The sequence below is a fragment of the Salibaculum griseiflavum genome, assembly GCF_003129565.1.
Taxonomy (GTDB): domain Bacteria; phylum Pseudomonadota; class Alphaproteobacteria; order Rhodobacterales; family Rhodobacteraceae; genus Salibaculum; species Salibaculum griseiflavum.
This window is the reverse complement of the sequence record NZ_QETF01000004.1, coordinates 1-111,507: the sequence shown is the minus strand read 5'-3', so window position 1 is coordinate 111,507 and position 111,507 is coordinate 1. Positions and strand designations below refer to the sequence as shown.

At 63.9% G+C, this 111,507-nt stretch carries 110 protein-coding genes and 2 tRNA genes (1 of these 112 only partly in view); 57 read left to right on the top strand and 55 right to left on the bottom strand.

The window, feature by feature from the left end:
- The 7 genes from DFK10_RS05310 to DFK10_RS05280 all read right to left on the bottom strand — a co-directional run.
- On the bottom strand, positions 1-570 hold the 5' portion of the coding sequence (locus tag DFK10_RS05310) for a branched-chain amino acid aminotransferase (RefSeq protein WP_109387355.1). Its footprint begins 291 nt before the window's first position; the window shows 570 of its 861 coding nt (coding positions 1-570); it begins with the start codon at positions 568-570; its stop codon lies off the left edge, out of view.
- Positions 571-783: 213 nt separating this feature from the next.
- The gene (locus tag DFK10_RS05305) at positions 784-1,281 is read right to left on the bottom strand and encodes a VOC family protein (protein ID WP_109387353.1); all 498 of its coding nucleotides are present in this window, start codon (positions 1,279-1,281) and stop codon (positions 784-786) included.
- 82 nt (positions 1,282-1,363) lie between these two features.
- The gene (gene nusB, locus DFK10_RS05300; RefSeq protein WP_109387351.1) at positions 1,364-1,831 is read right to left on the bottom strand and encodes a transcription antitermination factor NusB; all 468 of its coding nucleotides are present in this window, start codon (positions 1,829-1,831) and stop codon (positions 1,364-1,366) included.
- A 1-nt stretch (position 1,832) separates the two neighbouring features.
- The gene (locus DFK10_RS05295; RefSeq protein WP_109387349.1) at positions 1,833-2,372 is read right to left on the bottom strand and encodes a 6,7-dimethyl-8-ribityllumazine synthase; all 540 of its coding nucleotides are present in this window, start codon (positions 2,370-2,372) and stop codon (positions 1,833-1,835) included.
- Positions 2,372-3,502 (bottom strand): 3,4-dihydroxy-2-butanone-4-phosphate synthase, encoded by a 1,131-nt coding sequence (gene ribB / locus DFK10_RS05290; RefSeq protein ID WP_109387347.1) that lies wholly within the window; start codon positions 3,500-3,502, stop codon positions 2,372-2,374. The genes DFK10_RS05295 and ribB overlap by 1 nt, the downstream gene beginning before the upstream one ends.
- A gap of 148 nt (positions 3,503-3,650) precedes the next feature.
- A complete protein-coding gene (ccrA, locus tag DFK10_RS05285) occupies positions 3,651-4,928 on the bottom strand; it encodes a crotonyl-CoA carboxylase/reductase (RefSeq protein ID WP_109387345.1) in 1,278 nt (425 codons plus the stop codon).
- A 116-nt stretch (positions 4,929-5,044) separates the two neighbouring features.
- Positions 5,045-6,418 carry a 1-acyl-sn-glycerol-3-phosphate acyltransferase gene (locus DFK10_RS05280; RefSeq protein WP_109387343.1) on the bottom strand — a complete coding sequence of 458 codons (1,374 nt, stop codon included), beginning with the start codon at positions 6,416-6,418 and terminating at the stop codon, positions 5,045-5,047.
- A gap of 140 nt (positions 6,419-6,558) precedes the next feature.
- Here DFK10_RS05280 and DFK10_RS05275 point away from each other — a divergent pair, with 140 nt between their 5' ends.
- Together DFK10_RS05275 and DFK10_RS05270 are read left to right on the top strand one after the other, a co-directional pair.
- The gene (locus DFK10_RS05275) at positions 6,559-8,538 is read left to right on the top strand and encodes a protein meaA (RefSeq protein WP_217810063.1); all 1,980 of its coding nucleotides are present in this window, start codon (positions 6,559-6,561) and stop codon (positions 8,536-8,538) included.
- Positions 8,539-8,666: 128 nt separating this feature from the next.
- A complete protein-coding gene (locus DFK10_RS05270; RefSeq protein ID WP_109387341.1) occupies positions 8,667-9,002 on the top strand; it encodes an H-NS histone family protein in 336 nt (111 codons plus the stop codon).
- A gap of 263 nt (positions 9,003-9,265) precedes the next feature.
- Here the strand turns inward: DFK10_RS05270 and DFK10_RS05265 are convergent, their stop codons facing one another.
- Positions 9,266-9,802, bottom strand: coding sequence for a DUF4329 domain-containing protein (locus DFK10_RS05265; protein ID WP_109387339.1), 537 nt, complete (start codon positions 9,800-9,802; stop codon positions 9,266-9,268).
- Positions 9,803-9,865: 63 nt separating this feature from the next.
- Here DFK10_RS05265 and deoD point away from each other — a divergent pair, with 63 nt between their 5' ends.
- Positions 9,866-10,570: a purine-nucleoside phosphorylase gene (deoD, locus tag DFK10_RS05260; RefSeq protein ID WP_109387337.1), complete on the top strand. Its 705-nt coding sequence runs from the start codon at positions 9,866-9,868 to the stop codon at positions 10,568-10,570.
- On the opposite strand, the gene DFK10_RS05255 is transcribed toward deoD, so the two are convergent.
- From DFK10_RS05255 to DFK10_RS05200, 12 genes are all read right to left on the bottom strand, one after another.
- Positions 10,567-11,406 (bottom strand): urea carboxylase-associated family protein, encoded by an 840-nt coding sequence (locus DFK10_RS05255; RefSeq protein WP_109387639.1) that lies wholly within the window; start codon positions 11,404-11,406, stop codon positions 10,567-10,569. The two genes, deoD and DFK10_RS05255, sit on opposite strands and share 4 nt — an antisense overlap.
- 78 nt (positions 11,407-11,484) lie before the next feature.
- Positions 11,485-12,201, bottom strand: coding sequence for a ZIP family metal transporter (locus tag DFK10_RS05250; protein WP_109387335.1), 717 nt, complete (start codon positions 12,199-12,201; stop codon positions 11,485-11,487).
- Between the two features lie 4 nt (positions 12,202-12,205).
- Entirely contained in the window at positions 12,206-12,985 is a 780-nt protein-coding gene (locus tag DFK10_RS05245; RefSeq protein ID WP_109387333.1) for a succinate dehydrogenase iron-sulfur subunit, read from the bottom strand.
- Between the two features lie 22 nt (positions 12,986-13,007).
- Complete coding sequence (locus tag DFK10_RS05240) at positions 13,008-13,328, bottom strand: hypothetical protein (protein ID WP_146193228.1); 321 nt, start codon at positions 13,326-13,328, stop codon at positions 13,008-13,010.
- A 17-nt stretch (positions 13,329-13,345) separates the two neighbouring features.
- Positions 13,346-13,627, bottom strand: a complete 282-nt coding sequence (locus tag DFK10_RS05235; RefSeq protein ID WP_109387329.1) for a hypothetical protein — start codon at positions 13,625-13,627, stop codon at positions 13,346-13,348.
- Positions 13,627-15,432 (bottom strand): succinate dehydrogenase flavoprotein subunit, encoded by a 1,806-nt coding sequence (sdhA, locus tag DFK10_RS05230; RefSeq protein ID WP_109387327.1) that lies wholly within the window; start codon positions 15,430-15,432, stop codon positions 13,627-13,629. The genes DFK10_RS05235 and sdhA overlap by 1 nt, the downstream gene beginning before the upstream one ends.
- Positions 15,433-15,449: 17 nt before the next feature.
- On the bottom strand, positions 15,450-15,821 hold the full coding sequence (gene sdhD, locus DFK10_RS05225) for a succinate dehydrogenase, hydrophobic membrane anchor protein (protein WP_109387325.1): 372 nt from the start codon (positions 15,819-15,821) through the stop codon (positions 15,450-15,452).
- Between the two features lie 10 nt (positions 15,822-15,831).
- Entirely contained in the window at positions 15,832-16,215 is a 384-nt protein-coding gene (sdhC, locus tag DFK10_RS05220; RefSeq protein WP_109387323.1) for a succinate dehydrogenase, cytochrome b556 subunit, read from the bottom strand.
- 258 nt (positions 16,216-16,473) lie between these two features.
- Positions 16,474-17,505: a MaoC family dehydratase gene (locus tag DFK10_RS05215; RefSeq protein WP_109387321.1), complete on the bottom strand. Its 1,032-nt coding sequence runs from the start codon at positions 17,503-17,505 to the stop codon at positions 16,474-16,476.
- On the bottom strand, positions 17,502-17,705 hold the full coding sequence (locus DFK10_RS05210; RefSeq protein ID WP_109387319.1) for a DUF1737 domain-containing protein: 204 nt from the start codon (positions 17,703-17,705) through the stop codon (positions 17,502-17,504). The genes DFK10_RS05215 and DFK10_RS05210 overlap by 4 nt, the downstream gene beginning before the upstream one ends.
- Before the next feature lie 4 nt (positions 17,706-17,709).
- On the bottom strand, positions 17,710-18,255 hold the full coding sequence (locus tag DFK10_RS05205; protein WP_109387317.1) for an NnrU family protein: 546 nt from the start codon (positions 18,253-18,255) through the stop codon (positions 17,710-17,712).
- Entirely contained in the window at positions 18,252-19,100 is an 849-nt protein-coding gene (locus tag DFK10_RS05200) for an HpcH/HpaI aldolase/citrate lyase family protein (protein ID WP_109387315.1), read from the bottom strand. The genes DFK10_RS05205 and DFK10_RS05200 overlap by 4 nt, the downstream gene beginning before the upstream one ends.
- Before the next feature lie 202 nt (positions 19,101-19,302).
- On the opposite strand from DFK10_RS05200, the gene DFK10_RS16680 reads away from it, so the two are divergent.
- A complete protein-coding gene (locus tag DFK10_RS16680) occupies positions 19,303-19,431 on the top strand; it encodes a hypothetical protein (protein ID WP_268952203.1) in 129 nt (42 codons plus the stop codon).
- A gap of 13 nt (positions 19,432-19,444) precedes the next feature.
- On the opposite strand, the gene DFK10_RS05195 is transcribed toward DFK10_RS16680, so the two are convergent.
- Positions 19,445-20,191: a sulfite exporter TauE/SafE family protein gene (locus tag DFK10_RS05195; protein WP_109387313.1), complete on the bottom strand. Its 747-nt coding sequence runs from the start codon at positions 20,189-20,191 to the stop codon at positions 19,445-19,447.
- A gap of 200 nt (positions 20,192-20,391) precedes the next feature.
- On the opposite strand from DFK10_RS05195, the gene mdh reads away from it, so the two are divergent.
- The 10 genes from mdh to DFK10_RS05140 all read left to right on the top strand — a co-directional run bounded on the left by mdh (position 20,392) and on the right by DFK10_RS05140 (position 33,057).
- Positions 20,392-21,354, top strand: a complete 963-nt coding sequence (gene mdh / locus DFK10_RS05190; RefSeq protein ID WP_109387310.1) for a malate dehydrogenase — start codon at positions 20,392-20,394, stop codon at positions 21,352-21,354.
- A gap of 310 nt (positions 21,355-21,664) precedes the next feature.
- A complete protein-coding gene (gene sucC, locus DFK10_RS05185) occupies positions 21,665-22,858 on the top strand; it encodes an ADP-forming succinate--CoA ligase subunit beta (RefSeq protein WP_109387308.1) in 1,194 nt (397 codons plus the stop codon).
- Positions 22,859-22,862: 4 nt separating this feature from the next.
- The gene (locus DFK10_RS05180) at positions 22,863-23,549 is read left to right on the top strand and encodes a class I SAM-dependent methyltransferase (protein ID WP_109387306.1); all 687 of its coding nucleotides are present in this window, start codon (positions 22,863-22,865) and stop codon (positions 23,547-23,549) included.
- Positions 23,546-24,364 (top strand): glycosyltransferase family 25 protein, encoded by an 819-nt coding sequence (locus tag DFK10_RS05175; RefSeq protein ID WP_109387304.1) that lies wholly within the window; start codon positions 23,546-23,548, stop codon positions 24,362-24,364. The genes DFK10_RS05180 and DFK10_RS05175 overlap by 4 nt, the downstream gene beginning before the upstream one ends.
- Positions 24,365-24,397: 33 nt before the next feature.
- Positions 24,398-25,282 carry a succinate--CoA ligase subunit alpha gene (gene sucD, locus DFK10_RS05170; RefSeq protein ID WP_109387302.1) on the top strand — a complete coding sequence of 295 codons (885 nt, stop codon included), beginning with the start codon at positions 24,398-24,400 and terminating at the stop codon, positions 25,280-25,282.
- Between the two features lie 178 nt (positions 25,283-25,460).
- Positions 25,461-28,424, top strand: coding sequence for a 2-oxoglutarate dehydrogenase E1 component (locus DFK10_RS05160; RefSeq protein ID WP_109387297.1), 2,964 nt, complete (start codon positions 25,461-25,463; stop codon positions 28,422-28,424).
- 4 nt (positions 28,425-28,428) lie between these two features.
- Positions 28,429-29,958 carry a 2-oxoglutarate dehydrogenase complex dihydrolipoyllysine-residue succinyltransferase gene (gene odhB / locus DFK10_RS05155; RefSeq protein ID WP_109387295.1) on the top strand — a complete coding sequence of 510 codons (1,530 nt, stop codon included), beginning with the start codon at positions 28,429-28,431 and terminating at the stop codon, positions 29,956-29,958.
- 278 nt (positions 29,959-30,236) lie between these two features.
- Positions 30,237-30,626 (top strand): MAPEG family protein, encoded by a 390-nt coding sequence (locus DFK10_RS05150; RefSeq protein ID WP_109387293.1) that lies wholly within the window; start codon positions 30,237-30,239, stop codon positions 30,624-30,626.
- A 43-nt stretch (positions 30,627-30,669) separates the two neighbouring features.
- Complete coding sequence (lpdA, locus tag DFK10_RS05145; protein ID WP_109387291.1) at positions 30,670-32,058, top strand: dihydrolipoyl dehydrogenase; 1,389 nt, start codon at positions 30,670-30,672, stop codon at positions 32,056-32,058.
- 150 nt (positions 32,059-32,208) lie between these two features.
- Complete coding sequence (locus DFK10_RS05140; protein ID WP_109387289.1) at positions 32,209-33,057, top strand: tellurite resistance TerB family protein; 849 nt, start codon at positions 32,209-32,211, stop codon at positions 33,055-33,057.
- Here the strand turns inward: DFK10_RS05140 and DFK10_RS05135 are convergent, their stop codons facing one another.
- Entirely contained in the window at positions 33,058-33,708 is a 651-nt protein-coding gene (locus DFK10_RS05135) for a GntR family transcriptional regulator (RefSeq protein WP_109387287.1), read from the bottom strand.
- A gap of 43 nt (positions 33,709-33,751) precedes the next feature.
- Positions 33,752-34,441, bottom strand: coding sequence for a M48 family metallopeptidase (locus DFK10_RS05130; RefSeq protein WP_109387285.1), 690 nt, complete (start codon positions 34,439-34,441; stop codon positions 33,752-33,754).
- A 111-nt stretch (positions 34,442-34,552) separates the two neighbouring features.
- Between DFK10_RS05130 and DFK10_RS05125 the strand changes: the two genes are divergently transcribed.
- From DFK10_RS05125 to DFK10_RS05090, 8 genes are all read left to right on the top strand, one after another.
- Positions 34,553-34,882, top strand: coding sequence for a TIGR02300 family protein (locus tag DFK10_RS05125; protein ID WP_109387283.1), 330 nt, complete (start codon positions 34,553-34,555; stop codon positions 34,880-34,882).
- A gap of 96 nt (positions 34,883-34,978) precedes the next feature.
- Positions 34,979-35,054 (top strand) — tRNA-Ala (locus DFK10_RS05120).
- 271 nt (positions 35,055-35,325) lie between these two features.
- A complete protein-coding gene (locus DFK10_RS05115) occupies positions 35,326-36,417 on the top strand; it encodes a LacI family DNA-binding transcriptional regulator (protein WP_109387281.1) in 1,092 nt (363 codons plus the stop codon).
- Positions 36,414-37,673, top strand: a complete 1,260-nt coding sequence (locus DFK10_RS05110) for an extracellular solute-binding protein (RefSeq protein WP_109387279.1) — start codon at positions 36,414-36,416, stop codon at positions 37,671-37,673. Before DFK10_RS05115 ends, DFK10_RS05110 begins: the two co-directional genes overlap by 4 nt.
- A 75-nt stretch (positions 37,674-37,748) precedes the next feature.
- Positions 37,749-38,816 carry a carbohydrate ABC transporter permease gene (locus tag DFK10_RS05105; RefSeq protein ID WP_109387277.1) on the top strand — a complete coding sequence of 356 codons (1,068 nt, stop codon included), beginning with the start codon at positions 37,749-37,751 and terminating at the stop codon, positions 38,814-38,816.
- A gap of 1 nt (position 38,817) precedes the next feature.
- A complete protein-coding gene (locus DFK10_RS05100) occupies positions 38,818-39,696 on the top strand; it encodes a carbohydrate ABC transporter permease (protein WP_109387275.1) in 879 nt (292 codons plus the stop codon).
- 6 nt (positions 39,697-39,702) lie between these two features.
- Complete coding sequence (locus DFK10_RS05095) at positions 39,703-40,698, top strand: glycoside hydrolase family protein (protein WP_109387273.1); 996 nt, start codon at positions 39,703-39,705, stop codon at positions 40,696-40,698.
- A gap of 4 nt (positions 40,699-40,702) precedes the next feature.
- Positions 40,703-41,773 carry an ABC transporter ATP-binding protein gene (locus DFK10_RS05090; RefSeq protein ID WP_109387271.1) on the top strand — a complete coding sequence of 357 codons (1,071 nt, stop codon included), beginning with the start codon at positions 40,703-40,705 and terminating at the stop codon, positions 41,771-41,773.
- Between the two features lie 11 nt (positions 41,774-41,784).
- On the opposite strand, the gene DFK10_RS05085 is transcribed toward DFK10_RS05090, so the two are convergent.
- Genes DFK10_RS05085 through acsA form a run of 4 tightly spaced genes read right to left on the bottom strand, consistent with a single transcriptional unit; the run spans position 41,785 to position 46,955 of the window.
- The gene (locus tag DFK10_RS05085) at positions 41,785-42,027 is read right to left on the bottom strand and encodes an acyl carrier protein (RefSeq protein WP_109387269.1); all 243 of its coding nucleotides are present in this window, start codon (positions 42,025-42,027) and stop codon (positions 41,785-41,787) included.
- On the bottom strand, positions 42,024-43,217 hold the full coding sequence (locus tag DFK10_RS05080; RefSeq protein ID WP_109387267.1) for a dihydrolipoamide acetyltransferase family protein: 1,194 nt from the start codon (positions 43,215-43,217) through the stop codon (positions 42,024-42,026). Before DFK10_RS05080 ends, DFK10_RS05085 begins: the two co-directional genes overlap by 4 nt.
- 1 nt (position 43,218) lies before the next feature.
- On the bottom strand, positions 43,219-45,213 hold the full coding sequence (gene pdhA, locus DFK10_RS05075) for a pyruvate dehydrogenase (acetyl-transferring) E1 component subunit alpha (RefSeq protein ID WP_109387265.1): 1,995 nt from the start codon (positions 45,211-45,213) through the stop codon (positions 43,219-43,221).
- Positions 45,210-46,955, bottom strand: a complete 1,746-nt coding sequence (gene acsA / locus DFK10_RS05070; protein WP_235866768.1) for an acetate--CoA ligase — start codon at positions 46,953-46,955, stop codon at positions 45,210-45,212. The genes pdhA and acsA overlap by 4 nt, the downstream gene beginning before the upstream one ends.
- A 153-nt stretch (positions 46,956-47,108) precedes the next feature.
- Between acsA and DFK10_RS05065 the strand changes: the two genes are divergently transcribed.
- The 4 genes from DFK10_RS05065 (at position 47,109) to DFK10_RS05050 (ending at position 50,435) form a co-directional block, all read left to right on the top strand.
- Positions 47,109-47,834, top strand: a complete 726-nt coding sequence (locus tag DFK10_RS05065) for a sulfotransferase family protein (protein WP_217810062.1) — start codon at positions 47,109-47,111, stop codon at positions 47,832-47,834.
- Between the two features lie 104 nt (positions 47,835-47,938).
- Positions 47,939-48,781, top strand: coding sequence for a glycosyltransferase family A protein (locus DFK10_RS05060; RefSeq protein ID WP_109387259.1), 843 nt, complete (start codon positions 47,939-47,941; stop codon positions 48,779-48,781).
- A 47-nt stretch (positions 48,782-48,828) separates the two neighbouring features.
- A complete protein-coding gene (locus DFK10_RS05055) occupies positions 48,829-49,671 on the top strand; it encodes a glycosyltransferase family 2 protein (RefSeq protein WP_109387257.1) in 843 nt (280 codons plus the stop codon).
- A complete protein-coding gene (locus tag DFK10_RS05050; protein WP_109387255.1) occupies positions 49,665-50,435 on the top strand; it encodes a glycosyl transferase in 771 nt (256 codons plus the stop codon). Before DFK10_RS05055 ends, DFK10_RS05050 begins: the two co-directional genes overlap by 7 nt.
- Before the next feature lie 3 nt (positions 50,436-50,438).
- Here DFK10_RS05050 and DFK10_RS05045 read toward each other — a convergent pair whose 3' ends face one another.
- The 10 genes from DFK10_RS05045 to DFK10_RS05000 all read right to left on the bottom strand — a co-directional run bounded on the left by DFK10_RS05045 (position 50,439) and on the right by DFK10_RS05000 (position 61,931).
- Positions 50,439-51,287 carry a glycosyltransferase family 25 protein gene (locus DFK10_RS05045; RefSeq protein WP_109387253.1) on the bottom strand — a complete coding sequence of 283 codons (849 nt, stop codon included), beginning with the start codon at positions 51,285-51,287 and terminating at the stop codon, positions 50,439-50,441.
- A gap of 161 nt (positions 51,288-51,448) precedes the next feature.
- Positions 51,449-53,350 carry a beta-galactosidase gene (locus tag DFK10_RS05040; protein WP_109387251.1) on the bottom strand — a complete coding sequence of 634 codons (1,902 nt, stop codon included), beginning with the start codon at positions 53,348-53,350 and terminating at the stop codon, positions 51,449-51,451.
- Positions 53,351-53,373: 23 nt separating this feature from the next.
- Positions 53,374-53,979 (bottom strand): 2-dehydro-3-deoxy-6-phosphogalactonate aldolase, encoded by a 606-nt coding sequence (locus DFK10_RS05035; RefSeq protein WP_109387249.1) that lies wholly within the window; start codon positions 53,977-53,979, stop codon positions 53,374-53,376.
- Entirely contained in the window at positions 53,976-54,884 is a 909-nt protein-coding gene (locus DFK10_RS05030) for a 2-dehydro-3-deoxygalactonokinase (RefSeq protein ID WP_109387247.1), read from the bottom strand. The genes DFK10_RS05035 and DFK10_RS05030 overlap by 4 nt, the downstream gene beginning before the upstream one ends.
- A gap of 20 nt (positions 54,885-54,904) precedes the next feature.
- Positions 54,905-55,672: an SDR family NAD(P)-dependent oxidoreductase gene (locus DFK10_RS05025; protein WP_109387245.1), complete on the bottom strand. Its 768-nt coding sequence runs from the start codon at positions 55,670-55,672 to the stop codon at positions 54,905-54,907.
- On the bottom strand, positions 55,672-57,387 hold the full coding sequence (locus DFK10_RS05020) for an IlvD/Edd family dehydratase (RefSeq protein ID WP_109387243.1): 1,716 nt from the start codon (positions 57,385-57,387) through the stop codon (positions 55,672-55,674). Before DFK10_RS05020 ends, DFK10_RS05025 begins: the two co-directional genes overlap by 1 nt.
- Before the next feature lie 22 nt (positions 57,388-57,409).
- Entirely contained in the window at positions 57,410-58,753 is a 1,344-nt protein-coding gene (gene melA, locus DFK10_RS05015) for an alpha-glucosidase/alpha-galactosidase (protein WP_109387241.1), read from the bottom strand.
- A complete protein-coding gene (locus tag DFK10_RS05010; RefSeq protein WP_109387239.1) occupies positions 58,750-59,598 on the bottom strand; it encodes a carbohydrate ABC transporter permease in 849 nt (282 codons plus the stop codon). The genes melA and DFK10_RS05010 overlap by 4 nt, the downstream gene beginning before the upstream one ends.
- Positions 59,599-59,612: 14 nt before the next feature.
- Positions 59,613-60,542, bottom strand: coding sequence for a carbohydrate ABC transporter permease (locus DFK10_RS05005; RefSeq protein ID WP_109387237.1), 930 nt, complete (start codon positions 60,540-60,542; stop codon positions 59,613-59,615).
- A 120-nt stretch (positions 60,543-60,662) separates the two neighbouring features.
- On the bottom strand, positions 60,663-61,931 hold the full coding sequence (locus tag DFK10_RS05000; protein ID WP_217810061.1) for an ABC transporter substrate-binding protein: 1,269 nt from the start codon (positions 61,929-61,931) through the stop codon (positions 60,663-60,665).
- Positions 61,932-62,068: 137 nt separating this feature from the next.
- Here DFK10_RS05000 and DFK10_RS04995 point away from each other — a divergent pair, with 137 nt between their 5' ends.
- The 3 genes from DFK10_RS04995 to DFK10_RS04985 all read left to right on the top strand — a co-directional run bounded on the left by DFK10_RS04995 (position 62,069) and on the right by DFK10_RS04985 (position 64,315).
- The gene (locus DFK10_RS04995) at positions 62,069-62,860 is read left to right on the top strand and encodes an IclR family transcriptional regulator (RefSeq protein ID WP_109387235.1); all 792 of its coding nucleotides are present in this window, start codon (positions 62,069-62,071) and stop codon (positions 62,858-62,860) included.
- A gap of 21 nt (positions 62,861-62,881) precedes the next feature.
- Positions 62,882-63,943, top strand: coding sequence for an ABC transporter ATP-binding protein (locus tag DFK10_RS04990; RefSeq protein WP_109387233.1), 1,062 nt, complete (start codon positions 62,882-62,884; stop codon positions 63,941-63,943).
- A gap of 147 nt (positions 63,944-64,090) precedes the next feature.
- Complete coding sequence (locus DFK10_RS04985) at positions 64,091-64,315, top strand: hypothetical protein (RefSeq protein WP_109387231.1); 225 nt, start codon at positions 64,091-64,093, stop codon at positions 64,313-64,315.
- A 69-nt stretch (positions 64,316-64,384) separates the two neighbouring features.
- Here DFK10_RS04985 and DFK10_RS04980 read toward each other — a convergent pair whose 3' ends face one another.
- From DFK10_RS04980 to DFK10_RS04970, 3 genes are all read right to left on the bottom strand, one after another.
- Positions 64,385-66,673 (bottom strand): glycosyl hydrolase family 28-related protein, encoded by a 2,289-nt coding sequence (locus DFK10_RS04980; protein ID WP_109387635.1) that lies wholly within the window; start codon positions 66,671-66,673, stop codon positions 64,385-64,387.
- A gap of 123 nt (positions 66,674-66,796) precedes the next feature.
- On the bottom strand, positions 66,797-67,192 hold the full coding sequence (locus DFK10_RS04975) for a DUF4864 domain-containing protein (RefSeq protein ID WP_109387229.1): 396 nt from the start codon (positions 67,190-67,192) through the stop codon (positions 66,797-66,799).
- A gap of 58 nt (positions 67,193-67,250) precedes the next feature.
- Positions 67,251-68,891 carry a lysine--tRNA ligase gene (locus tag DFK10_RS04970; RefSeq protein WP_109387227.1) on the bottom strand — a complete coding sequence of 547 codons (1,641 nt, stop codon included), beginning with the start codon at positions 68,889-68,891 and terminating at the stop codon, positions 67,251-67,253.
- 111 nt (positions 68,892-69,002) lie between these two features.
- Here DFK10_RS04970 and DFK10_RS04965 point away from each other — a divergent pair, with 111 nt between their 5' ends.
- The gene (locus DFK10_RS04965; protein WP_109387225.1) at positions 69,003-69,422 is read left to right on the top strand and encodes a tellurite resistance TerB family protein; all 420 of its coding nucleotides are present in this window, start codon (positions 69,003-69,005) and stop codon (positions 69,420-69,422) included.
- Here DFK10_RS04965 and dacB read toward each other — a convergent pair.
- Both dacB and DFK10_RS04955 read right to left on the bottom strand, forming a co-directional pair.
- Entirely contained in the window at positions 69,419-70,912 is a 1,494-nt protein-coding gene (dacB, locus tag DFK10_RS04960) for a D-alanyl-D-alanine carboxypeptidase/D-alanyl-D-alanine endopeptidase (protein WP_109387223.1), read from the bottom strand. The genes DFK10_RS04965 and dacB overlap by 4 nt on opposite strands.
- A 40-nt stretch (positions 70,913-70,952) precedes the next feature.
- Positions 70,953-71,555: a nicotinate-nucleotide adenylyltransferase gene (locus tag DFK10_RS04955; RefSeq protein ID WP_109387633.1), complete on the bottom strand. Its 603-nt coding sequence runs from the start codon at positions 71,553-71,555 to the stop codon at positions 70,953-70,955.
- Positions 71,556-71,703: 148 nt separating this feature from the next.
- Between DFK10_RS04955 and DFK10_RS04950 the strand changes: the two genes are divergently transcribed.
- The 3 genes from DFK10_RS04950 (at position 71,704) to DFK10_RS04940 (ending at position 75,910) form a co-directional block, all read left to right on the top strand.
- Positions 71,704-73,551 (top strand): putative bifunctional diguanylate cyclase/phosphodiesterase, encoded by a 1,848-nt coding sequence (locus tag DFK10_RS04950; RefSeq protein WP_217810060.1) that lies wholly within the window; start codon positions 71,704-71,706, stop codon positions 73,549-73,551.
- An 81-nt stretch (positions 73,552-73,632) separates the two neighbouring features.
- Entirely contained in the window at positions 73,633-75,288 is a 1,656-nt protein-coding gene (gene ettA, locus DFK10_RS04945; protein ID WP_109387219.1) for an energy-dependent translational throttle protein EttA, read from the top strand.
- 415 nt (positions 75,289-75,703) lie between these two features.
- On the top strand, positions 75,704-75,910 hold the full coding sequence (locus DFK10_RS04940) for a cold-shock protein (protein WP_109387217.1): 207 nt from the start codon (positions 75,704-75,706) through the stop codon (positions 75,908-75,910).
- Positions 75,911-75,964: 54 nt separating this feature from the next.
- On the opposite strand, the gene trxC is transcribed toward DFK10_RS04940, so the two are convergent.
- Positions 75,965-76,390: a thioredoxin TrxC gene (gene trxC, locus DFK10_RS04935; protein ID WP_109387631.1), complete on the bottom strand. Its 426-nt coding sequence runs from the start codon at positions 76,388-76,390 to the stop codon at positions 75,965-75,967.
- A 257-nt stretch (positions 76,391-76,647) separates the two neighbouring features.
- On the opposite strand from trxC, the gene DFK10_RS04930 reads away from it, so the two are divergent.
- The gene (locus tag DFK10_RS04930; protein WP_109387215.1) at positions 76,648-76,854 is read left to right on the top strand and encodes a cold-shock protein; all 207 of its coding nucleotides are present in this window, start codon (positions 76,648-76,650) and stop codon (positions 76,852-76,854) included.
- Between the two features lie 64 nt (positions 76,855-76,918).
- Here DFK10_RS04930 and DFK10_RS04925 read toward each other — a convergent pair whose 3' ends face one another.
- Positions 76,919-77,599, bottom strand: a complete 681-nt coding sequence (locus tag DFK10_RS04925) for an arylesterase (protein WP_109387212.1) — start codon at positions 77,597-77,599, stop codon at positions 76,919-76,921.
- Between DFK10_RS04925 and DFK10_RS04920 the strand changes: the two genes are divergently transcribed.
- From DFK10_RS04920 to DFK10_RS04910, 3 genes are read left to right on the top strand one after another with little or no spacing between them, the layout of a single operon-like run.
- Complete coding sequence (locus DFK10_RS04920; protein ID WP_109387210.1) at positions 77,598-78,287, top strand: ABC transporter ATP-binding protein; 690 nt, start codon at positions 77,598-77,600, stop codon at positions 78,285-78,287. The two genes, DFK10_RS04925 and DFK10_RS04920, sit on opposite strands and share 2 nt — an antisense overlap.
- Positions 78,284-80,806: an ABC transporter permease gene (locus tag DFK10_RS04915; RefSeq protein ID WP_109387208.1), complete on the top strand. Its 2,523-nt coding sequence runs from the start codon at positions 78,284-78,286 to the stop codon at positions 80,804-80,806. Before DFK10_RS04920 ends, DFK10_RS04915 begins: the two co-directional genes overlap by 4 nt.
- Positions 80,803-81,387 (top strand): gamma-glutamylcyclotransferase family protein, encoded by a 585-nt coding sequence (locus DFK10_RS04910; protein WP_109387206.1) that lies wholly within the window; start codon positions 80,803-80,805, stop codon positions 81,385-81,387. Before DFK10_RS04915 ends, DFK10_RS04910 begins: the two co-directional genes overlap by 4 nt.
- Here DFK10_RS04910 and gltX read toward each other — a convergent pair.
- Complete coding sequence (gene gltX, locus DFK10_RS04905; RefSeq protein WP_109387204.1) at positions 81,384-82,706, bottom strand: glutamate--tRNA ligase; 1,323 nt, start codon at positions 82,704-82,706, stop codon at positions 81,384-81,386. The genes DFK10_RS04910 and gltX overlap by 4 nt on opposite strands.
- Before the next feature lie 63 nt (positions 82,707-82,769).
- Here gltX and DFK10_RS04900 point away from each other — a divergent pair, with 63 nt between their 5' ends.
- The 3 genes from DFK10_RS04900 to DFK10_RS04890 all read left to right on the top strand — a co-directional run bounded on the left by DFK10_RS04900 (position 82,770) and on the right by DFK10_RS04890 (position 85,259).
- Complete coding sequence (locus DFK10_RS04900; RefSeq protein WP_109387202.1) at positions 82,770-83,156, top strand: metallopeptidase family protein; 387 nt, start codon at positions 82,770-82,772, stop codon at positions 83,154-83,156.
- A 141-nt stretch (positions 83,157-83,297) separates the two neighbouring features.
- Positions 83,298-84,206: an MBL fold metallo-hydrolase gene (locus DFK10_RS04895; RefSeq protein ID WP_109387200.1), complete on the top strand. Its 909-nt coding sequence runs from the start codon at positions 83,298-83,300 to the stop codon at positions 84,204-84,206.
- 105 nt (positions 84,207-84,311) lie between these two features.
- Complete coding sequence (locus DFK10_RS04890) at positions 84,312-85,259, top strand: 1-phosphofructokinase family hexose kinase (RefSeq protein ID WP_109387198.1); 948 nt, start codon at positions 84,312-84,314, stop codon at positions 85,257-85,259.
- Here DFK10_RS04890 and DFK10_RS04885 read toward each other — a convergent pair.
- From DFK10_RS04885 to DFK10_RS04870, 4 genes are all read right to left on the bottom strand, one after another.
- A complete protein-coding gene (locus DFK10_RS04885) occupies positions 85,256-85,684 on the bottom strand; it encodes a DUF1801 domain-containing protein (protein ID WP_109387196.1) in 429 nt (142 codons plus the stop codon). The genes DFK10_RS04890 and DFK10_RS04885 overlap by 4 nt on opposite strands.
- Positions 85,685-85,733: 49 nt before the next feature.
- Positions 85,734-86,327: an NAD(P)H-dependent oxidoreductase gene (locus tag DFK10_RS04880; RefSeq protein WP_109387629.1), complete on the bottom strand. Its 594-nt coding sequence runs from the start codon at positions 86,325-86,327 to the stop codon at positions 85,734-85,736.
- A 106-nt stretch (positions 86,328-86,433) separates the two neighbouring features.
- Complete coding sequence (locus DFK10_RS04875; protein ID WP_109387194.1) at positions 86,434-86,985, bottom strand: 2OG-Fe(II) oxygenase; 552 nt, start codon at positions 86,983-86,985, stop codon at positions 86,434-86,436.
- 125 nt (positions 86,986-87,110) lie between these two features.
- A complete protein-coding gene (locus DFK10_RS04870) occupies positions 87,111-88,769 on the bottom strand; it encodes an NAD+ synthase (RefSeq protein ID WP_109387192.1) in 1,659 nt (552 codons plus the stop codon).
- Positions 88,770-88,922: 153 nt separating this feature from the next.
- Here DFK10_RS04870 and DFK10_RS04865 point away from each other — a divergent pair, with 153 nt between their 5' ends.
- On the top strand, positions 88,923-90,368 hold the full coding sequence (locus tag DFK10_RS04865; RefSeq protein WP_109387190.1) for an MORN repeat-containing protein: 1,446 nt from the start codon (positions 88,923-88,925) through the stop codon (positions 90,366-90,368).
- A gap of 207 nt (positions 90,369-90,575) precedes the next feature.
- Here the strand turns inward: DFK10_RS04865 and DFK10_RS04860 are convergent, their stop codons facing one another.
- Together DFK10_RS04860 and DFK10_RS04855 are read right to left on the bottom strand one after the other, a co-directional pair.
- Positions 90,576-92,105: a cryptochrome/photolyase family protein gene (locus DFK10_RS04860; protein WP_109387188.1), complete on the bottom strand. Its 1,530-nt coding sequence runs from the start codon at positions 92,103-92,105 to the stop codon at positions 90,576-90,578.
- Entirely contained in the window at positions 92,099-92,758 is a 660-nt protein-coding gene (locus DFK10_RS04855) for an SDR family NAD(P)-dependent oxidoreductase (protein WP_109387186.1), read from the bottom strand. The genes DFK10_RS04860 and DFK10_RS04855 overlap by 7 nt, the downstream gene beginning before the upstream one ends.
- Positions 92,759-92,852: 94 nt before the next feature.
- Between DFK10_RS04855 and DFK10_RS04850 the strand changes: the two genes are divergently transcribed.
- The 9 genes from DFK10_RS04850 to DFK10_RS04810 all read left to right on the top strand — a co-directional run bounded on the left by DFK10_RS04850 (position 92,853) and on the right by DFK10_RS04810 (position 102,566).
- Positions 92,853-93,500 (top strand): histidine phosphatase family protein, encoded by a 648-nt coding sequence (locus DFK10_RS04850; RefSeq protein WP_109387184.1) that lies wholly within the window; start codon positions 92,853-92,855, stop codon positions 93,498-93,500.
- 235 nt (positions 93,501-93,735) lie between these two features.
- Positions 93,736-95,295, top strand: a complete 1,560-nt coding sequence (locus DFK10_RS04845) for a 2-isopropylmalate synthase (RefSeq protein WP_109387182.1) — start codon at positions 93,736-93,738, stop codon at positions 95,293-95,295.
- Positions 95,292-95,873, top strand: coding sequence for a hypothetical protein (locus tag DFK10_RS04840; protein WP_109387180.1), 582 nt, complete (start codon positions 95,292-95,294; stop codon positions 95,871-95,873). Before DFK10_RS04845 ends, DFK10_RS04840 begins: the two co-directional genes overlap by 4 nt.
- Positions 95,874-95,987: 114 nt before the next feature.
- A complete protein-coding gene (locus tag DFK10_RS04835; protein WP_109387178.1) occupies positions 95,988-97,025 on the top strand; it encodes a rod shape-determining protein in 1,038 nt (345 codons plus the stop codon).
- 25 nt (positions 97,026-97,050) lie between these two features.
- Entirely contained in the window at positions 97,051-98,001 is a 951-nt protein-coding gene (gene mreC, locus DFK10_RS04830) for a rod shape-determining protein MreC (protein ID WP_109387176.1), read from the top strand.
- Complete coding sequence (locus tag DFK10_RS04825) at positions 97,994-98,533, top strand: rod shape-determining protein MreD (protein ID WP_109387174.1); 540 nt, start codon at positions 97,994-97,996, stop codon at positions 98,531-98,533. The genes mreC and DFK10_RS04825 overlap by 8 nt, the downstream gene beginning before the upstream one ends.
- A complete protein-coding gene (gene mrdA, locus DFK10_RS04820; protein ID WP_109387172.1) occupies positions 98,530-100,488 on the top strand; it encodes a penicillin-binding protein 2 in 1,959 nt (652 codons plus the stop codon). The genes DFK10_RS04825 and mrdA overlap by 4 nt, the downstream gene beginning before the upstream one ends.
- 8 nt (positions 100,489-100,496) lie before the next feature.
- Positions 100,497-101,636, top strand: a complete 1,140-nt coding sequence (gene rodA, locus DFK10_RS04815; protein WP_109387170.1) for a rod shape-determining protein RodA — start codon at positions 100,497-100,499, stop codon at positions 101,634-101,636.
- Positions 101,637-101,639: 3 nt separating this feature from the next.
- On the top strand, positions 101,640-102,566 hold the full coding sequence (locus DFK10_RS04810) for a 2-hydroxyacid dehydrogenase (protein ID WP_109387168.1): 927 nt from the start codon (positions 101,640-101,642) through the stop codon (positions 102,564-102,566).
- A 126-nt stretch (positions 102,567-102,692) separates the two neighbouring features.
- Here the strand turns inward: DFK10_RS04810 and DFK10_RS04805 are convergent, their stop codons facing one another.
- Complete coding sequence (locus DFK10_RS04805; RefSeq protein ID WP_109387627.1) at positions 102,693-103,481, bottom strand: SseB family protein; 789 nt, start codon at positions 103,479-103,481, stop codon at positions 102,693-102,695.
- A 190-nt stretch (positions 103,482-103,671) separates the two neighbouring features.
- On the opposite strand from DFK10_RS04805, the gene DFK10_RS04800 reads away from it, so the two are divergent.
- From DFK10_RS04800 to DFK10_RS04780, 5 genes are all read left to right on the top strand, one after another.
- Entirely contained in the window at positions 103,672-104,331 is a 660-nt protein-coding gene (locus DFK10_RS04800; RefSeq protein ID WP_109387166.1) for an ABC transporter ATP-binding protein, read from the top strand.
- On the top strand, positions 104,309-106,003 hold the full coding sequence (locus tag DFK10_RS04795) for a capsule biosynthesis protein (RefSeq protein ID WP_109387164.1): 1,695 nt from the start codon (positions 104,309-104,311) through the stop codon (positions 106,001-106,003). Before DFK10_RS04800 ends, DFK10_RS04795 begins: the two co-directional genes overlap by 23 nt.
- The gene (kdsA, locus tag DFK10_RS04790) at positions 106,003-106,836 is read left to right on the top strand and encodes a 3-deoxy-8-phosphooctulonate synthase (protein ID WP_109387162.1); all 834 of its coding nucleotides are present in this window, start codon (positions 106,003-106,005) and stop codon (positions 106,834-106,836) included. Before DFK10_RS04795 ends, kdsA begins: the two co-directional genes overlap by 1 nt.
- An 84-nt stretch (positions 106,837-106,920) precedes the next feature.
- On the top strand, positions 106,921-108,228 hold the full coding sequence (locus tag DFK10_RS04785) for a mechanosensitive ion channel family protein (RefSeq protein ID WP_109387160.1): 1,308 nt from the start codon (positions 106,921-106,923) through the stop codon (positions 108,226-108,228).
- 63 nt (positions 108,229-108,291) lie between these two features.
- Positions 108,292-108,366: transfer RNA gene (locus DFK10_RS04780), tRNA-Gln, on the top strand.
- A 131-nt stretch (positions 108,367-108,497) separates the two neighbouring features.
- Here DFK10_RS04780 and DFK10_RS04775 read toward each other — a convergent pair.
- A complete protein-coding gene (locus DFK10_RS04775; RefSeq protein WP_109387158.1) occupies positions 108,498-108,749 on the bottom strand; it encodes an HNH endonuclease in 252 nt (83 codons plus the stop codon).
- A 90-nt stretch (positions 108,750-108,839) separates the two neighbouring features.
- Complete coding sequence (locus DFK10_RS04770) at positions 108,840-109,121, bottom strand: hypothetical protein (RefSeq protein ID WP_109387156.1); 282 nt, start codon at positions 109,119-109,121, stop codon at positions 108,840-108,842.
- Between the two features lie 126 nt (positions 109,122-109,247).
- On the opposite strand from DFK10_RS04770, the gene DFK10_RS04765 reads away from it, so the two are divergent.
- Together DFK10_RS04765 and DFK10_RS04760 are read left to right on the top strand one after the other, a co-directional pair.
- On the top strand, positions 109,248-110,294 hold the full coding sequence (locus DFK10_RS04765) for a primase-helicase family protein (RefSeq protein ID WP_109387154.1): 1,047 nt from the start codon (positions 109,248-109,250) through the stop codon (positions 110,292-110,294).
- Positions 110,294-110,674, top strand: a complete 381-nt coding sequence (locus tag DFK10_RS04760) for an HNH endonuclease (RefSeq protein ID WP_109387152.1) — start codon at positions 110,294-110,296, stop codon at positions 110,672-110,674. Before DFK10_RS04765 ends, DFK10_RS04760 begins: the two co-directional genes overlap by 1 nt.
- Before the next feature lie 251 nt (positions 110,675-110,925).
- Here DFK10_RS04760 and DFK10_RS04755 read toward each other — a convergent pair whose 3' ends face one another.
- On the bottom strand, positions 110,926-111,318 hold the full coding sequence (locus DFK10_RS04755) for a hypothetical protein (protein WP_109387150.1): 393 nt from the start codon (positions 111,316-111,318) through the stop codon (positions 110,926-110,928).
- Between the last annotated feature and the right edge of the window lie 189 nt (positions 111,319-111,507).

The following is a 111,507-nucleotide window of genomic DNA, read 5'->3' as shown; positions in this document are numbered from 1 at the left end:
GGTGGCGCTTTCGGCGAGGTTGCCCATGGCATCGGCCACCAGCGCGTTGTGAAAGCCGCGGCTGCGCGCCTCGGCCAGCATGCGGGCATTGTTGGGGTAAAGACAGGCAGCCTTGGCATTGACCACCGCATCTTCCAGCACCGGGCGGCGGAACCGGGTGGTCGTGACCTGGATCGCCTGATCGGCGGGCGGCATGGGGATTTCCTCGAGGCAGATGGCGAACCCCGGTTGCCCCTCGCCCGGAACGATGGCCGACATGCCGCAGGCCACGCCCCAATACATGGGCCGGATATAGACCGCGGCGTCCTTCGGATAGGCTTTCAGCCCCTCGTGGACGATGTCGACGATCTCCTGGGTGGACAGGTGCGGGGTCAGCATCAGGGCCTCGGCCGAGCGATTGACCCGGGCACAATGCTTGTCGAGATCAGGGGCCAGCCCGTTCACGAACCGTGCCCCGTCGAACACGTTGGACCCAAGCCAGGCGCCGTGATCGGCGGCGCGAATGACCGAGATGTCGCCATCGTGCCAGGTGCCATCGAAATAGGTGCGGATATTTGTGCCGGTCGCCATGGTCCTGTCCTTTGCGTCGTGATCGGGACGTTAGGCGCGGCGGTCCGGAAGGTCCATTGAAAATGCGCCCGGGCCAGGGGGACCCGGGCGCTCTCAGGGGTGCCGGTGGGTGCCGGCTGCGGCCAAACGAGGACGGACAGGTGTCGCGAGGCCAGCGATCACCGCGGGACAGAGGTGATCCGGCGCGCAGGATGCGGTGAGTCGGATTCAGATTTATGACGCGGCGGCATCGGCCTCGGCGATGAGCGCGGCGACATCCAGCGGGGCGTTGACCATGGCCAGGCCACCATCTTCGTCGCGGGGCCAGTCGGGTTCGGGCCGGTCGCGATAGAGCTCGACCCCGTTGCCATCCGGATCGCGCAGGTAGACCGCCTCGCTCACCCCGTGGTCAGCGGCCCCGTCCAGTGGGATGCCCGCGTCGAGAACGGCCTGCACGGCCGCGCCCAGGCTGGACCGGTCGGGATAGAGAAACGCGGTATGATAGAGCCCGGTCGATCCTGGCGGCGGCGGTGTGCCGCCTTTGCTTTCCCAGGTATTCAGGCCGAGATGGTGGTGATAGCCGCCAGCCGAAAGAAAGGCCGCACCGGACCCATAGCGCTGCACGACATCAAAGCCCAGCACGCCCGAATAGAAGGCGATAGCGCGGTCCAGGTCCGCGACTTTCAGGTGGATATGGCCGATCCGGGCCTCGGGAGGGGCAGTATATGTCATGGCATGTTCCTTTCGCCGAGGAAGATAACCATGTCGATCGACGCACATAAGTCAGATAATGCGCAGATACCTGTGCAAAATCTCAGAAGGCCTCGGGCCGGAATTCCCGTGCCATGTGATCCAGCACGGCGTTGACGAATTTCGGTTCTTCTCCTTCGGGGAAGAAGGCCCGCGCAACGTCCACATATTCGGTGATGATCACCTTTGGCGGCGTGGCGTCATCGACGAACTCGGCCCCGGCGGACCGGAACAGGGCGCGCAGGGTCGGATCGATACGCGCGATGGGCCACTTGGCCACCAGCGCCCGGTCCGTTGCCTGGTCGATCCGGGCCTGGTTGTTCACCGCCCCATCGACCAGCGACCGGAACAGGTCGGGGTCGCCCTCGGCCATTTCGTCGCCCTCGTAGACCGCGCCGAAACGGTGATCCTCGAATTCGCGGGCCACCTGCTCGACCGTCTGGCCGCTGCTTTCCATCTGGAACAGGGCCTGAACGGCGTAAAGCCGCGCGGCGGACCGCATCTTGCGTTTCTGGTTGTTGGACAGGGTCATGTCAGGCCGTGCTGTTTCCGTCGGTTGAACCGGCCAGAAGGATGTCGCTGGTGAACCCGACCTTCTTCTCGGCGCGGCCCCACTTACGGGCAAGCGCGATCAGGTGCAAGGCCGCAGCGGCCGCCCCGCCGCCCTTGTTCTGGTCTGCCGTGTCGGCGCGCACGGCGGCCTGTTCGTGGTTTTCCACGGTCAGGATGCCGTTGCCAATGCAAAGGCCCTGCAGCCCCAACAATTGCAGGGCCCGAGAACTGTCATTGCACACCGTTTCGTAATGGGTGGTTTCACCGCGAATGACACAGCCCAAGGCGACGTAGCCGTCGAAATTGCTCATCCGTTCGGCAATGCCGATTGCGGTCGGAATCTCCAGCGCGCCGGGGACTTCGATCGTCTCGTGGGTGCCACCGGCCTTTTCGATCTCCGCCCGTGCCCCCGCCAGAAGATTGTCGGCGATGTCCTTGTAGTAGGGTGAAATGACGATCAGCAGCTTTGGCGCCTCGTCAAACTCAGGCAGGGGCATGATGTAATGTGATTGTCCGGCCATTATCCAAGCTCCGAGATTTTGCGCGTGCCGACGATCTCAAGGCCATAGGCATCAAGGCCAACAACCTTCGGCTTGGGCGAATTGGTCAGCAGGACGATATCCGACAACCCGAGCGACGACAGGATCTGCGCCCCCAGCCCGTATTGGCGCAGCGTTTTCGGGCTGACCTCGTCGCCCACATCCATCTTCATCGAGGTATCCCGCAAGAGCACGACCACGCCACGCCCCTCTTGCGCGACAAGACGCATCGCATCGGCAAATTCGTCTGCGCGCCCCTTCGGCCCTGTCCCGACAACGTCGAGCATCGGATCCATGGCATGCATCCGCACCAGCACCGGATCATTGCCTGAAATGTCGCCCTTGGTCAGCACGATATGTTCATCGCCATGGGTTTCATCGGTGTAGATCTTCATCTGCCATTCGCCGCCGAATTCACTCTCGATGGTTTCCTCGGTGCGGACGCGGACAAGGTTATCGTTGCGGCGGCGATAGGCGATCAGGTCGGAAATCGTCCCGATCTTGAGGTTGTGCCGCTGGGCGAAGGCCACAAGGTCGGGCAGCCGCGCCATGGTGCCATCCTCGTTCATGATCTCGCAGATGACGCCGCTGGCGTTCAACCCGGCGAGCCGGCTGATATCGACGGCGGCCTCGGTATGGCCGGCACGGACCAGAACGCCCCCCTCGCGCGCGCGCAGCGGGAAGACATGGCCCGGCGTCGCGATATCCTGCGGCCCCTTGGACGGGTCGATCGCCACGGCCACGGTGCGCGCCCGATCGGCGGCGGAGATGCCCGTGGTCACCCCGTCGCGCGCCTCGATGGAAATGGTGAAGGCGGTTTCGTGACGGCTGCTGTTGTTGGTCGACATCAGTTCCAACCCGAGCGAATCGATCCGTTCACCCGGCAGGGACAGGCAGATCAGCCCGCGGCCATGGGTGGCCATGAAGTTGATCGCATCCGGGGTGGCCATCTGGGCCGGGATCACCAGGTCGCCCTCGTTCTCGCGGTCCTCGTGATCGACGAGGATGAACATGCGCCCGTTGCGGGCATCGTCGATGATCTCCTCGATCGAGGAAATGGCATCGCCCCAATCCTGTTCCACCGGTCCGGGTTTTTCGAAGCTTTGCGTCATGACGGCCTTCCTTTCGGGCATTACCGGGCCAGATAGCCAGTCCGGTGCCATTTGGAAAGGGCGGATCGGGGCCAGATCGCAGCGGCAGGTGCGTCAATAGAGAAGGGGCGCGGCCAACGGACCGCGCCCCGGCGATGTCTCGGCCGCTTCAGCCTTCGAGCGCGTCCTCGAAGGTGCGCAACCCGGTACGCGGGGCCTGAACCAGCACGGCCATGTTGCCCGGCTTGTGTTCGTTGCGCAGCATCTTGGTGTGGGCCTGCGGGATCTCGTCCCAGGGGAAGACCTCGGACATGCAGGGGTCCAGGCGGCGTTCAACCATAAGACGGTTGGCGCCGGCGGCCTGCTTGAGGTTGGCAAAGTGGCTGCCCTGCAAGCGCTTCTGGTGCATCCACATGTAGCGCACGTCGAAGGTGCAGTTGAACCCGGAGGTCCCGGCGCAGATCACGACCATGCCGCCCTTTTTCACGACGAGGGTCGAGACCGGGAAGGTCGCTTCGCCGGGATGTTCGAAGACCATGTCGACATTCACGCCCTTGCCGGTGATGTCCCAGATCGCCTTGCCGAACTTGCGCGCCTCTTTCAGCCATTCATTGTATTCGGGCGTGTTGACCGTGGGCAGTTGCCCCCAGCAGTTGAAGTCCTTGCGGTTGATGACGCCCTTGGCGCCCTGGTCCATGACGAACTGGCGCTTGGATTCGTCCGAGATGACGCCGATCGCGTTCGCACCAACAGTGTTGGCCAGCTGGATTGCATAGGACCCAAGGCCACCCGACGCGCCCCAGACCAGAACGTTCTGTCCCGGCTTGAGGTCATGCGGTTCATGACCGAAGAGCATACGGTAGGCGGTGGCCAGCGTCAGCGTGTAGCAGGCGCTTTCTTCCCAGGTCAGGTGCTGGGGGCGCGGCATCAGCTGCTGGGCCTGCACGCGGGTGAATTGCGAGAATGACCCATCGGGGGTCTCATAGCCCCAGATGCGCTGGCTCGGCGAATACATCGGATCGCCGCCATTGCAGAATTCGTCGTCGCCATCATCCTGGTTACAGTGGATCACGACCTCGTCGCCGACCCTCCAGTTCTTCACCTTGTCGCCCACGGCCCAGACGATGCCGGACGCATCGGAACCGGCAATGTGATAGTCGGCGCCGTGCCCGTCAAAGGGGCTGATCGGTTGACCAAGACCGGCCCAGACGCCGTTGTAGTTGACGCCTGCCGCCATCACCAGGACCAGCACCTCATGGCTGTCGATTTCCCAGGTATCGACCACTTCCTGCTGAAAGGACTGTTCGGGTTCGCCATGACGGTCACGACGGATCGCCCAAGCATACATTTTCTTGGGCACGTAGCCCATGGGCGGGATTTCACCGATTTCGTAAAGGTCCTTCTCCGGGGCATCGTAGCTGACCGGGGGCGTCTGATCGAGGGCCATGGGTGTCTCCGTCGGCAAGTAAAAATGGCTTTGCCGCGCCGCAGAATCGGCGCGCCACCGGAGGAATAGCGGCGAGTGCGAAACATTGCAACCAATACGGGGTAAATTTTGTAATTTTATGTCTGCCGCGTCGCGGCGTCATCGGAGGACTGAACATGATGGGCAATCGACCGGGCATAATAGCCAAGCAGGTCGCGGCTGCCCTCGACTAGGGCAAGGCTGCCGGCTCCTTTCCGGACGAGGCCGCGCCGCACCAGGATCGAGAGTCCGTCCTCGACCACTTTTTCAACCGAGCGGCGCGGCAGCACCGCGCCGGCATCGTTCAGGCCGCCGATCACTGTGTCGATATGTGCACGCACATCGCTCGGGTTAGTCGCACCGCTGACCAGCGCATGGGCCACAAGCGGCACTGGCAACAGCGGCACGACCTCGGCAATCCGCGCCATCAATTCGCCGCCCAGCGCCTCGATATCCTTGGGATCGTCTAGGTCGCGCAGGGACAATGGTTCACCGAAACTGACCGTAGCGGTGCCGAACTTGCGGAACCGGCGTGTTATCCTCTGGCCCAGATGGCGCAGCACGCGCAAAGCCGCCGGAAGGATCGGCGGCCGGAACCGCCGATGCTCGGACTTGCCCGCATCCAGCAGGATCTGGTCTTCAAGCACCCGGTCATAATTCAGCCCGACCGGAACGAAGACGATATCGCGTCCTTCGGGGTCGTAGGTCGAGGCGATGTAGGACAGGATGCCAAGCCGGGGCTGGCCCAGCCCCCCAGTCAGGCTCAGCCCGCCCTCTGGGAACACCGCCTGTGTCACGCCGCCCTGCGTGGCCAGCTGCACGTAGCGCGCCAGAACCCGGCGATAGAGGTCGCCGCGCGATTTGCGGCGGATGAAATAGGCCCCCATCATCCGGATCAGCGCCGAGAGCGGCCAGACCCGCGCCCACTCGCCCACCGCATAGGACAGGGCCGAGGTCTGGCTGACCAGATGCGTGACCAGCACGTAATCCATGTTGGATCGGTGATTCATCACGAAGACCACCGTCGCCTCCGGGTCGATCTGCTCGTAAAGGTCACGGTCGAACCGCCCGACCCGCACATGATACATCGACCGAGACAACCACTTGGCCAGACGCGCCCCGACCGTGAAATAGAGCGTCGCGGAAAAGGACGGCACGATCTCTCGGGCATATCGGCGGGCGCGTTCGAAGGCGACGTTCTCGGGGACCCCGTTGCGCCGCGCATGATCGTTGATCGCCTCGGCCACCTGCGGGTCATAGACCAGACGCTGGATCATGTCGTAGCGTCGGGCCAGCTTGAACGGCTCGATCGGCTTCTGCAGCCGCTCGTTCAGCCGCGCGACCACCCTCTCGGCCCGACGCCGAAAGAACCAGCGCACGGACGGAAACAGAAAATGCGACGCGAAGGTCACCGCCGCGAACAGAACGATCAGGATGAACAGCCAGAGCGGCAGAGTGACCATTTGGAACATGGACGCCACGTTGGCAGGAAACCCAAGGGGGGTAAATGCACACATGCCGCGATGCAGCGAATTGACAGCGCCATAAAATGTCCGATAAACCCGGTCGCAACGTAAGAAAATTACTCCAGCCGATTCACGAGGCCCGCCCCATGTCGCAGATGCAGCACGATCGCCCCAAGGACCGCCCCTGGCTGTTCCGGACCTATGCCGGTCATTCCACCGCGGCGGCCTCCAACGCGCTCTATCGGTCGAACCTGGCCAAAGGGCAGACCGGCCTTTCCGTGGCCTTCGACCTGCCCACCCAGACCGGCTATGACAGCGACCACGAGCTGGCCCGCGGCGAGGTCGGCAAGGTCGGTGTGCCGATCTGCCATCTGGGCGACATGCGGATGCTGTTCGACCAGATCCCGCTGGACCAGATGAACACCTCGATGACCATCAACGCGACCGCGCCCTGGCTTCTGGCGCTCTATATCGCCGTGGCCGAGGAACAGGGTGCCGATGTCAGCCAGCTTCAGGGCACCGTTCAGAACGACCTGATCAAGGAATACCTGTCGCGCGGCACCTATATCTGCCCGCCGGAGCCCAGCCTGCGGATGATCACCGATGTCGCGGCCTATACCCGCGAACACCTGCCCAAATGGAACCCGATGAACGTCTGTTCCTACCACCTGCAAGAGGCCGGCGCGACGCCGGAGCAGGAATTGTCGTTTGCACTGGCCACCGCAACCGCCGTTCTGGACGACCTCAAGGGCAAGGTCAGCAAAGAGGATTTCCCGGCCATGGTCGGGCGTATCAGCTTCTTCGTGAATGCCGGCATCCGCTTCGTGACCGAAATGTGCAAGATGCGCGCCTTCGTCGAGCTGTGGGACGAGATCTGCCGCGACCGCTATGGCGTCGAGGACCCGAAATTCCGCCGTTTCCGCTATGGCGTTCAGGTCAATTCGCTCGGCCTGACCGAGCAGCAGCCCGAAAACAACGTCTACCGCATCCTGATCGAGATGCTGGCCGTGACCCTGTCGAAAAAGGCCCGCGCCCGCGCCGTGCAGCTGCCCGCCTGGAACGAGGCGCTCGGTCTGCCCCGCCCCTGGGACCAGCAATGGTCCTTGCGGATGCAGCAGATCCTGGCCTTCGAGACCGACCTGCTGGAGTATGAAGACCTGTTCGAGGGCAATCCGGCAGTAGACGCGAAGGTCGCCGCGCTCAAGGAAGGGGCCCGTGCCGAACTGGCCCAGATCGATTCCATGGGCGGCGCCGTCGGTGCCATCGACTACATGAAATCGCGGCTGGTCGAGGCCAATGCCGAACGCATCGCAGGGATCGAGGGCGGCGAGACCGTCGTGGTCGGCGTCAACAAATACGAGGCCGGAGAGCCATCGCCGCTGACCAGTGGCGAGGACTCGATCATGACCGTCGACCCGGAAGTCGAGGCCGACCAGATCGGGCGACTGAACGATTGGCGCGCCGGCCGTGATGCGGCGGCCGTCAAGCAGGCACTGGCTGACCTGAACGAGGCAGCGATCACCGGCGCCAATGTCATGCCCGCCTCGATCGCCTGCGCCAAGGCCGGCGTGACCACAGGCGAGTGGGCCGACGTGGTGCGCGCGGCCTTCGGCCAGTATCGCGGCCCGACGGGCGTTTCGCCGAACCCGTCTAACCGCACCGAGGGGCTGGACGATCTGCGCGAGATGGTCGACGCGGTCTCGGACAAGCTGGGCCGGCGGCTGAAATTCATCATGGGCAAACCGGGGCTGGACGGCCATTCCAACGGCGCCGAACAGATCGCCGCACGGGCCCGCGATTGCGGCATGGACATCACCTATGAAGGCATCCGCCTGACCCCGGACGAGATCATCGCCGCGGTGAAACGCGACGATGCCCATGTTGTCGGCCTGTCGATTCTCAGCGGGTCGCATATTCCGCTGATTTCCGATTTCATGGAAAAAATGCGCGAAAACGGCCTCGGGCACGTGCCCGTCGTCGCGGGTGGAATCATTCCGGAAGATGATGCTGAGCGTTTGCGTGCCATGGGAATTGCACGGGTCTATACGCCCAAGGATTTCGAACTCAATACGATCATGCGCGACATCATTCAACTTGCCGATCCCGAAAGGATCGCCGCCGAATAGGGCGCTTTTCCGCCCTATTCCATCAATTTAGTGGTCTTTAGTCCAATAGGGACGTAATCTTGCTTCACGAAAGTAGGATTAGCACCTACTAGGTTTCTATTAACTGACAGCCTTTTCAAGGACCACTCATGTCAACTGACCTCAAGACCATGACCCGCAAGGAGTTGGAAAAACTCCGTCGCGACGTCGACAAACAGATCGAACGCCTGAAAAAACAGGACCTCAAGAAAGCGCGCGAAGCTGCCGAGAAGGCCGCCGCCTCGTTGGGGTTCTCGCTGGACGAGGTGATCGGTGATGGCGGCAAGAAGCCCCGTGCCAGCCGAGGCAAAGCCAAGTCTGCCGGAGCACCGAAATACGCCAATCCGGAGAACCCGTCGCAGACCTGGACCGGCAAGGGCCGCCAGCCGCAATGGTACAAGGATGCCATTGCAGCCGGGAAATCACCCGAAAGCATGGAGCTTTGAAGCCGGGCCCTGCGGGGTCCGTTTTCAATTCACCCGTTTTCGGGGTGCCTTCGCCGACGCAAGTTAATGCGCTGATAGTCCCGGTTGAATCTGTAACGGAATCCAGATTCCGTTAATGGGGCAGCACATTACGTCAAGCCTGCCCAGCCCACAATTCGAGGGCATGGGTTTTCAACGCCCGCACGCAGGTCGTCGGCCAGAACCGCAAAAGGGCATCGTGAGGCCAATCGACAAACTGGCGTTCTCTGATCCCGGCCGGGTTCTCAGCGGCCCATTTTCGCAATCAGGTCATCAAGGGCATAGCGCTTTGCGATATGGCCATTCGCGCCCTTGTAGAATTCCGGCGAGACCGGCAGGCAGGCCACGCCACAGATCAGCCGCGCCTCACCCGCCTTTCCGTCATTGAACCACAGCCTGCCGCCGGGCGTGGCGATCCAGCCGTCGATACCCAGAGAGATGTCGCCTTCGAGATCAATGTCAGACGGGATCTCGTTGAAATAGCCAAGATCAAACGCACCGTGGGTGTGATAGGATGCAATAACCTCCATCTCCGCAGAGGGGGGCCAGACCGGAAGGCAAGAGGCCATGGTGCCCGGCACCGCCTCGGTCGCGACCAACGCACCGGTGGCGTCGCGCCCGATATAGCCGCAATATTCGCGTCGCTTGGCAATGGACCTATCCTGGATCTCCAGAAAAACCGATTTGGCGAAATCGATCTCTTCCCAGCTGGGATCAGGCACATGTTGGGCCTGCACCCCGGCCGCCACCAAAAGGGCCGTGGCCAGCGCGAAAGCTCTCATTGGCAAATGCTCCGTCTGCGGCTACCAAAATCATTCTAGGCCATTGCAAACGGGGGATCAAAGATGACCATTCATATCGGAGCGGAGAAAGGCCAGATCGCGGACACGGTTCTGATGCCCGGCGACCCCTATCGCGCGAAATGGGCAGCGGAGCGTTTTCTGACCGACCCGACCTGCATCAACGAAACCCGTGGCATGCTGGGCTTCACCGGTATGTGGAACGGCAACCGGGTGACGATACAAGGCTCCGGTATGGGCATGCCGTCAATGTCGATCTACGCCAATGAACTGATCCGCGATTTCGACGTGCAGACATTGATCCGGGTTGGCTCCTGTGGTGGCATGCAGCCGCAAGTCAAGGTGCGCGACGTCATTCTCGCCATGACCGCCTCGACGGTGTCCACCCCGTCCTCGACCATCTTCCGGGAATTCAATTACGCCCCTTGCGCCGATTACGGCCTCCTGTCCGCCGCGGCGCAGGCCGCGCAGGACCGGTCGGTCGGGGTGCATGTGGGCGGCATCTATTCCTCGGATACCTTCTATAACGAGCGCCCGGACCTGAACGAGCAGATGACCCGCCACGGAATCCTCGGGGTCGAGATGGAAGCGGCCGAGCTTTACACGCTGGCCGCCCGCTATGGTCGCCGCGCGCTGGCCGTTCTGACCGTCAGCGACCACCTTCAGACCGGCGAGGCCCTGCCCGCCGAAGACCGCGAGCGCAGCTTTGCCGACATGATCGAAATTGCCCTGAACGCCGCGTTTGCCTAGGTGCCGTGGCTGCGGTCATAGCCGTTGACCGGCGGGGGCGCCCAGCCTCTCAGCGCCCCCTCCGCGGGCTGTCGGCATTCCATCCGCAGCGGGTGACAGGCCGCGGTATCGCTGGAATGCTCGGCCCCGCAATCGCCGCCTGGGCAGGCGCTCAGCACCGCCAACAGGTCGATCTCGGCCAGGAGCTCGATATAGTCGCCGGGTCGCACCGGGCTGGCCTTCATGAAATACTGGCCGGTATCGCGGGTGAACCCGGTGCACATGAAGACGTTGAGCACGTCATGAACATGCCGCTCGGCCTCGTCCAGCGATAGGTTCCGCGCCCCGGCCAGCGCCCGCGTCAGGTTGGAATGGCAACAATGGTGGTATTGGCTGCCGGATAAAAGATTGCCGGTGTAGGGGTCACAGCGCGTGCCGATCACGTCATGGACCGAGCCGCCATAGGCGTCGATCCCGTACCAGTGCAACGTGTCCTCGACCACGGTCGCCATGGGCCGCAGCGCCGGAAAGGACGACCAGAGCCTGTCGCCCGTCGTCACATGGGTGCCGTGGAGGGCGCGGGTCTTTCCGGAATAGAACCGTTCAGACAGGTCATGCGCGTTGAAGAGGTTCAGATCGCCAACCTGTGGCCCCTCGACGGACGTGATCCTCAGGAGCGACCCGGCAGGTATTTCGACGTACGCCGCATCGCGCGGCGGGACGATAACCGTCTCGACGACCCGCGCCCCCTCTGCGGCCTTTCGGTAGAGCGCCAGGTCTGGCGCCGGCAGGTCATCGGTCGGGTAGCAAATCACCGGGGCCACGGCCCGGCGTGCATCGGCATCTTTGGGTTCCATGGCCGCAGGAAACACCAGCACCCGGGAATTGGCAATCGGCGGTGACGGGGGCCTGCAAAGAATTCTGCCGTCTGGATGTCAGGCGGTGGCGAGACTGCCCGCGAGGCCCAGCGCGAAGCCCGCAACGGCGCCCAGCGGCGGGCTCCATCGCCGTTCAAGCCGCACTTGCGGCGCCACGTCCTCGAACAGCAAGTAGACGATGCCACCCGCGGCAAAGAGCATGATCGCGCCGAGCACCGCTGTATTGCTGGCCAGGACGGACACCCCCAGCCAGGCAGCAAGCGGCCCGAATGGCACCACCAGGACAAACAGCCAGAACAGCGACCGCCGCTTGCGTTGCTTGCCACCTTCCATCTCGCGGTAGGCATTGAAGCCTTCGGGAAGGTTCTGCACCATGATGAGACCGGCCATCAGCACGGCCACGCCCGTCGCATCGCTCAGCAGCGCACCCAGGGCCATCGCTTCGGGGACGTAATCAAGCAGCATCGCCATGAACTGCGCCCCGTGGCCACCGCGCCGTTCCAGCGCGCTATCGACCAGCCAGAACACCGCGCCGCCGGCGCAGAAGGCCAGCATCGCGGTCAACGGGCTGACATATCGAACGCCCTCGGGAACCAGCACAAGTGCCACCGCCGCGAGAAGTGCCCCGCCCCCGAACGCGATGATCGTGTGGCGGAACTCGTCCTCCAGCCAGCGCGGGAAAAGGTTCTCGCGGCTGCCCAGCCACGCTCCGACGGGTATCGACAACCCCGCCAGCGCGGCTAGGGCAAGCGCAATCAGAACGGCGTCTTGCACGGGTTCAGACCCGGCGTTCCACCATCATCTTCTTGATATGCGCGATGGCCTCGGCCGGGTTCAGACCCTTGGGGCAGGTCTTGGCGCAGTTCATGATCGTGTGGCACCGATAGAGCTTGAACGGATCCTCAAGCTGGTCCAGCCGTTCGCCCGTCGCCTCGTCGCGGCTGTCGATGATCCAGCGATAGGCATGCAGAAGCGCTGCCGGCCCGAGGTAGCGATCACCGTTCCACCAATAGGACGGGCAGGCCGTCGAGCAACTGGCGCACATCACGCATTCATAAAGACCGTCCAGCTTCTTGCGGTCCTCGATGGACTGTTTCCATTCCTTGGCGGGACGGTTCGTCTTGGTTTCCAGCCAGGGCATGATGCTGGCATGCTGGGCGTAGAAATGCGTGAGATCCGGGATCAGGTCCTTGACCACCGGCATGTGCGGCAGCGGGTAGATCTTGATATCGCCCTTGATCTCGTCGGCGCCGTAGATACAGGCCAGCGTGTTGATCCCGTCGATATTCATCGCGCAGGACCCACAGATGCCTTCGCGGCAGGACCGGCGGAAGGTCAGGGTCGGGTCGATCTCGTTCTTGATCTTGATCAGGATGTCGAGAACCATCGGTCCGCACTCATCCATGTCCACCCAGTAGGTATCCAGGCGCGGGTTCTGCCCGTCATCGGGGTCCCAACGATAGATCTGCACCTTGCGCAGGTTCGTCCCGCCCTCGGGTTTGGGCCAGGTCTTGCCGGTGGTCATCCGGCTGTTCTTGGGAAGGGTCAGCTGGACCATGGCGGTCTGGCTCCTTTCAGGTTCAGGCGGTCAGGGCTGCAGTGGCGCAGCTGATGGCTTCGGGGCGGGCCAGCACGGCGCTGGTGATGGCATTGCGGGTGGCATCATCCGTGGCCGCGACGATCTGGGCCAGTTCCTCGTCGGTGGCGTGCTCTGCCACACATTCGGCCAGGGGGCGGGCGATGCGTTCGGTCACGACGATGCCGCCGGACAATTCGGTGCCTACCATCGAGGCGGTGACGAGGTCGGTCGCGGTGGTCGCGGTCGGGTCGGCCATGAAGCCGGGCATGTCACACCCCGCAAGCGCGGTTGCGGCGATCAGGGACAGAATGATTCTTTTCATCTTCATACTCCTTGTTTCTAGCGCAGCACCGGAGGCCGGATCGGGGCCGCCCCGGTGCGCTCGAACACGCACTCTTCGTAGACCTCGACCGGGTCGCGCCCGGCCAGGTAGTCGGCCGACAGCCCGATCTCGGCACCGGCAAAGGGTCCGTCGCTGCTGCTGGCTCCGATCGTAACACGGCCCGTCGGCCCTTGCGCGGCCCGCGCCCTTTGCTCGCAGATTTCCGCCGCCCGTTCGGGGCTGATCGGCTGCGGGGCGCAGGCCGCAAGGGCCAGCAGAACGGGCACGACGCGCAACATCAGAAGGTCCGTTCCTTGGGCGCGATCTTCTTGAGGTTGATGCCGCCTTCTTTTTCCTTGGTCAGCGGCGCCTCGATGACCGGGCGATAGGACAGGTCGACCTTATTGCCCTCGACCCGCGAAATCGTGTGGACGCGCCAGGTCTTGTCGTCGCGTTCGGCGTAATCCTCGTGGGCATGGGCGCCGCGGCTTTCCTTGCGAGCCTCTGCGCCGAAGATCGTAGCCAGCGCATTGGGCATCAGGTTGTCCAGCTCCAGCGTTTCCATGAGGTCGCTGTTCCACACGAGGCTGCGGTCGGTGACATGCAGGTCGTCCATCTTGGCGGCAACGCCCTTCATCTTTTCGACACCGGCCTTCAGGGTTTCGTCGGTGCGGAAGACAGCGGCATCCTGCTGCATGGTCTTCTGCATCTCCAGGCGCAGCTCGGCAGTCGGCGTGCCACCATTGGCATGGCGCAGCCCGTCGAACCGGTCGAAGGCCTTGTCGATCGCCGCCTTCGCGGGTGTCGGCACCGCCTTGGCGCGATCCACCACGTCACCCGCGCGGATCGCGGCGGCGCGGCCGAAGACCACGAGGTCGATCAGCGAGTTGGAGCCGAGGCGGTTGGCCCCGTGCACGCTGGCACAGCCCGCCTCGCCCACGGCCATCAGCCCGGGCACGATGGCGTTGGGGTCCTTCTCGGTCGGGTTCAGAACCTCGCCCCAGTAATTCGTCGGCACGCCGCCCATGTTGTAATGCACGGTGGGAATGACCGGGATCGGTTCCTTGGTCACGTCCACACCGGCGAAGATCCGGGCGCTTTCGGAAATGCCCGGCAAGCGTTCGGCCAGTGCCTCGGCAGGCAGGTGGTTGAGGTTCAGGTGGATATGATCGCCATTGGCCCCCACGCCGCGGCCTTCGCGAATTTCCATGGTCATGCAGCGGCTGACATAGTCGCGCGGGGCCAGGTCCTTGTAGTTGGGGGCGTAGCGCTCCATGAACCGCTCGCCTTCGGAATTGGTCAGGTAGCCGCCCTCGCCGCGCGCGCCCTCTGTGATCAGGCAGCCGGCGCCGTAGATGCCGGTGGGGTGGAACTGCACGAATTCCATGTCCTGAAGCGGCAGACCCGCGCGGGCCACCATGCCGCCGCCATCACCGGTGCAGGTGTGGGCGCTGGTGGCGCTGAAATAGGCGCGCCCATAGCCGCCGGTGGCCAGAACGACCATCTTGGCGGCAAAGACATGCATGGTGCCATCATCGAGCTTCCAGCACAGCACGCCTTCGCACTGGCCGTCCTCGGACATCAGCAGGTCGATGGCGAAATACTCGATGTAGAATTCCGCCTTCTGCTTCAGGCTCTGACCATAGAGCGTGTGCAGGATGGCGTGGCCGGTCCGGTCGGCGGCGGCACAGGTGCGTTGCACCGGGGGGCCTTCGCCGAATTCGGTGGTATGGCCGCCAAAGGGACGCTGGTAGATCTTGCCCTCTTCGGTGCGGCTGAAGGGCACGCCGTAGTGCTCCAGCTCGTAGACCGCCTTGGGCGCCTCGCGGGCGAGGTATTCCATGGCGTCCGTGTCGCCCAGCCAGTCCGACCCTTTGACGGTGTCATACATGTGCCATTGCCAGCTGTCGGGGCCCATGTTGCCGAGCGAGGCGGCGATGCCCCCCTGCGCGGCAACCGTGTGCGAGCGCGTCGGGAACACCTTCGAGATACAGGCCGTGCGCAGGCCCTGTTCGGCCATGCCCAACGTGGCGCGCAGTCCGGCGCCACCGGCGCCAACCACGACCACATCGTATTCATGCGTTTCGTATTCGTATTCAGCCATGTCTTTTCAGTCCCGGATCAGAGGGCGATGCGCACGATGGCGAAAACGCCCACCGCGGCAGCCGCATAGGAAAGGCAGGTCATGCCGATGATAAGCGCCTTGCGGGCGAAACCGTGGACATAGTCCTCGATCAACACCTGCACGCCGCCCTTGAAGTGGTAGAAGCCCACCAGCAGGGTCAGGATCCCCACGATCGCCGGGAAAGGGCGCGCATAATAGGCGAGCGCGTCCTCGTATCCCATGCCCAGCGCCCGCCCGAAGGTAAAGACGAAGAGCGGCACCAGGCCGACCAGCGCGACCGAGGAGATCATCATGTGCCAGTGGTGTTCGGTGCCCGATTTGGCCGAACCAAGGCCCGCGGCGCGTTTGCGGTCTGTCAGATAACGCATCAGGACCTCCTTACAGCACGATAACGGTGAAGATTGTCAGCAGGACCGACACGATGACCATGCCCTGGCCGAACATCTCGGATCGGTTCACGTCGAGCATGTGGCCGCTGTCCCAGATCAGGTGACGCACGCCGCCCAGCAGGTGATACCAGATACCACCAACGCTGAGGAACATTACCAGGTCACCGAACCAGCTTGTCAGCACGCCATTCGCGACCGCGTAGGCCTCGGGGCCGCGCGCCAGAGCGGCAAACCACCAGATCGCGAGCAGCGCGGAAATCAGCAGGGCATTGCCCGTGATGCGCACGAAGATCGAGGTGACGGATGTCCATTGCGGACGGTAGATCTGAAGGTGAGGCGAAAGGGGGCGATCCCCCCGGTTCACGTCGGCCATGTCCGGCTCCCTTTTGTGATCGGGACCATTGTCTTGGTATACAATGGCATATCATCTCCCGTTTTAGCCATCTTGTCAGAAGAGTCACGCCTTTGGACAGGGGAAGATAGGGTGAATCTTGCCGCAGGACGGCACTTTTTTAGGTTTGTGATCACATGAAAAGTCACTGTGATCACGCATCGCCAATCTGTTAGCGCAACCGATTCCGGTCGTCGCGGTAGCATCGCCGCCCCGGCCCGCGCTCGATGGCGGGGTCGGTCACAGTGGCATAAGCGCCCAATAGTCGAGATCCAGCAGGACGCCGGGAAGGTATTTGCCGTCCTCGCCATGAGCATGACCGACATGGCCGTCCTTGGTGGCCACCAGGCGCAACCGGACCGCGCCGACACCGGGGGTCGTTGTCTCGGCCTTGTCCAGCACCTCGGACCAGGCCTTGATCGTATCACCTGCGAAACAGGGGTTCGCATGGGCCCCACCATTCAGACCCACGATCATCTGGGCATTGGCCAACCCGTTGAACGACAGCGCCCGCGCCATCGAGATCACGTGCCCGCCATAGATCAGGCGGCCTTCGGGGCGGAAGGTCAGGTCGAAATGCACCTTGGCGGTGTTCTGCCAAAGGCGCGTCGCCATCATGTGCTCGGCTTCCTCGATGGTGACGCCATCGACATGGTCGATCACTTCGCCCACCTGGTAATCGCCCCAGCGATGCGGCTCGCCCGCCAGGGTGAAATCGTAGCTTGAGAAATCCAGTCCCTCGGGAAGGGTCAGGTCCTCGACCGCCAAGGCCTTCTTCAGCTCGGGCACGGTGGTTGCCGGCGCGGGCGCATCGGCATCGCGCTTGCGCACCATGACCCAGCGCACATACTCCATGACCGCCTCGCCGCGCTGGTTGGTGCCGGTGGTGCGGACCCAGACAACGCCGGTGTTGCCGTTGGAATTCTGCTTCAGCCCGATCACCTCGGACGAGGATCGCAGCGTGTCACCCGCATAGACGGGTTGCAGCCAGCGCCCCTCGGCATAGCCCAGATTGGCGACGGCATTCAGCGAGATGTCCGGCACTGTCTTGCCGAAGACCACGTGAAAGGCCGCCAGGTCGTCCAGCGGGCTCTCGGGTAAACCACAGGCCCGCGCGAATTCATCGGAGGAATACAGGGCATGCCGTGCCGGGTAGAGCGCATGGTAAAGCGCCCGTTCCCCTGCCCCGACGGTGCGCGGCACCGCATGCGCGATCACCTGGCCCAGCTGGTAATCCTCGAAAAAGCGGCCCGGATTGGTCTTGGTCGTCATTGCTGCCCCAACTTCATGTCGGGGTGGTACTCCCCCTCGACTTCCTTGGTCACGGCCTGGCCACAGCGCAGCACGCCATTTGCCTGGTCGAAGGTGTATTGCGGGTCGCCGTAAAGCACCCAACCCTTGGACAGGGCTTCGGTGACCTTGTGGCAGAAGGCCGAGGTGTCATCGGCGGTCAGAAAACGATAGAGTTTCATGGTCTCACCCCGGGAAAGGCCAGACGCCCAGCCAGGCGTGGATGGCAGCGGTGATGGCGAAGGTCACGACAGTGATGACCACCAGAAGCAGATTGCGCTTGGGGTCGCCCGGCGCGGGCCGCTCCCAGCTTTCGGCGCGGTTGATGACCGCAACCTCGGACCCGGCCCAGATCAGCATCGACCCGAACAGCACGATCGAGGCCAGGTCGCCATTGACCAGAAGGTGCGCCACCGCCCAGATCTTGACGGCCAACAGCTGCGGGTGGCGCAGCCTGCCACGCAGGCTGCCGGTGGTTGCCGACAGGCCGAAGACGAAGAAGGCGATCAACATCAGAAGGTTGTTGATATGCACCATGAAGCTCGGTGGATACCACACGTTGACAAAGGCCGCGCCGCGATAGCCGATCACCATCAACACGATACTGGCCAGCAGCGCCAGTGCCACCAACCCCTTGCCCTTGTCGCCCATGCGGGCGCGCGCCTCGGGGGCCAGGCGCTTGAACATATGGGCCCCGACCCAAAGAAGGATACCGATTATAAGAAGTGTCATGCCGATTCCAGTTCCGCGATTGCCTCTGCTTTGGCCAACGTCGCGCGCGCGGTTGCGACATGCAAGTTCTCGACGATCTTGCCATCCACGACGGCAACCGCCTGCCCCTCGGCTATCGCGGCGTCATAAGCTTCGATCTGACGCCGCGCGAGGTCGACCTCGGCTTCGGTCGGGGCAAAGACCGCGTTGGCGATCTCGAGCTGAGCGGGGTGGATCAGGGTCTTGCCGTCCATGCCGAAATCACGGCCCTGTTCGCATTCGGCGCGCAGGCCCTCTTCGTCCTTGAAGGCATTATAGACCCCATCGAGCACCACAACGCCATGGGCGCGGGCGGCCAGCACGCAGGTCTGCAACGCTGTCCAGAGCGCGGCGCGGTCCGGGGTCGTCCGGGTGCCGAGATCCTTGGCCAGGTCATTGGTTCCGATCACGAACCCTTCGAGAGCCGGATGCGCAGCAATGGCGGCGGCGTTCAGGATGCCGCGCGGCGATTCCATCATGGCCCAGACCGGCTTGTCCGGGACCATCCCGGAGATCGCATCCAGATCGCCCGGCCCGTTCACCTTGGGCAGCAGCACCGCATCGCACTCCATCTCGGCGGCGGCCTGCGCGTCATCGGCGCCCCATTCGGTATCCAGCCCGTTGATGCGCACGATCCGCATGCGCGGGCCATAACCGCCCTTGGCGAGCTCGGCGGCCAGCGTGACGCGGGCGGACGGCTTCTCGTCGGGGGCGACGGCATCCTCGAGGTCGAACAGGATCACGTCCGTGGCCAGGCCGCGTGCCTTGTCCAGGGCGCGGGGTTTCGATCCGGGGATATACAGCGCCGAGCGATAGGGGCGGGTCATGATCTGGCCTCCAGGTAACAATGTTGCGCGGAAAGGGCCATATAATTCCCGATCTTGCAACCCGAAAAATGCCGCGTCGCAGAAACGGGACGCACGCAACGCCCACGTGTCGGGTCATTAACCAGTTTTTCGCCCGCGCTCTCGCAGGATCGCCGGTGGATGCCGGACACCCGTTTCCGGCCGCACATAGAAAGGACAAGGCATGTCACGTCGCATGATGCTTTGCGCCATGGCGCTGACCGGGGCCGCGCTGGCCGCCCAGAAGGCACAGGCCGGGATGGGTGATTTCACCCCTCAACACGTGATCATCGACCAGCGGGCCTCCTGCTGAGGCCCCGGCGCGGTCAGGCCGCTGCCAACCCGTCCCAGATCAGCTTGGCCGAGATCGCCAGCAGCGCCCAATTGACGAAGCGGAAGAACAGTGCCTCGGGGATGATCCTAACCAGTTTCAGCCCCAGGAAGACCGCTACGATCGCCGGCAGGGCCAGCACCAGCGCGATCTTGAGGTTTTCCAGGCCCAACTGGCCGAGGAAGTAATAGGGCACCAGCTTGAGCGCGTTGGCGAAAGCGAAGACGATCGTGGTGGTCCCCGCAAAGGCCATCTTGGACAGGCGCAGGGGTAGAACCCAGACCTGCCAGGGTGGCGCGCCGGAATGGCTGACGAAACTGGTGAAACCCGAGATGCTGGTCCAGAACAACCCGGGCGCGGCGCGCACCGGGCGGGCCGGGGCATCACGCCCCTGACGCAGAAGCAGATTGAGCGCGAAGCTGACGCCGATCACGCCGATGATCAGCCGAACAACCCATTCGGGCACCAGTTCCGCCGTGGCCCAGCCGATGCCCGTCCCGATCACCATGCCGACCATGGCGATCTTCAGCACCTTGCCATCGAAATCCTTGCGATAGGCCCAGACGCCGAAAATGTCCGACAGGATATAGACTGGCAGAAGCAACCCCGCCGCGGTGATCGGATTGATCACCAGCGACAGGGCGGGCACCGACAGCATCGCCACGGCGGGAAGCCCCCCCTTGCCCAGTCCGACCGAGACCGAGGCGATCAACGCCAACGCCCAGAACAGGGGTCCTTCCATCGTGTCTCGGCTCCTCTCGGCCCTGGGGGAATCAGTCGTTTCGGCCCCAACCGGGCCGCATGCGGGCCGGGTGGTCGGGGGTGCTTTAGCGCAAACAATCGCATGGTTACAGGCCCCTGCCGGCTCAGGCTTGCGCGCCGCAGCGCAAAGGACTACCCAAGCGCCGTTTACAAACGGAACGGACAGAGGATCCATTCACAATGGCCAGACCCAAAATCGCCCTTATCGGCGCCGGTCAGATCGGCGGCACGCTCGCCCACCTGACGGCGATCAAGGAACTCGGTGACGTCGTGCTTTTCGACATCGCCGAAGGCATCCCCGAGGGCAAGGCGCTCGACATCGCCGAATCCGGCCCCGCCGAAGGCTTCGATGCCTCGCTCAAGGGCACGCAGGACTATGCCGATATCGCCGGCGCCGATGTCTGCATCGTCACCGCCGGTGTGCCGCGCAAGCCGGGCATGAGCCGCGACGACCTTCTTGGCATCAACCTCAAGGTCATGAAATCGGTCGGTGAAGGCATCGCCAAGCATGCCCCCGACGCGTTCGTGATCTGCATCACCAACCCGCTGGACGCCATGGTCTGGGCCCTGCGCGAATTCAGCGGCCTGCCCCACGAAAAGGTGTGCGGCATGGCCGGCGTTCTGGACAGCGCCCGCTTCCGCCACTTCCTGGCCGAGGAATTCAAGGTGTCGATGAAGGACGTGACCGCGTTCGTTCTGGGCGGCCACGGCGATACCATGGTGCCGCTGACCCGCTATTCCACCGTCGCCGGCATCCCGCTGCCCGACCTGGTCGAGATGGGCTGGACCACGCAGGACAAGCTGGACGCCATCGTGCAACGCACCCGTGACGGCGGCGCCGAGATCGTTGGCCTGCTCAAGACCGGGTCGGCCTTCTACGCCCCCGCCACCAGTGCCATCGAAATGGCCGAAGCCTATCTCAAGGACCAGAAGCGCCTGCTGCCCTGCGCGGCCTATGTGGACAACGCCTACGGGCTGGACGGGTTCTACGTGGGTGTCCCGACGGTGATTGGCGCCGGCGGCATCGAACGCGTCGTCGAGATCAAGATGAACAAGGACGAACAGGCCATGTTCAACAACTCGGTCGACGCGGTGAAGGGCCTTGTTGCGGCCTGCAAGGGCATCGACGAGACCCTCGCCTGACACGGCTGACCGTCACCCTGATCAAAACTCGAAAGGCGCCCGGTCTCGGGCGCCTTTTTTCATCGGACCTGGCCGATCCGATTGACCAAGACGCAGGGCCACTCCGTCGCAATGGGAACGCGTCACGTCGCAAAGATCAGTGATTCTACGCCCATCCACCGGAATACCATTGTATACCAAATTTTGTGATCACGCTTATTCCGGTGTGATCACAAATGTCGCTTTTTCGGCCTTCACCTCAAAATAACGCTTTTTGTCAGAGGTAGCCCTGTGCTTTCCGTAATCCAAATCCATCTGATGAGGGACACCCATGAATATCCACGAATACCAGGCTAAGGCGCTGCTGCGTTCTTACGGGGCACCGGTCAGCGACGGGCGCGTTGTCCTGAAAGCGGAAGAGGCCAAGACCAAGGCCGGCGAACTGGACGGCCCGCTCTGGGTGGTCAAGGCGCAGATCCATGCGGGCGGACGCGGCAAGGGGTCCTTCAAGGAAGACAGTGCCGGCGAAGCGGGCGGCGTGCGCCTGGCCAAATCGGTGGAAGAAGCTGCCGACGAAGCCAAGAAAATGCTGGGCCGCACCCTGGTGACCAAGCAGACCGGCCCCGCCGGCAAGCAGGTCAACCGCATCTATATCGAGGACGGTTCCGGCATCGACCGTGAGCTTTACCTCGCCCTGCTGGTCGACCGCGGCACGTCGCGGGTGTCCTTCGTCGCCTCCACCGAGGGCGGCATGGATATCGAAGAGGTCGCCGAGACCAACCCCGAGAAGATCCTGTCTTTCTCGGTTGATCCGGCCACCGGTTACCAGCCGTTCCACGGTCGCCGCATCGCCTTTGCGCTGGGGCTGGAAGGCCCGCAGGTCAAGCAATGCGTCGCGCTGATGGGCACGCTCTACAAGATGTTCGTCGAGAAGGACATGGAGCAGCTGGAAATCAACCCGCTGATCGTGACCGACAAGGGCGACCTGAAATGCCTTGACGCCAAGATGGGCTTCGACGGCAACGCGATCTACCGCCACGCCGATATCGGCGAGCTGCGCGACACCACCGAAGAAGATCCGAAAGAGCTCGAGGCGTCGAAATACGACCTCAACTACATCGCGCTCGATGGCGAGATCGGCTGCATGGTGAACGGCGCAGGCCTGGCCATGGCGACCATGGACATCATCAAGCTCTACGGCGCGGAGCCTGCCAACTTCCTCGACGTGGGTGGCGGCGCGACCAAGGAAAAGGTCACCGAGGCGTTCAAGATCATCACCTCCGACCCCAACGTCAAAGGCATCCTGGTGAACATCTTCGGCGGCATCATGCGCTGTGACGTGATCGCCGAGGGCGTGGTGGCCGCTGTAAAGGAAGTCGGCCTGCAAGTGCCGCTGGTCGTGCGCCTGGAAGGCACGAATGTCGAGAAGGGCAAGGAGATCATCAACACCTCCGGTCTGGACGTCATCGCGGCCGACGACCTCAAGGACGGCGCCCAGAAGATCGTCAAGGCGGTCAAGGGCTGAGGCAATGCGGGACGACCTGCGCAAGGAATTCAACGACAAGATCTGGCACGGGCAGCAGGACGAAAGCCGCTCGGGCGCCGGATCGACGTTGGCTTTCACCGAACGTCTTCGGGCGCAGCTTCCCGCGTTTCTCGAAAAGCACGGTGTCGGCACGTTCCTCGACGCGCCCTGCGGCGACTGGAACTGGATGGCCTCGGTCGATCTGGGCGATATCCAGTATATCGGCGGGGATATCGCCGATGCCGTGGTCGAGGAGGTGCGCGCGGCCCATGGTGGCCCCAACCGGGACTTCATTCTGCTCGATATCACCTCGGACCCGCTGCCCAAGGCCGACATGATGATGGCGCGCGATGTGCTGTTTCACCTGAAATTCTGGCTGCGCTGGAAATTCCTGGAAAACTTCGTCGCCTCGGGAACGCCCCTGCTATTGACCACGATGCATCACATCAAGGCCAACAAGAAACTGGGCAAGAACGGCGGCTTCACCAAGTTCAACCCGATGGCCGCGCCGTTCAACTTTCCCGCCCCCATCGACATGATCCATGAAACCGCAGACGACCTGCCCGCCGACATCGCCGAGCGCGACGAGGGCCGCAAGCACCGCTCCATGGGGCTGTGGACGCGCGAGCAGATCATCGCCGTGCTCGACGCCCGCGCTGCGGCGAAAGCGGCCGAGGAGGTGGGGGCATGACGAATACGCCTGCGAAAGTCGCCACCTTTGTGGTCAACTTGGATCGGGCGGTGATCCGCCGCGAAACCATGGAACGCGAACTCGCAGGTGCGGGTATAAACGGTGAATTTCTGCCAGCCGTGGACGCCGCCGAAGTCGGTGAAGCGGCATTACTTGCCCGCTTTGATGATTTCGGGCCTTGGGGCATCGTGCCAGTCACGAATATGGCTATCACCTGGAGTCACCAGAACATCTGGCAAGAATTCTTGGCGACTGCTGCGGATATCGCACTCGTGCTGGAAGACGACGTGTATATCGCACCAGAAATGGGCGAATGGCTGGAAGATCTTTCATGGTGGCCCGCCGACGCCGATATCGTGAAGTTGGAAGTCTGGCCAGATACGCGCATGGTTCACATCCTGTCGCGCCGCGCTTCCGAATTCCGAGGCCGCTCTATCGCGCGTCTTTATTCACGGCATCCTGGCGCCGCTGGATATCTCGTCACGCGCCAACATGCGCAGCGGATGCTCCGAGTTGATCGGATCAACTTGTCCACGGACTCCTTCATATTCGACCCTTATGTGTCGGGCGTGGCCCGCGAGGCATCCATCTACCAAGTCTCCCCTGGCTTGGTCGGCCAAGGCAACGATCCGGGCCATGAGCAGACGGTGCGGACGCATAAGAAGGCCGCCGACAAACGCGACCTGCGTCGGCAGGCCTGGCTGCGTGGCTGGGCGCAGTTGCGCAACCTGCCACGGCATATCTGGCAACTTATCACGGGACAGGCGCGCCTAGCGCGGCTCACCGTTTCCCTTACCCCGGTCGGCTCGACCTAGCCGCGAAACACCAAAGAAAGTGAAAGGCAATCCATGGCCATTCTTGTAGACGAAAACACCAAAGTGATCTGTCAGGGCTTCACCGGCTCGCAGGGCACCTTCCACTCGGAACAGGCCATTGCCTATGGCACCAAGATGGTTGGCGGCGTGACACCGGGCAAGGGCGGACAGACCCACCTGGACCTGCCGGTCTTCAACTCGGTCCACGAAGCCAAGGCCAAGACCGAGGCGAACGCCTCCGTCATCTACGTGCCGCCGCCCTTCGCCGCCGACTCGATCCTCGAAGCGATCGACGCCGAGATGGAACTGATCGTCTGCATCACCGAGGGCATCCCGGTTCTGGACATGATGAAGGTGCAACGCGCTCTGGAAGGGTCGAAGTCGCGCCTGATCGGGCCGAACTGCCCCGGCATCATCACCCCCGAGGCCTGCAAGATCGGCATCATGCCGGGCCATATCCACAAGCGCGGGTCGGTCGGCGTCGTCAGCCGCTCCGGCACGCTGACCTACGAGGCCGTCAAGCAGACCTCGGATATGGGGCTGGGCCAGTCCACCGCCGTCGGCATCGGCGGCGACCCGATCAAGGGGACCGAGCATATCGACGTGCTGGACATGTTCCTGGACGATGACGAGACGCAGTCCATGATCATGATCGGCGAGATCGGCGGCACCGCCGAGGAAGAAGCCGCCGAATTCCTGGCCGAACAGAAGAAGAAGGGCCGCTGGAAGCCTGTCGCCGGGTTCATCGCTGGTCGCACCGCGCCTCCGGGCCGCCGCATGGGCCATGCCGGCGCGATCGTCTCGGGCGGCAAGGGCGACGCCGAAAGCAAGATCGAGGCCATGAAATCCGCCGGCATCGTCGTCGCCGACAGCCCCGCCACCCTGGGCGAGGCCGTGATGGAAGCGATCGGCAAGTGATGCAGCGGCCGCACCGGGATATCCGCGTGCTCCGGCGGGAGGCCCTGGCCCCCCGCCTGTTCGCGGCCCTGTTCCTGGTGCTGGGTCTTGTCATCATCGCCGCACAGGTCCGGGCGCAGTCGCCCGGATCACTTGCATCTGCAGGCCACGCACCCTGCTGCATCGAAGGATCGTCAAAATGACCGACCAATCCCCCAACGACGTCTTCCACGCCTCCAGCTTCATGCAGGGGCACAATGCGGAATATATCGAGCAGCTTTATGCGCGATACGCCGAGAATCCCGGCGCGGTCGATGAAAGTTGGCGCGAGTTCTTCAAGGCGCTGGGGGACGCCCCCTCGGAGGCCCGCGCGGAAGCGGCCGGCCCATCCTGGGCCCGCAACGATTGGCCACCGCAGCCGGCCGACGACCTGACCGCCGCACTCGATGGCCAATGGCCCGCCGACCCAAAGGACGCGAAGGCTGCCGGGGACAAGATCAAGGCCAAGGCCGATGAGAAGGGCATTGCCATCACCGAGGAGCAGGTGCGCCATGCCGTTCTGGATTCGATCCGGGCCCTGATGCTGATCCGGGCCTACCGGATTCGCGGCCACCTTGTGGCGGATCTCGATCCGCTGGGCATGCGCGACCAGACCCCGCATCCCGAGCTCGACCCGAAATCCTACGGGTTCGACGAAAAGGACATGGATCGGCCGATCTTCATCGACAATGTGCTGGGGCTCGAAGTGGCCTCCATGCGCGAGATCCTGGCCATCGTCCAGCGCACCTATTGCGGCACCTTTGCCCTGCAATACATGCACATCTCCAACCCCGAGGAATCCGCCTGGCTGAAGGAGCGGATCGAGGGTCTGGGCAAGGAAATCGCCTTCACCCAGAATGGCCGAAAGGCAATCCTGAACAAGCTGGTCGAGTCCGAAGGCTTCGAGAAGTTCCTGCACGTCAAATACATGGGCACCAAGCGGTTCGGCCTGGACGGCGGCGAAGCGCTGATCCCGGCCATGGAGCAGATCATCAAGCGCGGCGGTCAGCTGGGCCTGAAGGAAATCGTCATCGGCATGCCCCACCGCGGGCGCCTGAACATCCTGGCCAACGTGATGGGCAAACCCTATCGCGCCATCTTCAACGAATTCCAGGGCGGCAGCTTCAAGCCCGAGGACGTGGATGGCTCCGGCGACGTGAAATACCACCTCGGCGCCTCCAGCGACCGGGAATTCGACGGCAACACCGTGCACCTGTCGCTGACGGCGAACCCGTCGCACCTTGAAGCCGTGAACCCGGTTGTCCTCGGCAAGGTCCGCGCCAAGCAGGACCAGCTGAATGACACCGACCGCACGGCGGTGATGGGCATCCTGCTGCATGGGGATGCGGCTTTTGCCGGGCAAGGTGTGGTGGCCGAGGGCTTTGGCCTGTCGGGCCTGCGCGGCCACCGCACCGGTGGCACGATGCATCTGGTCGTCAACAACCAGATCGGCTTTACCACCGCGCCGCATTTCTCGCGCTCTTCGCCCTATCCCACGGATATCGCGCTGATGGTCGAGGCGCCGATCTTCCACGTGAACGGCGACGATCCCGAGGCCGTGGTCCACGCCGCCAAGGTCGCCACCGAGTTCCGCCAGAAGTTCCACAAGGACGTGGTCATCGACATGATCTGTTATCGCCGCTTCGGCCATAACGAGGGCGATGAACCGATGTTCACCAACCCGATCATGTACAAGAAGATCAAGCAGCAGAAGACCACGCTGACCTTGTATACCGAACGGCTGGTCAAGGACGGGCTGATCCCCGAGGGCGAGGTCGAGGAACAGAAGGCCGGGTTCCAGAGCTACCTCAATGATGAGTTCGAGGCCGGCAAGGATTACAAGCCCAACAAGGCCGACTGGCTGGACGGCAAGTGGTCCCACATGGACCGCAAGCAAGAAGACTACCAGCGCGGCGAAACCGCCATCAAGAAAAAGACCTTTGACGAAATCGGCAAGGCGCTGACGACCGTCCCCGACGGCTTTCCCATGCACAAGACGGTGGGCCGCCTTCTGGAAACCAAGCAGAAGATGTTCCAGACCGGCCAGGGCTTCGACTGGGCCACGGCCGAGGCGCTGGCCTTCGGCAGCCTGATGACCGAAGGCTACCCGGTGCGGCTGGCCGGCCAGGACAGCACCCGCGGCACGTTCAGCCAGCGCCATTCCGGCATCGTCAACCAGGAGACCGAGGAACGCTATTTCCCGCTCAACCACATTCGTGACGGGCAGGCCCGCTACGAGGTCATCGACTCGATGCTGTCGGAATACGCGGTGCTCGGCTTCGAATACGGCTATTCGCTGGCCGAACCCAACGCGCTTGTTCTGTGGGAAGCCCAGTTCGGCGATTTCGCCAACGGCGCCCAGATCATGTTCGACCAGTTCATCAGTTCCGGTGAATCGAAATGGCTGCGCATGTCGGGTCTTGTCTGCCTCTTGCCCCACGGTTTCGAGGGCCAGGGGCCGGAGCACTCCTCGGCCCGGCTGGAACGGTTCCTGCAGATGAGCGGCGGGGACAACTGGATCGTGGCCAACTGCACCACGCCGGCCAACTATTTCCACATCCTGCGCCGTCAATTGCACCGCACCTACCGCAAGCCGCTGATCCTGATGACGCCGAAATCCCTGCTGCGCCACAAGCTGGCCGTCAGCAAGGCCGAGGAATTCCAGAAAGGCAGCAGCTTCCACCGGGTGCTGTGGGACGATGCGCAATACGGCAATTCTGACACCCAGCTGGTCGCGGATGACAAGATCAAGCGTGTCGTCATGTGTTCCGGCAAGGTCTATTACGACCTGCTGGAAGAACGCGACCGCCGAGGCATCGACGACATCTACCTGATGCGGTTCGAGCAGTTCTACCCGTTCCCGGCGCAATCCGCGGTGAAAGAGCTTCAGCGCTTCCCCAATGCCGACATGGTCTGGTGCCAGGAGGAGCCCAAGAACCAGGGCGCCTGGTTCTTCATGGAGCCGAACATCGAATGGGTGCTGACCCGCATCAAGGCCAAGCACACGCGCCCCGTCTATGCGGGCCGCGCCGCCGCCGCCTCGCCCGCCACGGGCCTGGCCTCGCGCCACAAGGCAGAACAAGAGGCGCTCGTGAACGACGCGCTGACCATCGAAGGGAACTAATCCAATGACCGAAGTCCGTGTCCCCACCCTGGGCGAAAGCGTCACCGAAGCGACGGTGGCAACCTGGTTCAAGAAGCCCGGCGACAAGGTCGCGCAGGATGAAATGCTGTGCGAGCTGGAAACCGACAAGGTGACGGTCGAGGTCCCCTCGCCCGCCGCCGGCACCCTGTCCGAGATCGTCGCCGCCGAGGGCGAGACCGTGGGCGTCGATGCCCTGCTGGCCAGCATCTCGGCCGCCGACGATGCCGGCCCGGAACAACCCAAGGAACGCAGCCAGAAGGAAAACGGCGACCGCGCCGAAGCCAAGGACGAAAAGTCCGATACCGGCGGGAGTGGTGCCGAGATGGACGTGATGGTGCCGACCCTGGGCGAAAGCGTGTCCGAGGCGACCGTGTCCACCTGGTTCAAGAAACCGGGCGAGGCCTTCGCCGCCGACGAAATGCTCTGCGAGCTGGAGACCGACAAGGTCTCGGTCGAGGTGCCCGCGCCCGCTGCCGGCGTCCTGACCAAGGTGCTGGCCGAAGAAGGCAGCACGGTCGAGGCCGGCGGCAAGCTGGCCATCATGTCGACCGACAGCGATGCCGCGCCGGCCCCCGCCGCCGACGACAAGGACGAGGCCCCGGCCGCCAGCTCCTCGGGCACCGGCAAGGATGTCGAGGACGCGCCCAGCGCCAAGAAGCTGATGGCCGAGAACGACCTGACGGATGTGCAGGGCACCGGCAAGGATGGCCGCGTCATGAAAGAGGACGTGCTCAAGGCCATGGCCGCCCCCGCGGCATCGGCCCCTGCCCCGGCTGCCGCAGCACCGCGCGCCCCCGTCGCCGCCGAGCAGGCCGCGCGCGAGGAACGGGTCAAGATGACCAAGCTGCGCCAGACCATCGCCAAGCGCCTGAAGGACAGCCAGAACACCGCGGCCATGCTGACCACCTATAACGAGGTGGACATGTCCGAGGCCATGGCCCTGCGCAAGCAGTACAAGGACGAGTTCGAGAAGAAGCACGGCGTGCGCCTTGGCTTCATGTCCTTCTTCACCAAGGCCTGCTGCCACGCGCTCAAAGAGGTTCCCGAGGTCAATGCCGAGATCGACGGCACCGAGATCGTCTACAAGAACTACGTCAACATGGGCATCGCCGCGGGCACCCCGCAGGGGCTGGTCGTGCCGGTGATCAATGACGCCGACAGCATGTCCTTTGCCGAGATCGAAAAGGCCATCGGCGAAAAGGGCCGCAAGGCGCGCGATGGCAAGCTGTCCATGGCGGAAATGCAGGGCGGGACGTTCACCATCTCGAACGGCGGCGTCTACGGCTCTCTCATGTCCTCGCCCATCCTGAACCCGCCGCAATCGGGCATCCTGGGCATGCACAAGATCCAGGATCGCCCCGTCGCCATCAACGGAGAGGTCGTCATCCGCCCGATGATGTACCTGGCCCTGTCCTATGACCACCGCATCGTCGACGGCAAAGGCGCCGTGACCTTCCTCGTGCGCGTGAAAGAGGCGCTGGAAGATCCGCGCCGGTTGTTGATGGATTTGTGACTTGAGTGTGAAGCGGCTTGGAAATGCGGTTGCGAAATGGAGCCAGTTCTATTCGAAATTTTTTGTGCAGCCTAAAGACGCGAGTATCAAAATGGTGGGAAGGTGAGTTCGTTGGCGACAAAGGCGACGGCTTCTTTTTCATCGGATTTGAACGTCACTGGACCGCAACCTGGGCGAGAAGCATTGTCGGATTCTGTAAGCGTGAATGGAAATGGATCTCTGGCTTCGCACTCACACTTGCGGGATTGTATTTGGCTTATCTGCGACTTTAGACAAACATGACCCCCGAACTCCTCGCCCTCACCCTCGCCGTCTTGCTGCAAGGCGTCCAATTCGTGCTCTACTCGGCGCTGGCCCAGAAACAGGTGGGCACGAAATACGCCGCCTCGCCCCGCGACGAGCCGCGGCAGCTGACCGGCACGGCGGGGCGGGCGCAGAGGGCGCTGAATAACCATTTTGAGAGTCTTGCCCTCTTTACGCCCGCCGTTCTGGTGATAACCCTCGCCGACAAATCCACCGCCTTCACGGCGGCCTGCGCCTGGGTCTACCTGGCGGCCCGCCTTCTCTACGTTCCCGCCTACCTGATGGGCTGGGCCCCGGGCCGAAGCCTGATCTGGGTGGCGGGATTCCTTGCAACCATGGCCATGCTTCTGGCAGCCTTGATCTGATCGCGGGCCCCTGCCCCGCCCGAAACACGAAGGACACATTCCCATGGCATCCTATGACGTCATCATCATCGGTTCCGGCCCCGGCGGCTATGTCTGTGCCATCCGCTGCGCGCAGCTGGGCCTGAAAACCGCCGTTGTCGAGGGGCGCGAGACGCTGGGCGGCACCTGCCTCAACGTGGGCTGCATCCCCTCCAAGGCGCTGCTCCATGCCAGCCACATGCTGCACGAGGCCGAGCACAACTTCGCCGCCATGGGCCTCAAGGGGAAAAGCCCGTCGGTCGATTGGGACCAGATGCTGTCCTACAAGGAGGACACGATCGGCCAGAATACCAAGGGCATCGAGTTCCTGTTCAAGAAGAACAAGGTCGATTGGCTCAAGGGCTGGGGCTCGATCCCCGAGGCCGGCAAGGTCAAGGTCGGTGACGAGGTGCACGAGGCCAAGAACATCATCATCGCCAGCGGCTCCGAAGCCTCCAGCCTGCCCGGCGTCGAGATCGACGAGGAAACCGTGGTCTCCTCGACCGGGGCGCTCAGCCTCAAGAAGCCGCCCAAGAAACTGGTGGTGATCGGGGCCGGCGTCATCGGCCTGGAACTGGGCAGCGTCTACCAGCGCCTCGGCGCCGAAGTGACCGTCATCGAATATCTCGACGCGATCACGCCGGGCATGGATGGTGAGGTTCAGAAGACCTTCCAGCGGCTGCTCAAGAAGCAGGGCATGGATTTCGTCATGGGCGCCGCCGTGCAGGGTGTCGAGACCCTCAAGACCAAGGCCAAGGTCACCTACAAGCTCAAGAAGGACGACAGCGAGCACACCGTGGATGCCGACACGGTTCTGGTCGCCACGGGCCGCAAACCCTATACCGACGGGCTGGGCCTGGAGGCGCTTGGCGTCGAGATGACCGAGCGCGGCCAGATCAAGACCGACGACCATTACGCCACCAGCGTTAAGGGCATCTATGCCATCGGCGACGCCATTGCCGGCCCGATGCTGGCCCACAAGGCCGAGGACGAGGGCATGGCCTGCGCCGAGGGGCTGGCCGGTCAGAAGCCGCATGTGAATTACGACGTGATCCCCGGCGTGATCTATACCCATCCCGAGGTTGCCAATGTCGGCCAGACCGAAGAGCAACTGAAAGAGGCGGGTCGCGCCTACAAGGTCGGCAAGTTCGCCTTCATGGGCAATGGCCGCGCCAAGGCCAACTTCGCGGGCGACGGTTTCGTCAAGATCCTGGCCGACAAGGAAACCGACCGCATCCTGGGCTGCCACATCATCGGCCCGGCGGCCGGCGACCTGATCCACGAGGTCTGCGTCGCGATGGAATTCGGCGCGGCGGCCGAGGACCTGGCCCGCACCTGCCATGCCCACCCGACCTATTCCGAGGCGGTGCGCGAGGCGGCACTGGCCTGCGGCGACGGCCCGATCCACAGCTGATCCGTCCCCAGCGATGGACGCCACGAGGGCCCCGCATTGCGCCGGGGCCCTTGTTTTTGGTCTGGGCCGCAAATCGCCCCGGTGCGGCCCAAAACCTGCCCCGTTCTTGGAAAAACCTATGGTTGAGAAATCGCAACCAGGACATTTCCGATGAGAAAGTGGCTTTTCTTGCTGCCCCTCGCCCTCGCCTTCACACTGAGCCTGTCCGGCCCGGCCCAGGCCGCGCGTGGTGCCGGCAGTTGGGGCGACGGCCTTGTCTTCGTGGCAAGAACCGATGTGCCGACCGCCACCGGCGGCACTTTTGCCCTGTGCCACCTGGTCGAGACAATGGCCGTGGCCTTCATCCCCGTCTACACCACGGTCACGTCCTACGCGATGTCCGAGGAGGATTGCACGGGCACGTCCTATCGCCCGCTGACGCCGGAGATGTTCGCGCGCGGCCAGTCCATTGGTGCGTTCCCTGCCGATCTGCCGGTCGATCCACGCCTGTCCCCCAGGGATATGGTTGTCGGCCATGCCGGGCCGCTCCTGCTGGCCGTCGCGGGGCTGTTCGCGCTGCTGGCGTGGGTTATTCATGGCCGCAAGCCTCGCCGTCGCAAGTCCAGGGTTTCGGACACCCTGGCCATCAACGCTCTCGCCGCCATGGCCCATGTGGCGATTTCCGATGGGGACGTGGATGAACGCGAGGTCAGCCACATCGCCGGGGTCCTGGCCCGCCTGACCGGGCGCGACTATCCTCGGGACCGGGTGCGCGACATGATCTACCAGGTTCAAAACCATATTGGCGATATCGACGCCCTGGGCGAAGGGCTGAGCGATGCGGAACGCCGGATCGTGATGGAATCGGCTCTGCATGTCGCGGTGGCCGATGGCCAGATCCACCCCACCGAATACCAGCTGGTCAGCCAGATCGCGAACCGGCTGCGCATCGGCGGAACTGAATTCCGCGAGGCGCTGACCCGGATTTCCGCCACGCTGCGGGAATCCACCCCCGCCTGATCAGACCTTGAGCATCCGAAGGCCCTGCGTGGCGTCGCTGCGCACGGCCAGACGCAGGCCTGGTTCGTCGCCCGCCTTGAGCGCGGCGAGGATCAACTTGTGGTTATACGGGGGTTCCGTCCGGCGCAGCTTGCCATAGAGCTTGGACATGGTCGGCCCCAGCTGAAGCCAGACGGTTTCCGCGATCGCCAGCATCGCCGGAGCCTGGGCACGCAGGTAGAGCGTGCGGTGGAATTCCAGGTTCAGCCGGATATAGCCGCTGGCGTCATGCCGCGCGATCACCTGCCGCACCCGGCCGTTGATCTCCTCCAGCCTTTCGATCAGCGCAAGGTGGGCGCGCGGCAGCGCCCGGCTGGCCAGTTCCGGTTCCAGCAGGGCCCGAAGGGCGGCCAGTTCCTCGATCCGTTCGTTGGACAATTCCGGCGTCGACACACGCCCGGACGAAGACAGCGACAACGCCCCTTCCGCCACCAATCGCCGGACCGCCTCGCGTGCCGGGGTCATCGAGACGCCGAATTCCTTGCCAATGCCGCGCAGGGTCAGCTGCTGGCCGGGATGCATCTCGCCATGCAGGATGCGCAGGCGCAACGTTCGATAGACGCGATCATGGGCCGCGCCGGTCGGTTCCGTGGTCTTGGAATGAATGAGCATGCGGTCTTGTGATCACAAATTCCGCAGCCGTCAATCCATGCCGTCAATCGAAACGGATTCGGTGCAAGGCCGTGCCCTCGGTGCGCAACCAGCGCCGGGCCGGCGCATGGTCGGGGAACAAGCGCTCGACGATCTCCCAGAACGCTGGCGAATGGTCCATCTGCTGCAGGTGGGCGACCTCGTGGGCGGCCACGTAATCCAGCACCTCGGGCGGCGCCATGATAAGTCGCCATGAATACATCAAGTCACCACGCGCCGAACAGGACCCCCACCGCGACCGCGTATCGCGCAGCGTGATCCGGCCATAGCCCCGCCCCAGCCGGGCCGCGTGACGATCGCTGGCCTCGGCCAGGGCATCGCGGGCCTGTGTCTTGAAAAAGGCAACCAGCCGCGGCGCCAGTCGCTCGGGATCGGCCGGGGCCAGCAATCGGTCCCCGTCCAGCCGCACCCGCCGCTCCGACGTGGGCTCCAGCAGCACCGGCCGGCCGCGAAAAGGAAGCGACTGCCCAAAACCGGGCCTGACCTCGGGCGCCAGGTCCGCCAATTGCCGGCGCAGCCAGTCGGCCCTGTCCTGCACGAAGGCCAGGCCCTCGCGTTCAGGCACCCGGCGCGGCAAGGTCAGCGTGGCCGTTCCATCCAGGCGGGAGACGCGCAAGCTCAGCCTCCGCGCCCGCGCGCTGCGGCGGATATTCACCTCGACCGGGGGGTTGCCTTCAAGGACAAGACGGCCCATATCCGCCCTTCATGAATTTCCCGCGTGTCTTAGCCTTTGACACGCCCCCACGCTTATGGCAGGTGGCGGCGATCACGCCAAGTGCTGTCAGTTTGCACAAAGGAAGAAACGATGCCCAAGGAAGAATGGGGAACCAAGCGGGTTTGCCCGACCACCGGCAAGCGGTTCTATGACCTGAACGCCGATCCGATCGTCAGCCCCTACACGGGCGAGATCGTCGAGGTGGAGACCGGAAAGACCCGCACCATGGTTGCCGACGCCGAGGACGCCCAGACCAAGAAGCTCAAGGAATCGTCCGACGACGAAGAAATCGTCCTTGAAGACGATGACGACGAGTCCGATGTCGACCTGGGCGATGACGTTCTCGAAGACGACGATGACAGCGATGACGTGTCGCTGGACGACCTGGCCGACGTGGCCGCACCGGACGACGACAGCTGATCGTCGAATGATTTTCGGCAGGGCGGGATTTTTCGCTTGATCTCGCCCGCGCCCGTGCTTAGAGAGCACGTCGTCGCCCCTGGGCGACACCAGGATGGGGCCTTAGCTCAGTTGGGAGAGCGCTTGCATGGCATGCAAGAGGTCAGGGGTTCGACTCCCCTAGGCTCCACCAAATCCCCCAAGAAAAATCCTATGCAAGGCCGCGTTTGGCGCGGTCAAAGCCTGTCGTTCTGTCGGATGTGATGACGTAGACGGCACAGACAGTATCGTCCGAACCATGATGCGGGTATGTGTTTTCGCGCCCTTGGTAGAGGCCCGCATCGTCACCGACTTGCGAGCACCAGAAGCCAAGAACCTGTTGCAAAGCTCCGCACCTTGTGACACCGATGTCATGACACCGATGTCACAGAGCGAATCGCTGACATCCGTGCTGGGAGGATTCGATGGCCACGATCTATGATGTCGCCCGCTCGGCGGGGGTTTCGCCCAAGACGGTCAGCCGGGTGCTGAATGGTGATGGGCCTGTCGGGCAACGCACCCGCGACAAGGTCGAAAAGGCCATGTCGAAACTCGGCTATGTCCCGTCCAACGCCGCGCGTGCCATGCGATCGAACCGATCCGGACTGGTCGGTCTAATCACGGGGGCGATTTCCAGCACACCCTCCAATGTCGAGCTGTCCGGCCTGCCGGAACTGTTCATCGTGCAGGGTATTCAGCGCGCCATCGAGCCGCTGAACATGACGCTGATGATCTCGGATACCGGTGGCCGCCTTGATCGGGTGCCGCAATTGATGCGGACCTTCGCCGAACACCGGGTCGAGGGACTGATCTACGTGGCGGACTACCACAAGAAGGTTGACCTGCCCGACACGCCCGGCATCGGCAAGGTGGTTATCGCCAACGGCTATGACGAACAGGGCACGCCCTGCGTCTTGCCACATGATGAAAAAGGGCAATACGCCCTTGTCTCGGAGGCGATCACCAAAGGGCATCGCCGTATCGGCTACCTCACGTTGGCCAATGCGCTCGACGCCACGCGGCTGCGCACGGCGGGCTATGCCCGTGCCCTGGCCGACGCCGGGATCGCCTACGACCCGGCCTTGGTGATCGAGGCCGACATGGCAGAACCCGACCCCGAAGTCGAGACACAGCTGCTTTGGGACGCGATCGACCGCATGCTCGGGCTGGAAAACCCACCGACCTTGCTGTGCATGGGCAATGACCGGATGGCGATGCGCGCCTACGGCATCCTGCGGTCACGCGGTTTGAACCTGCCTGGGGATATTTCGATTGCGGGCTATGACAATTACCGCACGCTCGCCGAAACGCTCTACCCGCCCCTGACCACGGTCGAATTGCCTTACGCGGCAATGGGGGTGCGGGCGGCCCAGCTTCTCATGTCCCTGATCCGGGAAGAGGGCCAAGCCCCCTCGGAGCCGCAGCTTGTCAGCGGTCCCGTCTGTTGGCGCGACAGTGTCGTGCCGCTCGTCAAACCGAACACGAATGTCACACCAATTGGGAGGAAGAAGACATGAAACGACTGACGAAAGCTGGCCTTCTTGCCAGCTCCACGCTGATCGCAACCGGGGCCATGGCCCAGACCGAATTGTCGATGTGGTATCACGGTGCAGGTAACGAGGTGGAAAGCAACATCCTGGGTGGCATCATCGAGGATTTCAACGCCGCGCAATCCGACTGGACCGTCAGCGTCGAAAGCTTCCCGCAGGGCAGCTACAACGATTCCGTCGTGGCCGGTGCGCTGTCGGGCAACCTGCCTTGCATCCTCGACGTGGATGGCCCTGTCATGCCCAACTGGGCCTGGTCGGGCTACATGCAGCCACTGCCGATCTCGGAAGAGGCAATTGCCGGGCATCTGGACTCGACCGTCGGTCGCTGGGATGGCGAGATCTACTCGGTCGGCCTGTGGGATGCGGCCGTGGCGCTTTACACCCGTCAGGCCACGCTGGACGCGCTGGGCCTGCGCACGCCGACCCTGGACAACCCCTGGACGGGCGAGGAATTCATGGCTGCGCTCGAAGCGGCCAAGGCCTCGGGCGAGTTCGAATACGCCTTCGATCCGGGCATGGCCTGGACCGGGGAATGGTATCCCTATGCCTTCTCGCCCTTCCTGCAAAGCTTTGGCGGCGACATCGTTGACCGCTCCACCTACCAGACCGCCGAAGGTGCGTTGAACGGTGAGGCCGCGATGGAATTCGGGGAATGGTGGCAGAGCCTCTTCACCGAGGGCTACGCGCCCGGCACCAGCCAGGACCCCGCCGACCGCGACAACGGTTTCATCGAAGGCAAGTATGCGTTCAGCTGGAACGGCAACTGGGCCGCTGTCGCAACGCTTGAAGGCGGCGTCGATGACGTGGTGTTCCTGCCGGCGCCCGACTTTGGCAACGGCCCGACCATCGGCGCCGGGTCGTGGCAATTCGGAGCCTCAGGCACTTGTGAACATCCTGATGGCGTCGCGGAGTTCGTCGAATTTGCGCTTCAGGACAAATACCTGGCTGCATTCTCGGATGGTATCGGCCTGATTCCGGCAACCGAGGAAGCCGCAGCAATGACCGAGAACTACGCCCCCGGCGGTGCGTTGGAGCCGTTCTTCGGCCTGTCCGAGGGCCAGGCGCTGGTGCGCCCGGTTTCGCCCGGCTACGTGGTTGCCGCCAAGGTCTTCGAGAAGGCGATGGCCGATATCGCCAACGGCGCGGATGTGGCCGATACCCTTGATGCCGCCGTCGACGAGATCGACGCCGATATCGAGGCCAATAGCGGTTACGGCCACTAACGCAGAGATCCGCGCCCCGGAGGATTTCCGGGGCGCGGTCCCCTTGCCCATGCGACACGACGACGGAGAACGACCATGGCGTCGAAACTGACCCGGTCCACGGGGGCCGGCTGGGCCTTTGCATTGCCGGGCTTTGGCTTGATCGCGCTTTTCATCATCGTGCCTTTCTTCTTTGCCTTTGGCCTGTCGCTGACGAACCAGCGGCTGATTTCGCCGAACCCGACGGAATACGTGGGCTTCGAGAATTACCGCGACCTGCTGAGCCTGTCCGTGATCACGCTCGAACCCGAACGCGATGACAGCGGTGCGGTCATCCGCGATGAGGATGGCGAAATCGAATATCCTCGTGTGAGGACGATCACCCGGTCCGACGACTTTCCGCAATATCGCGGCATGCGCGAATGGTTCCGTTGGCAATCCGCCGAAACCGCCCGGGTGGTCATCGCAAGCGACGTGGTCTTCATGAAAGCGCTGGTGAACACGCTCATGTTCGTTCTGGTGGTGGCCCCCGTTCAGGGTGGGCTGGCGCTGATCCTTGCGCTGCTGATCAACCAGAAGCTCAGGGGCATCAATATCTACCGGGCGATCTATTTCATGCCCGTGGTCGTTTCCATCGTCGTCGTCTCGCTGCTGTGGCGGTTCATCTATGACGGCAATGACGGGCTGCTGAACAACCTGCTGTCAGCGATCACCTTCGGCGGCTGGCAACCGGTGGACTGGCTGGGCAACCCCGACACCGCGCTGGGGTCCATCATGGCCATGTCCATCTGGCAGGCTGTGGGCTTTCATATGGTGATCTGGCTCTCCGGCCTGCAGACGATCAGCCCAACGCTCTACGAGGCGGCTGAAATCGAAGGGGCGTCGAAGTGGCAGACCTTCCGCTATGTCACCTGGCCGGGGCTGCGCAACACCGCCGTCCTGGTCCTGATCGTGATCACCATGCAGGCCTTCGCGCTCTTTGCGCAAATCGACGTGATGACCAATGGCGGACCGCTGGACAGCACGCAGACGGTCGTCTTCCAGGCGGTCGAACGGGGCTATGGAAAGCAGGACATCTCGGGCGGCTCGACTATCTCGGTGATCCTGTTCCTTCTGGTGCTGACGATCAGTCTGATCCAGCGCTGGCTGACGAGGGAGAAATAACATGGCCGTCATCACTCCCGACAATCGCGGTCTGCGGCTGGTCGTGCGCTATGCGGTTCTGACCCTGATCGCGATCATCTTCATCTTTCCGCTGCTCTTCATGGGCATGTCCAGCCTCAAGCCCGACCAGCAATTGCTGGCGGACACCAGCAGCCTGCGGGCCTTCCTGCCGGTGGGCGACCTGAGCCTGGAGAACTACCGCGAGGCGTTCGAGCGCGCGCCGGTCGGGCTGTTCGTGTTCAACTCGGTGCTCGTGACCGGAACAACGGTCCTGCTCAGCCTCGCGATCTGCTCGCTCGCGGCGTTTTCCTTTACCTATCTTGAATGGAGGGGTCGCGGGCTGATCCTGTCGATCATTCTGGCAACGCTCATCATCCCGTTCGAGACCATCGCGATCCCGCTTCTGCTTCTGGTCAGCAAGCTGCCGTGGATCGGTTTCGAAGGGTTGGAATGGGGCTGGCTCAACAGTTACCGGGTGCAGATCATCCCCTGGATCGCCGATGGCCTGACGATTTTCCTCTTCGTCCAGTATTTCAAGGACCTGCCGCGGGAGTTGATCGAGGCGGCACGGGTCGAGGGCGCCAGCTGGTTCCAGATCTACTACAAGGTGGTCATGCCGCTGGCCGGCCCGGTACTGGCCACGGCGGCGATCCTCAAGTTTCTGGTCATGTACAACCAATATCTCTGGCCGCTGATCGTGGTGCAGCAGGAAAGCTACCGGCCGGTCATGGTGGGGCTGCAATACTTCTTCCAACTCAACATCGCATGGGGCGAGGTCATGGCCTACCTGACGCTGATCACGGTGCCGGTGCTCGCCTTCTACCTGGTCCTCCAGCGGGCCTTCATCGCATCAATCGCCTCGACCGGCGTGAAAGGATAATCACCGATGGTTCTCGCACTTCCCGACCAATGGATCTGGGACAGCTGGTATGCCCATGACGGGGAACGCTGGCATGCCTGGTTTCTCAAGGCAGACAAATCCCTGATCAATCCAGAACTGCGCCATTTCAACGTCAGCCAAGGCCATGCGGTCAGTGATGATTTGGTGAACTGGACACATCTGGGCACCTCGCTTGCCCCGGCCGAAGGACCAGCCTGGGACGATTTCACCACCTGGACCGGGTCGGTGCTGCAAGGGCCAGATGGGATCTGGCACCTGTTCTACACCGGCAGCCGCCAATCCGAAGAGGGGCTTTACCAACGCCTGGGCCACGCGACTTCGACCGACCTGCACAGCTGGGAGCGGGTCGGCGATGGCCTTTGCCTTGACCTGGTGGGGCCAAACGCGAAATTCTACGAGGCGGACTTTGCCGAGGGTCACTGGCATGACCGGGCCATGCGCGACCCCTGGGTCATGCCCGACCCCGAAGGCGACGGATACCTGATGTTCTTCACCGCACGGGTGCCGGATGTGCGCGAGCCCAATGCCGGCGGAGCGATCGGTTTCGCGACCTCGCCCGACCTGATGACCTGGACCCTGCAACCGCCGGTCTTCGCGGGCGGATATGGGCAACTGGAGGTGCCGCAGGTCTTCGAGGCGGGCGGCAGCTGGTATTGCCTGTTCTGCACCGCGGCCGAGCACTTCTCCAAGGAACAGGCCGAACAGACGCCGGGCGGTCCGGTCACCGGAAACCACTACCTGATCGGGGATGGCCCGCGCGGGCCATGGCGCATCGCGCCCGGCCCGTTTCTGGACGGGGCCAACCCGTGCCGGCGCTACGCGGCACGGATCGTCGAGGATAACGGGCAATTGATGATCATGGGTTTCGCCGACCGCGGCGAGGACGGGCATTTCCTGGGGCATGTAATGGACCCCGAACCGGTGGACATCCGGTCGGACAGGCTGTTGCAGGTTCGCCCCCGGACGCAGGCGGCGGAGTAGGGACATGGCGGATGTAAGACTGAAGAACGTGCGCAAGAGCTTCGGCGCGGTCGATGTGATCAACGGCGTGGATATCGAGGTCGAGGACGGCGAATTCGTCGTCTTCGTCGGCCCATCCGGCTGCGGCAAATCAACCTTGTTGCGGATGATCGCCGGGTTGGAGGATATCACGAGCGGCACGCTCAGTATCGGCGGCACCGTCGTCAACGAGATGCCCCCGAAAGAGCGGGGCGTCGGCATGGTGTTCCAGACCTACGCCATCTTCCCCCATATGACGGTGCGCGAGAACATGGGGTTCGGCCTGACCATCGCCCGTGCCGGCAAGGAGGAAAAGGACCGCCGCGTGAACGAAGCCGCTCGCATCCTGCAGATGGAACACCTGCTGGACCGCCGCCCCAGCCAGTTGTCGGGCGGCCAGCGCCAGCGGGTCGCCATTGGACGGGCGATCGTCCGCAAACCGTCCGTCTTCCTGTTCGACGAGCCGCTGTCGAACCTCGATGCCGCGTTGCGCATGGACATGCGTATGGAGATCGGCAAGCTGCATCAGCAGCTTGAGGCGACGATGATCTATGTCACTCACGACCAGGTCGAGGCGATGACCCTGGCCGACAAAATCGTGGTGCTGCGAGATGGCGAGGTGATGCAGGTCGGCACCCCGATGGAGCTTTATCATAATCCCGCAAATCTCTTCGTCGCGGGCTTCATCGGGGCACCGTCCATGAACTTCCTGAGCGTCGATGTCTCCGAGGTCGCCGACGGCGTGGCCTTGGTGTCAAACCCGTCGCTCGACCCGGTGCGGATTGGCTCGGTCAAGCAACCGGTCGCCGTTGGACACAAGGCGACGCTTGGCATTCGCCCGCAATACCTGCACCCGACGGACCCCGACAAGGGCATGTTGCACGGCACCGTGGCGCTGACCGAGCGGCTGGGCGCGGAAACCATCGTCGATGTCGCCATGAAGGACGGCACCAAAATCATCGCCGCCCTGTCGGAAGACAGGATGCTGGACCCCGGCACCGAGATCGGCCTGACCTTCGACACCGAACAGGCGCACCTTTTCGCAGAACATCCCTGATCCCGCGCGGCCTAGCTTGCCACGTGGCTCTCCAGGTATCGCGTGGCCAGCGCCACGGTGGCGATGCGGGGATAATCGGCCTCGGGGATATCGACGCCGAACCGTTTATGCAGCGCCATGACGAGGTTCAGGACATCCATGGAGTCGAGTTCAAGATCATCCTGGATATGCTCGTCATCGCCCACGGTATCAGGGTCGATATCGGGCGCGATATTGGTCAATTCCTCCAGGTAGGCGGCGCGAAAATCGGTCATAGGGCCTCCGGTTCTGACATCAGCGTTTCGAATTCCGAGATGAAGCGGGCAACCTGGCGGCCATCGCTGACCCTGTGGTCGGCGGAGAGGGTCAGGGTCACGACGTGGCGCGGCACGACTGCGTCGCCCACCACCCAGGGTCGCCGATGCGGTGCCCCGATGCCCACCAGGGCCACCTGCGGCGGGAAGATCACGCCGGTCATCGCCTCGGCTCCGGTTTCCCCGAGGCTGGAAATCGTGATGGTGCCTTGTGTCATTTCCGAACTGCGCAGGCGCCCGGCGCGGGCGCGGGTCACCAGGTCGCGCATCCCGCTCATGGTCTGGTCCAGCGTCATGTCCTGGGCATCCATCAAGGCAGGCGCGACGAGCCCGCCGCCGCGCAAGGCAACGGCGACCCCCGGATTGACACGGTCGGCAGGTCGGAATGCGCCATCGGTGAAATGCCCGTTCATCACCTTGATCTTGGCCGCGGCCCGCGTCGCCGCGCGGACGAACAGCGCGCCCAGCAGCACCCGTTCGGGCGGGGGCCGGTCGGCATTGAGGGCGGCGAGGTAGTCCATTGCCGGCTGCACGTCGATGGTCTCGGACAGGTAGAAATGCGGGATAGACTGCTTGGACCGGGTCATCGCGGCGGCGATGGCCTTGCGCATCTCGTCGACCGCTGACCCCGTCCCGCCGGTCCGGGCTTGCGGCCGGGCTGGCCCAGGCACAGCGACTTCGACATCGGCCAGAACGATCACCCCGCCCGGCCCGCTGCCCGTGATGGCAGACAGGTCAAGGCCCAGTTCGTGCGCCCGCACCCGCGCCGCCGGCGAGGCGGCGGGGCCAGCGCCCGCATGCGGGGCAATGTCGGGCGTCGGCGGGGGCGCGGTGATGTCGTCAGCAGGGCTTTGTGCGGTCATGTCCTCCTGGACCGGCTCGGGCGCCGCCGGGGCCTCGGCGGGCGGCGCTTCACCTTCGGCAAGGATCACGGCGAGGGGCGCACCCACCGGGAGTTCCGCGCCCAGTTCAGCGATGAGCTCGTGCACCGTGCCGCTCTCGAAAATCTCGATCTCGATCGCGCCTTTCTGGGTTTCGACCACGGCAACCACATCGCCGCGATTGACCTGGTCACCGGGTTGCACCGACCATTCGACCAGCTTGCCGGCCTCCATGTCCGCCCCGAGCGAGGGCATGCTGAACACCCCCATCTCAGCGCCCCATCATCGCCCGGGCCGCCGCGACGATGCCCGGCACTTGCGGGATCGCAGCATCCTCGAGGTGTTTGGGATAGGGAATTGGCACCTCTTGCGCACAGACCCGGCCCACCGGCGCATCCAGCGACCAGAGCGCCTGTTCCATGATCCGGGCCGATATCTCTGCCGAGAGCGACCCGCTGCGCCAGCCCTCGTCCACAACCAGCGCCCGGCGCGTCTTGTTGACCGACGCCATGATCGTCGCGTCATCCAGCGGCCTTAGGCTGCGCAGGTCGATCACTTCGGCGTTGATGCCATCCCCGGCCAGGGCCTCGGCCGCCTCCAGCGTCTTGAAGAGCGAGCCACCATAGGTGATCAGCGTCAAATCCGTTCCGGCGCGCCGAACGGCGGCGCCCGCGATATCCACCGGGCCAGCCTTGGCGTCGATCCGGCCTGTCATGTTGTAGAGCATGACGTTCTCGAAGATCAGCACCGGATCGGGGTCCTGTATCGCTGTCCAGAGCATGCCGCGCGCGTCCTCCAGAGTCGCCGGGGCCAGAACCTTGAGACCGGGAATATGCGCATACCACCCCTCCAGCGAATGGGAATGCTGGGCGGCCAGTTGCTTGCCGGCGCCTGTCGCCATGCGGATCACCACCGGAACGCCGAACTGCCCGCCGGACATATGCCGGATCGTGGCGGCGGTGTTCATGATCTGGTCGAGCGCGAGCAGGGAGAAATTGACCGTCATCAGCTCGACGATGGGCCGCATTCCGGCCGCAGCCGCCCCGATGCCGGCCCCGGTGAACCCGGATTCCGACAGTGGCGTATCGCGGATCCGTTCCGGGCCGAATTCATCCATCAAACCCTTGGACACCGCGTAGCAGCCGCCATAGGCGCCCACGTCCTCGCCCATCAGGAAAACCCGGTCATCGCGGTTCATGGCGTCGCGAATGCCCTGTTTGACCGCCTCTCGGTAGGTCATTTCGACCGTCTCACCAGACGCCGCGGGCGCAGGCGGCGCAGGGGGCTGTTCGCCCAGCACATGGTTGGTCAGCGTTTCCAGCGGTTCCCATGTGCCAGCCTCGGCAAAGGACACCGCTTCGGCGATCTCGGCCTCGCTCGCTTTTTCGATCTCGTCGATATCGGATTGATGGATCAGTCCGTTTTCCAGCAGCCAGCCCTGGAACCGCACGATCGGCCCCTTCTTGCGCCAATCGGCGACCTCGTCCTTGTCGCGGTAGAGCTGCGCATCGAACATCGAATGCGCCCGGAACCGGTAGGTCTTGCATTCGAGAAAGACCGGTTGGCCAGTCTCACGGATACGCGCCACGGCCTTGCGTGCCGCGGCCTCGACCGCAACCACATCCATCCCGTCGATCTGGTGCGACTCGATCCCGTAGGATGCCGCCTTGGCGTGGATATCGGTGGCGCTTTCCGTGCGGTCCAGCGCGGAGCCCATGGCGTAGCCGTTGTTTTCGCAGACGAACAGAACGGGCAGACCCCAAAGCGCGGCCAGGTTCATTGTCTCGTGGAACTCACCCTCGGCCACGGCGCCTTCGCCGAAGAAACACACAGTGACCCTGGCCTCGCCGCGCATTCGGTCGGCCAGCGCCAAACCACCCGCCAACGGAAGCCCACCACCCACGATCGCGTTGCCACCATAGAAATTCTTCCCCGCATCGAACAGGTGCATCGAGCCGCCGCGCCCGCCCGAACAGCCCTCGGCCTTGCCATACATCTCGGCCATGATGGCGGTCATCGGCACGCCCCGCACCAGCGCATGACCATGTTCACGGTAAGTGGCCACCACCCTGTCCTCAGGCCCCAGAACCGGGATGATCCCGGCGGCAATCGCCTCTTCACCATCGTAGAGATGCAAGAATCCGCGGATTTTCTCTTGGGTGTATAGCTCGGCGCATTTGTCCTCGAATTTCCTGACCCGGATCATGTCCCGCAAAAGCGCCAGCACATGGCCCCGGTCCAGCTTCGGCTTATCGCTTCGTGTCATGACTCGTCGGTCTCCAATGTCGAGATATCGCCTTCGGGCAATCCCAGTTCGCGCGCCTTGAGAAGTCGGCGCATGATCTTGCCCGACCGGGTCTTGGGCAGGGTTTCGCGAAAGACGATCTCACGCGGGGCCACGGCAGGGCCAAGGGCCTTTCGCGCATGGCCGCGAAGGGCGCGTTCGAGTTCTGCGCTCGGCTCGTGGCCGGGATTGAGCGTGACATAGGCCTTCACGACTTCTCCGGCGGTCTCGTCCGGCACACCGATGACGCCGGCCTCTGCCACGGCCTCGTGTTCGATCAGGGCGCTTTCCACCTCGAAGGGGCCGATCAAGTGCCCCGAGGTCTTGATGAGGTCATCAGCCCGGCCGACGAACCAGAAATACCCATCGGCATCGCGCATCGCCAGGTCACCGGACAGGTACCAGCCATCGACGAAACACTTGTCATAGCGGGCCTGCTCGTGAAGGTAGGCGCGCATCATCGAGGGCCAGCCGGGCCGCAGCGCAAGCTCGCCCACCTGACCATCGCCCAGCTCGGTCAGGGTGCCGTCTTCGGCGCGGTCGATGATCCCGGCCTCGATGCCGGGCATCGGCTTGCCCATCGACCCCGGCCGCACTTCCATCCCCGGCTGGTTGGCGATCATGATGCCCCCGGTTTCGGTCTGCCACCAATTGTCGTGAAACGGTTTTCCGAACACCTTGGCAGACCAGGTCACCGCCTCCGGATTGAGCGGCTCACCGACGCTGGCCAGGAACCGCAGGGATGAAAAATCGTAGGGCCGGGCCGCCTCGGCCCCGGTGCGCATCATCATGCGGATCGCCGTGGGGGCGGAATACCAGACCTCGACCCTTTCACGCTGGATCGTGCCATACCAGCGGTCCAGGTCGAACTCGGCCTCGTCGACGATCATGGTCACCCGGTTCACCAATGGCGCGATGATCCCGTAGGACGTGCCCGTGACCCAGCCGGGATCGGCCGTGCACCAATAGATCGTGCCCGGTGTCAGGTCGAGCGCATGGCGGCCCGAAAAGGCGTGATAGAGCACCGCGTTGTGAACATGCACCGCACCCTTCGGCTTGCCGGTTGTGCCGGATGTGAAGTGGATCAGCGCCGGATCCTCGGGGGCGGTATGGACCGTGTCGAACTCGGGGGCGGCGGCGCCCAGCGCCGGGCCCAGCGCCACGCAGCCCTCGGGCGCTTCGTCCCCCAGGATCAGGACCAGTTTCAGGCTCTTCAGCTCGTCCCGCCAGGCGGCAATCTTGCGCTTGTAGATCGACGCGGTGGTGATCAAGGCGGTGGCACTCCCGATCTCCATCCGGGTGCGGATCGGTTCGGGACCAAAGGCGGAAAAGAGCGGGGTGAAGACCATGCCGGCCTTCAACGTGCCCAAGGCCCCGGCATAGAGTTCGGGAACCCGCCCCATGAGGCCGAAGACAGCATCGCCCGGCTGCAATCCGTGGGCGGTCAGAACATTGGCGAACCGGGCAGCCAATGCCCGCATATCGGCATAGGACAGGTCGCGGGTCTCGCCGGATTTGCCGAGCCACCGCAGGGCGGCCTGGTCGCCATGGCCGTTCTCCACGTGCCGATCCAGCGCCTCGTGGCATATGTTGAGGCCATCGTCGAACCCGTCGACCAGTTCAGCGGCCATGCGCCAGCGCTCGGCCTCTACGGAATCAGGATGCGACATCTCGGGCCGGGAACCCTTTGCCCGAGACAGCGCATTGGGGCTGTCTGTCTGCATGGTCATCCTCCCTGCAGACAGTGTTTCGCCGCCACTCAAAAGGCGCCTTGACCCAGATCAATGGCCCCTAGGTGACCGAAGCGGGCCAGATTGACGGAACAGCAGGCAGCGACTAGGGAAACACGACGGGCGCAGCGCAAGAAGGGGCACCGCGTGGATTATCACTTGATCAAGCTGGGCGTCCTTTTGCGCTATGGTGGCCTTGCCCGGCATCCTCTGTTGCGCGGTTTGCCAGATCATTTGCGAGACAATATCGCCAAGCGCTTCATTTTTTCGCCCAAGCACGGCTTCACCTATCAGAGGGTGCCGAAAGCGGCGAATTCCACCATCGCCCGCACCCTGGCCGCACATATCCTGGGCAACGAGGCGATCCGACGCGACGGGCACGGCGCCCGAGCCAAGGGCCGCCTGCGCCGCCTCCCCTCGCCCGAGCAATTCGCCGACAGCTTCAGTTTCACCTTCGTTCGCGACCCGGCGACGCGGGTCCTTTCGGCATGGCGCGACAAGGGCCACAACACGAAATACATGCGGCGATATGGTCTCGAAGACCCGAAGGCACCCGGTAGACCAATCGCGTTTTCGGACTTCCTGCGGCGCCTGGACGCGGGGTTGCTGGACAAGGATCTGCATTGGTGCCCGCAGACGCTGATGCTGGTCGATGGCGGGCGGGCGTTCGACTTTGTCGGCCGGGTGGAGCGGATCGAAACCGACTTGCCGCATGTGATGGAACGCATATTCGGCAGCGCCGCCGCGCCCGCCACGTCTCCGGTCGACAGGACAGGCGCCAGCGCCCGTGCGGCACAGGATATCTCGGCAGACGACATGCGCCTGATCCGGCGGCTTTATGCCGAGGATTACGCCTTTATCGCCGAACTTTGACGCAGGCCGGGTGCATCGCCTTGGCAACCGGCTGCGCACCGGGTAGGCGTCAGCCCAAGATGCCCGTGTGCCATGATTTTCGAGACGTCCCAGACTTTTGACCGATGACCGTCATTTCCCTGTCCACCATTCCCACCCGCTTCGACAAGATCGGACCGACGCTGGAAAGCCTGTTGGCCCAGCGCGGTGATATCGAGGAAATCCGCCTGCACGTGCCACACCATTATCGCCGGTTTCCCGACTACGATGGACGCGCGCCGAAACTGCCCGAAGGGATCAAGTTGATCCGGCCCGAGACCGATCTCGGCCCGGCCAGCAAGGTTTTGTTCAGCGCGCGTGACCTGCGCGGCAGCGGTCGGCGTATTCTGTTCTGCGACGACGACCAGGACTACCCGCAAGGTTGGGCGGCGGCCCTGATCGAAGCGGCACGCGATCATCCTGACAAGGCCGTCTGCCTGCGCGGCGCGCGGATCGACAGCCTCGGCTTTGCTCCGCCGCGTGAAACCTGGGGGCTGCCCGACGCGGTCACGATTCCGAAGCGGCGCAACCTGCGCTACCAGGCCCAGCGGCTGGTGCAGAAGTCCACTCGACCATTCCGTGCGACGCTGGGAGACAAGCCCAAGCGCCAGTATTATCGCAAGGCCGGTCGGGTCGACCATTTCGCCGGGGTCTGCGGTGTCTGCGTCGATCCCGATTGGTTCGATGACCTTTGCTTCGACATCCCGCCGGTGATCTGGGCGGTCGATGACTACATGTTGTCGGGCCACATGGCCCGTCGCGGGGTGCCGATCTGGGCGATTGCAGCCCCGGCGGAATTGCAACCGCGCCTGACCGAGGCCGACAGTGCGACGCCACTTCTGCATTCGGTCATCGAAGGGCACAACCGTCGGCAGGCCGACGCCGCTGCCGTGCGCTATTTCCAGGAGACCTATGGCGTTTGGCTGTAGAAACCGGCACAAGGCGGGGTGCAACCCAGATGCCCGCGTGACAGGCCATGCCCGAAATCTCCGTCATCATCTCGACTTACAATTCGCCGGACTGGCTTGAAAAGGTCCTGACGGGCTATGCCTGCCAGAATGCCGCCCCGTTCGAGATCGTCATCGCCGATGACGGCTCCGGCCCGGAGACCGCGCAGCTGATCGACCGCTTCACAGGGCTGGGCCAGGACAGCGGCCGCTTTCGACTGACCCATGTCCGGCACGAGGATGACGGGTTCCGCAAATGGGAGATCGTCAATGCTGCCATCGCAGCGGCCAGGGGCGACTACCTGATCTTTACCGATGGCGATTGCATCCCGCATCCCGATCTTGTGGCCACCCATGCCCGGCTGGCCGCGCCGGGCCGGTTCCTGTCGGGCGGATATTTCCGTCTGCCCATGGCGACAAGTCGGGCGATCACGCTCGACGCGATCCGCACCGGGGCGGCGTTCCGGCTGGGATGGCTGCGTGCACACGGGCTGGGGTTCAGCCTCAAATGGCTCAAGGTCCTGGGGATGGCATGGCGGATCAACGCTTTGCTCGACAGGCTCTCCCCCGCCAAGAAGACCTTCAACGGCAACAATTCCTCGTGCTGGCGCACGGATGCCCTGCGCGTGCGGGGCTTCGATGCGCGCATCCGCTATGGCGGCGGCGACCGTGAATTCGGCTATCGGCTGGAACATGCAGGGATTGCGCCGAAAGTGATCCGTTATTCCACGCTCTGCCTGCATCTCGACCACCCGCGCGGCTACAAGAGCGCCGAGATACGCGCCGCCAACATGGCCATCATCGACGAGACCCGCTCGACCGGTCGGATCGAAACGCAACACGGGCTGACCGCGAAAGACGCCGAATGCTGAATGTCATCTGCATCAAATGGGGCACGAAATACCCCGCAGCCTATGTGAACCGCCTGCATCGCGGTGTGCGGCGATGGCTGGACCGAGACTTTCGGTTCCTGTGCTTCACCGACGATCCCGAGGGGATCGAAGACGGCGTCGAAATCCATCCGCTCCCACAGGAGGAATTCGAGGACGCCATTGTCGCCGGCATGTCCCGCGCCGGGCGCAAGGGCGCATGGCGCAAGGTATCATTGTTCCGCCCCGGGCTGGCGGACATGCAAGGCCTGCGGCTGGGGTTCGATCTGGACGTGGCGATCACCGGACCACTGGATGCGATTGTCGACCATGCCCCGGACAAAATCGCCATGCGCCGCGAATGGCGCTACGAATGGCGTGGCAAGGATGGCGGGCATGGCTCGGTCTTCTGTTTCGATCCCGACCTGCATCCCTATCTCTACGACGACTTCGCCGCCGACCCGGAGCGGGCCATCGCGCGCCACAAGGGCAGCGAGCAATACTACACGTCCATGACCGCCTTGCGGCATGGGACGCTGTCCTACCTGCCGGGCGAACTGGTCTGCAGCTTCAAGCGCAACGCCATCCCGCGGCTGCCGCTGAATTTCCTTTTGCCGCCCCGTCTGCCCGCCGAATGCCGCGTCATGTGTTTTCACGGACGCCCCCACATGGAAGAGGCGATCGACGGCTATCACGGGTCCTGGCGGCATTGGAGCCGCCCGTGCCCCTGGCTGCGTGACCATTGGATCGGCGACGAACGGGTTTGACCCTCAGTCATCGCCGGGCAATGCCCCGAGGAACGCCGGCTCGACAGCGCGGGCGCCCGTCACCTTGTGCAGCGCGCGGCGCAGTCCGGCGGCCTCGATCCGCAACCTGTAACGAATATCCCTGGTCGGAGTCACCCTGACACCGGGGTTGGCCCGCGATTGGTCCTGCTTGTCCGCGATGAGATCGGATGCCATGCCAACCTGGTCATGCAAGACAGGTGCGGGGTTGACGAAGCCGGTCCGCAGGGTCCGGAACCCCAGCGCCACGACCGGATCGAACATGAACTGATCGACGGGCCAGTAGAGGCGATCATGGCGGCGCAGCAGGTCCCGCGCCCCCTCGCGGGTCAGCAGGTAGGCGCCGGTTCCCAGGAATGGCCCAAGCAATCGGTAGAGCCTGGCCGGCACCGCCCCCGGCACCTCGTCCAGCGCCCGTCCCAACGGACGTTTTTTGCCCCGTCGTGCCGGGGCGACGTGGTGGTATTCCAGCTTGACGCAGGTCAGGTCGTGCAGCTTCAGCAGCCCGAGAAACCCGGCACCCAGGAAAGCGTGGATCTGCGGCGCGATCACCGCGTCATCTTCAAGCACCAGTGCCGCCGGAGCGTCGCTTTCCGCAAGGCGACGCCAGATGCGCATATGGCCGAGACCACAGCAAACCTCGCCCGGTGTCAGGGGGCCGTATCGCGCTGCATCGCGCTGACCGTGTTCGCGCAACAGGTCGGGGCCGAACTCCGTCTGGCGATCGATGGCGCGGACCCGTGTCAGTGGCAGGTCCAGCGCCTGGGCATTGCGCGAAAGACGCGCCCAGCGCTCGGGCTGCCGATCCAGATTGATAACATAGACGGGGATCATTCCGCGGCCCTTCCAAACTGACACGACAACACGGCGGGCAACCCGGAAACAGCTGCACACCGCTGAGCCCTTATCAGTAACGCAGGTGGCGGGCCCGAAAATCAAGCCCAAGCCCGCCGCCTGCGCAATCCCTCGGGCAGGTTGCACGGGTTCGGGAAGGGCTAGCGCGGCTGACGGATCACCCCAGCCGGTGGCAATTCGCCTGCCTCGACCGAGACGGGGTGCGGGTTGTAGTTGAACCAGAACCGTTCCGTGCCCGTGTCGCGGATGCGCACGCCCTCGGGCATGGGATGGGTCGCCACACCCGCCCGGCCGGCGATTTCAGAGACCAGCCTGTCGAAGCCCCGCGCATCCAGCCAGCCCGCCAGGTAGGTCAGCCCGCCAAAGCGCATCGCGACCGGCTGACCGGCTTCGGTTTCCAGAACGGTCTCTCCCACACCTTCGATCTCGTCCAGGTAGCCGGTCACGGCCCCGTCGCCCGACAGGGGCACAGGCATATCTGGGCGCATGGATTCCACGCGAGTCACCTTGAGGTCGATGCCGGGCAGGTCCGGCGGCAGGCGGTCCGGGATGGCCATGTCGCGGGTCCGCGCCCCGGCCCGGGGTCCAAGCACCACCTGCGCGTCCGAGGCCAGCAGCGCCGCCTTCATGTCGTCCGGGATGTGCATCAGGCCGGGCGCGAAAATCGCCTTGTAGCCTGCCAGCTGCGCCGCATCCGGGCGGATGATGTCCACGGACAGCCCCGCCCGGCGCAAGGCGCGGTAACACTCCAGCACCAGCCCGAAATACGAAAGCCCGGCGCCGTGCGGCTGCACCGACCACGCCCAGTCCGCATCATAGTCGAAGATAAGCGCGACCGGGGCCTGCGCTGGCTGCACCTCGGGCGCCTCGGCGATCTCTGCCGCGACCTGGCGGGCCTCGTCCATCGCTGGCGCGTCGGCACTGTCGGGGCGCAAAAGGCCCGCATGCATCTGTTCCTGCGCGAAAGGCGCCTGCCGCCAGCGGAAATAGCAGACCGCCTCGGCACCGTGGGCAAAGGCCTCCCATGACCATAGGCGCACCATGCCCGGCAGCGGGGCGGGGTTGTAGGGCGCCCAGTTCACCGGGCCGGGCTGCTGTTCCATCACCCACCAGCGGCCACGCCCCACGGCGCGATAAAGATCGTGGTGAAAGGCCTGAAAATCCGGGTCGCCCTGCCGGGCAAAATGGCGCTTCTTGGCATCGTCAGCCCCGACGCGATCCTCCAGGAACCCAAGCGGGTAGCTGTCCCAGGACGCGATTTCCAGATCGTCACCCACCTTGAAATGATCGAAATCGGTGACGCGCCCCATGTAGTTATGGGCGATGGGCGCGTCGGACCGGGCACGGATGATCTCGGCCTGCACCTGGTTGAACCGCACCACCTGGTCGGAACTGAACCGGCGGAAATCAAGGGCATGAGACGGGTTGGGTTCCGTCACGGTCAGGTTGGGCAGGTCGACATCGTCGAAGCTGGCGTAGTCCATAGACCAGAACACATTGCCCCAGGCCCGGTTGAGCGCGTCCGGCGATTGATACCGCTGCGCCAGCCAGTCACGGAATGCGCCCCGCGCGGCCTCGGAATAGGACAGGATCGTATCGTGGCAGCCATATTCATTATCTGTCTGCCATGCCGCCACATGCGGATTGCGGCCATAGCGGTCCGCCATCAGCGTGACGATCCGGCGGCATTCCTCCTGGTAGCCCGCATGGCTGAAACAGTAATGCCGGCGCGAGCCGAACTTGCGCGGGCGTCCCTCGGCATCGACGGCCAGCATGTCGGGGTGCTTGTCCACCACCCAGCGCGGCGGCGTGGCGGTGGGCGTGCCCAGCACAACCTTCAGCCCCGCCTGCCCCAGCACCCCGATCGCGCGGTCCAGCCAATCCCAATGCAGATCACCGGGCGCGGGCTCGATCCGGCCCCAGGCAAATTCACCGATCCGCACCCAGGTCAGCCCCGCCTCGGCCATGCGGGCGGCGTCTCTTTCCCAGACCGCCTCGGGCCAATGCTCGGGGTAATAGCAGGTGCCAAGGGTGCGCTGCATCGGATCCTCTTTTCGGTCTTGTATCAGGAAAACGCGGAGTCGTAGGCGGCCACGGCCTCTGCCGCCAGCTTGCCGACGCGGGCCGCGTCATAGCCGGGTTTGTAAAGGTTCGAGCCAAGCCCGAACCCGGTGATCCCGGCCGCGTGCCAATCGGCGAAATCGGCGGGGCCGACCCCGCCCACCGCATATGTTGCTGCCGTTTTCGGCAACACCGCAGACAGCGCCTTGAAGCCGTCCAATCCCAGCTTGAAAGCCGGGAAGAATTTCAGCCCGTCCGCGCCGTGGCGCAAGGCGCTGAAGCACTCGGTCGCGGTGAAGACACCGGGATAGGACGCCATGCCATGGGCCTTGGTCGCTTCAATGACCTCCGGGTTGGCGTCCGGCGACACCACCATACCGGCACCGATCCCGGCCAGCCGTGTGACCGCGTCGACGTCCAGCACCGTGCCCGCCCCGATCATCGCCGCATCCCCTGCATGGTCCACCATGCGGGCGATACTGTCGAACGGGTCAGGCGAGTTCAGCGGCACTTCGATCCGGGTAATGCCCGCGTCCATCAGGGCATCGGTGATCGCGATGGCCTCGTGCGGTTGCACACCGCGCAAAATGGCAATGATCTCTCGGGTCATTGGGCGGCCTCGCGCAGGGTCTCATAGGCCGTACGCAGCCCCCGCAAGGCCATGCCGTCACCGGTCACGGTGGCGACGCTGGCGCCCTGGGCGGCCAACGCGTCATGATAAGCGGCAGCGATGCCCCCCGCCCCGACCACGCGGATATCCTGACCCAGCCAATAGGGCCGCGCCCCGGCGAGCTCCAGTCCGATCAAAAGGCCCGACAGCCGCGCGCGGGACGGCCCCGGCCCGACCCCTTCGAGCAGCGCCGCCGCACGAATGGAGAAAAGCTCGGCCGCGACGGTGGCCGGACGCGACATGGCATCCTCGACCGCCGATGCAAAGGCGTCGGCCTCCCAGTCGCCTCCCTTCACCGAATGGCGCAGCACCGAGGCCTGTTCCAGCAGGGCGAACAGCTCTCCGGTCATGAAGGTGCGGAAACTGACCACCTCCCCGGCGCTGATATGCACCCATTTGCAATGAGTGCCGGGCAGGCACAGCACCCCGTCGAACCCGGGATCGTCGACCAGGAACCCGGCGATCTGGGTTTCCTCGCCGCGCATGACGTCAGGCGGAGAGACCTGCTTGATCCCCGGCACGATGAAAACCGAAAGGCGCGGATCGGCGGTTGTCACCGCGACAGCCGCGCCGATCGAGGGTGGTGCGCAGGGGACGGTCGCATAGGGTGCTTCGGCCCAGCCCTGGCGCGACCCGGCCATGCCGCAGACGATCACCGGAACGGTGCCGCCATCGGGCAGCGCATCGCCCACCAGCGCCAGCAGCGCCGGTTCGAACTGATCGCGCGACAGGTGGCCCATGCCCCGGTCGGATCGGCGCTGGTCCAGCACCGCGCCGTCCGGCCCCATCAGCCAGACCCGCAGATGCGAGGTGCCCCAGTCGACGGCCAGCCAGTCCGGTGTCATGTCACCCTCCTTGTCGCTCACTACCCGGTTACCGCCACGCCGCCATCGACGACCATGGCCTGTCCGGTCATCATCCGGCTGGCATCCGAGGCCAGGAACAGGGTGGCCCCGACGATGTCGTCGGGATGCAGGTGTTCCTTGAGGCATTGCTTGTCCATATGCGCGGCAAGCGCATCGGGGTCGGCCCACATCTCCAGCTGTTTTTCAGTCAGCACCCAGCCCGGCGCGAGCGCGTTGACACGGATCTTGTCCGGCCCGAATTCGCGGGCCAGACTGCGCGTCATGCCGTTGATGCCCGAATTGGCGGTGGTGTAGAGCGGATAGCCCGCCCCGCCCATCATGTAGCTGATCGAGCTGAAATTGATGATCGCCCCACCGCCCAGCGCCTTCATCCCCGGCATGACCGCCTGGCAGGCGAAGAAATAGGCCTTGAGGTTGATCGCCATCATCCAATCCCAGAAGGACTCGTCGACCTCCGCGGTGGTGTGGCGCTGGTCGTTGGCGGCATTGTTCACCAAGGCGCGGATCGGGCCATTGGCGGTGGCCGCCTTTTCGATCGCCGCCTTGAGCGCCGGAATGTCGGTGATGTCGCATTGGATGAACAGCGGGCGATTGCCGGTTTCCTGTTCCATGCGGTCCACGAAATCGGTCGCATCCGAACGGCCCACGAACGCGACCCGCGCGCCCTGGCGCAGGAACCCTTCGGTCAGGGCCGCGCCGATGCCGGAGCCGCCCCCGGTGATGAAGACCGAGGCGCCGTTCAGATCGGGATAGCTGGCTTGGGTCATCAGTGGCTCTCCCTTGTCACGGGGCGGGTGTCCTTGCCCACGAGGAAATCCAGGTCCGCGCCCCGGTCGGCCTGCAACACGTGGTCGATATAGAGTTTCGCGTAGCCGCGCGTGTAATGCGGCGCGTCGGGCTGCCAGGCGGCGCGGCGCGCCTCCAGTTCCGCGGCATCGACGAGAAGTTCCAACTGACCCGCACTGGCCGAGACGCGGATGCGGTCGCCGGTCTTCACCAGCGCCAGGTTTCCACCGGCCTGCGCCTCTGGCGCGACATGCAGGATCACGGTGCCGTAGGCCGTGCCCGACATGCGGGCATCGGAAATGCGGATCATGTCGCGCACCCCCTGCTGCACCAGCTTCTTCGGGATCGGCATGTTGCCCACCTCGGGCATGCCCGGATAGCCCTTCGGACCGCAGCCCTTGAGCACGAGAATGGTGTCCGGCGTCACCGGGAGGTCGTCGCGGTCGATATTGGCCTTCATGTCCTCGATGTTTTCAAAGACGAACGCTTCGCCCTCATGTTCCAGAAGCGCATCCGTGGCCGCCGAGGGTTTCACGATGGCCCCCAGCGGCGCGAGATTGCCGCGCAGCACACGCAGGCCCGCCGCCGGTTTCACCGGATTGTCGAAGGAACGGATGACGTCGGCGTTGAAGCATTCCGCACCCTCGGCATACGCCGCGATATCGCCGCCCAGCACGGTCTTCGACGCTGACAGAAGCCCCTGCCCCGCCAGTTCCTGCAACACGACGGGCATGCCGCCCGCATAACAGAAATCCTCCATCAGGTAGTCGCCCGACGGCATGCAGTTGACCAGAAGCGGCACATCGCTGCCCTGTTCGAAATCATCCAGCGTCAGCTCCACGCCGACGCGGCCTGCCAGCGCCAGAAGGTGCATCACCGCATTGGTGGACCCGCCCACGGCCGCATTGGCGCGAATGGCGTTGATGAAGGCCGCCTTGGTCAGCACGTCCGAGGGTTTTATATCCTCGTCCACCATTTCAACGATCCGCTTGCCGGTCAGATGCGCCAGCGCCATGCGACGCGCATCGACAGCGGGCAGCGCAGCATTCGTGGGCAGGGACATGCCCATCGCCTCGACCAGGCTGGCCATGGTGGAGGCCGTGCCCATGGTCATGCACACGCCCTTGGACCGGGACATGCCGCTTTCGGCGGCCATGAAATCCTGCAAGGTCATCTCGCCCGCGCGCACGGCTTCGGAGAATTTCCAGACATCCGTGCCGCTGCCGATATCCTTGCCCTGCCACTTGCCGTTCAGCATCGGGCCGGAGGACACGACGATCGACGGCAGATCGACGCTGGCCGCGCCCATCAGCTGCCCCGGCGTGGTCTTGTCACAGCCGCCCAGCAGAACCACCCCGTCAATGCCATAGGCACGGATCGATTCCTCGACATCCATGGCCAGAAGGTTGCGGAACAGCATGGCGGTCGGCTTCATCTGGGTCTCGCCCAGCGACATCACCGGGAATTCCACCGGGAAACCACCCGCCTCCCAGACACCGCGTTTGACGCCCTCGGCCAGATCGCGCAGGCCGCTATTGCAGGGCGTCAGCTCCGACCAGGTGTTGCAGATTCCGATGATCGGCCGCCCGTCGAACGCGTGATCGGGAAAGCCCTGGTTCTTCATCCAGCTGCGGTGGATGAACCCGTCGCGGTCGAGCTTGCCATACCAGGCGGCGCTGCGTCTTTTCGTGGTCATTTATTCCTGTCCGTTCCGGCCCTCAGGCCGCTTTCTTCACTTGCGCCCAGCCGGGCAGCCAGTCGCCATGGGCCGCCAGCAGATCATCCACCAGCGCCCGGATCTGGCGCAGGTCCAGCTCGGCGGCGGTGTGCGGGTCCATCATGGCGGCGTGGTAGATATGTTCGGGGCTCTCGTCCAGCAGGGCACGCACCGTCAGTTCCTGCACGTTGACCTGCGTCCGCATCAGCGCCACCAGCTGTGGCGGAATGTCGGTGACGACAGAGGGCTGCACGCCGTTCTGATCCACCAGGCAGGGCGTTTCCACCGCCGCGCCCAAGGGCAGCTGCGGAACCTGTCCCCGGTTGCGCAGGTTGCCATAGGCGGTGAACGGCTGGTCTGTCACGATAGCGTTCATCATCTCGGCAGCGAATTCGTGGCTCTTGGGCACGTCGATGCTGGCCTGCTGGGCCAGTTCGGCCGCCTGCGCCTTCCATTCGGCGACCTGCTCGACACAGCGCTTGGGGTATTCGTCCAGCGGAATACCGAACGCCTCGATCAGGTCCTCGCGGCCCTCCTTGATGAACCACGGCACGTATTCCGCGAAATGCTCGCTGCTTTCGGTGCAGAAATAGCCAAGCTGTTCCATCACCTCGTAGCGCACCTTGTTGGGGCAGCGCGGCATCAGCAGCGGCGCCTTGGGCAGTCGCCCGGCCCGGTAACCCTCGCGCAGGCGTGGATAAAGCGAGGCCCCCGCCGCGTCTTCGAGCCGCAGGAAGAAGGCCACATGGTTCACGCCCGCCACCTTGTAGCGGATATCGCCCGCGTCCATGTCGAGGTCATGGGCCAGTTCCTGCACGGTGTTCTGCACCGAATGGCACAGCCCCACCTGCCGGATATGCGGATAGCGTTCGGCAAGGGCCCAAGTGTTGATGGCCATGGGGTTCACGTATTGCATCAGCAGCGCATCGGGGCAGACCGCGCTCATGTCCTCGGCGACCTTCCACAGATGCGGCACGGTGCGCAGGCCCCGCATGATGCCACCGACACCCAGCGTATCGGCGATGGTCTGGCGCAACCCGTAGGCCTTGGGGATCTCGAAATCGGTGATCGTGCAGGGATCGTATCCCCCGATCTGAAAGGCGGTGACGACGAAATCCGCGCCCTCCAGCGCACGGCGCTGGTCGGTATGGGTGGTCACCCGCGCGCCACTGCCCATGGTCGCGATCATGCGCCGCGCCACCTGTTCGGATTCGGCCAGACGACTTTCGTCGATATCCATCAGCGCGATCTCGGCGTCGCGCAACGCCTCGAAATGCAGCATGTCGCCCACGATGTTGCGCATGAAGATCGTGGATCCTGCCCCGATGAAGGTCAGCTTGGTCATTTAACGGCTCCGAGTGTGAGACCTGCGATGAAGTGGCGCTGCATCAGGAAGAACATCGCCACCGGCGGCAGGGCGGCAACGATGCTGCCCGCGCTCATCAGGTGGTATTGCGCCACGAACTGGCTGTTGAAGCTGGTGATCCCGGCAGTGACAGGTTGGGCGTCCGGACCCTGGGTCAGCACCACAGCCCAGAAGTAATCGTTCCAGATGAAGGTGAAGATCAGCACCGACAGCGCCGCGATGGCGGGCTTCATCAGGGGCAGGACGATGAACCAGAAGATGCGCCATTCCTTGACGCCTTCGACCCGCGCGGCCTCGATCAGTTCATAGGGCAGCGCGCGGATGAAGTTGCGCATGAACAGCGTGCAGAACCCCGTCTGGAACGCGATGTGGAACAAGATCAGGCCCAGCTTGGTGTCGTAGAGGCCCGCGTCCACCGTCAGGTCGCGCACTGGCACCATGAGAATCTGGAAGGGCACGAAGTTGCCCGCGATGAACATGAAAAAGATCAGAAGATTGCCCCGGAACCGATAGATGCCCAGCGCGAACCCGGTCATGCAGGACAGCGCCACGGCGCCGATCACCGTCGGCACGGTGATCAGGACCGAGTTCCACAAGTAGCGGGGCATATCGCTCTCGAAGAAGACCTTGCCATAATTGGTGAACAGCTCGAAGGACGAGGGCAGGCCCCAGTAGTTGCCGTTCGAGAAATCGACGCCGGGCCGGATCGAGAACAGAGCCACCGCGATCAGCGGCATGAGCCACATGACCAGTGCCAGGGGAACCAGCGATTGATAGGTGATCTGCGCCGCGCGCGACCGCTTTTCGATGGGTGTCGGGAACATCTCTTACACTCCTCTCAGCGCCGCGCGTCGCGTTCGTCGCGCCACATGGACCACAGGAAATAGCCGATGAAGACCAGCATGATCAGGAACAGGATCACCGCGATGGCCGAGCCATAGCCCATGCGGAACCCGTATTCCGACAGGGCTTTCTCGAACATGTAGAAGGACAGCACACGGGTAGAGCCGAACGGCCCACCATTCGTCATGATCGAGATCAGGTCGAAGGAGCGCAGCGCGCCGATGATCGTGACCACGAAGGCGATGAATGTGGCGGGACGCAGCTGCGGCAGGATCACGTGCCACAGCATGCGCCGCCCCCGCGCGCCGTCCAGCCGGGCGGCCTCGATCTGTTCGGGGTCGACCGCGTTCAGACCCGTCAGGTAGAGGATCATGCAATAGGCCGTTTGTGGCCAAAGGCCGGCGGCGATGATGCCATAGGTCGCCAGCGTCGGGTCACCCAGGACGTTGACCGGCCCCGCCCCGAAGAGCCCGAGGAAGCCGTTCAACAGGCCTTCGCGCGGCAGGTAGAACCAGGAAAACACCAGACCCACGACGACCTGGCTGATGACGAAGGGAAAGAAGAACAGCGACTTGTAAAGGCGGATGCCCACGATGGTCTGGTTGAGGAACAGCGCAATGAACAGGCCACCGGGAATGGCCAGAAGGTAGAGCGCCAGCCATTTGACATTGTTCCACAGCGACACCTCGAAGGCGCGGTCGGTCATCAGTTCTCGATAATTGTCCAGCCCGACGAATTCGCCCTGCTCGGACAGATCCCCCAGCCCGTTCCATTCATAGGTCGAGATGTAGAAGCTCTGGAAAATCGGGATAATCACGTAGATCGCGAAAAACAGCACGCCCGGCAGAAGGAACATCAACGGCGTGATGATCATCCGGTTGCGCTGGAACCAGCCTTGGGTTTCCGGGTCGGTGGCGATTGTCATGGCGTGTCCTCCGGGCACGGCGCCTGGGCCGCGCGCAATGCATGCGAAAGCCCGGACCGGGCTTGCGGATGGCCTGCGAGTGGCGCGGGGCCCCGCATTGGGGCCCCGGCCGTAACGGATTTACTCGTAGATGCGCTCGCGTGCGCTTTCGAGGCGGGCCAGGATGTCGTCCAGGTTGTCCGGGAACACCATGAACTCCTGCAGACCTTCCATGCCGATCGAGGCCATCTCGGCCGGGAAATCACGGTCGAAGAACTGCGCGATCCCGCCGGTGGCGTTTTCCGACAGCATGGTGAAGCCCTGCTGGATGAACTCGTCATCCGCGACCGACGCGTTGGCGTTGACCGGAAGCTGACCAAGGCCATCGGGGCCGTTGATCTCGGTCTGCACCTCGGCGGAGGTCACGTATTTCAGGAATTCGCGCGCCGCCTCGACATTCTGCGCGCCCGAGGCCACGTGGAACGTGTCGGTCGGGGCATCCTCGCCCATGGCGACATCGGGGTTGATGGCCGGGAACTGGTAGAAGTCGATCTGGTCATCGCCCAGACCGGCATCGCGCAGCTGCGGCACCACGAAGTTGCCCATCAGGTAGGCGGCGGCTTCGCCGTTGACCATGAAGGGCAGCGCCTCCTGCCAGCTGTAGGTCTGATGGTCGTCGATGAAGGCGCCCATGTCGATCAGGGTGCGCCAGTTCTCGAAGGTCTGACGAACGCCCTCATCCTCGGTCCAGGACAGCTCGCCGCGGGCCAGGGCCATGTGGTGGTCAAACCCGTTGGTGCGCATGTTCAGGTAGTCGAACCAGCCACCGGCGGTCCAAAGGAACTTGGTGCCGATCGTGTAGCACTTGCGCCCCGAATCAAGGATCGCCTGACAGTTGGCGATTTCCTGCTCGAAGGTCTCGGGCTCTTCCAGCCCCAGCTCGTTGAAGATGTCTTCGCGGTAATAGACGCCCCACTGGTAGTAGGTATAGGGGATGCCCCACTGCTTGCCATCCATGGTCATCGCGCCCTTGACGGACTCGAGCCCCTCATAGTCGCCGGCGTCCCACCAATCGGTGATGTCCATGAACAGGCCGGAGTCGACGTATGGCTCCATCCGGTTGGCGGCATACCAGTTCACCACGTCCGGCGGATTGGCCGACAGGGCGTTGCGGATCTGGCTTTTCCAGGCTTCGCGATCGACGATGTCCAGTTCGACCGTCAGGTTCGGGTGCATGGCGTCGAACTCGGCGGCCATTCCCTCCATCACGGCGCGCGGCGCCGGATTCGACATATCGGAAATGATCCGCAGGGTGCCCTCGAGCTCCGAGTGCGCCTCGGCGAAGGCAGGGCCGGAAAGGCCAGTGGTCATCGTCAGCGCGACGGCTGCCGAAGTGAGTTTCTTGAGCATTGGTGTCCTCCCATAATGCAGCGTCGGATTGTTCCAAATAATGAAACCTTATTCCAACTATTGAAACTATGCGGGATTCGGGTTAGCAAAGTCAACACCCGGACGGCACCGTCCGGACAAGGGAGGACATAACGCGGATGAACCGGCAGACCACGAATGGCGGACATGCGGATGGCACGGTCGGCAAGGCGCTGGACGTGATGGACCTTGTCGCGGCGAGGGGGCGTCCGGTGCGATTCGCGGAACTTCTGGCCGAATCCGACCACCCCAAGGCGACGCTCTACAGGCTGCTGCAAACCCTGACCAATCAGGGCATGCTGACCTATGACGAGGCGCGCCAGACCTATGCGCCGGGGCTGCGGCTGGTGCGTTTGGCCCACGCGGCCTGGCAACAAAGCTCGCTCGCCCCCATTGCCCGGCCCTTTCTGGATGCGCTGTCCGAACAGGTAGGCGAGACGATCCACCTCGCGCAGATGGACCAGGGGCAAGTGCTCTACGTGGACAAGCGCAATGCCCGCAAACCCATCGACATGTTTTCAGAGGCGGGCAAGATCGGCCCGGGCTATTGCACCGGGGTCGGCAAGGCGATGATGGCCTTCCTGCCCGAAGACGACCGCGCCAAGGCGATCAACATGCAGGCCTTTTTCGCCCACACCCCGCGCACCCTGACCGACGCCGAAGCGCTGGAACGGGAACTGGACGCGATCCGCGCCGAGGGCGTGTCCTTCGACCGTGAGGAACACGAGCAGGGCATCATCTGCATCGCCGCGCCGATCCTGTCGGCCACGGGCCGGGTGATGGGCGCATTGTCGATCACCACCTCGACCCAACGCAACACGCTGGACGGGCTTGAAAAGCTCCGCCCGGCCCTGACCGAAACTGCCACGAAAATCGCCGAAGCTGCCGAAAGCTGGCAGTTCCCCGGCTGATCGCATCTGGAGGAGAAACCGATGACCGGTGTTACGCTGACCAAGGCCGTCAAGAGATACGGCGCCACGCAAGTGATCCATGACATCGACCTGGACATCGCCGATGGGGAGTTCTGCGTCTTCGTCGGCCCCTCGGGCTGTGGCAAATCCACCTTGCTGCGCATGATCGCGGGGCTGGAAGAAACCACCGAGGGCCAGATCCACATCGGCCCGCGCGACGTCACGCGGGTCGATCCGGCGGATCGCGGTGTGGCCATGGTGTTCCAGACCTACGCGCTCTACCCGCATATGACGGTCGAGGAAAACATGGGGTTCGGGCTCAAGATGAACGGCCACCCCAAGACCGAGATCAATGAGAAGGTGGCCGAGGCCAGCCGCATCCTGAAGCTGGACGATTACCTCAAACGCAAGCCCAAGGCCCTGTCCGGCGGCCAGCGCCAGCGCGTCGCCATCGGCCGCGCCATCGTCCGCGGCCCCGAGGTGTTCCTTTTCGATGAACCGCTGTCCAATCTCGACGCCGAATTGCGCGTTGACATGCGCGTGGAAATTGCCCGGCTGCACAAGGAAATCGGCGCAACGATGATCTATGTCACCCACGACCAGGTCGAGGCGATGACCCTCGCCGACAAGATCGTGGTGCTGCGCGCGGGCCGGGTCGAACAGGTCGGCAGCCCGATGGACCTGTATGAGGACCCCGACAACAAGTTCGTCGCCGGGTTCATCGGATCGCCCTCGATGAACTTCATCGAAGGCACGGTCGAAGGCGGCAAGCTGCGGGTGCCGTCGCTTGGCAACCGGCTTGTCGATGCCCCCGTAGGCCTGCCCGCCGAGGGCAAACCGGTCTACCTGGGCCTGCGTCCACAGCACCTGACAATCGCGCCGGGTGACAGCGACATCAAGCTGGACATCCGGGAACGGCTTGGCGGCGTATCCTACGACTACCTGATCCCGCCGGGCGGCGAGAGGATCATCGTAGAAAGCCGCGACAACACCGCGATGACCGAGGGCACGAGCGTGGTGATCGACTTCGACACCGCCGACGCCATGTTCTTCGACGGCGAGACCGAGCAGCGGCTGCGCTAGGACAGATTACGCCTGTTGCGTCTCACGGACCGTGCTTTGCAGCAGGCGCATAGCGCGAATGCGCGATTGGACGTAGCGCTCCGCCCGGCGCTTCCCTAACTTCGCGGCAAGGGAGGAAACCACGCACAACCCGGGACGAGGTTTCCAATGGCAGACATCACCGACACCACCTTCGGCGCACCGCGCCTTCGCGACATCCTGCGCGGAGTCGGGCGGGCCTTCTGGACCGCCGCCGAGGCCCATGGCAGCCGCGCTGGGCGCCGCCGCCGGATCGAGGCGCTGCACGAAAAATCCGACGCCGAACTGGCCGAGATGGGCATTTCGCGCGACCGGATCGCGCACTATGTCTTCAAAGACCTCTACTACATCTGAGCCGACTGCAATCCGGACAGGAAAAAGGCCCGCCGGTCGGCAGGCCTTTCCACATTCGGGATGCTGCGGTCAGGCGGGGTTGTCCATCCGCACACAGAACCGGATCTTTCCCTTGACCGGCTCGGGCCAGACAACCCGGAATTCATGGGTGTTGGCCCCGTTCACCGGGTCGATATAGGGCTGGTGAAAGACCGTCTGGCCGGATGAATTGGTTATCGCCTGGACGGGCTCCACGCTTTCGATGGTTCGGGTCCAGCCACCGAAAGGCAGGAAGGTTCCGGTATCCACGATCCAGACGCTGTCCTCGGTCTGCTGGTTGTGGATGTCGCTGTAGGGGTTGCGAACCTGTTGGTTGACCCCATTGAAAACATTGCCCGAGAAAGTGATGTTGCGCATCGTGTTGAAGTCCAGATCGGCATAGGTCGTGTCGATATGCTCGACCCGGTCGATATTTCCGCTATAGGTGCGGAACACGTTCCCGGACACGTTCAGTCCCTGGATCGAATGGTTCTGGCCATAGGGCTTCACCACGATCCAGCTGAACCACGGTGCCACGTCGGAACAGACACAGATGTTGCCCGTCATGGTCAGACCACCGAACGTGTATTCGTTCTGGGCATCGGGATGCGCGTCATGTTCGTTGGTCAACTCCACAAAGCTGTTGTCGATGTAGTTCGCCGTGATGGTCGAAACGCAATTGTGCGAAGTCAGGATGATCCCGGCCTGCCGCACACCCTGAGTTTCATTATCCCCCATGTACCAGTGATTGCCGGTGATCAGGTTGCCGTTTCCTCCCAAGACACCGAAGTGCTTGAACCGGGCCGCCCGGTTGTTCCGGACCGTCGCATCGTTGTGATTGATGTTGAAACACAGCGTCGTGCGGTCGCTCAGCGGCAGGGATTGCTCGTTCGAATTGAAGACGCAGCCAAAGATATCCAACCCGTTACACCCGGTGCCGGGGCTGGTGATGGCCCGGTCCTTGGGCTTGTTGAACTGGCAGTCACGCATCCGCATGGAATGGCCATCGGGGGCGAGCATGACACAGGACGCGATCCCCTTGCAGTGGAAGTCGATGTCTTCCAGCTCCAGCGCCGAGAGCCTGTCGAAGCCGGAAAAATCGAGCAGGTACTTGAACCGGGTGAAGGTGAAGACCTGGGTGCCTTCCGCATCGAAGAGCGACGAGGACAGCGTGACCTCCTGGCCGGGCACGTCCACCGCCTTGACATAGACCTCGCGGCCCACCCCGTTGCCCGTCACCAACGCACCGACCGGGATCGACGCGGCGTTGACCACGTTGGTCAGCGTGCGGGCACTCGCGACAGAGTAGCTCGCCTGTGATGTGACAATCTCGGTATCCCAGGCCGCGCCGGGATCGGGCTGCAGCTGGCCATTGCGGATGACGCGGCGCACCTCGAAAGCAGGCTTGTTGACCACGGCCGCGAAGGCATCGACAGGCTCGGACAGGCTGATCCTCCGCCCGCACAGGTCCAGCGATTCATGGTCCGAAAAATTCAGGAGCGCCTGGAACGCCTTCTTGAAAGCCAGCTCCTCGTCGCCAAAGGCATCCGCATAGGTGGCGAAGTCGAAGTTCTTCTGAAACACAAGCCGGTGATCGGGGGCCATTGTCACCGTGCCCTCGAACCGGATCTGGTTCTGGATAGTGACGTTGTCGCCCAGGAAATAGGTTCCTGCCGACACCAGCACCTCGCGCCCGCCGGCGTCCAGATCGGCCGCTTCGAACGCGTCGCGGTCATCGGTCACACCGTCACCGACCGCACCGTAGTCGCGCACGTCGACCACGCCCATCATGTCGCGCAGAAAGGCCCCTGTCACGTCCTCGATACGGATATCGTCGATCCGCACAAGGCCGCCGCTGGGGCCGGTCAGGTCCAGCCCGATATGCGCCGATCCGGCCTTGGACCAGACCATGTCCACCCCGCCACGCGGACCGGTGCCGATGATCGCGCTGATCTCGACCACCTCTCCGTAAGCGGTCAGCGTGATCTCCGGTCCCTCCTTGGTGACGCCGCCCAGAACAGACCCATCCGGCCAAAGCGGAAACCCCGCGATCCGCACATTGGGCAATGCCCCGGACACCGCCTTGACCCGCGCGGTCACCCGCAGGTAGCAGCCCGGCCGGATCAGCGTGGCCCCCATGTGGCGCAGCTTCTGCACGGAATTGGCCTTGCTGATCTCGATACAGCCGCCGAAATCCTGGTCGGCAGGCACGAAAACGCCAGTGCCCGACCCCGCATAGGTGTCCGAGCCCGGCGTGCCATCCCCGCTTGACCAGACATCAAGACCGTCCGCGAAGGCCGGCGGCATCAGCACCAGCCCATCCGTGATCACCTTGTTCATCATTCCCCTTTCCCGGCAGCGCCGTTCAAAATCCGTGGCATGGGCGAAAGGGGTATGGGGCCGGGGTAAACGCCCGCTTGGGCCACCGTCACGATGGCCGGCGAAGCCGCGCAACAGCGCCGGTCAGACGCCCAACTGCGGCGCGGGCAGCAGCACGACGCCGTCGATCTGCCAGCCGCTTTCCGTCTGCACCATGCGGTAGTCCATCAGGTAAAGGCCACCCGCCGCATCCCGGACTTGCAGCTTCTGCCAAAGCTCTCCGTCGATCTCGCGCAGGTCCAGGAACCGGGTCTCGGCATTGTTCCAGACCATCGGATAGCCCTGCCGGACCATCATGCCGAAATTGCGCGAATTGCCGAAAATCTGCTTGATCAGCGGGCTGGCATGTTCGAAGGCCGCCGCGCTGTCACCGGCCTGGAAGGCCCGCATCTGGCTTTCGATCACCGCCTGGATGTCTTCGTCCTGCGCGGCCAGCGGTGGAGCCAGCAGCAGGAACAGGATCGTCAATAGGTGTCGCATCGGGAAACCTCCGGTTAGTCCGCATCATTCCTGATACGCACGAACCCGGGGTTCGGTTTCACCCGGCCAGATCGCCGCGCAGCGCGCTTTCGATCAGGGCGACGGTTTCGTCGATCCCGTAAAGCGCGATGAAGCCGCCGAAACGCGGGCCCTGGGATGCGCCCAGCAAGACCTCGTAGAGTGTCGAGAACCAAGCCCGCAGCGGCTCGAATCCGTGGGTCTTGCCGATGGCGAAGACGATCGATTGCAGGAATTCGTCATCGTGCCAGTCGACAGTCGGAAGAGGCATGTCCTTGCCTTCCTGCGCATTCTTGCGGGCGATCACGTCCAGCGCTTTGCCCTCGTCCTGGAGACAGGCGATCAACTCTTCCAGCGCCGCGCGTTCCTTGTCATCCGCAAGGCGGAACTGGCGCGTCGGCTTCACGAAATCGTTGAAATAGCGGATCGCGAACCCGGCGGCCTGGTCGAGGTCGGGGTTCTTTTCGGGGCTGGCATCGGGCGCATAGCGCTGGATGAAGCCCCACAGCTTGTCCTTTTCCTCGGCCCCGGACACGGCGGCAAGGTTCAGCAGCATCGAGAACGGCACAACCATGGTGCTTTCGGGCACGTTGTGGCCGTGGATATGAAAGACCGGGTTGTTCAACCGCGCGGCCGTGTCCTGCGTCGCATAGGCGCGCAGTTGCTGGTGGTATTCGTCCACCGCCTTGGGGATCACGTCGAAATGCATCCGCTTGGCCGTTTTCGGCTTGAGATACATGAAATAGGACAGGCTTTCGGTGCTGGCATAGGTCAGCCATTCGTCGATGCTGACGCCATTTCCAGACGACTTGGAAATCTTCTGGCCGTTCTCGTCCAGGAACAGCTCGTAGGTGAAGTGGTTCGGCTTCTTGCCCCCAAGGATCTCGCAGATCCGGTCATAGATCGGGGTGTTGGTGGAATGGTCCTTGCCATACATCTCGAAATCCACGTCCAGCGCCGCCCAGCGCGCGCCGAAATCGGGCTTCCATTGCAGCTTCACATTGCCGCCGGTGACGGGCAGCGTCCATTCGCGGCCCTCTTCATCATCGAAGGTCACGGTGTGGTTCTCGGCATCCACGTGCTTCATCGGCACGTAAAGGACGCGGCCGGTTTCCGGATGGATCGGCAGGAAGATCGAGTAGGTCTGCCGGCGTTCCTCGCGCAGGGATTTCAGCATCACCTTCATGATGTCGTCATAGCGTTCGGCGGCGCGCTTGAGCACGGCATCGAACTGGCCCGACTTATAGAAGTCCGTTGCCGAGTAGAACTCGTACTCGAACCCGAAGGTGTCGAGGAAGCGGCGCAGCATGGCGTTGTTATGGTGGCCGAAGCTTTCGAACTCTTCGAACGGGTCCGGCACGGATGTCAGCGGCAGTTGCAACGCCTCTTGCAGCTTATCGCGATTGGGCACGTTGCCCGGCACCTTGCGCATCCCGTCCAGGTCGTCCGAGAAACAGATCAACCGCGTCGGAATGTCCGAGATCACCTCGAAGGCGCGGCGGATCATCGTGGTGCGCAGAACCTCGCCGAACGTGCCGATATGCGGCAGGCCGGACGGCCCGTAGCCGGTTTCGAACAACACCTCTTTCTTGCCCGAGGCCTCAACCCGTTTGAGCAGCGCCCGAGCCTCTTCGAAGGGCCAGGCTTTCGAACTCATCGCGGCGTCGCGCAGATCGGACATTTCAGGGTTTCCTCGGGGTTGGACCGGCCCCCATGGCCGGCTGGCCTGCCTCCTATTGCAGTGCAGCGAAAGGGTCAATAAATGTAACCCGTTCCAGATCGGAGTTTTCCAATGAACGCCACCGCCGCCCTGACCGCTCAAGACGCCCTTGTCGCCATCATGGTGGCCGTTTCCGCCAGTGACGAGGACATTCGCACCGCCGAACTGGTCAAGATCACCAGCACGGTCAATCACCTGCCGGTCTTCGGCGACTACGACGCCGACCAGATCGGCAAGGTCTCGGGCGTGGTCTTCGAGCTCTTCACCCAGGAGGACGGGCTTGACGCCCTGTTCGGCCTGGTGCGTGACGCGCTGCCCGAGCGCCTGTACGAAACCGCCTATGCCCTTGCCTGCGACGTGGCGGCGGCGGATGGGGACATCGCCCAATCCGAACTGCGCCTATTGGAAGAAATGCGCTACGAGCTGAACATCGACCGTCTGCATGCCGCCGCGATCGAGCGTGGCGCGCGGGCGCGTCACCTGACCCTCTAGCCCCTACGCGTCAGACCCCAGCGCTGCAGGATCTCCTGCTGAAGGCGCCGGGACCGTCGGTTCCAGGCGATACTGCCCTCGGGCACCTCATCATTCACGCGCTTCGCCGCTTCCCGCCTGTCCAGGTTCGCGGTGAAGATCGCAAAGGCATAGTCGCGTCCGTCCGGCGCGGTTGCAATTCCGGCAAGCGTGCTCACAAAATTGAGCGTGCCTGTCTTCGCCGCGACGGCGACCGGATATTCCTCGATCCGCTGCCGTTCCGAATCCAGCATCGGGATCTGTTTCAACAACGGGCGCAGGTCGCTCTCGGCGCCTTCTGCCGCCAGCACCTTAACCATGTCGGCAGCGCTGATGCGGCTGGCATCCGACAGCCCGGAATGGTCCGCGAAGCGCGCACCGATTCCGTAGGTCTGTCGCAACCAAGTGGACATGCCCGCCGCCGAGGTATGCAGCCCCACCGGGCGGCCCAGCCGTGCCCGTGTCGCGGCCAGCCCGCAGACCTCGGCCGTCAGGTTGGTGGAATAGCGCATCATGTCGCCCAGGATCGCGCGCAAGGTGGCGCTGTCATGGCGCAAAAGCTCCGTTCCGCTGTCGGGTAGCGTGTCGATCTCGACGGGCTCGGGCAGGCGCAGACCCTGCCCGCCCGCCAGCGTCCGGAACACGTCTCCCGCGTAAAGCGCCGGGCGCCGCACCGGCAGCCAACGCGCACCGCCATCGCCCAGCGCCGACCGCGCCACTGTCCATTCGTCGGGTCCTTCATAGGCATAGACCGGTAGCGACCGGCTGGACAGCCGCACCCGCGACATGGCGACATCAGGGCGATACCGTTCCGTCCGGGCATCCATGGTGATCTCGTAGTCGCCCCCCGCGCGAGCCCACTGGAAATGCACGCGGTTGAAATTCAGGTTCAGCCCGCTGACCGCCGGGTTGTAGCCCAGGTGATCCAGCTGGCCCGGCTCGATCTCCTCGATATGAGGCAGGGCCCCGCCCCAGCACAGAAGGCGCCCGGAAATGCCGGTGATGCCCTGCGCAGCCAATGCCTCGGTCATTTCCGCGAGGTGATCGGTGTTCAGCGTCGGATCACCGCCACCCGCAAGGATCAGGTCGCCCTGCACCAAACCCGCCTCGATCGGCCCTGTGGCCAGAACTCTTGTTGAAAAGCGATACGCCCCGCCAAGTTGCCGCAGGGCGTAGAGCGATGTGAGCGCCTTGGTCACGCTGGCCGGCGGCAGGTCTGTTCCGGCTGCATTGGACAGGAGCGTCTCGCCGGTTTCGAGATCGCGCATCTCGACCCCGACGACACCGCCCAGCTGTGCCCGCGCGATCAAGGTGTCGAGATCCGGGCGGAGCCGGGGCATCTCGCCCGTGGCAACCGGCCCGGGCCGCAGCCTTGGTCGCAGGGAGGTGGCGACAGGGCCAGCCCAGGCCGCCCCGCCCGCTGTCGCGACCAGCCCGCCCAGCAAGCCCCGCCGTGTCATCCTTGCCATCATGCGGTCAAACTAGGCCGCGGCCGGCCCGGTGGGCAACCGCCTATCGCTGCCAGGCACCGTCTGCCCGCATCTGGGTGGAAGAAACATCGTTCATCGGCATGTTGATGAAACACCAGGCCGGCGGGTCCGCACGCCCAAGAAGGGCCGAGTCCCGGCCGGGCAATTGCTGCGCCCTGTAGATCCGCGCGGTCCGTGACATGCGCGCCGAGATACGGTCGCCGGGCCGGGCAATCACCCCGACTGGGACCCGTTGCATGATGTCCTCCCAGTCGCCCCAGCGATGGAACTGCGCCAGGTTGTCCGCTCCCATCAGCCAGACGAAACGGACACCGGGATAAAGCGCCTGCAGCCGCGCCAAGGTGCGAGCCGTGTAGCGCGTGCCGATCCGCGCCTCAATATCCGTGATCTCGACACGCGGATGTTGCATGATGGCGCAGGCCCGTTCCATGCGCGTCGCCAAGGGTGCCGGCCCGTCGACCTTGAGCGGATTGCCGGGCGAGACCAGCCACCAGACCCGATCCAGCCCGAACCGCCGCAGCGCCGCACGCGTCAGGTCCACATGGCCCGAATGGGCCGGGTCAAACGACCCGCCCAGCAGTCCGACCACCTGTCCGGCCCGGGCATATGGCAAAGATGCGCGCATCATGGGGCGGGCCTTACGCCGCCCTGCTCACCTTGGCAACCGACAGGTCCTTAACCTGACCCAAACCCCGACGGAGCTAGGGTCGTTCGAATCGAGTCGAACGACGGTGCTGCCCCCTGTGTCTTTCCTGATAACAGCAGTTCTTGCCATGCTGGGCGCCACCTTCTTGTTGGGGTCGTTGCTGCTGCGCAGCCGGGCCGAGAACAAGGCACTTTCGGTCACCCTGCGCGGCACGCGCCGCGATCTGATCCGCCAACTGCGCGAGGCCGAGCATTTTCGCATGGCCTGCGAACATGCCAGCGACGGCATCGTTATCCAGACCCTCGACGGGATCGTGGTCTGGCCCAACCCGGCCTATTGCCGGATCATGGGGCGCGGCCCCGAGGAAATGATCGGGCGCAATCCGCTCAGCTATGCCCTGCCAAAGGAAAAGACCCCCTCGAAAAAGGAAATCAAGGCGTTCCGATACGATCCTGACGACCCGACCTTCGATTCGCTGCAACTGTTCGAAAACCGGCGCAAGAACGGAGAGCTGTTCTGGAACCAAATCTCGATCTCGTTCCGCAAATCCACCGCCGGGGAACAGCATGCCATCCTGATCTGCCGAGACGTGACCCAGCAGATCCAGCAAGAAGAGCGCCTGCGCGAGGCCCGCAACAAGCTGGCCCACGAAGCCACCCATGACAGCCTGACGGGACTTTCCAACCGCGCGGCCTTTCTCGACTACACGGCCGGGGCGCTCGAAGCGGCGGCCGGCGCCAGCAATTGGATCGGGCTGCTGCATGTGGACCTGGATCATTTCAAAGCCATCAACGACACCCACGGTCATTCCGCGGGCGATGCCGCGTTGATCCATGTTGCCGGGGCGCTGCGCGCCGAGGTCATGGCCGGCTCTCTGGTGGCCAGGGTCGGCGGTGACGAGTTCGTGGTCGTTCTGCCGGAGATTCGCCGGGTCGAGGACCTGCGCGATGTCGCCGACCGCGTCGCCCGCCGGGTTGCGGACCCATTCTACTGGAATGATCGCCTGATTTCAGTTAGTTGCAGCATCGGCGCCGCGCTGTCCACCGAAGGCGAGACAGACCCCAATGCCCTTCTTCTGCAAGCGGACTTTGCGCTCTACGAGGCCAAGACATTGGGGCGCGGCCGGGCCGAGATCTATGATGAGGCGCTGCACAGCCGCCATGTGCAGCAATCCGAACGCGCCAGCGAACTGGCCGATGCAGTCGATACCGGCACACTGGACCACGTGTTTCAGCCGATCTTCGACCTTGACGGCCAGAAGGTTATTGGCCTCGAAACGCTGGTGCGCTGGGCCCACCCCGAGGCCGGGTTGATCGGCCCGGATGATTTCCTGCCGATCGCCGATGAACTGGGCCTGATGGGCGCTTTGGACCTTGGTTCGATGAGCAAGGCGCTGGAACAGAAACACATGCTGGACCGAACGGGACACAGCGAGTTGTCGATCTCGTTCAATGCCTCCAGCAGTCTCCTGGCGCATCCGGAATTCGTCAATCGGCTGGTCTGGGGGGTCGAGGCCGGCGGCCTTGCGCGAGAGCAGGTCGCCATCGAGGTGCTGGAGACCACGGCCTTCGGCAAGGTGACCGAGAAGTCATCCCATGCCGCAACGATCCGCGACCTTCGCGATGCCGGCTTCAAGGTCTACCTGGACGATTTCGGCGTCGGCTATGCGGGCCTGGCCCACCTTGCGGAACTGGCCGTATCGGGGGTCAAGATCGACCGCAGCCTGATCCAGAACGTGCGCGGCGACGACACCGCCACCAAGATCGTGCGCAAGATCATCGAATTGTGCAACGACCTCGGCCTCAATGTGGTGGCCGAAGGGGTCGAGGACCGGCAGACCGCCGATGTCTTGCTGAACATGGGCTGCACCGCCGTGCAGGGCTACTGGATTTCGCGCCCCCTGAGCGCCGAGGACCTGCCCGGCTGGCTGGCCGCGCAGAAGATCGGCCCGGCCCTGCGCATGATCTCGGGCTAGACCCTCCGATCGGCAGTTGAAGCGCCCCGGCTTAGCCGGTATCGAGTTGCGGATATCCGCAGATCTGACCGGGGGTGCGTCATGGCTTCTTACCAATATGTCTACCACATGGATGGCGTCTCCAAGACCTATCCCGGTGGCAAGAAATGTTTCGAGAATATCCGCCTGTCCTTCCTGCCCGGCGTCAAGATCGGCGTCGTGGGCGTCAACGGCGCGGGTAAATCCACCCTGCTGCGCATCATGGCCGGGATCGACACCGATTTCTCGGGCGAGGCCTGGGCGGCCGAGGGCGCGCGTGTCGGCTACCTGCCGCAGGAGCCGCAGCTGGACACATCCAAGACCGTCCGCGAAAACGTCATGGAAGGCGTCGCCGAAAAGAAGGCCAAGCTGGACCGCTTCAACGAACTTGCCATGAACTATTCGGACGAAACCGCCGATGAGATGGCCCAGCTTCAAGACGAGATCGACACCCAGAATCTGTGGGATCTGGACGCCCAGATCGACGTCGCGATGGAGGCCCTGCGCTGCCCGCCCGACGATGCCATGCCAGAAACCCTCTCGGGCGGCGAAGCGCGCCGCGTCGCGCTCTGCAAGCTGCTGCTGGAAGCGCCCGACATGCTGCTGCTGGACGAACCGACCAACCACCTCGACGCGGAAACCATCGCCTGGCTGCAACAGCACCTGATCGATTACAAGGGCACCATCCTTGTCGTCACCCACGACCGCTATTTTCTCGATGACATCACCGGCTGGATCCTCGAACTCGACCGCGGGTCGGGCATCCCTTACGAAGGCAATTATTCCAGCTGGCTGGAGCAGAAGGCCAAGCGGCTGGAACAGGAAGCCCGCGAGGACAAGTCCAAGCAGAAGACGCTGGAACGCGAACTGGAATGGATGCGCCAGGGCCAGAAGGCCCGGCAGGCCAAGTCCAAGGCGCGTATCCAGGCCTACGAGGAACTGGCCAACCAGTCCGAACGCGAAAAGCTGTCCCGCGCCCAGATCATCATCCCCAACGGCCCGCGCCTTGGCGGCAAGGTGATCGAGGTCGAGGGCCTGAAAAAGGCCATGGGCGACAAGCTGTTGATCGAGGATCTGTCCTTTTCCCTGCCGCCGGGCGGCATCGTCGGCGTGATCGGCCCCAACGGTGCGGGTAAATCCACCCTGTTCAAGATGCTGACCGGGCAGGAACAGCCCGACGAGGGAACCGTGGAATATGGCGACACGGTGGAACTGTCCTATGTCGACCAGTCCCGCGACGCGCTCGACCCGAATGCGACCGTCTGGGAGGAAATCTCCGACGGCGGCGAGATCATCCAGCTGGGCGACGCCCAGATGAACTCCCGCGCATACTGCTCCGCCTTCAACTTCAAGGGGGGCGACCAGCAGAAGAAGGTCGGGCAGCTGTCAGGCGGCGAACGCAACCGCGTCCACATGGCCAAGCTGCTGAAATCCGGCGGCAACGTTCTTCTGCTCGACGAACCGACCAACGACCTGGACGTCGAAACCCTGCGGGCACTGGAAGACGCCCTGACCCAGTTCGCAGGCTGCGCCGTCGTCATCTCGCACGACCGCTTCTTCCTCGACCGGATCTGTACCCACATCCTCGCCTTCGAGGGCGAGGCCCATGTGGAATGGTTCCAGGGCAATTTCGAAGATTACGAGGAAGACAAGAAACGGCGTTTGGGGGCAGACGCGCTTGAGCCGAAGCGGCTGAAGCACAAGAAGTTCAGCCGATAGAAGCGCCGGCTCTTTATGGCAACATAGGTCGGCAATTGACGCCCCCCTGCGCAGGATCTCCATCGGACTCGTCGCGCCCGACCCGGGGTGGGGGCGTGTAACGCGCCCGCCCAAGGGGCGGGTCGGGCGCGTCATCAATGGCAGATGCCATTGATGATCTGGCCCCAAGAAACGCGGATCGCATGCTTCGCGCAAATGCTGCGAGGTTCAATTGACTTGCCACGAACAACCGGGTGTCACGGCTGCCCCATTGTTTTTCCTTGCTATCCGCCCGCCGAACCCCCATATGGGCCATGCAGACGTTATTCTACCTCGACCCTGACTTCCTTTACCGGCACTCAGTTCTTCGACCCAGACTGACCAAGCCGGGCTGTCGCACCAACGCGGGCAGCATATATCAAAAGGAAGACTTCACATGGCCAATGGCACCGTGAAATGGTTCAACACCACCAAAGGCTTCGGCTTTATCGCACCTGAAACCGGCGGCAAGGACGTTTTCGTCCACATCTCCGCAGTCGAACGCGCTGGCCTGACCGGCCTGGCCGATGACCAGAAGGTCACCTTCGACGTGGAAGCCGGCCGTGACGGCCGCGAAAGCGCGACGAACATCGCCCTGGCCTAAGCCGGACGCGACAGGATTCGAAAAGGGGCGGCCTTGGCTGCCCCTTTTTCATGTCTAGCCCTGCGCCCAGCCGATGATGGCCGGGGCCTGCATCGCCCCCGACTGGCGCTTGATCTCGCGGCCCTTGCGGAACTGTATCATCGTCGGAATGCCACGGATGCCGTATTTCATGCCGGCGGTCTGGTGGTCCTCTGTGTTCAGCTTGACCAGCCGTGCCTTGCCCGACAACTCTCCGGCGGCTTTGGAAAACTCCGGCGCCATCATCCGGCACGGCCCGCACCACGGCGCCCAGAAATCCACGACCAGCGGAACGCTATCTTTCTTGGCGGCCTTTTCCAGTGTTTTCAGGTCGATCTCGACCGCCTTGGCCGGCATCAGTTTCGCGCCGCAAGTCCCGCATTTGGGGCCCGACGCCAGCCGGTCGCCCGGCACCTTGTTCAATTGCCCGCATTCCAGACAAGTCAGGGTTTCATCCGCCATGATGGCCTCCACAAAAATATGTCATTTCTTTTATATGTATTCCCGGACAGGTCTTCAAGCCATCGGCAAGCACCGGCCCGCGACGCCCTGTCATGGAAGTTTTTCTTGCGTGACCACGCGAAGGCGCGCAGAATCGAGTCCGCGACGTTACCACGATCTACCACTGTCTCCTCTATCGGCGCAGTCTCTCGATCCTCTGCACTGACGAGCCGGTCCGCTGCATCCCGCGAGCGGAGCAAATTGAAGGAAACAGTGACATGGCCACTGGCACAGTCAAATGGTTCAACACCACCAAGGGGTATGGGTTCATCGCCCCCGAAGATGGCGGCAAGGACGTGTTCGTCCATATTTCCGCCGTCGAGCGGTCCGGTCTGACCGGCCTCGCCGATGATCAGAAAGTGACCTACGAATTGCAGGAAGGCCGCGACGGCCGGCAATCCGCGGTCGATCTCGCGTTGGCCTGACCCGCACCAGATTCCTGACACTCAAGCGCCCGGGCCAGCCGCCCGGGCGTTTTTCGTCACCGGGTCACTCAACCCGCGCGATCAGATCCAACACCGCCGGGCCCATCTCATCGACGATCCGCGCCACGCCCTCGGCATTGGGGTGGATGCCGTCGGGCTGCATGAACTGCGCCCGCGCGCTGGACAGGTCATCGGACAGGATGCCCTGGAAGAAGCTGGGGAACAGCTGGCTGTCATAAGCCTCGGCGAGTTCGGGATAGATCGCGTCGAAGGCCGCCTTGTAGTCGGGGCCGTAATTGCCCGGCGCCTGCATCCCGACCAGCAGCACGGGCACCCCGGCCGCGTCGGCCGCCTGCAGGATGCCATCGAGATTGGACCGCGCCACCTCGGGGGCAATCCCGCGCAACAGGTCGTTGCCACCCAGCGCCACGATCATCGCGTCCACATCGGGTGTCAGCGTCCAGCCCACACGCGACAGGCCCCCGGCGGTGGTATCGCCCGAGACGCCCGCATTGATCATCTCGACATCGGCGCCCTTTTCCCGCAGCCAGGTTTCCATCTGTGGCACGAAGCCGTCCTGCTCGATCAGCCCGTAGCCTTGGGTCAGGCTGTCGCCCAGCGCCGCGATCGTGACCTGCTCGGCCTGGGCCATGGCGGGGATCAGAACGATTGCAGCAATCACGTTGCGCGTTGTTGCGAATGCCCCATATGTAATGAAACGCAAAACCCCGAAGGCCCGCGCCATGACTGATCCCGTCCTGTCCCTGTCCGATGTATCGCTGTCCCTCATGGGCAATGCCGGGCCGGTGGACATCCTGCATGACATCACGCTGGATGTGGCGGGCGGGGAAACCTTGGGGCTCGTGGGGCCAAGCGGGTCGGGCAAATCGTCACTCCTCATGCTGATGGGCGGGCTGGAAACCGCGACCTCGGGGCGCATCACCGCGCTGGGCACAGACATCACCCGTCTGGGCGAGGATGCGCTGGCGCGGTTCCGCAGGGACAATATGGGGGTGGTGTTCCAATCCTTCCACCTCATACCGACGATGACGGCGTTGGAAAATGTTGCCACACCGCTGGAACTGGCCGGGCACCGCGACGCTTTCGACCGGGCCGCGGCTGAACTGGAGGCGGTAGGCCTGGCTCACCGGTCCGGGCATTATCCAAGCCAGATGTCGGGGGGCGAGCAGCAACGGGTGGCCCTGGCCCGCGCCGCCGCGCCCCGGCCCAGGATCCTGCTCGCCGATGAACCGACGGGCAACCTCGATGAAGCCAACGGCGCGGCGATCATCGACATGCTGTTCGGCTTGCGGGACCGCCACGGGGCAACGCTCATCCTCGTGACCCATGCGACCGAGCTAGCGCGCCGGTGTGACCGGGTTGTGCGGCTACGTGATGGCCGGATCGAACCGGCCAGGGCGGCCGCCGAATGAACGCAACGCTGGCCTACAGACTGGCTCGGCGCGAGTTGCGCGGCGGCTTGCGGGGTTTTCGTATCTTCCTGGCCTGCCTCGCGCTGGGCGTCTTGGCGATCGCCGCCGTGGGCACCATTCGCGCCTCGATCCAGGCCGGGCTGGCCGAAGAGGGCGCGGCCCTTCTGGGCGGCGATGCCGTGGTGCGTTTCACCTATCGCTTCGCCACCCCTGAAGAGTTGGAGTGGATGGATTCCGTCGCGCTGGCGGTGTCCGAAACCACCGATTTCCGCTCCATGGTCGTGGTCGAAGGCGACCCCCCAGAACGCGGCCTGACGCAGGTTCAGGCGGTCGATGACCTCTATCCCCTGATCGGCGCGGTCGAGTTGGACCCGCCCCTGCCGTTGGAGCAGGCCTTTGCCGGCACCGATCAGGCCCCCGGCGCAGTGCTGGAAAAGGTGCTGGCAGACAGGTTGGGTCTGGCGCCGGGCGACACCTTCCGTCTTGGCACCCAGGAGTTCGTGCTGTCGGCGATACTCGAATCCTATCCGGATAATTCCGGCGGTGGGTTCGGCCTTGGCCCACGCACACTGGTGCGGCTGGCTGACCTTGCCGGCAGCGGCCTGCTGGGCGAGGGCACGCTGATGGAAAGCAATTACCGGCTGGATCTGCCCGAGGGTGCGGACCTTGCTGCGCTGGAAGCCGAGGCCGAGACAAAGTTTCAGGACAGTGGTTTGCGCTGGCAGGATGCCCGCGACGGCGCGCCGGGGATCAGCCAGTTCGTCGACCGGATCGGCGCTTTCCTTGTTCTGGTGGGTCTGTCCGGGCTGGCCGTGGGCGGTGTCGGCGTATCGGCCGCGGTGCGCGCCTATCTGGCCGGCAAGACCGAGGTCATCGCCACCCTCAAGACCCTGGGCGCGACCAGCGGCACGATCTTCCTGACCTACTTCTACCAGATCGGTTTCCTGACCCTGATCGGTGTCGGCATCGGCGTGGTGCTGGGCGCGTTGGTGCCGCTGGCCCTGTCGCCCCTCATCGTGGAGCGCCTGCCGATCCCAGCCGATTTCCGGCTTTACCCCGCGCCATTGGCCGAGGCCGCGCTCTACGGCATCCTTACCGCCGGGATCTTTACGCTTTGGCCGCTGGCCCGCACCGAACAGATCCGCGCCGCCACCCTGTTCCGCGACATCGGCGGAGGCGGGGGACGGTTGCCCGCCCTGCGCTACCTGCTGGCCATCGCCGGCCTGCTGGCGGCGTTGGTCGGGGCGGCGATCTGGTTCTCGGGCACCGCGTTCCTGACACTCTGGACCACGGGCGGGATTGCGATGGCGCTGGGGATGCTGGTTCTGGCGGCGCTGCTCGTGGGATGGCTGGCGCGCCGGTTCCGCCGCGCCGCACGGGGCCGCCCGACGTTCCGTTTCGCCCTTGGCGCCATCGGCGCGCAGGGGGGCGAGACCACATCCGTGGTGCTGTCGCTTGGCCTTGGCCTGTCGGTGCTGGCCGCGGTGGGCCAGATCGACGGCAACCTGCGACTGGCCATTTCCGACGAATTGCCCGAGGTCGCCCCGTCTTACTTCTTCGTCGATATCCAGCCCGGCCAGATCGACGGGTTCCGTGCCCGCCTCGACGGGGATCCGGCGGTGAAAGACTATGAGGCCGCCCCGATGCTGCGTGGCATCATCACCCGCATCAACGGCCAGCCCGCGCGCGACGTCACCGACCATTGGGTCATCCAGGGCGATCGTGGTCTGACCTATTCCACCGAACCGCGCCCGGGCACCGTCATCACCGATGGCGAATGGTGGGCGGCCGATTACAGCGGCCCGCCCCAGGTCAGTTTCAGCCGCGACGAGGCCGAGGAGATGGGCCTGTCGTTGGGCGATACACTGACCGTCAACGTGCTGGGCCGCGACATTACCGCCGAGATCACCAGCTTCCGGCAGGTGGATTTCGATGATGCCGGCATGGGCTTCGTGATGTCCATGAACCCCGCTGCCCTGCAAGGCGCACCCCATAGCTGGATCAGCACCGTCTATGCCGAACCACAGGCCGAGGCGGCGATCCTGCGCGATCTGGCCCAGGTCTATCCGAACATCACCGCCATCCGCATCCGCGACGCGATCGACCAGGTGCTGGTCGTGTTGGGCGGCATCGCGGCGGCCACGAGATACGGGGCGCTGGCGACACTCGTGACGGGGTTCCTCGTTCTGATCGGGGCGGCGGCGGCGGGCGAACGGGCCCGGACCTATGAAGCGGCGGTGCTCAAGACGTTGGGCGCACCGCGGGCGCGTATTCTGCGCAGCTTCGCCCTGCGGGCAGCCCTGTTGGGTCTGGCGGCGGCCTTGGTGGCCCTTGGTGCGGGCATGACCGGCGGCTGGGCTGTTTCCACCTTCATCATGGAAACGGGGTTCACACCCATCTGGTCCAACGCGCTGGCCATCGTGCTGGGCGGGGTGCTGACGACCCTTCTGGCCGGGCTGGCCTTCGCGCTGCGCCCCCTTTCGGCAAAACCGGCCCGCGTGCTAAGGGCGCGGGAATGACGACGGACGCCCCGCATCCCGCCTTCTTCGGCTATGGCTCGCTGGTGAATCTTGCGACCCATGACTACGAGGACCCGTTCACGGCCCGCCTGCGCGGGTGGCGCCGGGTGTGGAAGCATTCCTCGCGCCGGCCTGTTGCGTTTCTTTCTGTCGAGCGGGCCGAAGGCGCCGAGATCCTCGGAGTCCTCGCCCACGTGCCCGGCGGCGACTGGGCCGCGCTGGACCAGCGTGAACAGGCCTATCTGCGCCGCGATGTGACCGATCATGTGACCCATGACCGTCCACGCAGGCAAACCGCCGTCTACGAAGCGGCACGCGGCTATATCGCGCCACCCTCGACAGAACATCCGATCCTGCTGAGCTATCTTGACGTCGTTGTGCAGGGCTATCTGAACCTGCACGGGGCCGATGGGGTGGCGCATTTCTTTGCCACCACAGCCGGGTTCGACGGGCCGATCCTCGATGACCGAAAAGCTCCGATCTATCCGCGCCATCAAACCCTGTCACAGGCCGAGCGGCGCATGGTGGATACCACGCTGGAGGATATCGGCGCGCGGATCATCCGCACGCAGGACAGCTAGACCTTCGGCTTCACCTGCATCAGGCGCATCACGTCGGCCATTTCCGGCCCGCGATCCATGCCCGTGACGGCCCGGCGCAGCGGCATGAACAGCCCCTTGCCCTTGCGACCCGTGGCCTCTTTCACCGCAGAGGTCCATTCGCCCCAAGTGTCGGCGGTATAGGGCGGCTCACCCAGCAGGCCCAACGCGGTATCGACGAATTCGGCATCCTCCTCCGCGACCTTCGGATTGCCGCCCTCGTAGAACAGCTGCCACCACTCGGCCATATCGTCGAGCGTGTTGATGTTTTCGCGCACGACATCCCAGAACACCTCGGCCAGTTCCTCCGGCACACCCAGTTCGCGCACGCGGGTCTCGACCTCGGCAAAGGGCCGCGCGGCCAGCCAGCGATGGGTCAGCGGCTCCAGGTCGTCACTGTCGAACTTGGTGGGCGCGCTGCCGAATTTCGTCAGGTCAAAGCCCGCGACCACCTCGTCGATGGTTTCGCGCAATTCCACCGGGTCGGACGATCCCAGCCGCGCCATCAGCGAATTCACCGCCATGCCGGCGATCCCCCGCGCCCGCAGGTCACGCAGCGCCAGCGTGCCGAGGCGCTTCGACAGCGCCTCGCCCTGTGGGCCGGTCAGCAGCGAATGATGCGCAAAATTCGGCACCGTGCCGCCCAGCGCCTGGATCATCTGGATCTGGGTGGCGGTATTGGTCACGTGGTCCGATCCGCGCACCACGTCGGTGATGCCCATTTCCGTGTCATCGACAACCGACGCAAGGGTATAGAGCACCTGCCCGTCCCCCCGGATCAGAACCGGGTCGCTGACGCTGGCCGCATCAATCGAGATGTCGCCGAGAATGCCGTCGGTCCACTCGATCCGTTCGTGATCGAGCTTGAAGCGCCAATGCCCCGTGCGCCCCTCGTCGCGATAGGCCTGCTTCTGGTCTTCGGTGAGGTCAAGCGCGGACCGGTCATAGACCGGCGGGCGGCCCATGTTCAGCTGTTTCTTGCGCTTGAGGTCCAACTCCGTCGGGGTTTCGAAACATTCGTAAAGGCGCCCCATCTCGATCAGCGTCGCCTTGGCGGCAGCGTAGCGGTCCAGCCGCTCGGACTGACGTTCCACCCTGTCCCATGTCAGGCCCAGCCATGTCAGGTCTTCCTTGATGGCCTCGACATACTCCTCTTTCGACCGCTCGGGGTCGGTATCGTCGATGCGCAGGATGAATTCGCCCCCGGCCTGGCGTGCGATGCAATAGTTGAACAGCGCGGCGCGCAGGTTGCCGATATGCAGGTAGCCGGTCGGTGACGGGGCGAAACGGGTGATGGTCATGGGGCTCTCCTATTCCGGCGCAGGCTCTTTCACAGCCGCGCGGAATTGTCCATATCGGGGGTCATGGAAACGCCCAGCCTGGACCAGATCGAACAGATCGCCCGCGACACGGTCGCGGCGCTGCCGGCCCCCTTTGCCGGGCTGGCGCAGGAGGTCGCGATCCAGGCTGTGGACTGGCTGCCCGATCACCTCCTCGACCCCGGCGACGACCCGCAGGCCCAGCGCGAAGAGATCACCGGCATGTATGACGGTATCCCGCTGACCGAGAAATCCAGCTACGACCAACCCTACGGCCCGGATATCGTCTGGCTGTTCCGCCAGCCGATCCTGATGGAGCTGGAGGACCGCGATGTCACGCTGGAAACTCTGGTCGCCCATGTGACGATCCACGAATTCGCGCATCACTTCGGCTGGTCCGACGCCGATATTGCCACCATCGACCGCTGGTGAGAGTGAGCGCCACGGCTGCGCCCGACCCGGCTGCAGCCGAGCGCCCCTGTGCAACCATGCAGATCACATCTGCGGCATTGGCCAAGTCAGGGCCCGCATATCGCGCTAGGCTTTCCGTCACGACCCAACAGGGAGATCAATATGAAACTGACACGACGCCAAGCCATGGCAGGCACCGCGGCCCTGCCCTTCGCCACTACGCTCGCCAACACGGCCAGTGCCCAGGCCCCGACCACCAGTCTGCCCCGGTTCCGCGATTTCACCTTGGGCGATTTCAAGGTCACGACCCTTCTGGCCGGATCGCGCCCGGTCGAGGGCCCGCAGGGCATCTTCGGGATGAATGTCTCGGAAGAGGAATTCGCCGAGGCAAGTGCGGCGAATTTCATCCCCACCGACATGGCACAGTTCTTCTTTACGCCGACGGTGGTGAACACCGGCAGCGAGGTGATCCTGTTCGACACGGGCCTGTCCCCCGCCGGCACCACCGACGCGCTGTCCGCCGCGGGCTATGCGCCCGGCGACATCACCCATGTCGTGCTGACCCATATGCATGGGGACCATATCGGCGGGCTGTCCGATGACAGCGGCACCGAGACATTCTCCAATGCCGCTTATGTGACGGGCCAGATCGAATACGATACCTGGGCCACGATGGAGAATGATGGCTTCGAGGCCAAAGTGCGCCTGCTGGCTGACAAGATGTCCTTCCTCGGCGATGGCGACAGCGTGCGGTCGGGCATCACAGCCATGGCCGCCTTCGGGCATACGCCGGGCCACATGGCCTATATGCTGGAATCGAACGGCGAACAACTGATGCTGATGGCGGACACGGCAAACCACTACGTCTGGTCGCTGGCCTATCCCGACTGGGAAGTGCGCTTTGATGCCGACAAGGCCGCCGCCGCCGAAACCCGGCGCCGCGTGCTCGGCATGGCCGCAACCGATCGCATTCCGCTGATCGGTTATCACATGCCCTTCCCCGGTCTGGGTTTCGTGGAAACCCGTGGCGACGGGTTCCACTACGTGCCGCACAGCTACCAGCTGATGTAACGGACCTGCGGATATTGTTTTCTGCCACGGCGGCCCTCCCTGCGAGGGCCGCCGCTTGGCATGGGGGCGCCAAAGGGGCTATGTTAGCGCCAACAGGAGTCGCCCATGCACGAGATACTCACCGTTACGCTGAACCCGGCCTTTGATCTGGCCACATCAGTCGCCAAGATCGTCCCCGATGCCAAGCTGCGCTGCGCCCCGCCGGAACAGGACCCCGGTGGCGGCGGATTGAACGTGTCGCGGGCGATCCACCAGCTGGGCGGCACCTCCAAGGCCTTTGTTGCCCTCGGCGGCGATACCGGCAGCGCGCTGGAACACCTGCTGCGTCGGACCGGACTGCAGATCATCGTTCACGAAGCCCCGGGGGAGACCCGGCAAAGCCTTGCCGTCACAGACCTGAGCACCAATGAACAATTCCGCTTCATGTTGCCCGGCCCGGACTGGTCGCGCGAAGATATCCTGCGGGCCCGCGCCGCGATCTGCGAATGCGCGCAGCAGGATGGTTTCATCGTTCTATCGGGCAGCGGCCCGCATGGTGCGGCCCCCGACCTCTATGCCCGCATCTGCGAGGATGTCAGTGACTCCGGGGCCGAGGTGATCCTCGACACGTCAGGCCCCGCGCTTGCCCATCTGGCCGCAGGGCAGGACAACCCGCCCTACCTGCTGCGCATGGACAGCCACGAGGCCGAAACCCTTGCCCGGCGCCCTCTGAATAACCGCGGCGACAGCGCCGCCTTTGCCGAACGCCTCGTCAAACAAGGGGCCGCGCGAATGGTCATTGTGGCCCGGGGCGCCGATGGGTCCGTTCTGGCCGATGGCACCCGCAAGCTGCGGGTCAACGCGGCGGATGTGACCGTTCGCAGCCGCGTCGGAGCAGGCGACAGTTTCGTCGCCGGATTCGTGATGGCCCTGGCGCAGGATCACCCGATCGAAGAGGCTTTCCGTCGCGGCTCTGCCGCGGCCTCGGCCGCCTGCATGACCGAAGGCACGCAACTGTGCCTGCCGCAGGATTTCGAGGCGCTTCTTGAAAAGACAGAGGTGGAAACGCTCTAGGTCGCACGCACCGGCCATCGCGCGGCCAGATCATCGAGGCCCTTGCGAATGATCTCTTCGACCACGGCCAGGTCCACGTCAGCCAGCTTGTTGATGTAAAGACAGGATTTGCCGATCTTGTGCTTGCCCAGCCGCTCCAGCATCGCGCCCATATCGGCATAGCCGGGCATGATGTAGAGCGACAGGTTCGCCTTGCGCGGGCTGAACCCGGTCGCCAGGAAGTCGCCCTCGCGCCCGCTGTCATATCTGTAGTGGTATTCGCCGTAGCCGATGATCGTCGGACCCCACATGCGGGGCTGCCAGCCCGTCACGCGGCGAAAGAGGTCATCCAGCGCCAACGCATCAGCACGCCGAGTCGGATGATCCACGCTGTCAAGAAAGGCCTGAACGCCTTGCTCTGTCGGTTTTGTCTTGTTCGGCTTCATGGCTGCCCCCGAATCTCGTTAAAGGGGCAGCCTAGCATGGTTCGTGCGGTCAGCCGGCCAGTTTGGCCGCCATGGCAACCAGTCGCTTGGACTGGTGGGCCACCGATCGCTGCCCGACCTCGTCGAGGGCACCCGGCTGGGTCGAGAACCCGTAGGGGTTGCCGCCATCCTCGAACTTGACCGGATCGGTATAGCCCGGCGGCACGATGACCGCACCCCAGTGCATGAAGCTGACATAAAGCGCCTGCAAGGCAGTCTCGGTGCCACCGTTCTGGTTCTGGGCCGACGTGGTCGCCGTAACCGCCTTGTCGGCAAGGGCACCCCTCTGCCAGAGCGGACCAAGCGTGTCGATGAAGGCCCGGGTCTGGCTGGCAACGCTACCGAACCGGGTGGGCGAGGAGAAGAACAGGCCATCAGCCCATTCCACATCGTCGAGGCTGACCTCGGGAATGTCGGATTGCGCTTCGGCCGCGGCCTTCCAGGCATCCTGGCCATTGACGACCTCGGCCGGGGCAGTTTCGGGGATGCGACGCAGGCGCACCTCGGCCCCGGCTTCTTCAGCGGCCTTCGCTGCAGCCTGGGCGACACCGTGATTGGTGCCATAGGTCGAATAATAGATAATCGCGATTTTCGGGTTGCTCATGTCACTCTCCATGAATTGCATCCCGGCTCAGATAACCCCCTGCGCACAACGCGCAATTTCGCGAAAATACAGAGGTTATGCGCGGTTGCGCACAACGGCAATCCGATCAGCGGAAGGCCGGTCCGTGGGCCCAGATCGTAAGGGACTGCCGCTGCCCGCGCGTGATCGGTGTCACCCGATGCAGCAGGTAGGAGGGAAACAGAACGGCGGCCCCGCGCGCGTTGCTGGCCGCGATGACATGGCCCGACGGCATGATCTCCAGCATGCCCCCTTCATAGGAGGCGGGGTCGGATAATTGCACCACCATGGTCAACTTGCGCCTGCCGGCCAACCGTCCGTCACCGATGTCGGAATGCCAATCGAAATGCCCTCCGACATCTGCGTCATAGCTGGCGACCTGGGCGCTTTCGGCAAACTCGGTCAGGCTGAAATCGAAAACGGTCCGGTTGGCCTCTGCCACGAGGGTGACGATCCGGTCCATGACCCAATCGACCTCGTCGAGGTCCTCCACCCAGACCAGGCTGGCACGGCGCTGGTTGTGATCGGTCTGTCGGCCCACCAGCCGCGCATCATTTGCCGGCGCCTCGGCGACCACGGCCAAAAGGCGCTCGCATTCGGCAGGGGAGAAAGCGTCGGGAATCGCATGGGTCCGGATCATGAGATCCTGTCATACGAAACGGCGCGCCGATCTGTTCCGTTTTCGACCTCGCCGCCCGTTCGCGACATCAACCGGGACGGCGGGCGGGGCGATGCTGGCCGGGGCCAGCGAGCGGCGCCCGTCCGTCAGCTGTCGTCGCGCCAGCGGTTGACGATGGGATAGCGCCGGTCCAGCCAGAAGGCCTTGAGCGAAAGGCGCGGACCGGGTGCGGATTGGAACCGCTTGTATTCGCTGATGTAGAGCAGGTGCTCGACCTTCTTGACCACGTCCCGGTCAAAGCCTGCGGCCACGCAATCCGACACGCTGGCCTCTTCATCCACCAGCATATGCAGGATCGCGTCCAGCACCTCGTAATCGGGCAGGCTGTCGCTGTCCTTCTGGTCTTCCCGCAGTTCGGCCGAGGGTGGCTTGTCGATGATCGCAGCCGGCACAACCTCGCCCGCAGGCCCCATCATCCAATCGCGGTGATTTGCATTGCGCCAGCGGCAGATATCGAAGACCCGTGTCTTGTAGAGATCCTTGATCGGATTGTAGCCGCCGGCCATGTCGCCATAGATCGTGGCATAGCCCACGGCGACCTCGGACTTGTTGCCGGTGGTCAGCAGCATTTCCCCGAACTTGTTGGACTGCGCCATGAGCAGCAGGCCGCGGATGCGCGACTGGATGTTTTCCTCGGTCAGGTCCTCGGCCAGTCCCTCGAACAGCGGCGCCAGCGTCTGCGTGACCGCCGCCCGCACCTCGCCGATCGGCACGGTATCGTAGCGCACGCCCAGCGCCGCGGCCGCGGCCTTGGCATCGGTCAGCGACCCTTCGGACGTGTATTCCGAGGGCAGCATCACGCAGCGCACGTTTTCCGGCCCTAGCGCGTCGGTGGCGATGGCCGCGACGATGGCCGAATCCACCCCGCCCGAAAGGCCCAGAAGCACCTTCTGAAACCCGGTCTTGCCCATGTAGTCGCGCAAGGCCAGAACCATCGCGTTGTAATCCTGTTCCAGGCTGTCGGGCACGTGGGTCATCTCGCCCGGCGCGGCGCACCAGCCGTCGCCGTCACGGGTGAAATCCACATGGGCGATCTCTTCGGCGAAATGGCTCATCTGCATCGCCAGCGCACCGTGCCGGTTCAGCACGAAGGAGCCCCCGTCGAACACCTGGTCATCCTGCGCCCCCACGGTATTGAGGTAGACGAGCGGCAGGTCGCATTCCGTGACGCGGGCCACCATCTGGTTCATCCGCACCTCGCGCTTGTCGCGAAAATAGGGGCTGCCATTGGGCACCAGCAGCAACTCGGCGCCGCTCTCGGCCATCGCCTCGCAGACATCCGGATACCAGGCATCCTCGCAGATCGGCGTCCCGATCCGCAGCGGCCCGGCATCCCAAGGCCCCTGCATATCGCTGCGCGAGAACAGGCGGACCTCGTCGAAAACATTGAAATTGGGCAGGAAATACTTGCGTGTCGTGGCGTGGATCTTGCCGCCCTTCAGTATGAAATAGGCGTTGTGCAGCTTGTTGGTCTCCGGCAGGGGTCCCCCGATCGCCAGGATCGGCCCGTCGGCGCAATCCTCCGCCAGCGCCTCAACGGCCTCGACCGCACGGCGCACGAAGATCGGCTTCATCACAAGGTCCTGCGTCTGGTAGCCGGTGATGAACATCTCCGGCAGCATGACCATGTCGGCCCCCGCCGCCTTGCCCTCTTCCCAGGCCGCGCGCGCCTTTGCGGCATTGCCCGCGATATCCCCCACGGTCGGGTTCAGTTGCGCCATGGTCAGGCGGAAACGGTCGGCCATTGCTGCACATCCTTCGACAGTCCTGGCCGCTCATGTAGCAGACTGACCGGCAAGGTGAAGCCGAATGGCATGACTGGGTCCGGTTTCACCGTTGTCTTGCGGCCCGCCGCTGATTACCCTGTGGCGCAACACTCGTGGGGAGAGCAGCCAACCATGCCGCGTATCAAGACGCCGATGATCCTTGCCGCCTCGCTGGCCCTCGCCGGCGCCATGCCGGGCTGGGCGCAGTCCATCCAGACCAAGCAGTATGACGATGGCGGTGTCTACGAGGGACAGTTCCTCAACGGGCTTCAGCACGGCCAGGGCACCTACCGGCTGCCCAACGGCTACGAATATACCGGCGAATGGTTCGAGGGCGAGATTCGCGGCCAGGGGACGGCGAAGTTCCCCAATGGCTCGGTCTACGAAGGCGAATTCGCCGCCGGCAAGCCACATGGGTTCGGGCAGATCACCTTTGCCGATGGCGGCACGTACGAGGGCGACTGGACCGAGGGCAACATCACGGGCCGAGGCATCGCCCGTTATGCCAACGGCGTCGTCTACGAGGGCGAGTTCCGAAATGCGATGCATCACGGCCAGGGCGTCATGCGCAGCCCGGGCGGCTATGTCTATCAAGGCCCTTGGGTCAATGGCGTCAAGCAGGGCATCGGCCGGATCACCTATCCCGACGGGGCGATCTACGAAGGCAACCTGGAGGATGGCACGCGCGAAGGCGAGGGCAAGCTGACCATGCCCGACGGGCTGGTCTATGAAGGCATGTGGGCCGATGGCCAGATCCAGGGCGAAGGCCGGCTGATCCAGCCCGGCGGCGACATCTACGAGGGCGACCTCGTCGCGGGCAAGCGCGAGGGCGAGGGCACCGTGACCTTCGCCAATGGCGATGTCTATCAGGGCGGTTTCAAGAATGACCTGCGCCACGGCCAGGGGGTCTTCACCGGCACCGACGGCTATCGTTATGTCGGCCAGTGGTCCGAGGGCCAGATCGAGGGTCAGGGCGAAGTCACCTATCCCGATGGCTCGGTCTATGTTGGGGAATTCCAGGACGACATCGCCCACGGCACCGGCAAGATCACCTATCCCGACGGGTCCACCTATGAAGGCACCTGGAAAAACGGCGTGATCGATGGCGAAGGCGTCGCCACCTATGCCAACGGGCTGGTCTACGAGGGCGAATTCAAGGACGGCAAGAACCACGGCCAAGGCACGATGACCTATGCCGACGGATATTCCTACACAGGCGAATGGGCGAATGGGCAGCGCAACGGCATGGGCAAGGCGACCTATGCCGACGGCACGGTCTACGAAGGCGAATTCGTGGACGGCCAACGCCACGGCACCGGCAAGATCACCATGGCGGACGGCTTCGTCTACGAAGGCCAGTGGCAGAACGGCGAGATTTCCGGGCTGGGCGTGGCCACCTATGCCAATGGCGACGTCTACGAAGGCATGTTCCGCTCGGGCCGCCGCCAGGGTGAAGGCACGATGACCTATGCCACGGGCCAGGTCGCCGAAGGCGATTGGCAGGATGGTGCCCTCGTCAGCCAGAACAGCGGCAGTCCGGCCTCGGACCCGGTGGGCGAAGAGTCCACGACCGAGTAACGGTCGGGTTGGCGGGACGAAGCGGTCATTCTGTAGTCTGCGCCGAATAGCACCGAAGGTGCCGGCCTATTGCCAGACCGCCCCCGGGGCTGGCGATAGGCCTCCCGACAAACGTCGGACATCAACTCACAGCAACCGTTCGCTGCTCCTCTTTCGCCATTTCGAGGCCCAAGTCCCTGCGCCGACATTGATCCGGCCAGTCGCGCCCTACACCACCTCGCCCGCATCCAGCCGGGCCAGCAGCTCTCCCGCCTCGGCCAGCACCGTTTCGCGCTTGTCAGGGTCCATGCGGTCCCATGTCCGGTACATCTGCGCCATGCGCGGATTGCCCGCGAAGCGATCCCGGTGCCGGTCCATGAAATGCCAGTAGAGCAGGTTGAACGGGCAGGCCCCCTCCCCTGTCTTCCTGCTGACCGAATAGGCGCAGCCCTTGCAGTAATCCGACATCTTGTTGATGTAATTGCCGCTCGACACATAGGGTTTTGACGCGATGATGCCGCCATCGGCAAACTGGCTCATCCCGATCGTGTTCGGCGCCTCGACCCATTCATAGGCATCGGCATAGACCGCCAGGTACCATTCATGCACCTTCTGCGGGTCAATCCCGGCCAACAGCCCGAAATTGCCCGTCACCATGAGCCGCTGGATATGGTGCGCATAGGCCTCGGCCCGGGTCTGGGCCACGGCCTCTTGCATGCAACGCATCCTTGTCTCGCCACCCCAATACATCCACGGCAAGTCGCGCGAATTGCCGAGCGCGTTGCGGGTCACGTAGTCCGGCCCTTCGAGAAAATAGATGCCCCGCACGTATTCCCGCCAGCCGATGACCTGTCGGATGAACCCTTCGGCCGCGTTGAGCGGCGCCGCCCCGTCGCGCCAGGCCTGTTCCACCGCCGCGCACACCTCCAGCGGGTCCAGAAGCCCGGCATTGAGGTACATCGAGATCACGCCATGCCAGAGGAATCGCTCGCCGCTCAGCATCGCATCCTGGTAGTCACCGAATTTTGGCAGGCCGCCTTTGACCCAATGGGCCAGCGCCCGGCGGGCCTGTGTGCCATCCGTGGCGAACCAGAAATCATCGAGGTCGCCGAAGTTCTGGCCGAACCGGTCGCGCACGAGGTCCAGGACCTCGCGCGCCACCGTATCCGGCTCGAACCGCATCGGGCCGCTGAAATCCACCGCCCCGGGGGCGGGCTTGCGGTTGTCATGGTCGAAATTCCACTGGCCACCGGCTGGCTGGTGCCCCTCCATGAGAAGGCCGGTCTTCCGGCGCATCTCCCGGTAGAAATACTCCATCCGCAGGGCCTTGCGGCCCTTCGCCCAGGCCTCGAATTCCGCGTGGGAACACAGGAACCGGTCATCGGGCAGCATTGTCACGGGGACCGGACAGGCCTTGAGTGCCTCGATCAGCCGCCATTCGCCCGGCTCCGTCGCCAGAACCTCCGTCGCGCCTGTTTCCTCGGACCGGCGTAGCAGTTCGGCACAGATGCTGTCGCCGGTATCCGGGTCATCCAGCCGCCCGTATCGCACATCCCAGCCCCCCGCGCGCAGCCGGGCGGCGAACTTGCGCATTGCGCTGAAAAGGAATGCGATCTTCTTGGGGTGATGCGGTACGTAGCCGGCCTCATTCGCAACCTCGGCCATGACCACAACGTCACGCGCCCTGTCCGCAGCTTTCAGGGCCGTAAGCCCCTCGCTCAACTGATCCCCAAGGATCAGGACCAGCCGCGTCACCAGGGGATCTCCTTGCCGGCATAGTCGAAGAACCCGCCCGACTGCGTCCGCTCCAAGCCCGCCATCACGTCACAAAGGTTTCGGGCAGCCTCTTCCGGGGACACTTTCGAATGCCCCGGATAGCCGGCGGTAAAGGCGGTTTCGACCGTGCCGGGATGCAACGCAGCGATAACTGCCTCCTTGCGCTTGCGCCCGATCTCGATGGCCGCGCCATGGATGACCTGGTTCACGGCCGCCTTGGAAGCGCGGTAGGAATACCAGCCGCCCATCCGGTTGTCGCCGATCGACCCGACCCGCGCCGACAGAACACCGACCGTCGAACGCCCCTCACGCGGCAAGAGCCGTTCGACATGCGCCAGAACCAGCGCCGGTCCAATCGCGTTGACCATATGGACACGGGCCATCTGCGCCGGCTCGATGGCTGAGAGGGATTTTTCCGGCGCACCGCCATCCGCCAGCGTGCCGACCGCGACGAAGATCGCGTCGAACGGTCCCTCCAGCGCGCCGAGGTGCCGCTCGACCGAGGCCGCATCGGTCACGTCCAGCCCGTCAACGGACCGCGACAGGCCCGTGACCGCGTAGTCGCGTGTTTCCAGTTCCGCGGCCAGTGCCGCGCCGATCCCGCCCGAGGCGCCGATGACAAGTGCTCTTTTCATAGAGCCAAGCCTAGGGCGCCCCCCGGACCTTTCCAGTTGTATCCGACCTGCGCCCATGCCACCCAATCCACTCCACCACCGGAAAGGGACCAAGATGGGCGAAATCGTGATGGTGCGACATGGGCAGGCCAATACCGGTGCGACCAGCGAGGCGGAGTATGACCGCCTGTCGCAGCTTGGCCACCGGCAGGCCGCGTGGCTGGGCGAATGGATGCAAACCCACGAATCCCCGTTCGACCATGTCCTGACCGGCACGATGCGCCGCCACCGTGAAACCGCCGAAGGCATGGGCGTGACGGCCGACAAGGCCGACGACCGGCTCAACGAGCTCGACTATTTCGCGCTGGCCCGCGACATCGAGATCACCCACGGCCTGCCGCAACCGGCCTCGGAACAGGATTTCGCGGCCCATGTCCCGCAGACCTTCGCCGCCTGGCACGCCGCCGAGATCACCGGCGCGGAACCCTTCGCCAGTTTCGAGGATCGCATCCGGACCGTGCTGGACGAGGCCGCCGAACCGGGCCGCCGGGTGCTCTGCGTGACCTCGGGCGGGGTCATCGCCATGGCGCTGCGCCTGGCGCTCGACCTCGACCCCGAACGCCTGGCCCAGGTTCTGCTGCCGATCTACAATTCGTCGATCCACCGGTTCCGCGTCCTCGACACCGGCACCTACCTGTCCAGCTTCAACGCCATCCCCCACCTGGATTCGCCCGACCGCGCCGACAGCAGAAGCTGGATCTGATGCCGTCGCGGTTCTCAATCCAAGGTCGTGGCATGCGCCTGCGCAAAATTTTCCGCAGGCCCCCTTTCCAAACACGATCGCCTGCGTATAGTGCCTTCCCATGACGAGCATCGCACATATCCCGGCCCTGCTCGGCCTGCTTCTCCTTAGCCGCCTCTGAGCGTGCCCTTCGGCGCGACCGCTCAGAGGGGATGATGCGCCAAAGAAACGCTAAGGAAATCAAGGAAATACCAAAATGACAGACCATGTGTTGATCTTCGACACCACCTTGCGTGACGGCGAGCAGTCGCCCGGCGCGACCATGACCCATGACGAGAAGCTCGAAATCGCCGAGATGCTGGACGAGATGGGCGTGGACATCATCGAGGCCGGGTTTCCCATCGCCTCCGAAGGGGACTTCAAAGCCGTCTCGGAAATCGCGAAACGCAGCAAGGACGCCACGATCTGCGGCCTGGCGCGTGCCAATTTCAAGGATATCGACCGCTGCTGGGAGGCGGTGAAACACGCCGAATCCCCGCGCATCCACACCTTCATCGGCACCTCGCCGCTGCACCGCGCCATCCCGAACCTGACGATGGACGAGATGGCCGACCGGATCCATGACTGTGTCACCCGTGCCCGCAACCTGTGTGACAACGTGCAATGGTCGTCGATGGATGCGACCCGGACGGAATGGGACTTCCTCAAGCGGACCATCGACATTGCCATCAAGGCCGGGGCGACCACCATCAATATCCCGGATACGGTTGGCTACACCGAACCGGGCGAAAGCGCCGATCTCATCCGTCGATTGATAGCCGAGGTTGACGGCGCGGACGAGGTCATTTTCTCGACCCATTGTCACAACGATCTGGGCATGGCGACGGCGAATTCGCTGGCGGCCGTGAATGGCGGCGCCCGCCAGATCGAATGCACCATCAACGGCCTGGGCGAACGGGCCGGCAACACCGCGTTGGAAGAGGTCGTGATGGCGATGCGCGTGCGCCATGACATCATGCCGTTCGACACCAGGATCGACACGACCAAGATCATGGCGATCTCGCGCCGGGTCAGCACCGTGTCGGGCTTCCCGGTCCAGTTCAACAAGGCCATCGTCGGCAAGAACGCGTTCGCGCACGAAAGCGGCATCCACCAGGACGGGATGCTGAAGAACCGCGAAACCTTCGAAGTGATGAAGCCCGAGGATGTGGGCCTTGCCGGCACCTCTCTTCCCTTGGGCAAGCATTCGGGCCGCGCCGCCCTGCGCGCCAAGCTCGACGAATTGGGCTTCGATCTGGGCGATAACGAGATCAAGGACATCTTCGTGCGGTTCAAGGAATTGGCCGACCGCAAGAAAGAGGTCTACGACGACGACCTGATCGCGCTGGTGCGCATCAACGAAGGGGCCGAGGATCACCTCAAGCTGGTCGAACTGAAGGTCACCTGCGGCACCGGCGGCCCCGCCGAGGCGGTTCTCACCATGGAGGTGGACGGCACGCGCCACACGGTCACCGATACCGGCGATGGCCCGGTCGACGCGACCTTCAAGGCGGTGCGGGCGATCCATCCCAACCAGGCGCGGCTCGAACTCTACCAGGTGCATGCTGTGACCGAAGGCACCGATGCCCAGGCCACGGTCTCGGTTCGTCTGGCCGAGGACGGGCGCATCGCCACCGGGTCCTCGGCGGATACCGATACGGTGGTCGCCTCGGCCCGCGCCTATATCAACGCGCTCAACCGGCTGCTCGTACGGCTGGAAAAGACCGGGCCCGGCGCTGACGTGAAGGAAATCCGCTACACGGATGCCGGGGAATGAGGCTTGCCTGCATCCTGTCCCTGGTCGCCACCGGGGCAGTCGCGCAGGACTGCCCCACCGCCGAGGACCTTGACGAGGGCATTCGCCTGACCCGGTTCGACCCCCATTTTTCGATCGTGATGAAACGCGAGGATGACGGGCTGTCAGAGGCCCGGGTGTTGACCCGCAACGGCACCCCGGAACAGGTCTCGACCCGGTACGGCCACGCGCTGACCGTTACCCGCCGTGACGGTGGCGGCGGCACGCTGGAACTGGACTACGCCAAGGATACCAGGGAACTCGACCAACTGCCCGGCCCCCGCAACTGGACCAGCGCTGTGACCCTGCGCTCCGGCAACGAGGTTCTCAATACCGGCACCTATAGCGCGCAGCTCAGCGGGCTGGGCGAGGCCGAGATCGGCGAGTGCAGCTATACGGTCTGGCGTGTCAACGAGGTCTTGCAGCTTGACGGCATGGCGCCGATGGCCTTCGAGAAATCCTATGCCCCCGATCTGGGGCTCGTGCTGGGCTCGATTCAGCTGGACCCGCAGGGCGCCCCGTTGGGCAGCGTCTTCTTCGACGAAATCACGGCGGAATAACGCCCCCCGTCGCCAAGCCCCCTTTTCCCTGCCCCGTGCGGGGCCTATAAGCACGGGCAGTCCGGACCCAAGGGGGAGTCGCGGACCATCGGCTAATGGGAACGGGGCCTCATGATGGCAGGGTTTGCAAGTTTGTTTTCGTCGGACATGGCGATCGACCTGGGCACGGCAAATACGCTGGTCTACGTCAAGGGCCGGGGCGTAATCCTGTCGGAACCCTCGGTCGTGGCCTATCACGTCAAGGACGGCGTAAAGAAGGTGCTGGCCGTGGGCGAGGATGCCAAGCTGATGCTCGGCCGCACGCCGGGAAGTATCGAGGCTATCCGCCCGATGCGCGAAGGCGTGATCGCCGATTTCGACACCGCCGAGGAGATGATCAAGCACTTCATCCGCAAGGTGCACAAACGGTCGACCTTCTCGAAGCCCAAGATCATCGTCTGCGTGCCGCACGGCGCCACCCCGGTGGAAAAGCGAGCCATCCGCCAATCGGTGCTGTCCGCCGGCGCCCGCCGCGCCGGGCTGATCGCCGAACCCATTGCCGCGGCCATCGGGTCGGGCATGCCGATCACCGACCCGACCGGCAACATGGTCGTCGATATCGGCGGCGGGACAACCGAAGTTGCCGTGTTGTCGCTGGGTGACATCGTCTATGCCCGGTCGGTCCGCGTGGGCGGCGACCGCATGGACGAGGCCATCGTCAGCTACCTGCGCCGCCAGCATAACCTGCTGATCGGTGAAAGCACCGCCGAACGCATCAAGACCTCCATTGGCACGGCCCGGATGCCCGATGACGGGCGCGGCCAGTCCATGCAGATCCGGGGCCGCGACCTGCTGAACGGTGTCCCGAAAGAAACCGAGATCAGCCAGGCCCAGGTGGCCGAGGCGCTGGCCGAGCCTGTCCAGCAGATCTGCGAGGCGGTCATGACCGCGCTGGAAGCCACCCCGCCGGACCTGGCCGCCGACATCGTCGATCGCGGCGTCATGCTGACCGGCGGCGGCGCCCTGCTGGGCCAGCTCGACCTGGCCTTGCGCGAACAGACCGGCCTTGCCATCTCGGTCGCCGACGAGAGCCTGAACTGCGTGGCGCTCGGCACCGGCAAGGCGCTGGAATATGAAAAACAGCTGCGGCACGTCATCGACTACGACAGCTGAGCATCCAACCGGGGGATAGCGCCCCATGGCACGGGACAGAGCCCAGTCCGAGGATTATGTCAGCCCCGTTCGGCGCCTGCTGATCGGGGTGCTGGTGCTGTTCATGCTGGGCATTTTCCTGTTGTGGCGCATCGACAGCCCCCGCGTGGAACGAGTCCGGGCCGAGATCATCGACCGGGTCGTGCCCTCCTTCGAATGGGCCATGGCGCCGGTCACGGGGCTGGCCAACCTCGTGTCGGATTTCCAATCCTATCAACGGCTTGCCGAGCAGAACCGCGACCTCCGGCGCGAGTTGCAGGACATGAAGGCCTGGCGCGAGGCGGCCTTGCAGCTGGAACAGGAAAACGCCGTGCTGCGCGACCTCAACAACGTGCGGCTGGACCCGGAACTGACCTGGGTCACCGGCGTCGTGCTGGCCGATAGCGGCTCGCCCTTCCGGCAGTCGGTTCTGCTCAACGTGGGCGCCCGCGACGGCATCCTCGATGGCTGGCCCACCATGGACGGGATCGGCTTGGCCGGGCGAATCTCCGGCGTGGGCCAGAACAGCAGCCGGGTTCTGCTTCTGACCGATACATCCAGCCGCATCCCGGTCACGATCCAGCCTTCGGGCCAACGCGCCATCCTGGCCGGCGACAATACCATGACCCCGCAGCTGGATTTCATCGAGGACCCCCACACGATCCGCCCCGGTGACCGTGTCGTGACCTCTGGCGATGGCGGGCTTTTCCCGGCCGACATTCTTGTGGGGCAGGTCGTGCTCGGCACCGACCGGCGCTTTCGCCTGCGGCTGGCTGCGGATTTCGAGCGGTTGGAATTCCTGCGCGTCTTGCGCAGCCAGCAGGCCGAACGCATCGACGCCACTGGTGCACTGATCGCTCCCGTGTCCCCTCCCGACCCGGCCGTGCAACCCGAGCCGGCCGATCTTCCCGAGGGCGATACCCTGTCCGGGCAGGCCACCGAGACCGGCGATGGCTGAGGCCTCACGCCGCCGCATCTGGCTGGGCCGCGGGCTCTATGTCGTGCTGTGCAGCGCGATCATGTTCCTGCACCTTCTCCCCATGGAAACGATGCCTCGGCGCTGGGGCAGCCCGGATTTCGTGCTGCTGGTTACCCTGGTCTGGACCGCGCGGCGCCCCGATCATGTTCCGGCCATGCTGATCGGCGCCGTGTTCCTGTTGGCGGACATGCTCTTTCACCGTCCACCGGGCCTCTGGACCGCGCTGGTTCTCGTGCTGACCGAGGTGTTGCGGACCCGTTCCCGATCAATCCGCGTTGTGCCTTTCCCGCTGGAATGGTTCGGCATCGCGGCCGGGATCGTTGCAATCACCCTGGCTTACCGGTTCACATTGTCGCTGGTGATGGTGCCACAGGCACCGCTTGGGCTGACTCTGACGCAAATGATGCTTACCATCATGGCATATCCCCTGGTGGCGCTGCTGTCGCATCTTCTGTTCGGCGTCAGCCGACCGGCCCAGGGCGAAGTTGACGCATTGGGGCACCGGCTATGAAACGCGGATCGAAGGAAACCGAGACCAGCGCGCGCCGCATTTCGCGGCGGGCGCTGTTTCTGGGCGCAAGCCAGCTTGCCGTGGTGGGCGTGCTGGGCTGGCGCATGCGCGCGCTTCAGGTTGAGCAGGGCGACATCTATCGCAGCCTGGCCGAACGCAACCGCATCGACATCGAGCTTCTGCCCCCCGATCGCGGGCTGATCTACGATGTGAACGGCGTCATCCTTGCCGAGAACGAGCAGTTCTACAACATCACGATCACGCGTGAGGATGCAGGCGATGTGGATGCCGTTCTGGCCAAGCTGGCCCGACTGATTCCGATCACCGAAGAGCAGATAGCGCGCGCGCGTGAAGAACTGGACAAGGTGCGCGGCGACATCAGGGTCACTGTCGCCGAGCGGGTGCCGTGGGACGACGTGAGCCGGGTCGTGGTAAACGCGCCCGCCCTGCCCGGCGTCACCGCAGAGCTCGGCCTGAGCCGCCTCTATCCGCAGGAAACAGACATGGCCCATGTGGTCGGCTACGTGGGGCCGGTCAGCGACTATGACCTCAGCCGCATCGACGATCAGGACCCGTTGCTACGGATTCCGCGGTTCCAGATCGGCAAGACCATGATCGAGAACAAGCTGGAGAGGGTGTTGCGCGGCAAGGCCGGCACGCTGGAGGTCGAAAAGAACGCGGCCGGGAGCGTCATGCGCGAGCTGAGCCGCTCAGAGGGCGAGCCGGGTTCGGACGTGCAATTGACCGTAGATGCACGGCTGCAGAACTATGTGCAGGCCCGGCTGGGCGAGGAAAGCGCCGCGGCGGTGGTGATCGACCTTGAAGACGGCGATATCGCGGCCATCGGATCGGCCCCCTCCTTTGATCCCAACCTGTTCGTGCGGGGCATTTCCCAGGCCGATTGGGACGCGTTGAACGAACGCGACAAGGACCCGCGCGAACATCATCGCCCGCTGGCGGCAAAGACCGTGCAGGGCGCCTATCCGCCCGGCTCGACCTTCAAGATGGTCACGGCCCTTGCCGCCCTGGAAGACGGTGTTGTCGAACCCGAGGAAACCGTCCGCTGCCTGGGTCAGATGGATGTCTCGGACGTGCGCTTCCATTGCTGGAAACGCGGCGGCCACGGCAACATGAACCTGCATGAAAGCCTCAAGCAGAGCTGCGACGTCTACTATTACGACATCGGCCAGCGGGTTGGCATCGACAAGATCGCCGCCATGGCGCGGCGGCTCGGCCTGGGCGAACGTCACGATCTGCCCATGTCCGCAATCACCACCGGCATCGCCCCCGACAAGGACTGGAAGCGCCGCGAACGTGGCGAGGACTGGCGCATCGGCGACACGGTCAATGCGTCGATCGGCCAAGGCTACGTTTTGGCGTCCCCCCTGCAACTGGCCGTGATGACCGCGCGCATCGCAACGGGCCGGTCAGTTTCGCCGCGGCTCGTGCTCTCGATCGACGGGGTCGAACAGCCCTCGGGCGCGGGTGAGGACATGGGCCTGAATGAAAACCACCTGCGCCGCATCCGCGCCTCGATGTTCGATGTCTCGAATCATCGACGCGGCACCGCCTATCGCACCCGGATCGTGGCCGAAGGGATGCAGATGGCAGGCAAGACCGGCACCAGCCAGGTCCGCCGCATCACCGCCGAAGAACGCGCCCAGGGTGTCTGGCGCAACGAGGATCTGCCCTGGCACCGCCGGGACCACGCGCTCTATGTCGGCTTTGCCCCCTACGAAAACCCGAAATACGCCGTGGCGATCGTCGTGGAACATGGCGGCGGCGGATCGGCCGCAGCGGCGCCCATCGCCCGCGACATCATGCTCCAGGCCCTGCACGGCGGGACACCTCCGCTCTCGGCCTATCCGAGCGCCGACCGGTCCCGGATCGAAGAGCAGCAGCGCCGCCTGGACCTGCGTGATATCCGGCCCGGCCGTACGGCTGACCGGGCCTGAGGCGCGCCATGAGCTATCTTGAGTATCAGGTCAAATACGTCCCCTCCGGCTTTCGCAAGCTGCTTTACCTGAACTGGCCCATCTTCTTTCTGGTCTCGGCGGTCTGCGGGGCCGGCTTCCTGATGCTCTATTCGGTGGCCGGTGGCAGCATGGACCCCTGGGCGCGGCCCCAGATGCAGCGATTTGGGCTGGGCATGGTATTGATGCTGATCGTCGGCCTCGTGCCGATCTGGTTCTGGCGCAACATGGCGGTGCTGGCCTATGCGGTCGCGCTGATCCTTCTGGGCCTCGTCGAGGTCATCGGCGTGGAACGCAACGGCTCGCAACGCTGGCTCGATCTCGGCCCGATGGACCTGCAACCTTCGGAACTCATGAAGATCTCGCTGGTGATGCTACTGGCCGCCTATTACGATTGGTTGCCCCTGGACAAGGTCAGCCGGCCGTTGTGGATCGTCATCCCGTTGATCCTGATCGCCATCCCGGCCTTTCTCGTGCTGCGGCAACCCGACCTCGGCACCACCTTGCTGCTGGTCATGGGCGGCGGGGCGGTGCTGTTCCTGGCCGGTGTCCATTGGGCCTATTTCGCCAGCGTCATCGCCGCCGCGATCGGGTTGGTGACGGCGGTCTTCACCTCGCGCGGGACCCCGTGGCAATTGCTTCAGGATTACCAGTATGCCCGGATCGACACCTTCCTCGATCCCAGCAAGGACCCATTGGGCGCGGGCTATCACATCATGCAGGCCAAGATCGCTTTCGGTTCGGGTGGATGGACCGGGCGCGGCTACATGCAGGGGACCCAAAGCCGCCTGAATTTCCTGCCCGAAAAGGAAACGGACTTCATCTTCACGACCCTCGCCGAGGAATTCGGCTTTCTCGGGGCGTCCACCTTGCTGCTCCTCTACGCCCTCATCATCCTGTTCTGCATCGCCTCGGCCATGACCAACAAGGACCGCTTCGCCTCGCTCCTGACCCTGGGCGTCGCAGTGACCTTTTTCCTCTATTTCGCGGTCAACATGGCGATGGTCACGGGTCTGGCCCCTGTCGTCGGTGTGCCGCTGCCACTGGTCAGCTATGGCGGATCGGCGATGCTGGTCCTGATGATCGGCTTCGGGCTGGTGCAATCCGCCCATGTCCATAAACCGAGGTAAGCGATGGTCAATGTCCTCTTCGCCGCCGGGGCCAAACGGTGGCCCGATTACGCCGAGGCTCTGCCCGAAGCCTTTGCAAAGGCCGGGCTGAATGTCGACCTGGCCCGCGACCATGCGCCCGAAACCGTTGACTATATCGTGACCTCGCCCAATGGCGACGTGCAGGACTACCGCCCCTACACGGCCTGCAAACTGGTTCAGAACATCTGGGCCGGGGTCGAGAATATCACCGACAACCCGACCTTGACCCAACCCCTGGCGCGCATGGTCGATCCCGGCCTGACCCAGGGCATGGTCGAATGGGTGACAGGCCACGCGCTGCGCCATCATCTGGGCATGGACCTGCATATTCATGGCCAGGACGGTGTCTGGCGCGATTTCGTGCCACCGCTGGCCTGGGACCGGCCCGTCACGGTGCTGGGGCTGGGCGCGCTCGGCGCAGCCTGCGCCACGACCTTGGCAGGCCTGGGTTTCCCGGTGCGCGGCTGGGCGCGCAGCGCCAAGGACATCGACGGCGTCGAAACCTTCGCCGGTCCGGGCGGACTGTCACAATCCCTGGACAAGGCACAGATCGTCATCCTTCTGCTCCCCCTGACCGACGCCACCCGGCACATCATGAACACCGAAAGACTGGCACTACTGGCCCCAGACGCCGTGATCCTCAATCCCGGCCGCGGGTCGCTCATCGACAACGACGCCTTGCTGGGCGCGCTGGACGAGCACCTCGGTCACGCCACGCTGGATGTCTTCGACACCGAGCCCCTGCCGCCGGAGCACCCGTTCTGGGCGCATCCCAAGGTCACCGTGACCCCGCATATCGCCTCGGAAACCCGGCCCCGCACCGCCGCCACAGTGATCGCAGAGAACATCCGCCGCGGCGAGGCAGGCGCCCCTTTCCGGCATCTGGTGGATCGCAGCTCAGGCTACTAACCCGCTCTCATTTCGCCAGAAATACTCTGGGGGGAATGCCGAAGGCAGGGGGGCAAAGCCCCCGATCCCCGAGGAGGCGCAAAGCGCCGACGAGACCAGCCGGCGTGGCGCAGCCACACCGCCGGCTCAGCGCAGTTTGGGCGGCTTGTCGGGGTCCATGCCGGGATTGGCGCCCGGAACGGGTCGCGCCGCCGGCTTGGGCAGGTCGAACCGCAGGCCCACCCGCGCCGCGCGGGCGGCCAACTCGTCGCTGGACCGCAGGTGGATCACGTCGATCCGGCCCGCCTCGATCCCCGAAAAGGTCAAAGCCTCGCCCACGGCGCGGGCCAGCGCGGCTTCGGCGCCCTCGACCGTATCCACAAAGGCCAGGAGCATCCCTTGCGTGCCATCCTGCAATTCCGCACCCACCAGGTAGGCCAGCGATGCCAGGCCACCGGCCATGGCCAACTTGCGGTCCAGCGCGGTCAGCACGGTCTCGGGCAAGCCACCAGGCGGGGTCAGTTCACGCAGTCTGGCCTCGATCTCTTCGGGCGCATCCGCCAGCGTCCGGGCCAGCCATTCCACCCCCTCGGCCCCGATCAGCATGGCCGAGGGCGCGACGTCGAGGTTCAGGCCAAGCCCTATCCCCTGCCCGGCCAGCATCCCGACCAAGGCGCGGCCCGACAGGCCCGCATAAGGCGCCGGTCCCTGCGCAAAGGCCGACAGGCGCTCGATCCGATCGAAAACCAGGACAAGGCGCTGCTGGTCCACGTCGAACACCTCCGGCGAGATATCGTCGCCCTTTGCCTCCTCGCTCAACAGGAGGAACAATTCGCTGTCAGCCATCCGCTCATAGAAGCGCAAACGCGCCGCCGCATCCTCCGGCGCGGCTTCCATGACCGCATGGGCCCGGTCGATCTCGGTCTCGTCTTGCATTTCGCACCTCTCGCCTGCGCGGTACTGCGCGGCACGGCCCTTGGCAAGCCCACCGCCTGCGACCCGGGACCGCGTCCGGTCGGGCGGCGATTGCATTTTTCATGGCCGATCCGACATAATGTCGCCAGATTGTCCTCTTATCGGGAACAATGCAGGTCATCCTGGCGGGTAAAAGGTAAAAGAGGCGTCGATGCTGGAATTCGACAATGTCAGCAAGTCCTTCTGGACCGGCACGCAGCGCAAGGTCATCCTCGACCGGGCGTCGTTCCGTGTCGACCTGGGCCATTCGCTCGGCATTCTCGCGCCCAACGGCACCGGCAAGACGACCCTGATCAACATGATGGCCGGCCTTGAAAAACCCGACGAGGGCGAAGTGCGCCGCAATTGTCGCATTTCCTTTCCGCTGGGTTTCATGGGCGGTGTCGTCGGCCGTCACACGGCGCGCGAGAACGCGCGCTACATCGCCCGGCTCTACGGGCTGGACCCCGATTATGTCGAGGCCTTCACCCGCTGGCTTTCGGGGATCGAGGAATATTACGACATGCCCGTCGGCACCTATTCGGCCGGGATGAAGGCGCGGTTCACTTTTGCCCTGATGCTGTCGCTGGATTTCGATATATACCTGATCGACGAGGGCATGCCCCAAACCACGGATGCGGAATTCAATCGCAAGGCCGGGGAGATCCTCAAGGAACGACTGGCCACCACGACGGTGATCATCGTTTCGCACCAGCCGGAGACGCTGGAAAAATTCGCGCGCTCGGCGGCTGTTCTGCGGGACGGCCGGCTGCACATGTTCGACACCTTGGAAGAGGCGAGACAGCTTTATGACTACCAAACCCAAGGCTAGAAAATACCGGATCCGGCGCAACAACGCGCTCGCCGCCAGCGGTGCCTCGGCAGCAGCCGAGGCCGACCCGGCCCCCGAAACCGACAATGGGACCCGTGTGGTCCGGCCTGCGACCGGGCCATCGCCCGCCACCAACGCCAACATCACCAGCCCCGGCGGCATGGCCGCCGAGACCGACATCGACGCGATCCGGCAAGAGGGGCTGACCGGCCGGCAATTGCGCATGGCCCGGCGCGTGGCGCACAAGCACGGCCTGGCCGTGACCTCGGATTTCGATGCCGTCCGGCAATTGCGCCAGCGCGGCATCGACCCCTTCCAGCGAAACAACGTTCTGGAGCTGGTCACCCCGGACGACAGCCAGACCGACAAGGCGGCGGCCGACATGGCACAGACACAGGGTCAGCCCAAACAGCCCGACCCCGGCACCCAGCTGCAGAAACAGGACAAGGTCCAATTGCCGCAAACGGTCGTCCATAAGCCCAACCTGCCGTCAACCGAAACGGCCGCACCAGCCTCTGCAGAACAGCGCGCCGGCGAAATCCGGGCCCTGCAACGCGACATCGCCAGGCGACGCCGCAAGAAGCTGTTCGCGCTGTTCTCGCGGCTTGCGGTTTTCGTGCTTCTGCCCACATTCGCGATGGGCTGGTACTTCTTCGTCATTGCCACGCCAATGTATGCGACCAAGTCGGAATTCGTTATCCAGCAGGCCGAAGCGCAGGGCAGTTCCGGGTTCGGCGGCCTGTTCCAGGGCACCGGCCTTGCCACCCAGTCCGAGGCCGTCAATGCGCAATCCTTCCTGACCTCGCGCGAGGCCATGCTGCGACTCGATGCGGATCATGCGTTCAAGGCGCATTTCCAGAGCGACGAGATCGACGCGATCCAGCGGCTCGACGCGGACGCCACCAACGAAGAGGCCTACGGTCTTTACCAGGACCATGTGCAGGTGGGCTACGACCCGACAGAGGGCATCATCAAGATGGAGGTGATCGCCGCAGACCCTGCCAAGAGCCAGGAATTCTCGGAGGCCCTGATCGGCTATACCGAAAACCGCGTCGACCAGCTGACCCAACGCATGCGCGAAGACCAGATGTCAGACGCGGTCGCCAATTACGAAGCCGCCGAGACCGCGCGCCAGCAGGCGCTTTCGGACCTGACGACAATTCAGCAGGAAGCCGAGGTCGTGGACCCGGCCAGCGCGGTGTCGGCCCTGCAACAGCGGATCAGCACGTTGGAATTGCGCATGGACGAAAAGCAGATCGAACTCGCGAGCCTGCAAGCCAATGCGCGGCCGAACGAGGCGCGGGTTTCTGCCGTAGAGGGCGAAATCGCCCGGATCGGCGAGCAGATCGAATTGCTGCGCGGGCAGTTGTCTCAGGGCACTAACGGATCGCTCAGCCAGGCCGAGATCGTCGCCAAGCTACGCGAGGCCGAGGAAAACTACGCCTTTGCCATCGAACGTGTCACCGCCGCACAGGCCGCCATGGACCAGGCCCGCATCGAGGCCAACCGTCAGGTGCGATTCCTGTCGGTCTCGGTCGCACCCATCGCGCCCGATGAGCCGACCTACCCGCGCGCTTTCGAGAACACCCTGTTGTCCTTCCTGATCTTCTCGGGCATCTACCTGATGATTTCGCTTACCGCCTCCATCCTCCGAGAACAGGTCAGTTCCTGATGAAAGATGTCTCTGTCGGCGCCCTGACGGTCTCCAACGACCGCCCCCTCACGCTGATCGCCGGGCCCTGCCAGCTTGAGAGCGAGGCACATGCCCTCATGATCGCTGAAACCATGGCAGAGGCCTGCGCCACGCATGGCGCGCAATACGTCTTCAAGGCCAGCTACGACAAGGCCAACCGCACCTCGCTGGGGGGCAAGCGGGGCCTGGGCATGGACGAAGGGTTGCGCGTGCTTCAGGCGGTGAAGGACAAGATCGGTTGCCCGGTCCTGACCGACATCCATTCCGAGGCGCAATGCGCCCCGGTGGCCGAGGTGGCCGACATCCTGCAGATCCCCGCCTTCCTGTGCCGCCAGACCGATCTGTTGCTGGCCGCCGGCGAAACCGGCGCGGTGATCAACGTCAAGAAGGGCCAGTTCCTCGCGCCATGGGACATGCCCAATGTGATCTCCAAGATCGAAAGCACCGGGAATGACCGGATTTTGTTGACCGAACGGGGCACGTCCTTCGGTTACAACACCCTCGTTGCCGACATGCGGTCTCTGCCGCAGATGGCAGCGACAGGCTACCCGGTGGTCATGGACGCGACCCATTCGGTGCAGCAGCCCGGCGGCCAGGGCGGCAGCAGCGGCGGCCAGCGCGAATTCGCCCCGGTGATGGCGCGCGCTGCAGTTTCTCTCGGCGTCGCGGCGGTTTTCATCGAAACCCACGAGGACCCGGACAATGCCCCCAGCGACGGACCGAACATGATCCCGCTGGACCGGATGGAGGCCCTCGTCGGATCATTGATGCAGTTCGACGCCTTGGCCAAGGCCGACCCGATCCGCCTTTAGCGCCCACGCCGCCCCAAGACGACTTCCAACCGGGCACCGGGCATTCTAAGCTGATTGCGATCTTCAATCGCGGCGGTGTCCCTCATGCCCTTCCTGCGCCTGTGCCTGCTTGCTTTGTTCCTGGCCCTTCCCGGCCTGTCATGGGCCCAGGACACTGGCCCCAGCGGCACCATAACGGCCGCGCAGACGGCCCAGCAGGACGCCGAAATCGCCGTCCGCCTGCGCGAAATCCTGCAAGAACTGGGCAATTACGAGGATGTCACGGTTACGGTCGCGGACGGCATCGTCACCTTCCGCGGCACCGCCACGTCGCTGACCGAGGCGCAGGCGCTCGACGGCCTCGCGGCGCGGGTCGAAGGGGTGGTGGCCGTCAAGAACGAGGTGCGCGAAACCTCGGATATCGTCCGCCGCCTGGACCCCGCCTGGGACAGGTTCATGGGCAGGGTCGATGCCCTGCTGGTGCAATTGCCGCTGGCGCTGATCGCGCTGGGGGTCTTCCTGCTGATCGTCTTCATCGGGCTCCGCATCGGGCGCATGCGCCGCCCCTGGGACCGGCTCGCCCCGAATGCCTTCATCGCCGACCTGTTCCGCACGCTGGTCAAGATCGCCTTCGTCATCATCGGCATCGTCATCGCCCTGGACATCATGAATGCCACCGCGCTGCTGTCCACGATCCTCGGCGCGGCGGGCCTGATCGGGCTGGCCATTGGCTTTGCCGTGCGCGACACGGTCGAGAATTTCATCGCCTCGGTCATGCTGTCGATCCGCCAGCCCTTCCGCCCCAATGACGTGGTGGAAATCAACGGCGACGAGGGCAAGGTCATCCGTCTGACAAGCCGCGCCACGATCCTGCTCAGCTTCGACGGCAACCATATCCGGATCCCCAACGCCACGGTCTTCAAGAGCCGCATCGTGAATTACAGCCAGAATCCCGAGCGCCGCTTCATGTTCACGGTCGGTGTCGAAAGCGGCGCCGACCTGGGCGCGGTGCGCGAGGCTGCCACGGAGGCCGTGCGCGCCCTGCCCTTCGTGGTCGAGACACCGGGCGTTTCGGTCTGGCTGGGAGAGATCACCGATTCCGGGGTCGAGGTGATCGTGACAGGCTGGATCGACCAGCGCGAGACCTCGCTGCTGCTGGCCCGCAGCGAGGCCCTGCGCGCGGTCATGGCCGCCATCGAGGCGATGGGCGTCAAGATCCCCGATACCACCTACACGATCCGCATGGCGAGCGAAGACACGACTCCGCCGCCCACTCCCAAAACCACTTTGCCGGTTCCGGACCGGACTGCCGTTACGACCGATGCCGAGGCCGAGCTGGACAAGATCGTCGAGGCCGAACGCGAGGATGACGAGAACGAGGACCTGCTGCGCGAAGACGCCGCGAAAGAATAGCCGAAAACGCGACATTCAGGGCTTGATCACCCGCCCGCTTCGGCGTATCACGCGCTCCGCTGCTGGGGTGTAGCCAAGTGGTAAGGCAGCGGTTTTTGGTACCGTGTATCGTAGGTTCGAATCCTACCACCCCAGCCAGCGGTTCCGGATGTCAGAGCAGCTTGGCGCCTGAACGCCGCATGCCCCCCCGAAATGCCCCTGAAAGTGCCCCGGATCGGGTGCGACGGTTGTCGACCCCATAGGGCCGGGGAGGCCTGTCCCACGGTTGGTCAGAGGAAGTCTGGGTCGACCCCGTAGGCCCAGTTCGCCCAGTCGTCCCGCTTGTTGTCCGCCTGCGAGCCAAGTTCGAGATGATGCGGGTTTATGCATCGCCGGTTATGGCACCGATGGCGCACGACCTGATCCCGCGCGGCGACCTGCTCGTTCAGGACACAGTAGATGAACCGATAGGCGTCCCACTGGTGCCCACCGAACCGGACCTTTCGCGGCTTGGTGGTGTCGGATATGGGTCGAATTACCATACTTCTAAGTTATTGTTTTTACGTCTTTTCTGCCAGGGGACCATTAAACTGAAACACGAGGACGAAATCCAGGGTCCAGCCCGTGTTTCTTTAGGCTGGCCCAGCACGATTTTTCGAAAGGCTGATATGACTAGAAAAGATAATAATGAAGAGTATTCCCGCGAAGATTTCGAACGACTCACCGAAGCGCTTTGCTCCTGGTTCATCCGACGCGATAGCAAATACTATGATGTCGAACATCTCGGGACCAAGCTGTCTAAGGATGATGTCACGTACATTGCCTTGTCCCGCTTCGCCCATGAATTCGAAGATGTCGAGCACACACCAGCGCTCCTCCGAGCGGTATTCGATCATGCCATCACCAAGAAGCATGCCATGCCAGGCCTGACTATCCCTGTATGGAATGGCCGAGAATATTGCGCTCCTGCCGTTGATGCTAGCACCATTCACGAACGAGGATCGGTAACCGTAAACACTTGGCGCCGCCCACCTTATCGGTTGATCGAGGACGCAAGCCCGGCATGGGGCGTCGCTGGCGAGTTCCTAGACTTCGTCTTCACACGGCGAGAGGAACGGGAGCGTTTCCTAGACTGGCTTGCCTGGTGCCTGCAGAATGAGAGCGACAAGCCGAACTGGGCCCCTTTTCTCTATTCCGAGACCAAGGGAAGCGGAAAGAGCACGCTATGCAGCTTGGTCGCCCGGCTGTTCGGCGAAGAGAACACCGTGTCGCAGAACAACGTCGACAAGCTCTCGGGCAGGTTCAACGCACCAGTCCTGACCAAGAAGCTGGTGATATGCGAAGAGCTCAACCTTCGGCAAGACTCCCCGCAAGGCAATGCGCTTAAGACCTACTTGACTGAGAGCCGGGTCATGACCGAGCGGAAGGGCCAGGATGCGGAGACAGTCGACCACTGCTGCTGCTTCCTGTTTACCACGAACCACGCTCCGATGTGGATCGAGCCGGAGGATCGCCGCTATTACATCATAGAATTCGACCACGATGGCCACGCTGCAGGTCCACGAGCGGAGGAGTTCTCCGCCCTAGTTGGACGCCTGGTTGAGTTCATGGAAGATGAGCGAGCGATGGCAGGGGTGTACCGCGCCTTGATGGAGCGACGCCTAAGCAATGGCTTCTCTGCGAAAACACTGAACGTCGAGCGCGACGGGACCGAAATCATGCGACGGATACATGCCGCGTCCGAACAGACGGTCAGGGCCCAGTTGCGAGAGCTCCTCGACGATCGTGGCCAGCATGTCGTGCCTGAGGGTGAAGTAGTAAAGCTGATCCGCGAAGAGCTAGGGCAGAACCCGAATTCGACGCGCCATATCATGATTGAGATGGGCTGGTCGAAGTCGAAGGTTAAGTGGGGTGGCTGTGAGTACGCTCGCGCCATCTGGGTTCGTGATGGCTACTGGGTCGAACAGGGTCGAGTGAAGGGGCCTGGACACTACTCGCAACCGATCTCAGAACACCTCGCAGGAGCGCGCCAACCTGGGGCCGCTGCGCCCGGGCTTGATGTCTGCGTGGAGGCCCCGCTGTACTGATGAGAGAAGTAGATCAATATCCATGTCTGGAAGACGACAGCGAGATACGGCTGCGTGAAGTGATTGAAGGTGAACTGGAGGAGGCCCGTGCGCGGGCCTTCTCGCTTATTGAAGCGGCACGTCATGATGACCGTGGGTGCCTCGTTACCGACACCACCAAGCCGCGAAAGGTCCGGTTCGGTGGGCACCAGTGGGACGCCTATCGGTTCATCTACTGTGTCCTGAACGAGCAGGTCGCCGCGCGGGATCAGGTCGTGCGCCATCGGTGCCATAACCGGCGATGCATAAACCCGCATCATCTCGAACTTGGCTCGCAGGCGGACAACAAGCGGGACGACTGGGCGAACTGGGCCTACGGGGTCGACCCAGACTTCCTCTGACCAACCGTGGGACAGGCCTCCCCGGCCCTATGGGGTCGACAACCGTCGCACCCGATCCGGGGCACTTTCAGGGGCATTTCGGGGGGCATGCGGCGTTCAGGCGCCAAGCTACTCTGACATCCGGAACCGCTGGCTGGGGTGGTAGGAGACCCTGCCTCCCCTTCCCGTCCATGACCTTTCGTGACCACCTCCGGCAAGTGGGGCAGTTCGTGGGGCCCCAGTGCCTGAAGGGTGGTTGGGGTCTGGCTGCGCTAGGTGCAGGTATTCGGAACGCCCTCTGCCACAACCTCTTGCCAGTTTGCGCCCAAGGTCTCTCTCGCAGAAAGCGCGTTTCTTGCCTCGGCTGTACCGGGTTGGATCATTTTTACGATCATACCTTGTTGGTAGTTTTGGTACATTCCAGTGAAAATGTCTCCGGTCATACCCGTATCAGACGTATCATTAACGATAACGAATCTATCGCCTCCCTTTCGAATCACCTCAATGGCCGCTGCTTTGAAGGCCAACGTTCGAGCTCCTGTCGGGCCGCAGGCCGGTGCAGCGTTTGTCGATACTTTAAAGGTGTCTTGCGACATCGGTTGCACGCTTGTTTCGGCGCAGGCTCCGAGGAGCAAAAGACTAACCGCAAACAGTTGAATTTTCATGTTTCAATCCTTCCCTGAACTGCATTCTAAGTGATAACTACCAACGAATAAGCGAAGAGAAAGGGAATGTCCCGCTTGATGTTGAAACTTGCCTGAGTGGCGCAGCTTGATGCGAGGTTATGCGGCGTCCTTGATCTGGTCAAGCTGGTCCTTTTGGCGGTGGTCGATAAGGGCCTGCTTTAGGATTGG

What these genes read in the sequence shown, in the direction of transcription:
- DFK10_RS04840 (WP_109387180.1), top strand. Translation starts at nt 95,292, where the DNA reads ATGAGGCTTGCCTGCATCCTGTCCCTGGTCGCCACCGGGGCAGTCGCG.
- DFK10_RS05245 (WP_109387333.1), bottom strand. Translation starts at nt 12,985, where the DNA reads ATGGTCCAGCTGACCCTTCCCAAGAACAGCCGGATGACCACCGGCAAG.
- DFK10_RS04900 (WP_109387202.1), top strand. Translation starts at nt 82,770, where the DNA reads ATGGAAACGCCCAGCCTGGACCAGATCGAACAGATCGCCCGCGACACG.
- DFK10_RS05280 (WP_109387343.1), bottom strand. Translation starts at nt 6,418, where the DNA reads ATGTTCCAAATGGTCACTCTGCCGCTCTGGCTGTTCATCCTGATCGTT.
- dacB (WP_109387223.1), bottom strand. Translation starts at nt 70,912, where the DNA reads ATGATGGCAAGGATGACACGGCGGGGCTTGCTGGGCGGGCTGGTCGCG.
- DFK10_RS04980 (WP_109387635.1), bottom strand. Translation starts at nt 66,673, where the DNA reads ATGAACAAGGTGATCACGGATGGGCTGGTGCTGATGCCGCCGGCCTTC.
- DFK10_RS05140 (WP_109387289.1), top strand. Translation starts at nt 32,209, where the DNA reads ATGAGAAAGTGGCTTTTCTTGCTGCCCCTCGCCCTCGCCTTCACACTG.
- DFK10_RS04835 (WP_109387178.1), top strand. Translation starts at nt 95,988, where the DNA reads ATGGCAGGGTTTGCAAGTTTGTTTTCGTCGGACATGGCGATCGACCTG.
- DFK10_RS05255 (WP_109387639.1), bottom strand. Translation starts at nt 11,406, where the DNA reads ATGGAACCCAAAGATGCCGATGCACGCCGGGCCGTGGCCCCGGTGATT.
- DFK10_RS05275 (WP_217810063.1), top strand. Translation starts at nt 6,559, where the DNA reads ATGTCGCAGATGCAGCACGATCGCCCCAAGGACCGCCCCTGGCTGTTC.
- DFK10_RS04760 (WP_109387152.1), top strand. Translation starts at nt 110,294, where the DNA reads ATGAGAGAAGTAGATCAATATCCATGTCTGGAAGACGACAGCGAGATA.
- DFK10_RS05000 (WP_217810061.1), bottom strand. Translation starts at nt 61,931, where the DNA reads ATGCTCAAGAAACTCACTTCGGCAGCCGTCGCGCTGACGATGACCACT.
- acsA (WP_235866768.1), bottom strand. Translation starts at nt 46,955, where the DNA reads ATGCAGACAGACAGCCCCAATGCGCTGTCTCGGGCAAAGGGTTCCCGG.
- DFK10_RS04795 (WP_109387164.1), top strand. Translation starts at nt 104,309, where the DNA reads ATGACTACCAAACCCAAGGCTAGAAAATACCGGATCCGGCGCAACAAC.
- DFK10_RS04805 (WP_109387627.1), bottom strand. Translation starts at nt 103,481, where the DNA reads ATGCAAGACGAGACCGAGATCGACCGGGCCCATGCGGTCATGGAAGCC.
- DFK10_RS04800 (WP_109387166.1), top strand. Translation starts at nt 103,672, where the DNA reads ATGCTGGAATTCGACAATGTCAGCAAGTCCTTCTGGACCGGCACGCAG.
- DFK10_RS05080 (WP_109387267.1), bottom strand. Translation starts at nt 43,217, where the DNA reads ATGGGGGTGTTCAGCATGCCCTCGCTCGGGGCGGACATGGAGGCCGGC.
- DFK10_RS04885 (WP_109387196.1), bottom strand. Translation starts at nt 85,684, where the DNA reads ATGAAGCCGAACAAGACAAAACCGACAGAGCAAGGCGTTCAGGCCTTT.
- DFK10_RS04895 (WP_109387200.1), top strand. Translation starts at nt 83,298, where the DNA reads ATGAAACTGACACGACGCCAAGCCATGGCAGGCACCGCGGCCCTGCCC.
- sucD (WP_109387302.1), top strand. Translation starts at nt 24,398, where the DNA reads ATGGCCATTCTTGTAGACGAAAACACCAAAGTGATCTGTCAGGGCTTC.
- DFK10_RS05135 (WP_109387287.1), bottom strand. Translation starts at nt 33,708, where the DNA reads ATGCTCATTCATTCCAAGACCACGGAACCGACCGGCGCGGCCCATGAT.
- DFK10_RS05010 (WP_109387239.1), bottom strand. Translation starts at nt 59,598, where the DNA reads ATGTTCCCGACACCCATCGAAAAGCGGTCGCGCGCGGCGCAGATCACC.
- DFK10_RS04825 (WP_109387174.1), top strand. Translation starts at nt 97,994, where the DNA reads ATGGCTGAGGCCTCACGCCGCCGCATCTGGCTGGGCCGCGGGCTCTAT.
- DFK10_RS04950 (WP_217810060.1), top strand. Translation starts at nt 71,704, where the DNA reads ATGCTGGGCGCCACCTTCTTGTTGGGGTCGTTGCTGCTGCGCAGCCGG.
- DFK10_RS04920 (WP_109387210.1), top strand. Translation starts at nt 77,598, where the DNA reads ATGACTGATCCCGTCCTGTCCCTGTCCGATGTATCGCTGTCCCTCATG.
- DFK10_RS16680 (WP_268952203.1), top strand. Translation starts at nt 19,303, where the DNA reads ATGTCACGTCGCATGATGCTTTGCGCCATGGCGCTGACCGGGGCCGCG.
- DFK10_RS05020 (WP_109387243.1), bottom strand. Translation starts at nt 57,387, where the DNA reads ATGACCACGAAAAGACGCAGCGCCGCCTGGTATGGCAAGCTCGACCGC.
- DFK10_RS05100 (WP_109387275.1), top strand. Translation starts at nt 38,818, where the DNA reads ATGGCCGTCATCACTCCCGACAATCGCGGTCTGCGGCTGGTCGTGCGC.
- lpdA (WP_109387291.1), top strand. Translation starts at nt 30,670, where the DNA reads ATGGCATCCTATGACGTCATCATCATCGGTTCCGGCCCCGGCGGCTAT.
- sdhA (WP_109387327.1), bottom strand. Translation starts at nt 15,432, where the DNA reads ATGGCTGAATACGAATACGAAACGCATGAATACGATGTGGTCGTGGTT.
- DFK10_RS05270 (WP_109387341.1), top strand. Translation starts at nt 8,667, where the DNA reads ATGTCAACTGACCTCAAGACCATGACCCGCAAGGAGTTGGAAAAACTC.
- DFK10_RS05130 (WP_109387285.1), bottom strand. Translation starts at nt 34,441, where the DNA reads ATGGGCCGTCTTGTCCTTGAAGGCAACCCCCCGGTCGAGGTGAATATC.
- ettA (WP_109387219.1), top strand. Translation starts at nt 73,633, where the DNA reads ATGGCTTCTTACCAATATGTCTACCACATGGATGGCGTCTCCAAGACC.
- DFK10_RS04850 (WP_109387184.1), top strand. Translation starts at nt 92,853, where the DNA reads ATGGGCGAAATCGTGATGGTGCGACATGGGCAGGCCAATACCGGTGCG.
- DFK10_RS05215 (WP_109387321.1), bottom strand. Translation starts at nt 17,505, where the DNA reads ATGACGACCAAGACCAATCCGGGCCGCTTTTTCGAGGATTACCAGCTG.
- deoD (WP_109387337.1), top strand. Translation starts at nt 9,866, where the DNA reads ATGACCATTCATATCGGAGCGGAGAAAGGCCAGATCGCGGACACGGTT.
- DFK10_RS04785 (WP_109387160.1), top strand. Translation starts at nt 106,921, where the DNA reads ATGCCCTTCCTGCGCCTGTGCCTGCTTGCTTTGTTCCTGGCCCTTCCC.
- DFK10_RS04755 (WP_109387150.1), bottom strand. Translation starts at nt 111,318, where the DNA reads ATGAAAATTCAACTGTTTGCGGTTAGTCTTTTGCTCCTCGGAGCCTGC.
- DFK10_RS04930 (WP_109387215.1), top strand. Translation starts at nt 76,648, where the DNA reads ATGGCCACTGGCACAGTCAAATGGTTCAACACCACCAAGGGGTATGGG.
- DFK10_RS05305 (WP_109387353.1), bottom strand. Translation starts at nt 1,281, where the DNA reads ATGACATATACTGCCCCTCCCGAGGCCCGGATCGGCCATATCCACCTG.
- DFK10_RS05240 (WP_146193228.1), bottom strand. Translation starts at nt 13,328, where the DNA reads ATGAAAAGAATCATTCTGTCCCTGATCGCCGCAACCGCGCTTGCGGGG.
- sucC (WP_109387308.1), top strand. Translation starts at nt 21,665, where the DNA reads ATGAATATCCACGAATACCAGGCTAAGGCGCTGCTGCGTTCTTACGGG.
- DFK10_RS04865 (WP_109387190.1), top strand. Translation starts at nt 88,923, where the DNA reads ATGCCGCGTATCAAGACGCCGATGATCCTTGCCGCCTCGCTGGCCCTC.
- DFK10_RS05175 (WP_109387304.1), top strand. Translation starts at nt 23,546, where the DNA reads ATGACGAATACGCCTGCGAAAGTCGCCACCTTTGTGGTCAACTTGGAT.
- DFK10_RS04990 (WP_109387233.1), top strand. Translation starts at nt 62,882, where the DNA reads ATGACCGGTGTTACGCTGACCAAGGCCGTCAAGAGATACGGCGCCACG.
- DFK10_RS05055 (WP_109387257.1), top strand. Translation starts at nt 48,829, where the DNA reads ATGCCCGAAATCTCCGTCATCATCTCGACTTACAATTCGCCGGACTGG.
- trxC (WP_109387631.1), bottom strand. Translation starts at nt 76,390, where the DNA reads ATGGCGGATGAAACCCTGACTTGTCTGGAATGCGGGCAATTGAACAAG.
- DFK10_RS04845 (WP_109387182.1), top strand. Translation starts at nt 93,736, where the DNA reads ATGACAGACCATGTGTTGATCTTCGACACCACCTTGCGTGACGGCGAG.
- pdhA (WP_109387265.1), bottom strand. Translation starts at nt 45,213, where the DNA reads ATGACACGAAGCGATAAGCCGAAGCTGGACCGGGGCCATGTGCTGGCG.
- DFK10_RS05265 (WP_109387339.1), bottom strand. Translation starts at nt 9,802, where the DNA reads ATGAGAGCTTTCGCGCTGGCCACGGCCCTTTTGGTGGCGGCCGGGGTG.
- DFK10_RS05105 (WP_109387277.1), top strand. Translation starts at nt 37,749, where the DNA reads ATGGCGTCGAAACTGACCCGGTCCACGGGGGCCGGCTGGGCCTTTGCA.
- DFK10_RS05060 (WP_109387259.1), top strand. Translation starts at nt 47,939, where the DNA reads ATGACCGTCATTTCCCTGTCCACCATTCCCACCCGCTTCGACAAGATC.
- DFK10_RS05050 (WP_109387255.1), top strand. Translation starts at nt 49,665, where the DNA reads ATGCTGAATGTCATCTGCATCAAATGGGGCACGAAATACCCCGCAGCC.
- DFK10_RS04940 (WP_109387217.1), top strand. Translation starts at nt 75,704, where the DNA reads ATGGCCAATGGCACCGTGAAATGGTTCAACACCACCAAAGGCTTCGGC.
- DFK10_RS05030 (WP_109387247.1), bottom strand. Translation starts at nt 54,884, where the DNA reads ATGACACCGGACTGGCTGGCCGTCGACTGGGGCACCTCGCATCTGCGG.
- DFK10_RS05210 (WP_109387319.1), bottom strand. Translation starts at nt 17,705, where the DNA reads ATGAAACTCTATCGTTTTCTGACCGCCGATGACACCTCGGCCTTCTGC.
- DFK10_RS04910 (WP_109387206.1), top strand. Translation starts at nt 80,803, where the DNA reads ATGACGACGGACGCCCCGCATCCCGCCTTCTTCGGCTATGGCTCGCTG.
- DFK10_RS04875 (WP_109387194.1), bottom strand. Translation starts at nt 86,985, where the DNA reads ATGATCCGGACCCATGCGATTCCCGACGCTTTCTCCCCTGCCGAATGC.
- DFK10_RS05045 (WP_109387253.1), bottom strand. Translation starts at nt 51,287, where the DNA reads ATGATCCCCGTCTATGTTATCAATCTGGATCGGCAGCCCGAGCGCTGG.
- DFK10_RS05180 (WP_109387306.1), top strand. Translation starts at nt 22,863, where the DNA reads ATGCGGGACGACCTGCGCAAGGAATTCAACGACAAGATCTGGCACGGG.
- gltX (WP_109387204.1), bottom strand. Translation starts at nt 82,706, where the DNA reads ATGACCATCACCCGTTTCGCCCCGTCACCGACCGGCTACCTGCATATC.
- sdhD (WP_109387325.1), bottom strand. Translation starts at nt 15,821, where the DNA reads ATGCGTTATCTGACAGACCGCAAACGCGCCGCGGGCCTTGGTTCGGCC.
- DFK10_RS04855 (WP_109387186.1), bottom strand. Translation starts at nt 92,758, where the DNA reads ATGAAAAGAGCACTTGTCATCGGCGCCTCGGGCGGGATCGGCGCGGCA.
- ccrA (WP_109387345.1), bottom strand. Translation starts at nt 4,928, where the DNA reads ATGGCCCTCGATCAGACGCCCCCGGTCAGCTACGATGCCCCGGAGAAG.
- DFK10_RS04970 (WP_109387227.1), bottom strand. Translation starts at nt 68,891, where the DNA reads ATGTCCGATCTGCGCGACGCCGCGATGAGTTCGAAAGCCTGGCCCTTC.
- DFK10_RS04915 (WP_109387208.1), top strand. Translation starts at nt 78,284, where the DNA reads ATGAACGCAACGCTGGCCTACAGACTGGCTCGGCGCGAGTTGCGCGGC.
- DFK10_RS05150 (WP_109387293.1), top strand. Translation starts at nt 30,237, where the DNA reads ATGACCCCCGAACTCCTCGCCCTCACCCTCGCCGTCTTGCTGCAAGGC.
- mdh (WP_109387310.1), top strand. Translation starts at nt 20,392, where the DNA reads ATGGCCAGACCCAAAATCGCCCTTATCGGCGCCGGTCAGATCGGCGGC.
- sdhC (WP_109387323.1), bottom strand. Translation starts at nt 16,215, where the DNA reads ATGGCCGACGTGAACCGGGGGGATCGCCCCCTTTCGCCTCACCTTCAG.
- DFK10_RS04985 (WP_109387231.1), top strand. Translation starts at nt 64,091, where the DNA reads ATGGCAGACATCACCGACACCACCTTCGGCGCACCGCGCCTTCGCGAC.
- DFK10_RS04775 (WP_109387158.1), bottom strand. Translation starts at nt 108,749, where the DNA reads ATGGTAATTCGACCCATATCCGACACCACCAAGCCGCGAAAGGTCCGG.
- melA (WP_109387241.1), bottom strand. Translation starts at nt 58,753, where the DNA reads ATGACCAAGCTGACCTTCATCGGGGCAGGATCCACGATCTTCATGCGC.
- DFK10_RS05110 (WP_109387279.1), top strand. Translation starts at nt 36,414, where the DNA reads ATGAAACGACTGACGAAAGCTGGCCTTCTTGCCAGCTCCACGCTGATC.
- DFK10_RS05195 (WP_109387313.1), bottom strand. Translation starts at nt 20,191, where the DNA reads ATGGAAGGACCCCTGTTCTGGGCGTTGGCGTTGATCGCCTCGGTCTCG.
- DFK10_RS04810 (WP_109387168.1), top strand. Translation starts at nt 101,640, where the DNA reads ATGGTCAATGTCCTCTTCGCCGCCGGGGCCAAACGGTGGCCCGATTAC.
- kdsA (WP_109387162.1), top strand. Translation starts at nt 106,003, where the DNA reads ATGAAAGATGTCTCTGTCGGCGCCCTGACGGTCTCCAACGACCGCCCC.
- mrdA (WP_109387172.1), top strand. Translation starts at nt 98,530, where the DNA reads ATGAAACGCGGATCGAAGGAAACCGAGACCAGCGCGCGCCGCATTTCG.
- ribB (WP_109387347.1), bottom strand. Translation starts at nt 3,502, where the DNA reads ATGACGCAAAGCTTCGAAAAACCCGGACCGGTGGAACAGGATTGGGGC.
- DFK10_RS05200 (WP_109387315.1), bottom strand. Translation starts at nt 19,100, where the DNA reads ATGACCCGCCCCTATCGCTCGGCGCTGTATATCCCCGGATCGAAACCC.
- DFK10_RS04975 (WP_109387229.1), bottom strand. Translation starts at nt 67,192, where the DNA reads ATGCGACACCTATTGACGATCCTGTTCCTGCTGCTGGCTCCACCGCTG.
- nusB (WP_109387351.1), bottom strand. Translation starts at nt 1,831, where the DNA reads ATGACCCTGTCCAACAACCAGAAACGCAAGATGCGGTCCGCCGCGCGG.
- mreC (WP_109387176.1), top strand. Translation starts at nt 97,051, where the DNA reads ATGGCACGGGACAGAGCCCAGTCCGAGGATTATGTCAGCCCCGTTCGG.
- DFK10_RS04870 (WP_109387192.1), bottom strand. Translation starts at nt 88,769, where the DNA reads ATGGCCGACCGTTTCCGCCTGACCATGGCGCAACTGAACCCGACCGTG.
- DFK10_RS04965 (WP_109387225.1), top strand. Translation starts at nt 69,003, where the DNA reads ATGAACGCCACCGCCGCCCTGACCGCTCAAGACGCCCTTGTCGCCATC.
- DFK10_RS04880 (WP_109387629.1), bottom strand. Translation starts at nt 86,327, where the DNA reads ATGAGCAACCCGAAAATCGCGATTATCTATTATTCGACCTATGGCACC.
- DFK10_RS04955 (WP_109387633.1), bottom strand. Translation starts at nt 71,555, where the DNA reads ATGCGCGCATCTTTGCCATATGCCCGGGCCGGACAGGTGGTCGGACTG.
- DFK10_RS04995 (WP_109387235.1), top strand. Translation starts at nt 62,069, where the DNA reads ATGAACCGGCAGACCACGAATGGCGGACATGCGGATGGCACGGTCGGC.
- DFK10_RS05205 (WP_109387317.1), bottom strand. Translation starts at nt 18,255, where the DNA reads ATGACACTTCTTATAATCGGTATCCTTCTTTGGGTCGGGGCCCATATG.
- DFK10_RS05090 (WP_109387271.1), top strand. Translation starts at nt 40,703, where the DNA reads ATGGCGGATGTAAGACTGAAGAACGTGCGCAAGAGCTTCGGCGCGGTC.
- DFK10_RS05115 (WP_109387281.1), top strand. Translation starts at nt 35,326, where the DNA reads ATGGCCACGATCTATGATGTCGCCCGCTCGGCGGGGGTTTCGCCCAAG.
- DFK10_RS04890 (WP_109387198.1), top strand. Translation starts at nt 84,312, where the DNA reads ATGCACGAGATACTCACCGTTACGCTGAACCCGGCCTTTGATCTGGCC.
- DFK10_RS05025 (WP_109387245.1), bottom strand. Translation starts at nt 55,672, where the DNA reads ATGACCCAAGCCAGCTATCCCGATCTGAACGGCGCCTCGGTCTTCATC.
- DFK10_RS05040 (WP_109387251.1), bottom strand. Translation starts at nt 53,350, where the DNA reads ATGCAGCGCACCCTTGGCACCTGCTATTACCCCGAGCATTGGCCCGAG.
- DFK10_RS05035 (WP_109387249.1), bottom strand. Translation starts at nt 53,979, where the DNA reads ATGACCCGAGAGATCATTGCCATTTTGCGCGGTGTGCAACCGCACGAG.
- DFK10_RS05160 (WP_109387297.1), top strand. Translation starts at nt 25,461, where the DNA reads ATGACCGACCAATCCCCCAACGACGTCTTCCACGCCTCCAGCTTCATG.
- DFK10_RS05085 (WP_109387269.1), bottom strand. Translation starts at nt 42,027, where the DNA reads ATGACCGATTTTCGCGCCGCCTACCTGGAGGAATTGACCAATATCGCG.
- DFK10_RS04925 (WP_109387212.1), bottom strand. Translation starts at nt 77,599, where the DNA reads ATGGCGCGGGCCTTCGGGGTTTTGCGTTTCATTACATATGGGGCATTC.
- DFK10_RS05295 (WP_109387349.1), bottom strand. Translation starts at nt 2,372, where the DNA reads ATGGCCGGACAATCACATTACATCATGCCCCTGCCTGAGTTTGACGAG.
- DFK10_RS04770 (WP_109387156.1), bottom strand. Translation starts at nt 109,121, where the DNA reads ATGCTTCTTGGTGATGGCATGATCGAATACCGCTCGGAGGAGCGCTGG.
- odhB (WP_109387295.1), top strand. Translation starts at nt 28,429, where the DNA reads ATGACCGAAGTCCGTGTCCCCACCCTGGGCGAAAGCGTCACCGAAGCG.
- DFK10_RS05005 (WP_109387237.1), bottom strand. Translation starts at nt 60,542, where the DNA reads ATGACAATCGCCACCGACCCGGAAACCCAAGGCTGGTTCCAGCGCAAC.
- DFK10_RS05235 (WP_109387329.1), bottom strand. Translation starts at nt 13,627, where the DNA reads ATGTTGCGCGTCGTGCCCGTTCTGCTGGCCCTTGCGGCCTGCGCCCCG.
- DFK10_RS05125 (WP_109387283.1), top strand. Translation starts at nt 34,553, where the DNA reads ATGCCCAAGGAAGAATGGGGAACCAAGCGGGTTTGCCCGACCACCGGC.
- rodA (WP_109387170.1), top strand. Translation starts at nt 100,497, where the DNA reads ATGAGCTATCTTGAGTATCAGGTCAAATACGTCCCCTCCGGCTTTCGC.
- DFK10_RS05095 (WP_109387273.1), top strand. Translation starts at nt 39,703, where the DNA reads ATGGTTCTCGCACTTCCCGACCAATGGATCTGGGACAGCTGGTATGCC.